The sequence below is a fragment of the Streptomyces sp. WAC05374 genome (genome assembly GCF_004353505.1).
In the GTDB taxonomy this organism is placed as follows: Bacteria; Actinomycetota; Actinomycetes; order Streptomycetales; family Streptomycetaceae; genus Streptomyces.
In genome coordinates this window covers 228,846-340,597 of record NZ_SMNQ01000006.1, presented here as the reverse complement: position 1 = coordinate 340,597, position 111,752 = coordinate 228,846, and the positions used below count along the sequence as shown (strand labels likewise).

Genomic DNA, 111,752 nt, shown 5'->3' with positions numbered 1-111,752 from the left:
ATCGCCAAGGAACGCCTCGCGGAGGTGGACCGCTCGCTGCCCCAGCGGGTCGCCGCCTACCGGGGCGGCTACCTGCCCGAGGAGCGCCGGGCCCTGGAGCGGGCCCTGCACTCGGGTGACCTCCTCTGCCTCGCCGCCACGACCGCCCTGGAGCTGGGCATCGACGTGTCGGGCCTGGACGCCGTGGTGATCGCCGGCTACCCGGGCACCAGGGCCTCGCTGTGGCAGCAGGCGGGCCGCGCCGGACGCTCGGGGCAGGGGGCGCTCGCGGTGCTCGTGGCCCGTGACGACCCGCTGGACACGTTCCTCGTCCACCACCCGGACGCGCTGTTCCGCCAGCCGGTGGAGTCGACCGTCCTGGACCCCGACAACCCGTACGTCCTCGCCCCCCACTTGTGCGCGGCGGCCGCGGAGCACCCGCTCACCGATGAGGACCTGACGCTGTTCGGCCCGGCCGCCCCCGAGCTGCTGCCCCAGCTCGAGTCGGCGGGCCTGCTGCGGCGGCGCCCGTCCGGCTGGTACTGGACACGCCGCGAACGCGCCGCCGACCTCACCGACATCCGGGGCGAGGGCGGCAGCCCCGTCCGGATCGTCGAGGCCGGGACCGGCCGGCTGCTCGGCACGGTCGACGAGTCGGCCGCCCACGCCGCCGTCCACGAGGGGGCCGTCCACCTCCACATGGGCCGCACCTACCTGGTCAAGGAGCTGGACCTCAAGGACTCGGTCGCCCTCGTCGAGGAGGCCAGCCCGCCGTACTCCACCACCGCCCGCGACACCACCGCCATCTCCGTCCTCGAAACCGACACCGAGATCCCCTGGGGCGACGGACGCCTCTGCTACGGGTCCGTCGAGGTGACCAACCAGGTCGTCTCCTTCCTCCGCCGCCGCCTGATCACCGGCGAGGTGCTCGGTGAGACCAAGCTCGACCTGCCGCCGCGCACCCTGCGCACCCGCGCCGTGTGGTGGACCGTCACCGAGGACCAGCTCGACGCCGCCCGGGTGAACCCGGAGCAACTGGGCGGCGCCCTGCACGCGGCCGAGCACGCGTCCATCGGCCTGCTGCCGCTCTTCGCCACCTGCGACCGCTGGGACATCGGCGGCGTGTCCGTCCCGCTTCACCCCGACACCCTGCTGCCGACGGTGTTCGTGTACGACGGCCACCCGGGCGGCGCCGGCTTCGCGGAACGCGCCTTCCACACCGCCCGCGAATGGCTCACCGCGACCCGCGACGCCATCGCGTCCTGCGAATGCGACGCGGGCTGCCCCTCCTGCATCCAGTCGCCCAAGTGCGGCAACGGCAACGACCCCCTGCACAAGCGGGGCGCCGTCCGCCTGCTCACGGAACTGCTGCGGGAAGCCCCGGAAGCGCCCCAGGAGGCCCCGCCCTCGCCCTGACCGCCGGCGCGTACGGCCCGAACCGGGCCAGCGCCGTCACCTCCGCGATCTCACCCCGCACCGTGCACCGCACGACCTCCGCACCCTGCGCCCGTGCCACCCGGGCCGCCGCCTCGCACGCGTCGGCCGCGCCCCACAGGGCCCGGTCCGCCGCCGCGAGCGCCGCCAGGTCCGCCGCACCCCCGGCCCGGTGCCGCGCGGCGACCGCCTGCCCCAGCGCGAGGACCGCCGCGAAGACCGCGCACATCACCGTGGCCGCCAAGGCCGCCCACACCGTCGCCGCGCCCCGGTCCGACCGGCGCCCCCCTGGGCCACCCGCGCGGCCGCCCTCTCCCGCGCCGGCGCCGGAGGCCGAGCAGCCACCCGGGCCGAGGGGGGCACGGGAGCCCGCGCCCGAGCCGGTGCCCTCCATGGGGTCCGGCCCGCCATGCACGGCGCCCGTCCCCGCGCCCACCTCGGCGTCGCCCGAAACCCTCATGGCGTCACCCCCACGGTGTCCTCCGCCAGAGCGGCCGCCTCCGCGTGGAGGGTCAGGGCCAGGGCGCCGGGGCCGGGCGCGGGCGCCTCGACCCGCACCCGCCACAGGTCCCCGGTCCGCTCGACCGCCACCCGGGCCCCGCTCGGCGCGGCCGACCGCGCCGCAGCCACCGCCTCCCCGCGCGGCTCTGAGCGGGCCACCGCCCGCGCCCCGGCCCGCGCGGCGTCCACGCACTGGATCTGCGCCGCGGCCGCCACCAGCGCCCACACGAGCGTCATCGTGAACAGCACGAGCGCCGGCAGGACCGTCGCCGCCTCGGCCGTCACCGACCCGCGATCACCGCCCCGTTCAGAACTGGGCATTCAGTGCCCTCCCGATCACCGACTCCAGCCCGCCCGACACGACGTCACTCGTGACGATCTTGTAGAGCACGGCCGCGAAGGCGACCGCCGCGAGCGTGCCCATGGCGTACTCGGCGGTCGTCATCCCCGCGTCCCCGCGCTCGCGCACCAGGCGCATCAGGCGCGTCCCGCGTACTCGCGCCACCAGGGCCTTCGTCATCCGATTCCACATGCCACAACCCCCATGAAGATGTCGATCCGTCACAACAGTTCGCCCGCCAGCGCGATGACCACCGGCGCCACCCCGACCGCGAGGAAAGCGGGCAGGAAGCAGAGCCCGACCGGTGCCGTGATCAGCACTTGCGCCCGCTGCGCGCGGGCCGTGGCCCGCCGCGCCTGGTCCGCCCGCAGCCCGGCGGCCAGCCGGGAGACCGCGTCGGCCGCCGGAGCACCGGAGGCACTCGCCCGCTCCAGGCAGCGGGCCAGCGGTCCGGCGCCCGGTATCGCGCCGAACCGGCCCCACACCTCGCTCGGTTCACCGCCCAGGCGCAGCTCGGCGGCCGCCCTCGCCAGGCCGTCGCCCACCGCACCGCCCAGCGACTCGCCGACCGCCTCCGCCGCCTCCCGCGGACCGGCCCCGGCGGCCAGACACGCGGCCAGCAGATCCGCCGCGAGGGGCAGCCCGTGCGCCGCCCCACCGCCCCGGGCACCCGCCGGACGCGGGCGCCGCTGCCACTTCCGCACGCCGTACGCGGCCGCGACGCCCACCACCCACCCGGCACTGCCGCCGACCAGCACCCAGCCGCCGGCCGCCGCTGCCGCCGGAGCCACCCAGCCGCGCGCCCACGTCCCGTACTCGGGGCGCCAGACTCCGCGCCGCCCGTCCTCCGCGCCCAGCAGCGCGCCGATCCGCCGGCGCACCCGGCGCTCCCGCCGGCCCGCCTCCACCGTCCAGGCCACCCAGGCCACGCCGGCGGTCAGCGCCACCGCCACCCCCACCGTGTGGACGAGCCGGCCGCTCACGGCTCCTCCCCGGCCCGTACGATCCGCCCGGCCCACCACAGGCCGAGCCCCTCCAGGAGCCCGCCCACGGCCAGGCAGCCCAGGCCGGCCGGGGTGTGCAGGAGAACCCGCAGCGGATCGGCGCCGAGCGCCCAGCCCATCGCGAGCGCCACGACCGGCAGCAACGCCAGCAGCCCCACGGTCGCCCACGCACCCGCCAGTTGGGCCCGCAGCCGTTCCCGCTGGTCCCGCCGCTCCCGCAGCGCCGCGTCCAGCCGGTCCAGTCCCGCCGCGAGGCCGGCCCCGCCGTCCACGGCCACCTGCCAACAGGTCGCCAGACCCACCAGGCCGTCCGCGCCGTCCTCCCGCGCCGCCCGCCGGAGCGCCTCCGGCACGTCGCCCCCGAACCGCGCCGCCGCCAGGACCGCCGCCTCCTCGCCGCCCAGGGCTCCGGTGTCGCGCGCCGCCCACAGCAACGCCTGCCCGGGCTGCCACCCGGCGCGCAGCTCACCGGCGACCGCACCGCACAGCGCGATCACCGCGTCCGCCCGCCGCTCCCGCTCCCGGGCCCGCTCCGCCGCCCGCAGCCGCCGCGCCACCAGAGGCACCGCGCACGCGCCGGCCACCAGCGGCAGCACCGACTCGCCGAGCACCGCCAGGACCACCGCCACCACCAGGCACGCCCACTCCCGCCGTAACCCCACGACCGGCGTCCACCGGCGCCAGGACCACGGGGCGGCCCGGACCGCCGTCTCGCCACCGCCCGCGAACAGCAACCGCGCCCGCCGCGGCCCCCGCTGCCGGTCCAGCAGCAGCCAGACCGCGGCACCCGCGCACACCGCCGCGTACACCGGTTGTCCCGTCACCACGGCGCACCTCCGATCAACGACCGCAGCCGCTCCCAGCCCCGCTCGTGCAGGAACCCCTCGGCAGCCCACCGCAGCGCGGGAACCGTCTCCACAAGCCCCCGCGCGTCCCGCTCGAGCACATGAACCTCCGCGATCCGGCGCCGCCCTTCCCGGTCCCGCGCGAGATGGACCACCACCGACAGGCCGGCCGCCACCTGGCTGTGCAGCGCCGCCCGGTCGAGACCGGCGGCCGTCCCCAGCGCCTCCAGCCGCGCCGGCACATCGGCGGCCGTGTTGGCGTGCACCGTCCCGCAGCCGCCCTCATGGCCGGTGTTCAAGGCGGCGAGCAGGTCCGTGACTTCGCAGCCGCGCACCTCACCGACCACCAACCGGTCGGGCCGCATCCGCAGCGCCTGGCGCACCAGGTCCCGCAGCGTCACCAGGCCCGCGCCCTCCTGATTCGGCGGCCGTGCCTCCAGCCGCACCACATGGGGGTGATCGGGCCGCAACTCGGCCGAGTCCTCGGCCAGGACGATCCGCTCACGCTCCCCGACCAGACCCAGCAGCGTGGACAGCAGCGTCGTCTTCCCCGACCCCGTGCCGCCGCTGATCAGATACGACACCCGGGCCTCGACCAGGGCCCTGAGCACGCCGTCCCCGCCCGGCGGCACCGTCCCCGCCGCCGTCAACTCGCCCAGCGAGAAGGCCCGGGGCCGCACCACCCGCAGCGACAGGCAGGTCGAACCGACCGCCACCGGAGGCAGCACCGCGTGCATCCGCGTCCCGTCCGGGAGTCTGGCGTCCACCCACGGCCGGGCGTCGTCCAGCCGCCGACCCGCCACCGCCGCCAGGCGCTGCGCCAGCCTGCGCACCGCCGCCGCGTCGGGGAACGTCACACCCGACAACTCCAGTCCGGCACCCCGGTCCACCCACACCCGGTCGGGCTGCGACACGAGCACGTCCGTGACCGCCGGATCGGCGAGCAACGGCTCCAGCGGACCGGTCCCGACCAGTTCTCCACGCAACCGCTCGGCCGCACCGAGCACTTCGGTGTCTCCCAGCAGCCTGCCCTGGGCCCGCAGTGCCGCCGCCACACCGGCCGGTGTGGGGTCCGTGCCGCTCTCCACGAGCCGCTGCCGAACGGCTTCCAGCAGAGCCGCCGTCATGGCGCACCGTCCCCGGCCAGGGCCCGCTCCCAGAAGGCGGTACAGAACCGCCCCAGCGGCCCCCGCGCGCTGTCGCCCGGCGGAGTGCCCGCGTCCAGGGCGGCCAAGAGGCCCACCTCCAGGGGCATTTCCCCAACGAGCGGCAGGTCCAGTACCCGCGCGACCCACTGCTCGTCGACCCCGGCCGCATAAGGCCCGCGCACCACCACTCGCAGGTCCCGCAGCACCATGCCGACCATGGACGCCACCCTCTTGGCACCCGCGACGGCCCGCAGTTCGGCGGGCACGACCAGCAGCCCCAGGTCCAGTTGTGCCAGGGCCTCGGCGGTGGCGTCGTCGACCCGGCGCGGCAGATCAACGACCACCACACCGCCGCGCCTGCGTGCCGCCGCCAGTACCGACCGCATCGCCTCCGGCCGGATCGTCACCGCGTCACCCCGGTCCCAGCTCAGGACCCGCAGTCCCCACAGGGAGGGCAGTGACTCCTCCAGCGCCCCGCCGGCGACCCGCCCCTTGGAGGCGGCCAGATCCGGCCAGCGCAGCCCCTCCGCCTGTTCGCCTCCCAGCAGGACGTCGAGCCCGCCGCCCAGTAGATCACCGTCCACGAGCATCGTCCGCCGCCCTTCGCGCGCCGCCGTGACGGCCAGCGCACAGGCCAGCGTCGACGCCCCGGCGCCACCGCGCCCGCCGATCACCCCGACGGTGAGGGCCTGCCGCCCCGCGCCCTCGACCACGTCCGCGATCCGGTCGACGAGCCAGCCCTCGGCGTCGGGCAGCCGCAGCACACAGTCCGCACCGATCTCGACCGCCCGCCGCCACACCTCCGGATCGTCCTGGTCGTGCCCCACGAGCAGCACGCCGCGCCGCCGTACCGCGCCCCGGCAACGGGCCGCCGCGTCGTCGCCCACCAGGATCAGTGGCGCGGCCTCCCAGCAGGCACCGCGCTCGGGCACCGAGTGGTACACCTCCGGGTGCGCGCCCGCAGCGGCGCACAGCCGCAGCAGGTCGTCCAGCAGGTCCGCGTCCTCGGTGACGATCAGCGGTCCGGCCCGCCGGCCCTCACCGGTCGGCGCGCGGTCGGATGTGATGGATCCGGCCATGATCTACGCCCCCTCTCCCCTGTCTTCTCCGGTGTCCCGTCCGTGCGATACGCCGCGACGGGCGGCGCGAAGTCGACGTGCGGTCGGCGTGAAGTCGACACGAAGTCGTGTCCCGCCCCCGCGGACGAGAGATCTGTGATTCCTCGCCTCCGCGGACTTCGCGACCGGAATCACGGTGCACGGCTTCCGGAAAAGAAGTGGATCTTGCTCAAAAACTGTGGACAACTTGCCGGTTGTGAATATCCCGTTAGCCCATACCAGCGACTTCCACAGAGCAGCGTCGCGACTACACTGAGTGACGAACGAGCGGCGTCGCGAGCCGCGCGCCGGAGTGGAGGAGGGAGGAGCGTGATGATCGGTTCAAGCCGCACGACACGGGCGAAAACGCGTCCGGACATGCGACGACCCCCGCCGGGGGGGAGAGCGGGGGTCGTCTCTCCGGCCGACTCGGGGGGGGAGGAGCCGGACCGGGTTAGCACGGTCGCGAACGATCCGTGACTTCCATGGTGTACCCGAGAGCCTTCTCAGGCAAACCCACACGCCCCAGCGTACGCCGAATGGCGGGCACCTATGCTTCGCCTCGTGGAAAACCACTCCTTGCCGCGCACAGCAGCCTTCTTTGACCTGGACAAGACGGTCATTGCGAAGTCATCGACGTTGACCTTCAGCAAGTCCTTCTACCAAGGCGGTCTGATCAACCGCCGCGCCGTACTGCGGACTGCCTACATCCAGTTCGTCTTCCTGGCCGGCGGCGCCGATCACGAGCAGATGGAGCGGATGCGGGAGTACCTGTCCGCCCTCTGCAAGGGCTGGAACGTCCAGCAGGTCAAGGAGCTGGTCGCCGAGACCCTGCACGACCTGATCGACCCGATCATCTACGACGAGGCGGCGTCCCTCATCGAGGAGCACCACGCCGCCGGCCGGGACGTCGTGATCGTCTCCACCTCCGGCGCGGAGGTCGTCGAACCCATCGGCGAGCTGCTGGGTGCCGACCGGGTCGTGGCGACGCGGATGGTCGTCGGCGACGACGGCTGCTTCACCGGGGAGGTGGAGTACTACGCCTACGGCCCCACCAAGGCTGAAGCGATCCGCGAGCTGGCCGAGACCGAGGGGTACGACCTCTCCCGCTGCTACGCGTACAGCGACTCGGCCACGGATCTACCCATGCTCGAGGCCGTGGGCAACCCGTACGCGGTCAACCCCGACCGCGCGCTGCGCCGGGAGGCGGCGGCGCGCGACTGGCCGGTTCTCGTCTTCAACCGGCCGGTGCGGCTGAAGCAGCGCCTGCCCGCCTTCCGGATGCCCCCGCGCCCCGCCCTCGTCGCCGCCGCTGCGGTGGGTGCGGCGGCGGCCACGGCCGGCCTCGTCTGGTACGCCAGCCGGCGTCGCCAGTCGGCGTGACGTCGTAGGGATGGCATGCCATACCAGTGGGGAACGGCCCGGCCATCAGGCCTGGTAAGGGGCATCAAGCGCCAAAAGTAAAAAGTGGAGCGAGGGCTTTCGCATCCCCCCGGACGGTAGTACAAAGGACTTAACGGCCCGCGAGACCGAGGCATCCGAAAGGATTACCTGTTGAGCAAGAAGGCCCCACGGACCGAACAGCACGAAAGCTGAGCACCCACGCGACGTCGACCCGTCGATTACGGGCCAGCCGCACCAGGCGTCGGGCAAAGTCCCCGCCTGATGGGCACATATCGAGGACGCATGGTAACTCGGCGGACGTGCCAGCGGCGGTACCGCTCAGCGGTACCGCCGCAACCCTGTAAGAAGCCCTGCGCCGCGCCCCGCAGCCCTATGCCGCCGGGCCTGAAGGGCGACCAGCAGGCCGAGCCGCACGGGCCGCCCGAGACTGTGCATCGCAATCAGCGGCTCTAGGGACGCACGAGCCAGGCCGCGTGAGCCTTACCCCCGCAGCCCCCATCCGCACGGGGCCCGAAGCGCCGCCCCGCAGCCCAGGCCGCACGGGCCCATGACGCGGGCCCTGAGCCGCCAACGCCGCCCCGCAGACCGGGCCGCCACCGGCCCTGCGCCATCACGCAGCCCTACGCGCCGTCCCGCCGCCCAGGCCGCCCCGCAGCCCTACGCGCCGTCCCGCCGCCCAGACCGCCCCGCAGCCCTATGCCGCGCCGCGCTGGAGGGCCTCGCAGACGGCGGTGGACTCGCGGACGCCCAGTTCCACGGCGCGACCGCAGTGGGCGATCCAGGCAGCCATGCCCTCCGGCGTACCGGACAGGTATCCCTCGAACGCCGCCACATAGGCCGCGTGGCCCTGCTCGGCATGGCCGACCTCCGCCGGGCAGATCGCCTTCGGGTCCAGCCCGCTGCCGATCAGCACGATCCGCTCGGCCGCCCGCGCGACCAGTCCGCTGTACGAGGTGAAGGGCCGCAGCGCCAGCAGTTCGCCGTGCACCACGGCGGCCGTCACCAGGGCCGGGGCCGAGCTGCCGGCGACGATCAGATCGGAAAGCCCTTCCAGCCGTCCCGCGACCTCCCCGGCGTCCGGCAGCGGCGCGTCGATCAGCGGCTCGTCGACGGCCTCGCCGTCGCGCCTCGGCCGCCCGACCGAATCCATGCCGGCCACCCCGGCTGCTCCCGTCGCCCCGGCCGCCTCGCCCACCGCGACCAGGTGGAGCCGGGCCAGCACGCGCATCGGCGACTGGCGCCAGATCGACAGGAGCTGCCCCGCCTCGGCGCCCAGCCGCAGCGCGGCTCCGACCGTCCGCGCCTCCGCATCACCACCGAAGTCGGTCCGGCGGCGCACCTCCTCCAGCGCCCAGTCCGCGCCGGACAGCGCCGCCGAGGCGCGCGCGCCGCGCAGTGCGGCCTCCGAGGTCACCTCATTGCTGCGGCGCCGCATCACACGGTGCCCGTAGACCCGGTCGATGGCCTTGCGAACGGAGTCCACGGCATCGGGCACACCCGGCAGCGCGCCCAGCGCGACCAGCGGGTCAGCGGGATTCGTACTCATAGGTAGCGAGGCTACGCGCCCGGCACTCCGGCCCCACCTTGGAGTGGCGTTCCTCATACATAACCGCGACTTGCCGCAGTCGCTCCACTACAGGCCGCTACGCTACCTGAACATGAAGATCGCTTTCGTAGGGAAGGGCGGCAGCGGGAAGACCACGCTGTCCTCGCTCTTCATCCGCCACCTCGTCGCCAATGAGGCCCCCGTCCTCGCGGTGGACGCCGACATCAACCAGCACCTCGGGGCGGCGCTCGGGCTCGACGAGGCCGCGGCGGCCGCGCTGCCGGCGATGGGTGCGCACCTGCCGCTGATCAAGGAGTATCTGCGCGGCACCAACCCGCGCATCCCGTCCGCCGAGACGATGATCAAAACGACTCCGCCGGGCGAGGGCTCGCGGCTGCTGCGTATCCGTGAGGACAACCCGGTGTACGACGCGTGCGCCCGGCCGGTCCGTCTGGACGACGGCGAAATCAGGCTGATGGCGACCGGGCCGTTCACGGAGTCGGACCTGGGGGTGGCCTGCTACCACTCGAAGGTCGGCGCGGTGGAGCTGTGCCTGAACCACCTGGTCGACGGGCCGGACGAGTACCTCGTGGTCGACATGACGGCCGGCTCGGACTCGTTCGCGTCCGGGATGTTCACGCGCTTCGACATGACGTTCCTGGTCGCCGAGCCGACCCGCAAGGGCGTTTCCGTCTACCGCCAGTACAAGGAATACGCGCGGGACTTCGGCGTGGCGCTCAGGGTCGTCGGCAACAAGGTGCAGGGCATGGAGGACGTGGACTTCCTGCGCGAGGAGATCGGCGACGACCTGCTCGTCACGGTCGGCCACTCCGACTGGGTCCGCTCCATGGAGAAGGGCCGCCCGGCGCGCTTCGAGCTGCTGGAGGCCGAGAACCGGATGGCGCTCCAGTCCCTCCAGAACACCGCGGACGACTCGTACCGGCACCGGGACTGGGAGCGCTACACGCGCCAGATGGTGCACTTCCACCTGAAGAACGCGGAGAGCTGGGGCAACGCGAAGACGGGGGCCGACCTGGCCGCGCAGGTCGACCCCGGCTTCGTACTCGGTGAAGGGCTCGGCGCCGTTCAGCCCGCCTGACGGCGGACGGCGGCGTTGGGCGGACCGGCGGGCGAGGGCGCGCCGGACGCCGCGGGCACGGGCACGGAGGGCTGGGCGGCGAGGAAGGCCGTCCAGCCGTCCCTGGGAGCCTCCCCGACCTTGAGGGTGCGCAGCTTCGCCAGGGTGGCCGGGTCCTGCGCGTCCAGCCAGTCGGCGAGCTGCCGGAACGACACGCACCGCACGTCGCTGCGGACGCAGACGTTCGCGATGGTCTCCTCGATGGCGCGCATGTACGTGCCGCCGTTCCAGGACTCGAAGTGGTTGCCGATGATCAGCGGCGCGCGGTTGCCGTTGTAGGCCCGGTTGAACGCCTGGAGCATGCCGTCACGGAACTGGTTGCCCCAGAACTGGTGCATGGAGGGCGCGCCCTTGGCCGTGCCCGACTGGTTGACCATGAAGTTGTAGTCCATGGACAGCGTCTCGAAGGACCGCCCCGGGATCGGAATCATCTGGAGGGACAGGTCCCACAGGCCCCGGTCCTTCCCCGGCCAGACCTGGTTGTTGACGCCGCTGGTGTCGTAGCGCCACCCGAGCTCGCTCGCGGCCCGGACGAAGTTGTCCCGTCCCTCCAGGCAGGGCGTCCGGGCGCCGATCAGTTCGGTCTCGTAGTCGAACGGCAGCGGTTGCTCCGCGGTCAGGCCCGAGTGGGTCTTCCAGTTCTTCACGAAGGCCTTGGCCTGGGTGATCTCGCTCTTCCAGTCCTCGACCGACCAGGTGCCGACACCGCTCTCCGGGCCGCAGAAGTGGCCGTTGAAGTGGGTGCCGATCTCGTTGCCCTCCTGCCACGCGCCGCGCAGCTCGCGCACGGTGTCGCGGATTCCCTCGGTGTCGTTGAACCCGATGTCGGAGCGGCCGGGAGCGTGGCCGGGCGGCCGGTACAGCGTCGACTTCTCCTCGGGCAGCAGATAGACGCCGCTGAGGAAGTACGTCATCGTCGCCCCGTACTTCCGGCCCACCTGGCGGAAGTGGGAGAACAGCTTCTGGCTGTCCTCGCCGGCCCCGTCCCAGGAGAAGACCACGAACTGCGGCGGCTTCTGGCCGGGCTTGAGGCGCTGCGGCTTGTGCAGCCCCGGCTGGGCACCGGTGTAGGCGGTCGAGCCGTCGCCGATGAGGCGGACCGCGCTCTTGGGTGCCGCGGCCCGCTTGGGGCCGGCGGAGCCGCCGGCACCCTCGTCTGAACCGCCGCATCCGGTCAGTCCGGCCGCCATCACCGCCGCGACCCCGGCCACCACCGCCGTGCCGGCCGTGCCCCGGCCCCGGCGCCGCCGCCGGCCGGAGACGGTCCCGTGCCCGGTCGGCCGTCCGCACACCGCCCCGCCGACCGTCCGGCGGGCCGTCCCGCGGACCGTCCGGCGGGCAGACTCGTGGGCCGCCTCGTGGGCCGCGGCGGGGGCTTCGGCGCCGGGAACTTCGGAGCCGGGGGCGGTGGTGTGGTGCCCGGCGGTTGCGTGCGGGGCGGTGCCACGCGGGGGGCTTCCGTGCGCGGCGGTCTTCTTCGTGGCGGCCATCTTCCGCCCACCCTTCTCGTGGTCCACGGCGGTCTGAGCTGGGAGCGCCGTCAACGTCGCACCACGGAAGTCGGTTTGAAGATACGACAAGCCGTACTAGAACGACTAATCACCGAATGGAATGAAACTTTGCCCCATTTGCATCGAAAATAATGCCGGAGTCTTTACTCTCCATTACGATCTGTTTACAGAGAGTTGGCAAGCTCCCGCCGCTGCACGCCGTGACCCACGGCCGCGACCCCACGTTCGTTCGACCCGCACGTACCGCGACCGCGCCACCCGGAGGAGACGGGAATCATGACTGCCTGCGTCCCCGCCCGTACCGACGACCCCCGTGAGCCCCGCACCGGCGGCCCCGGCCGCCTCGGCCGTACGCTGCTCGACGCCGCGCGACCACGTTTCAACCGGCCGCACAGCCCACCACCTCCGGGCAAGGGCCGCCGGTTCCCCGTCGCGGGCGCCGACGTGTCGGCCTCCATCGCCGTGTTCCTCATCGCGCTGCCGCTCTCCCTCGGCATCGCGCTGGCCACCGGAGCCCCCCTCCAGGCCGGTCTGGTGGCCGCCGCCGTCGGCGGTATCGTCGCCGGCCGGCTGGGGGGCTCACCGCTCCAGGTCAGCGGTCCGGCCGCGGGACTCACCCTGGTCACCGCCGAGCTCATCCAGAAGTACGGCTGGCGCACCACGTGCGCCATCACCGTCCTGGCCGGGCTCTCCCAACTCGTGCTGTCCGCCCTGCGGGTGGCCCGCACGGCCCTCGTGGTGTCCCCGGCCATCGTGCACGGCATGGTGGCCGGCATCGGCGTCACCATCGCCCTCGCCCAGCTCCACGTCGTCCTCGGCGGCACGCCGCAGAGCTCGGCCGTGGACAACTTCCTCGGCCTGCCCGGGCAGTTGGCCGACCCGCACATGGCCGGGCTGTTCGTGAGCGCCGTGACCGTCGCCCTCCTGCTTCTGTGGCCACGGCTACCCGGACGTGTGGGCCGGGGCCTGCGGACGGTACCGGCCGCGCTCGCCGCCGTGGCCGCCGCCACCGCCCTCGCCGTCGTGGCCGGGATCGGCGTACCGCGCGTGGACCTGCCCTCCTGGAGCAGTCACGCGCTGCCCGGCCTCCCCGAGGGACCCGTCCTCGGGATCGCCCTGGGCGTCCTGACCATCACGCTCGTCACCAGCGTCCAGTCCCTGCTGTCGGCCGTCGCCGTGGACAAGCTGGCGGCCGCCCGCAAGAACGTCACGGTCCACGTCCCGCGCTCCAACCTCGACCGCGAACTGGCGGGACAGGGCGCCGCGAACATCGTCTCCGGAGCGCTCGGCGGGCTGCCGGTCGCCGGCGTCGCCGTACGCAGCGTGGCGAACGTGTCGGCGGGCGCGGTGAGCCGGCACTCCACGATGCTGCACGGCCTGTGGGTGGTGCTGGCCGCCCTCGTCCTCGTACCCGTACTGGATCTGATCCCGCTGCCCGCGCTCGCCGCGCTCGTCATGGTCATCGGCATCCAGATGGTGAGCATCACCCACATCCGAAGCGTCACCCGTCACCGCGAGGTGGTCGTCTACGCCGTGACGGTGTCCGGGGTCGTCCTCGTCGGCATCCTCCAGGGCGTGGCGCTCGGCATCGTCGTGGCCAGTGGTGTCGCCATGCACCGGCTGACCAGGACCCGGATCTCCAGGGAGACCAAGGACGGCGTGGAGCACATCCGCGTCCGGGGACAACTGACGTTCCTCGCCGTGCCCCGGCTGACCCGGGCGCTGCACCAGGTCCCCCAGGGGGCCGAGGTGGTCGTGGAGCTGGACGGGTCCTTCATGGACCACGCGGCGTACGAGACCCTCCAGGACTGGCAGATGTCCCACCTGGCCCGGGGCGGACAGGTCGAGATGACCGGCCGCGCCGGTGTGCGGATCGCCGAACCGGGCGCGGGCTCCCACGCCTGCTGCCGCCCGTGGACGCCGTGGCGCAACCACCACTGCGGCGAGCACCCGGCGGCCGGGTCCCCACAGCGGCGTAAGGGGCATCAACTGGCCAGCGGGCTCAGCTCCTTCCAGCGCAATACGGCGCCGTTCGTGCGTGAGGAGCTGGCCAGGCTGGCGCGCGAGGGCCAGCGGCCGTCCCAGCTCTTCCTGACGTGCGCCGACTCCCGGCTGGTCACCAGCATGATCACGGCGAGCGGCCCGGGCGACCTCTTCACCGTGCGCAACGTGGGCAACCTGGTCCCCCTGCCGGGCGCGGAGAGCGGGGACGACTCGGTGGCGGCCGCGATCGAGTACGCGGTCGAGGTGCTGCGGGTGCAGTCCATCACCGTGTGCGGGCACTCGGACTGCGGGGCGATGCAGACGCTGCTCAGGAGCGACCCGGACGCGCCCGAGACACCGTTGCGGCGCTGGCTGCGGCACGGTCTGCCCAGCCTGGAGCGGATGAAGAGCGCGCACCGCACCTGGGCGCGGCTCTCCGGAGGCCCGACCGGCGACGGCACGGGCAGGCTGCCGGCCGATGCGGCCGAGCAGTTGTGCCTGGCCAATGTGGTGCAGCAACTGGAGCACCTGAAGGCTCACGAAGCCGTGGCGCGGCGCCTGGCCGAGGGCACGCTGGAGCTGCACGGCATGTACTTCCACGTGGGTGAGGCGCAGGCGTACCTGCTGGCGGACCCGGCCGCCGCCCCTGCCCCTGCCCCGTCTCCGGGGTCGGCCCCTGCCTCGGCCGCCGGCTCGAACGCCGGCCCGGACCCGGACGCCGTGGACGCGGACGCCGTGGACCCGGACGCGGACCTCGTGGGCGCGGACGCAGACCTCGTGGGCGCGGACGCAGACCTCGTGGGCGTGGGCGCGGGCGTGGGCAGTGGCACGCGTGCGCGTGGGGACGGCCGGGGGGACGGCGAGGGTGCCGTCTTCGAGTGGGTGGCCCCGTCCGCCGGAGCGCGGACCGGCCCTTCAGCCCTCGCACCCTCCACCGCGTCCCTGTCCGGTCCACCGTCGGAACCCTCGTCGGCGCCGTCCACCGACGCCCGTCACTCGTCCTCCCACCCCACCGCACGTCCGGCCGTACGGCCGGCGCCCAGGGAGGGGGCCCCTGCCTGACCCCCTGCCTCGCTCCCCGGGCGGTGAACCTCCGGCCCGGCCCGTCCGTGGGAGTGAGCGGTGGCCCCTTCACCCCACCGCCCGGGGAGGAGGGGCCACGTGACCACCCTGTCCCTGCTCACCCCATCGGCCGACGCCGGCCGGACCCGCCGGACTTCCGCCAGGACGTCAGCCCGGACGCCCGAAAGGAACTCCGAAAGGAACTCCGACAGGACCTCGTGCAGGACCTGCGAGAGGACCTCCGGAAGGACCTCTGCCGGACGGGCGCCGGCACCTCCGCCAAAGAGGTCTAAACCAATAGGCCGGAGGCTCTTGTCACCCGGGGCGTCGGGCTGATGAGCTATGGGCCGGGACACATCGGACGCCCTGGGAATGGGAGATGTCGTGAGCAACGAGAGCCTGGCCAACCTCCTCAAAGAGGAGCGGCGCTTCGCACCGCCCGCCGGACTGGCCGCCGACGCCAATGTGACGGCGGCCGCGTACGAGCAGGCCAAGGCGGACAGGCTCGGCTTCTGGGCCGAGCAGGCACGTCGGCTCAGTTGGGCCACCGAGCCGACCGAGACGCTCGACTGGTCGAACCCGCCGTTCGCCAAGTGGTTCGCCGACGGCGAGCTCAACGTGGCGTACAACTGCGTGGACCGGCACGTCGAGGCCGGGCACGGCGACCGGGTCGCGATCCACTTCGAGGGCGAGCCGGGTGACGGCCGCGCCATCACGTACGCCCAGCTCAAGGACGAGGTCTCCCAGGCGGCCAACGCGCTGACCGAACTGGGCGTCCGCAAGGGCGACCGGGTCGCGGTGTACATGCCGATGATCCCCGAGGCCGCCGTCGCGATGCTGGCCTGCGCCCGTATCGGTGCCGCGCACTCGGTCGTCTTCGGCGGCTTCTCGGCCGACGCCGTGGCCTCCCGTATCCAGGACGCCGACGCCAAGCTGGTCATCACGGCCGACGGCGGCTACCGGCGCGGCAAGCCGTCCGCGCTCAAGCCGGCCATCGACGAGGCCGTCGCCAGGTGCCCGCAGGTGGAGCACGTCCTGGTGGTGCGCCGTACCGGCCAGGACACGGCGTTCACCGAGGGCCGGGACGTGTGGTGGGACGACATCGTGGCCCGCCAGTCCACCGAGCACATCCCCGAGGCCTTCGACGCGGAGCACCCGCTCTTCATCCTCTACACGTCCGGCACCACGGGTAAGCCGAAGGGCATCCTGCACACCTCCGGCGGCTACCTCACGCAGGCGGCGTACACGCACCACGCCGTCTTCGACCTCAAGCCGGAGACGGACGTCTACTGGTGCACCGCCGACATCGGCTGGGTGACCGGCCACTCGTACATCGTGTACGGGCCACTGGCCAACGGCGCGACGCAGGTGATGTACGAGGGCACGCCGGACACCCCGCACCAGGGCCGGTTCTGGGAGATCGTCCAGAAGTACGGCGTCACGATCCTCTACACCGCGCCGACCGCGATCCGTACGTTCATGAAGTGGGGCGACGACATCCCCGCCAAGTTCGACCTGTCGTCGCTGCGCGTCCTGGGGTCGGTCGGTGAGCCGATCAACCCCGAGGCGTGGATCTGGTACCGGGAGAACATCGGTGGCGGCAAGGCCCCGATCGTGGACACCTGGTGGCAGACCGAGACCGGCGCCATGATGATCTCGCCGCTCCCGGGCGTCACGGAGACCAAGCCCGGGTCGGCGCAGCGGCCCCTGCCGGGCATCTCCGCCACGGTCGTCGACGACGAGGCGAACGAGGTCCCCCACGGGGGCGGCGGCTACCTGGTGCTCACCGAGCCGTGGCCGTCGATGCTGCGCACCATCTGGGGCGACGACCAGCGGTTCATCGACACCTACTGGTCGCGCTTCGAGGGCAAGTACTTCGCGGGCGACGGCGCCAAGAAGGACGACGACGGGGACATCTGGCTGCTCGGGCGCGTGGACGACGTGATGCTGGTGTCCGGCCACAACATCTCCACCACCGAGGTCGAGTCGGCGCTGGTCTCCCACCCCAAGGTGGCCGAGGCGGCGGTCGTGGGCGCGGCCGACGAGACGACCGGTCAGGCCATCGTGGCGTTCGTGATCCTGCGCGGTACGGCCAGCGAGGACGACAGCCTCGTCGCCGACCTCCGCAACCACGTGGGCGCCACGCTCGGGCCGATCGCCAAGCCGAAGCGCGTCCTGCCGGTGGCCGAGCTGCCGAAGACCCGTTCCGGCAAGATCATGCGGCGCCTGCTGCGTGACGTGGCGGAGAACCGTCAGCTCGGTGACGTCACCACCCTCACCGACTCGTCCGTGATGGACCTGATCCAGTCCAAGCTCCCGACCGCCTCCAGCGAGGACTGACCGGAGGCCGAGGGACCGACGGGTGGCGTGAAGCCGGCCCGGCACCGGGACACCGGCATCCGGGGCGGCACCGGGACACCGGCGCCCGGGGCGGCATCGATCAGCGTGAGGAGGGCACCCGGCCGTGTGTGCACGTCATGCACGACGTGCACGACGTGCCGGGTGCCCTCCTCGCGTCCGCCGGGTAGGGTGAGGATCGCGTCAACAAAGCGACAAAATCCTCAGGGTGCGCCGGGAAGTCTGGTCGGCAGGTACGTCGTCCTGCCCGCTGAACCGACCGGAGGTCCTCGCCCGTGGCCGCGCCCAACCCGACTCCTTCCCCCGCCCGGAAGTTCCTCGGACGCCTCCCCTTCCCCGAGCGGACCTACGTCGCCGAAGCGCTGCGCGCCGAGACCGTCGGCGGCGTCCTGCTCCTCCTCGCCGCCATAGCCGCCCTCGTCTGGGCGAACACTCCGATCAGCGGCAGCTACGAGACCGTACGCGACTTCCACATAGGCCCCGCCGCCCTCGGGCTGGACCTGTCCATCCAGCACTGGGCGGCCGACGGGCTGCTCGCCGTCTTCTTCTTCGTCGCCGGCATCGAACTCAAGCGTGAACTGGTGGCCGGCGAGCTGCGCGACCCCAAGGCGGCCGCGCTCCCCGTGATCGCCGCGCTCTGCGGAATGATCGCCCCGGCCCTCGTCTACGCCATGGTCAACCTCGGCGGCGGCGGCTCGCTGGACGGCTGGGCGGTCCCGACCGCCACGGACATCGCCTTCGCACTCGCGGTGCTCGCCGTCATCGGCACCTCACTGCCCTCCGCGCTCCGCGCCTTCCTCCTCACCCTGGCCGTCGTCGACGACCTCTTCGCGATCCTCATCATCGCGGTCTTCTTCACCAACGACCTGAACTTCGCCGCACTCGGCGGCGCCGTCGCCGGACTCGTCGTCTTCTGGCTGCTGCTGCGCACGGGCGTGCGCGGCTGGTACGTGTACGTGCCGCTCGCCCTGGTCATCTGGGGCCTGATGTACAACAGCGGCGTCCACGCCACCATCGCCGGCGTCGCCATGGGCCTGATGCTGCGCTGCACCCGCCGGGACGGCGAGGAGCACTCCCCCGGCGAACACATCGAGCACCTGGTCCGGCCCCTGTCGGCCGGGTTCGCGGTGCCGCTGTTCGCGCTGTTCTCGGCGGGCGTGGCCGTCACGGGCGGCGCGCTGGCCGACGTGTTCACCACGCCCGAGACGCTCGGTGTGGTGCTCGGCCTGGTGGTCGGCAAGGCCGTCGGCATCTTCGGTGGTACGTGGCTCGCGGCGCGCTTCACAAGAGCGGAGCTCAACGAGGACCTGACCTGGGCGGATCTGTTCGCCGTCGCCACGCTCGCGGGCATCGGCTTCACGGTCTCGCTGCTCATCGGCGAGCTGGCGTTCGCCGGGGACGCCGCGCTGACCGACGAGGTCAAGGCGGCCGTCCTGATGGGCTCGCTCATCGCCGCCGTATTCGCCGCGATCCTGCTGAAGCTGCGCGTGCGCCGGTACCAGGCGCTGCTCGCGGAGGAGGAGCGCGACGACGACATGGACGGCATACCGGACGTGTACGAACTGCACGACCCCGCGTACCACCTGCGGATGGCGGAGATCCACGAGAAGAAGGCCGCCGAGCACCGGCGACTCGCGGAGGCGGCCGCGGCGGCGGAGACGGCCGCGCCGGGGGACACGGCCGCCTCCGGAGGGGAGTCCGGGCAGGCGGAAGTGGCGGGGGCACCGCGCACGGACGGCGACCGTCCGGCATGATCTGAGGTCGGACCGTAGGAGAAGAAGAGGGAGCGAGACGATGAGCTACCCCGCCGACAATGGTGGACCCGGCGCCGAGCGCAGCCTCGGCCAGTTGGTCGCCTCGGCGACCGCCGAGATGTCCGCGCTGGTCCACGACGAGATCGCGCTGGCCAAGGCCGAACTGCGACAGGACGTCAAGCGCGGCGCGATGGGCGGTGCGGCCATGAGCGTCGCGGGCGTCTTCGCGCTCTTCTCGCTTCCCGTGCTGAGCTTCGCCGCCGCGTACGGCATCCACAATCTGGGCCTCGGGCTCGCCTGGTCGTTCCTGATCGTCGGCGGCGCGTACCTGGTTCTGGCCGGTCTGCTGGCGGTGATCGCGGTGTCCAAGTTCAAGAAGGTCAAGCCGCCGGAGCGGTCCATGGCCTCGGCCAAGCAGACGGCCGCCGTGCTCGGCAACGCCAAGCCGCACCCGCGTGAGGCCTCCGTCACCGTTTCGTCCCGTCCGGTTCGTCCCGCTCTTCGTGGCGAGGACGAGGCCGGGGTTGTGGCACGCTCGTCTGCATGACCGCCCCTGAGAGCAGCACCGGCAGCCCCGTACGGATCGATGGTCCCTGGACACATCGCGACGTGGCGGCCAATGGGGCGCGCTTCCACATCGCCGAGATGGGCGACGGCCCGCTGGTGTTGCTGCTGCACGGCTTCCCGCAGTTCTGGTGGACGTGGCGGCACCAGTTGCCCGCGCTCGCCGACGCGGGGTTCCGCGCGGTCGCGATGGACCTGCGGGGCGTGGGCGGCAGCGACCGTACGCCGCGCGGTTACGACCCGGCGAACCTGGCGCTGGACATCACGGGCGTGGTGCGCTCGCTCGGTGAGCCGGACGCGGCCCTGGTCGGGCACGACCTGGGCGGGTACCTGGCGTGGACGGCGGCGGTGATGCGGCCGAAGCTGGTGCGCCGGCTGGCCGTCTCGTCGATGCCGCACCCCCGGCGGTGGCGTTCGGCGATGCTGTCGGACTTCTCGCAGTCGCGGGCCGGTTCGTACGTCTGGGGCTTCCAGCGGCCATGGCTGCCTGAGCGTCAGCTCGTCGCGGACGACGCGGCGTTGGTGGGCCGGCTGCTCCGCGACTGGTCGGGGCCGGGTCAGCAACTGGGCGAGGACGAGATCGGCGCGTACCGGCGGGCGATGACCATCCCGTCGACGGCGCACTGCTCGATCGAGCCGTACCGGTGGATGGTGCGGTCGCTGGCCCGCCCGGACGGCATCCAGTTCAACCGCCGTATGAAGCGGCCCGTACGGGTGCCGACGCTGCACCTGCACGGCTCCCTGGACCCGGCGATGCGCACGCGCAGCGCGGCGGGCTCGGGCGAGTACGTGGAAGCGCCGTACAGATGGCGGCTGTTCGACGGGCTGGGTCACTTCCCCCATGAAGAGGACCCGGTGGCGTTCTCCACGGAGCTCATCAACTGGCTCAAGGACCCCGAGCCGGACCGGTAGCCGACTGGTAGCGGGTTCGGTGACGGGCCGGTGGCGGGGATGCCACTGCCCGTCGCCACGCGGGATGTTCGTACGGTTGAACGACGAACCGGTTGTGTGACGAACGGCCAATTGCCGCCCGCATAGGCCAATTGGCGGCCCCCCAGGCGGTTACCGACCTTGGGGCCCGGGCAGACGTCGGGGTATGGGCTGGACGCACGACTACGCTGACGCAGCACGCAACCGCCGCTCGGCCTCCGCGCCGATCCCCCCGAGGAGCGGCCCACCGGCAGCTCAGGGGCCGGACCCCCGTCTCGGGATCTCCCGCATCCTCCGCCGCAGGGCCCGCTGGGTCTCCGCCCGCCTGCGGCATACGCGCGGCTAGCGCGCCGGGGCGTACGCGCGGAGCTCGCTGAGCGCTCACGCGTACCGCGCCGACGGCTGTACGGGGCGCGGTACGCGGGGCGCAGGCGCGGGCGGCGCGCAGTACGCGGGCGCAGCAGTGCGCGGTACGCGGGGCGCAGGCGCGGGGCGCAGCACGTGGGCGTCAGGCGGATGGGCGTACGTGCGCCCCGGGCGTCGGCCGGATGCGTGTCCGTGTGCCGTGGGCGTGCCGGGTGGCGGTTGCTCCGCCGCGCGGTGTGGCGCGGCGGAGACGCGGTGGATCAGAGCGCGCAGCCCTGGCTGTCGACCTGCTGGTTGGCCGTCCGGCCGAGCTCGATGTCCTGGCGGATCTCGTCGGCCGTCAGGGCGTAGCCGGTGTTCGGGTCGTCCAGGGACCTCGCGAAGATGACCCCGTACACCCTGCCGTCCGCCGTGAGCAGCGGGCCGCCGGAGTTGCCCTGGCGGACCGTGGCGTACAGCGAGTACACGTCGCGGCGCACCTCGCCACGGTGGTAGATGTCGGGGCCGTTGGCGTTGATCCGGCCGCGTACGCGCGCGGAGCGGACGTCGTACGCGCCGTTCTCCGGGAAGCCCGCGACGATCGCGTTGTCACCGCTGCGCGCGTCGGCCTCCGTGAACTTCAGGGGCTTGGCGTCCAGGTCCGGTACGTCCAGCACCGCGATGTCGCGCTGCCAGTCGTACAGGACGACCTTGGCGTCGTACCGCCTGCCCTCGCCCCCTATCTGGACGGTCGGCTCGTCGACCCCGCCGACGACGTGGGCGTTGGTCATGACGCGGCGCTCGGCGAAGACGAAGCCGGTGCCTTCGAGGACCTTGCCGCAGCTCGGGGCCGTGCCGACGACCTTGACGATGGAGCCCTTGGCGCGGGCGGCCACCGGGCTGCCCGCGAGCGCGGGGTCGGGGGCGCGGACCTCGGTGATCGGCTCGTTGGCGAAGGGGCTGAACACCTGCGGGAAGCCGTTCTGCGCCAGTACGGAGGAGAAGTCGGCGAACCACGTCGACGCCTGGGCGGGCATGACCCTGGACACCCCGAGGAGCACCTTGGAGTTGCGGACCTCCTTGCCCAGGGTGGGCAGCGACGTGCCGGCCAGCGCGGAGCCGATCAGCCAGGCGACCAGCAGCATGGCCACCACGTTGACGAGGGCGCCGCCGGTGGCGTCCAGTGCCCGGGCGGGTGACCAGGTGATGTGGCGGCGCAGCTTGTTGCCGAGGTGGGTGGTGAACGCCTGCCCCACCGAGGCGCAGACGATCACGATGACGACGGCGACGATCGCGGCGGTCGTCGACACCTTGGCGTCGTCCGTCAGCGGCCCCCACACCAGCGGGAGGAGGTAGACCGCGACGAGACCGCCCCCGAGGAAGCCGATCACCGACAGGATGCCGACGACGAAGCCTTGGCGGTATCCGACGATCGCGAACCACACGGCGGCGACCAGCAGCAGAATGTCCAGCACGTTCACCGTCATTAGCCTCGCAGATTCGTCTCCGGTCGCCCCAGTCGCCCCGTCCGGCCGGGGAGCACAGCGATCAGCCTGTCATGAGCGCCAGTCGAGCGGGACCTGCTTGTCCCGGTCCCAGGGGCGCTCCCAGCCGGCGAAGTGGAGGATGCGGTCGATCACACCGGCCGTGAAACCCCAGACCAGAGCCGATTCGACCAGGAATGCCGGACCGCGGTGGCCACTGGGGTGGACGGTGGTGGCGCGGTTGGCCGGGTCCGTGAGATCCGCCACGGGGACGGTGAATACGCGGGCGGTCTCGGCCGGGTCCACCGCCCGGAACGGGCTCGGGGAGCGCCACCAGCCGAGGACGGGCGCCACGACGAAGCCGCTGACGGGGATGTAGAGCCGGGGCAGCACGCCGAAGATCTGCACGCCGGCGGGGTCGAGCCCCGTCTCCTCCTCGGCCTCGCGCAGCGCGGCGCGCAGCAGCCCGTCGCCCTCCGGGTCGCCGTCCTCGGGGTCGAGGGCTCCGCCCGGGAAGGAGAGCTGCCCGGCGTGCGAGCGGAGGCTCCCGGCGCGCTCCATGAGCAGCAGCTCGGGTCCGTGGTCGCCCTCCCCGAAGAGGATGAGCACGGCGGACTGGCGGCCGCCCCGTTCGGGCGGCAGGAAGCGGCTGAGCTGCTGGGGCGCGACGGTGCGCGCCGTCCGTGCGACGGGCTCCAGCCACTCGGGCAGCCCCTCCTCGCTCACGACGACCGGCGCCGGGCTCGCGGCCGGGTCCGCCGGTGCCGCGTGGGTGGGGGCGGCGGAGGTGGGGGCCGTGGCGGCGCGGGGGTGGGTCGCGGCGGCATGGGTGGGGGTGGCGTGGGCGGGGGGCCGGTGGGGCGGGGGGGGGGCGGTGGGGGCGATGCCCGGGGGCGGCGGGCTCGGGCGGGGACCGCCCGGCGGTGCCGGGCGGTTCGTCCCTCGGTTGTGCGTGTCTTCTTCAGCGCGCGTCATAGGCACCCCCGGCTTTCACAACGCGTTCGGCCCACTGGTTCGTTCCGTCATTCGTCGCCGGTGCCCAGGGGCGCCGCCGGGCGGCCCGGGTAGTCCGGGGGCGGGGCCAGCCGCTGGCCCGGGTAGCCGCCCATCTCGTACTTGAGGAGCTTCTTGGCCTTCTCCGGGTCCGTCTCGCCCTCCCCGTACGCCGGGCACAGCGGGGCGATCGGGCAGGCGCCGCAGGCCGGCTTGCGGGAGTGACAGATGCGCCGGCCGTGGAAGACGACCCGGTGCGAGAGCATCGTCCACTCCGACTTGGGGAAGATCGCGCAGATCTCCGCCTCGACCTTCTCCGGGTCCTCCTGGTCGGTCAGCTTCCACCGCCGGACCAGCCGGCCGAAGTGGGTGTCCACGGTGATGCCCGGCACCCCGAAGGCGTTGCCCAGGACCACGTTCGCCGTCTTGCGGCCGACGCCGGGCAGGCGGACCAGGTCCTCCAGGCGGCCCGGGACCCGACCGCCGAAGTCGTCCCGCAGCGCCGCCGACAGGCCCAGCAGGGACTTGGCCTTGGCACGGAAGAAGCCGGTCGGCCGGATGATCTCCTCCAGCTCCTCCGGCACCGCCGCCGCCATGTCCTCGGGCGTCGGGTACTTCGCGAAGAGCGCCGGAGTCGTCTGATTGACCCGGAGGTCGGTCGTCTGCGCCGACAGGACGGTCGCGACGAGCAGCTCGAAGGGATTGCGGAAGTCGAGCTCGGGATGGGCGTACGGATAGACCTCGGCGAGCTCCCGGTTGATCTTGCGGGCGCGGCGCACCATCGCCAGGTGCGACTCGGGCTTCCCCGCCTTCGCGGGCTTCGCGGTCTTCTTCTCCGGTTTGACGACCTTGGCGGCACTCCTGGCAGCCTTCGCCGTTTTGTCCGCTTTCGCGGCTTTCTTCGCGGTGGCCGACACCTGTTCGCCCACAGCGGAATTCTGTTCCCCGGACACTCTCCCGGCCCCCTCGGCCTGCGCTCTCACCGGCGAATTGGACACCCGGCCAGCCTAAGCGCCACCGCCGACATCCGCCCCGGCCATGATGGATCACGACCCAATCGGGCCCCTGCCGTACGGACACGCGTACCAGTGCGTCAAACTTGTTGTGATTGATCGCACTGTTTTACCGTCCGGCATCATGGGACCCAACGTCCCTGAGCAGGTCGACATAGGAGAGAACTCGTGGACGACGTTCTGCGGCGCGCCCCGCTCTTCGCGGCGCTCGATGACGAGCAGGCCGCGGAGCTCCGCGCCTCGATGAGTGAAGTGACGCTCGCCCGTGGCGACGCGCTCTTCCACGAGGGCGACCCGGGCGACCGGCTCTACGTGGTCACCGAGGGCAAGGTGAAGCTCCACCGCACGTCCCCGGACGGGCGCGAGAACATGCTCGCCGTCCTCGGCCCCGGTGAGCTGATCGGCGAACTGTCGCTCTTCGACCCCGGCCCCCGCACGGCCACCGCGACCGCCCTGACCGAGGTCAAGCTCCTCGGGCTCGGCCACGGCGACCTCCAGCCCTGGCTGAACGCGCGCCCCGAGGTCGCCACGGCCCTGCTGCGCGCCGTCGCCCGCCGCCTGCGCAAGACCAACGACCAGATGTCCGACCTGGTCTTCTCCGACGTGCCGGGCCGTGTCGCCCGTGCGCTCCTGGACCTGTCGCGCCGCTTCGGCGTGCAGTCCGAGGAGGGCATCCACGTCGTGCACGACCTGACCCAGGAGGAGCTGGCCCAGCTCGTCGGCGCCTCCCGCGAGACGGTCAACAAGGCCCTCGCCGACTTCGCGGGCCGCGGCTGGCTGCGCCTGGAGGCGCGCGCCGTGATCCTGCTGGACGTCGAGCGGCTCGCCAAGCGCTCGCGCTGACACGTCCCGTACGCGCCTCGTACGAGGAAAGGGCCGTCCCGGAGCACCGGGGCGGCCCTTCCGCGTGGGTGGGGCGTCAGTTCTTGGTGCCGTCCACGATCAGCGGGTTGCCGCTGCCGCCGCCGCACGGCACGGCGTACACCGGGTTCTTGGCGGCCGCGTCCTTGTAGGCGTCGATGCACTGGTTGAGCAGGACCTTGTCGGTCAGCGAGTCGTTGAGGATCTTGTTGGCGCGGGCGATGCCCTCCGCCTCGATCCGGCGCCGCTCGGCCTCCGCCTTCGCCGTGCGCGCGGCCTCGGTCGCCCGCTCGGTGGCCTGCTGCTGCTGGATCTTGCGGTCGATCTGGCTCTGGAGCTGGTCCGACGGCTTGACGTTGCGGAGGTTCACGGTCGTCACGTCGATGCCGCGCGGGGCGAGCCGCTCCTTGATCAGGTCGCCGATCTCGGTGTTGATCCGCTCACGGGCGGAGGCGTAGCCCTCCTCGCTCGTGTGGCGGGCGAAGACGTTCCGGATGATCTCCCGGCTGTCCGGGAAGACCAGGCGCTGCTGGATGGCCTCCTCGCTGCCGGCCAGCTTGTACAGCTCGACCGCCTTGGCCGGGGTGACCGCCCACTTCACGGTCACCTCCGCGTACATCACGCCGCCCTGGGAGGAGCGGACCTCGACGACGTCCTTGTCGGAGAGGTTCAGGTCGACCGGGCGGGTGGAGAAGGTGGTGACGTTGGTGAACGGCGACGTGAGGTTCATGCCGGACGTCATGGGCGCGCCGACCTTGCCGAAGGTGACGGGGACGCCGACCTCGTACGCGCTGATGACGTGCACGCAACTGGTCACGGCGGCGAACAGGCCGGCGATCAGCGCACCGGCCGAGCCGAGCTTGAGACCCCGGCGCTCGGTGCCCCGCGCGACGAAGAACAGCACCGCGGCGGCGATGAGCAACAGGATGGACAGGACGAACACGGAAGATCCCCCCATGGATGGAACGCAGAAAGTAAGCGGAGCGTAAAGCATGGGCCTGTGCTGATCCGCACCGCAGGCGGACCTACGCCCCACCGGTCACGGGCTCCCGGCCCGCCTCCGGCCCCCCGGCCCCGCCGCTCAGATCAGGCCGTGCTCCGTCAGGTACTCGAGCTGCGCCCGCACCGACAGTTCGGCCGCCGGCCACAGGGACCGGTCCACGTCCGCGTACACGTGCGCGACGACGTCCGCCGCCGTCCGGTAGCCGTCCTCGACCGCCGTCTCCACCTGGGCGAGCCGCGTGGCGCGGTGGGCCAGGTAGTACTCGACCGCCCCCTGGGCGTCCTCCAGCACGGGACCGTGCCCCGGCAGCACCGTGCGCACCCCGTCGTCGACCGTCAGGGACCGCAGCCGCCGCAGCGAGTCCAGGTAGTCACCGAGCCGGCCGTCGGGGTGCGCCACCATCGTCGTGCCGCGGCCCAGGATCGTGTCGCCCGTCAGCACCGCGCGGTCGGCCGGCAGGTGGAAGCTGAGCGAGTCGGCGGTGTGCCCCGGCGTCGGCACGACGCGCAGTTCCAGGCCCCCGACCTCGATGGCCCTCCCCGCCGTCAGCCCCTCGTCGCCGAGCCGCAGCGCCGGGTCCAGCGCCCGCACGGCCGTCCCGGTCAGCTCGGCGAACCGTCCCGCGCCCTCGGCGTGGTCCGGGTGGCCGTGCGTGAGGAGCGTCAGCGCCACGCGCTTGCCGAGCCGTTCGGCGGTGTCGATCACCCGCCGCAGGTGCGCCTCGTCGAGCGGGCCGGGGTCGACCACGACGGCGAGCGGCGAGTCCGGCTCGGAGAGGAGCCAGGTGTTCGTGCCGTCCAGGGTCATCGCGGACGGGTTGGGCGCGAGGACGTTGACGGCACGATCGGTCGCCGGGCCGGAGACCACGGCTCCGCGCGGCTGTCCGGGAAGGGCGGCTGCGTCGGTCATGCGTCCCCGCCCTCCGTGCCGACGCGCTTGGTGAACTCGTCGTGTCCCGGCCAGCTCAGCACCACCTGCTCGCCCTCCAGGCGCGCCTGAGCCAGCACGGGCGTCAGGTCCTGGTCCGTGGCCGCCTCCAGGGCCTCGCCGGGCGTCCCGTACCGCTCCAGGGCCCTCAGCGTGGCGATCGTCGGCGGCATCATCAGCAGCTCGCCCCGGTCGTAGCCGTCCGCCGCGTCCGCCGGGCGGATCCAGACCGTCCGGTCCGCCTCCGTGGAGGCGTTGGAGGCCCGCTGCCCGGCCGGGAGGGCGGCCACGAAGAACCAGGTGTCGTAGCGGCGCGGCTCGAACTCGGGCGTGATCCACCGCGCCCAGGCGCCCAGCAGGTCGGAACGGAGCACCAGGCCCCGCCGCTCCAGGAAGTCCGCGAACGCCAGCTCACGGGCCACCAGGGCCGCCCTGTCGGCCTCCCAGTCGTCGCCCCGCGTGTCGGCGACGACCGAGTCGGCGGTCGGCCCGGCGAGCAGGACGCCGGACTCCTCGAACGTCTCCCGCACCGCGGCACACACGATGGCCTGTGCCTCGGCCGGCTCCGCGACCCCGAGCCGGGCCGCCCACTCGGCGGGCGACGGCCCCGCCCAGCGCACCGGGTGCTCGTCGCGCGGGTCGACCCCGCCGCCCGGATAGGCGTACGCGCCGCCCGCGAAGGCCATGGAGGTGCGCCGCCGCAGCATGTGCACCTCGGGGCCCGCGGCGCCGTCGCGCAGGAGCAGGACGGTGGCGGCCCGCTTCGGCGTCACGGCCGTGAGCGTGCCGCCCGCGAGCGCGCGGATGCGGTCGGGCCACTCCGGTGGGTACCACTGACCATTGGGCATGGCCGGATGCTATGCGCATCCGCCGAGATGTTCGAGAGGAAAGATGGATACGGCAACGGCCCCGCGCCCACCCGGGGGCACGGGGCCGGAAGCGACCGGTCCGCTCAGTCCTGGACGAGCTCCACCTGGATCTCGACCTCGACCGGCGCGTCCAGCGGGAGCACCGCGACCCCGACCGCGCTGCGCGCGTGCACGCCCTTGTCGCCCAGCACCTCGCCGAGCAGCTCGCTGGCGCCGTTGAGGACGGCGGGCTGCCCGGTGAAGTCCGACGCCGAGGCGACGAACCCGACAACCTTCACGACCCGGGCGATCCGGTCCAGGTCGCCGGCGACCGACTTCACGGCGGCCAGCGCGTTCAGCGCGCAGATCCGCGCGAGCTTCTTGGCCTCCTCCGGGGTGACCTCGGCGCCCACCTTGCCGGTGACCGGAAGCTTGCCGTCCACCATCGGAAGCTGGCCCGCCGTGTAGACGTACACGCCCGACCGGACCGCCGGCTGGTACGACGCCAGCGGCGGCACCACGTCCGGCAGGGTCAGGCCGAGTTCGGCGAGCGTGGCCTCCACGCGGCCGGTCACGGCTTCTCCCGCTTCAGGTAGGCCACGAGCTGCTCGGGGTTGTTCGGCCCGGGAACGACCTGGACGAGCTCCCAGCCGTCCTCGCCCCAGGTGTCCAGAATCTGCTTGGTCGCGTGCACGAGAAGGGGCACGGTCGCGTATTCCCACTTGGTCATGGAGCCGACTGTAGCCGCTGTGAAAGGCAGCCTCCTGCGTAGCCCACGACCCGACTGGTTAGGCTCGAATACGTGAGCAGGCTCCAGGTCGTCAGCGGCAAGGGCGGTACCGGTAAGACGACGGTCGCCGCCGCCCTCGCGCTCGCCCTCGCGACCGAGGGCAAGCGGACTCTCCTCGTGGAGGTCGAAGGCAGGCAGGGCATCGCACAGCTCTTCGAGACGGAGGCGCTCCCGTACGAGGAGCGGAAGATCGCCGTCGCGCCGGGCGGCGGTGAGGTGTACGCGCTGGCCATCGACGCCGAACGCGCGCTCCTCGACTACCTCCAGATGTTCTACAAGCTCGGCTCGGCGGGCCGCGCCCTCAAGAAGCTGGGCGCCATCGACTTCGCGACCACCATCGCGCCGGGCGTACGGGACGTCCTGCTGACCGGCAAGGCGTGCGAGGCGGTACGCCGGCGGGAGAAACAGGGGGGCTTCGTGTACGACCACGTCGTCATGGACGCCCCTCCCACCGGCCGCATCACCCGCTTCCTGAACGTCAACGACGAGGTGGCGGGGCTGGCCAGGATCGGCCCGATACACAATCAGGCCCAGGCGGTCATGCGGGTCCTGAAGTCCCCCGAGACGGCCGTCCACCTGGTGACCCTCCTGGAGGAGATGCCCGTCCAGGAGACCGCCGACGGCATCGCCGAGCTGCGCGAGGCGGACCTGCCGGTGGGTGGCGTGATCGTCAACATGGTCCGCCCGCACGTCCTGGACGAGGACGCGGTACGGGCGGCCGCCGGCGGCCACCGCAAGGACATCGCCACCGCGCTCGCCGCCGCCGGCATCAGTGGCGCGGCCCGACTGGTCGGCCCGCTCCTGGACCAGGCCGCCGAGCACGCCCAGCGGGTCGAGCTGGAGCGGGAGCAGCGCGAGGCACTGGCGAAGCTTCAGGTCCCGACGTACGAACTGCCCTTCCTGGGGGAGGGCGCGGACATCGCCGGTCTCTACCGGCTGGCCAAGGAACTCAGGAAGCTCGGGGTGGGCGCATGACTCTCGACGGGGCCCCCGGCCTGGAGGTCGACCCGCTGCTCGACGACCCGGCGACGCGCATCGTCGTGTGCTGCGGGGCGGGCGGTGTCGGGAAGACGACGACCGCCGCCGCCCTGGGCGTACGGGCGGCCGAGCGCGGCCGCAAGGTGGTCGTCCTGACCATCGACCCGGCCCGCCGGCTCGCCCAGTCCATGGGCATCGACCAGCTCGACAACACCCCGCGCCGGGTTGACGGCATCGAGGGCGGCGGGGAACTGCACGCCATGATGCTCGACATGAAGCGCACGTTCGACGAGATCGTCGAGGCGCATGCCGACCCCTCACGGGCCTCGGCCATCCTGGGCAACCCCTTCTACCAGTCGCTGTCGGCCGGCTTCGCGGGCACGCAGGAGTACATGGCGATGGAGAAGCTCGGGCAGCTCCGGGCCCGCGACGAGTGGGACCTGATCGTCGTGGACACCCCGCCCTCGCGGTCGGCGCTGGACTTCCTGGACGCCCCGAAGCGGCTGGGGTCGTTCCTGGACGGGAAGTTCATCAAGCTGCTGATGGCGCCGGCCAAGGTCGGTGGCCGGGCGGGGATGAAGTTCCTGAACGTCGGCATGTCGATGATGACGGGCACCCTGGGGAAGCTGCTGGGGGGTCAGCTCCTCCGGGACGTGCAGACCTTCGTGGCGGCGATGGACACCATGTTCGGCGGCTTCCGCACGCGGGCGGACGCCACGTACCGGCTCCTTCAGGCGCCGGGTACGGCCTTCCTGGTGGTGGCGGCACCGGAACGGGACGCGCTGCGGGAGGCGGCGTACTTCGTGGAGCGGCTGGCGGCGGAGCGGATGCCCCTGGCCGGGCTCGTCCTCAACCGCGTGCACGGCAGCGGGGCCGACCGGCTGTCCGCCGAGCGGGCACTGGCGGCCGCGGAAAATCTTGAAGAAGGCCGCATTGTGGATCAGGGGGCCGGGAAGACTGGTGTTCGTGGCCCCGAGGCGCTCTCTCCCGAGCCCGAGGCCCCCGAAACCACACCAGCACGCTCCGGCACCGCGGGCGCTCCCGACGCCGCCACCGCTCCCGGCGGTGCCGTCGCGACCGCCCCGTCGCCCGCCGTCGCCGACCTGACCGCGGGTCTGTTGCGCCTGCACGCCGAAAGGATGCAGGTGCTCGCGCGTGAGCAGCGCACTCGCGACCGGTTCACCGCGCTCCACCCCGAGGTGGCCGTGACGGAAGTGGCCGCGCTCCCCGGCGACGTGCACGACCTGGCGGGCCTCCGCGCCATCGGCGACCGCCTGGCGACCGGCGGGGCCGCCTGACCTGCGGCCCGTCGTCACCGGATGCCTCGGGGCACGTCGCCGTATGCCTCAGGGCACCCGCGCCGACGGGCACCCGCGAACCAGCACCCGGGCGTCCTTCGCCCCTCGTCGGGCGTCATGGCCCCACGTCCGGCCCAAGCCCCTCGTCGGGCGTCATGGCCCCACAGCCGGCCCACGTCCCTCGTCGGGCGTCATGGCCGCACAGCCGGCCCACGTCCCGTGAGCCCGGCACGATCCGAACGAGAGGCCCTAGCCCACTGCCGCGTACGTCTCGTACGTCTCGTCGTCGTCCAGCGCGACCGGCAGGATGCCCGCGCTGCGCTCGTACTCCGTACGCGCGGTCTCCAGCAGCCGGCGCCAGGAGGTGACGGTGGGCCGCCGCCGCAGCAGTGCGCGGCGCTCACGTTCCGTCATACCGCCCCACACGCCGAACTCGACGCGGTTGTCCAGCGCGTCGGCCAGGCACTCGGTCCGCACCGGGCATCCGGTGCACACCGCCTTGGCCCTGTTCTGCGCCGCTCCTTGTACGAACAGTTCATCCGGATCGGTAGTGCGGCAGGCGGCCTGCGCACTCCAGTCAGCTACCCAGCCCATACCGGCGCCGTCCTCTCCCGAATCGAGGCTCCCCCACGGCGGCAGCGGCATATTCACCGCCACCAGTTGAGGACGTTACGGAAGGTGGGCACAGCGCAACACCCCCTTCGGGCCCAATCTTGAATGGTCCGAACGGACTATGCGTACGCGGCAGATCACCCAGGGGAGTGAGCGAGAGACATGCGTCATCAATGACGCGAGCCTGGGCACTTCAGGCCCGCCAGAAAGGGCGTGCGCTGACGCATGAGGTGGAAACGGACATGGACCGGCGCGGCTCGGGAACGGGGGGAGTCCTGCCGAAGGCGCAACGGGTGTGACAGTTGTGACCAGCTTAGGCCAAGGCTGGTACGCCTGTCCGGAAAACGGCATGAGCCGCCGGGCCGTGGCCCGGACAGCGGCCGCGCCCCCTCCTCCCGGGTCCCCGCGCCCCATGTCCACCGGCACGCGCAGGCCGCCCCATGTCACAACCTCGTACGCGAACATCCCGTAAGGCACCCGCTCCCTCGGAACGCCCGCACCGACGGATTAGGCTGCTGCCATGCCAAAGAAGCGCTCGGGCGGCGGTCTGACCGGGACCCAGCAGGCCGCCAAGTTCGTCGGTGTCAGCGTGCTCGCCGGAGCCGTCATGGCCGGCATCGCCCTGCCCGCCGCGGGAGCGCTGGGGCTCGCGGCGAAGGGGACGGTCCAGGGGTTCGACGAGATCCCGGCCAACCTCAAGCGTCCCCCGCTGAGCCAGCGCACCACGATCCTGGACGCGCAGGGCGGCCAGATCGCCACGGTCTACTCCCGTGACCGCACGGTCGTGGACCTGAAGGACATCTCCCCGTACATGCAGAAGGCGATCGTCGCGATCGAGGACTCGCGCTTCTACCAGCACGGGGCCATCGACCTGAAGGGCGTCCTGCGCGCGCTCAACCGCAACGCGCAGTCGGGCGGTGTCGCGCAGGGCGCGTCCACGCTGACCCAGCAGTACGTGAAGAACGTCTTCGTGGAGGAGGCCGGCGACGACCCCGACAAGGTCGCCCAGGCCACCCAGCAGACGCTGGGCCGCAAGATCCAGGAGCTCAAGTACGCGATCCAGGTCGAGGAGGAACTCGGGAAGAAGAAGATCCTCGAGAACTACCTCAACATCACCTTCTTCGGGCAGCAGGCGTACGGCATCGAGGCCGCCTCCCAGCGGTACTTCTCCAAGCCCGCCAAGAACCTGAACGTGGAAGAGGCGGCGATGCTGGCCGGCATCGTCCAGTCGCCGAGCCGGTACGACCCGGTGAACGACGTGGAGGAGGCCACCAAGCGGCGCAACGTCGTCCTGACGCGCATGGCGGCCGTCGGCGACATCAGCGAGGCCGAGGCGGAGCGCGCCAAGGCCACGCCCATCAAGCTGAGGGTCAGCAAGCCCAAGAACGGCTGCATCACGGCCGTCGACGGCGCCGGTTTCTTCTGTGACTACGTACGCGAGGTCTTCCTCTCCGACCCGGTCTTCGGGAAGAACCGCGAGGAGCGCAACAAGGTCTGGAACCGTGGCGGTCTGACCATCCGGACCACGCTCGACCCGCAGGCGCAGAAGTCGGCGCAGGCGTCGATAAAGGAACACGTCTACCAGACCGACAAGGTCGCCACTGCGGTGACGATGGTTCAGCCCGGCACCGGCAAGATCATGGCGATGGCCCAGTCCCGGCCGTACGGCTTCGGGAAGAACGAGACCCAGATCAACTACTCGGTCAACAAGAGCATGGGCGGCTCGAACTACGGCTTCCCGGTCGGTTCGACGTTCAAGCCCTTCGTGGCGGCCGCCGCGCTGGAGCAGGGCAGGCCGCCGACGCAGTCGTACTCGGCGCCGTACCAGATGCCGTATCCGTCCAAGATCTCGACGTGCGACGGCACCTGGAAGAACTACGGTGGCCAGTCCCTGGAGAACGAGAACGAGTCCGAGGTCGGTCCGTACAACCTCAAGGACGCGATGGCCATGTCGGTCAACACGTACTTCGTGCAGATGATCGAGGACATCGGCCTGTGTCCGGTCGTGGAGACGACCGACAAGCTGGGTGTGGTGCAGGGCAGCGGTGCCAAGCTCCCCGTGGAGCCGTCGCCGCTGACGCTCGGGTCCACGGGCATCTCGCCGCTGACGATGGCCACCGCGTACGCGGCCTTCGCCAACCGGGGCACGTACTGCACCCCGACCGCCATCGAGGCGATCAAGACGGCGGACGGCAAGAGCCTGCCGGTCCCGAAGACCAACTGCAGCAAGGCGATGTCGGAGCGGACCGCCGACTCGATCAACGCGCTGCTGAGTGGTGTGATCGACTCCGGTACGGGTGAGAAGGCCGGTCTGAGCGGCCGTGACAACGCGGGCAAGACCGGTACGACGGACGCCCGCAAGAACGCCTGGTTCGTCGGCTACACCCCGAACCTGTCCAGCGCCGTGTGGGTGGGCAGCCCGGCCCAGGACGTCGAGATGTTCTCCATCCGGATCGGTGGCCGGTACCACGGCGCGGTCTTCGGTGGCGAGGTGCCGGGACCGATCTGGCGCGACGCGATGACCGGCGCGCTGGACGGCCGCGAGGCGCCCAAGTTCGTCGACGTCCATATCCCCGACGCCCCGAAGGACCCCAACAACGGCAAGCCCAAGCCCGGTGACAACAAGCCGGGCGGTGCCAACGGCGGCGGAGACGGGGACGGCGACGACGACAAGCCGGGTGACGGCGGGGACGACCCCTGGGGCGGCATCACCTTTCCCCCGGACATGATCGGCGGCGGCAACCAGCGCGGCGGCGGCAACGGCGGCTGGCGCTGACACACGCGAAGGGGCGCCCCACCGGATCACCGGTGGGGCGCCCCTTCGCGTGCGTGCTGCCGTCAGCCGGCGGACAGCAGCTCCTTGACCACGGCGGCGACGCGGCCGCCCTCGGCGCGGCCCGCGACCTTCGGGTTCACGATCTTCATCACGGCGCCCATGGCGCGCGGGCCCTCGGCACCGGCCTGCTTGGCCTCGTCGACCGCCTGCGCCACGATCTGCCGCAGCTCGTCGTCGCCGAGCTGCTGCGGCAGGTACGCGTCCAGGACGGCACCCTCGGCCTTCTCACGCTCGGCCTGCTCCGCGCGGCCGCCCTGCCCGAACGCCTCGGCCGCCTCGCGGCGCTTCTTCGCCTCCTTGGCGATCACCTTCTGCACCTCGTCGTCGGAGAGCTCGCGCTTCTCCTTGCCCGCGACCTCCTCCTTGGTGATGGCGGCGAGGGTCAGGCGGAGCGTCGAGGAGCGGAGCTCGTCGCGCTCCTTGATCGCGGCGTTGAGGTCTTCCTGGAGCTTGGACTTGAGCGTGGTCATGCGGACAAGTGTGGCAGGTGCGCCGACCCGTACGCCCGCGCATTTCCCGCGTCCTCGCCGTTCTGCGACGATGGCGGCATGCGCGCGCGATACGGAGTACCCCTGAAAGTCACCGCGGGAATCGCGGCGGTCGGCGCGGCCGGCCTGGCCTACGCCGCCGGGTTCGAGGCCCGCTCCTTCCGGCTCCGACGGGTCACCGTGCCCGTACTCCCGCGCGGGACACGGCCGTTGCGGATGCTCCAGGTGTCGGACGTCCACATGGTGAGCGGTCAGCGCAAGAAGCGGGCGTGGCTCCAGTCGCTGGCCGGGCTGCGGCCCGACTTCGTCGTGAACACCGGTGACAACCTGTCCGACCCGGACGGCGTACCCGAGCTGCTGGACGCGCTCGGCCCGCTGCTCGACTTCCCCGGGGTGTACGTCTTCGGCTCCAACGACTACTACGGCCCCAAGCTCCGCAACCCGGCCCGCTACCTCATCGAGAAGGCCCAGGGACGGCACGGCCTGAACGGCAACGCGCCGGCCGTCGGAGCCGTGCACAACCCGTGGGAGGACATCCGCGACGCCTTCGACACGGCGGGCTGGCTGGACCTCACCAACGCGCGGGGCCGCCTCAAGCTCGACGGCCTGGAGCTGGCCTTCACGGGCCTGGACGACCCGCACATCAAGCGGGACCGCTACGAGCGGGTCGCCGGCGGCCCGGAACCGGACGCCGACCTGTCCCTGGCCGTCGTCCACGCCCCGTACCTGCGCTCGCTGGACGCCTTCACGGCCGACGGCTACCCCCTGATCCTGGCGGGCCACACGCACGGCGGCCAGCTCTGCATCCCCTTCTACGGGGCGCTGGTCACCAACTGCGACCTGGACACCGACCGGGTCAAGGGCCTGTCCACCCACCGTGCGGGCGGCAACACCTCCTACCTCCACGTCTCGGCCGGCTGCGGCACCAACCGCTACACCCCGGTCCGCTTCGCCTGCCCGCCCGAGGCGACGCTCCTGACGCTCACGCCCAGGGACTGATCGCCCGCCCCCGTCCCGACGGGCTGACCGCCCACCGCCGCCGGGGGCCGCGAAACCGGATTTCGTCTCCGGGCGCCGGTGGGCTAAAGTAAACGACGTCGCCAGGACAAGCGGTGACATCGGGGTGTAGCGCAGCTTGGCAGCGCGCTTCGTTCGGGACGAAGAGGTCGTGGGTTCAAATCCCGCCACCCCGACAGAGTAAGACCAGGTCAGGGGCCTGATCCGCGGAAGCGGGTCAGGCCCCTGAGTGGTGTGTGGGGTGTTCTTGGGAGGGGCCCCTCACCCGTGTGGGGGGCGTCGGGTCGCCGGGGGGCGGGGGCGGGGGGACGCTCGGGGAATGAGCAACCCGTCGCAGGGGCCGAGTGGCCCGGTTCACCACGCGTATGCCCACCACACCGGTCCCGAGGAGCACCGGACCCGGGGTGGGTGGGCTTCCGGTGGGGTCATGTTCGCGGGCGTCCTGATGATGGTGGAGGGCGTGCTGGGCATGCTCCAGGGGATCGCGGGCATCGCGGAGGACGACGTGTACGGGCGCGTCGGGGAGTACGTCTTCGAGTTCAACGTCAGTGCGTGGGGCTGGATTCACCTGGGGCTCGGGCTGCTGCTGGCGGCCATCGGCGCGGGCATCCTGAGCGGGGCGGAGTGGGCGAGGGCGAGCGGTGTGGCGCTGGCGGCGCTCGCCGTGATCGCCAACTTCATCTGGCTGCCGTACCAACCGGTCTGGGCCATCGTGTCGATCGCCGTCGCCATCTTCGTGATCTGGGCGCTGTGCTCCGAGGACTCGCCTCCCGTGGCACCCGGCAAGCACTGAACCCTCGGACGCGACGCGGCGAGTTATCCACAGGTTGCGGACCGGCCCAACGCGTTGTCGTGGTCATCGGGTTACATGGACGCATGACTGAGCCGACAGACGCGCAGCACGTGCAGGCCATGCCCGACTGGGAGAAGCGGTTCCGGGCGCCGCGGGTGTCCCTGCCCGAGTGGGCGTGGTGCGCGCCCGGCAGGGCGCTGTTCGTGTCGAACGCGACCGGGACGTACGAGCTGTACGCGTGGGACCGGGACGGCGGCGGGCAGCGGCAGGTCACCGACCGGCCGAACGGCACCACGGACGGGGTGCTGTCGCCGGACGGCGAGTGGATCTGGTGGTTCTCGGACACGGACGGCGACGAGTTCGGCGTGTGGATGCGCCAGCCGTTCGGGGGCGGGGACGACGAGCCGGCGGCGCCCGGGCTGGAGGCGGCGTACTCGGCGGGCCTCGCGATAGGGCGGGACGGCACGGCGGTGGTCGGGCGGTCGACGGACGAGGACGGTTCGACGATCCACGTCGTACGGCCCGGGAGGCCGCCGGTGGAGATCTACCGGCACCGCGAGTCGGCCGGGGTCGGGGACCTGTCGCACGACGGGACGCTGATCGCGGTCGAGCACACCGAGCACGGCGACGCGATGCACGCGGCGGTACGGGTGGTGCGCACGGACGGGTCCGTGGTGGCGGAGCTGGACGACACCCGGGGCGGCACCGAGGAGCTGGGGATCGGTGTGCTCGGCTTCGCCCCGGTGGACGGGGACACCCGGCTGCTGGTGGCGCACCAGCGGCGCGGGCGCTGGGAGCCGATGCTGTGGGACGTGGCGTCGGGTGCGCAGACGGAGCTGGCGCTGGACCTGCCCGGTGACGTGTCGGCGGAGTGGTACCCGGACGGGTCCGGGCTGCTGGTCGTGCACAGCTTCGAGGCGCGCAGCGAGCTGTGGCGGTACGAGATCGCCACGGGCCGCACGGTGCGGGTGGACACCCCGGCCGGGTCGGTGTCGAGCGCGACGGCACGGCCGGACGGCACCGTGGAGTACCTGTGGTCGTCCGCCGCGCACCCGCCGGTGGTGCGGTCCACGGCGGGCGGCGTCGTGCTGGAGCCGCCCGGGATGAAGGCGCCGGCCTCGGTGGCGGTCGAGGACGTGTGGGTGGACGGGCCCGGTGGGCGCGTCCACGCGCTGGTGCAGCGGCCGGCGGGGGCACAGGGTCCGCTGCCGACGGTGTTCGAGATCCATGGCGGTCCCGCCTGGCACGACAGCGACGCGTACGCCGCCGCTCCCGCCGCCTGGGTGGACCACGGGTACGCGGTGGTCCGGGTCAACTACCGGGGCTCGACCGGGTACGGGCGGGAGTGGACCGACGCGCTCAAGCACCGGGTCGGGCTGATCGAGCTGGAGGACATCGCGGCGGTACGACAGTGGGCGGTGGGCTCGGGGCTGGCCGACCCGCGCCGGCTGGTCCTCACGGGCGGCTCGTGGGGCGGTTATCTGACGCTGCTCGGGCTGGGCACGCAGCCGGACGCCTGGGCGCTGGGCCTGGCCGCCGTGCCGATCGCGGACTACGTCACGTCGTACCACGACGAGATGGAGGCCCTGAAGGCCCTGGACCGGACGCTCTTCGGCGGGTCGCCGGACGAGGTCCCGGAGCGGTTCGCGGAGTCGTCGCCGATCACGTACGTGGACCGGGTGCGGGTGCCGGTGTACATCTCGGCGGGCGTCAACGATCCCCGCTGTCCGATCCGGCAGATCGACAACTACGTGGACCGGCTCGCCGCCCGGGACGCGGTGCACGAGGTCTACCGGTACGACGCCGGGCACGGCTCCCTCGTGGTGGAGGAGCGGATCAAGCAGGTGCGGCTGGAGCTGGACTTCGCGGCCAGGCATCTGGGGACCCGGGCGGAGGAGAGGTGACGGTGTTCCGTACCGTGGGGGTGTGTACCGGTTCCTGACGACGCCCCGCTGGTGGGGGATCAACATCTTCGTCGCGCTGGCGATCCCCTTCTGCGTCTTCATGGGGACCTGGCAGCTCGGCAGGTTCGAGGACCGCGTCGACTCGCACCAGGAGGCGGAGCGGCGGCCGGAGCCCGGTGCGGTGAAGGCCGCGCCGCTGGAGCGGCTGCTGCCGGTCGACAAGGAGACCTCGGGCCGCCACGCCACGGCGACGGGGCGGTACGGGGAGCAGTTCCTGGTCCCCGGGCGCCGGCTGGACGGCAAGGACGGCGCGTACGTGCTGACCCTGCTGCACACGGAGGGCGGGAAGTCCCTGCCGGTGGTGCGCGGCTGGCTGCCCTCCGGCGGCCGGGCGCCGGTTCCGCCGGCCGGTGAGGTGACCGTGACCGGCGCGCTCCAGGCGTCCGAGCACACCGGCAGCCCGGGTGTGCGGGCCACGGGCGCCCTGCCCCGGGGGCAGGTCGGCATGATCAGCGCGGCGTCCCTGGTGAACGTGGTCGAGGACGACGTCTACGACGCGTGGGTCACGCTCCCCACGTCCCCGGCGGGGCTGACCCCGGTCCCGGCGGCCGCGGCGGAGGGCAGCGGGCTGGATCTGAAGGCGTTCCAGAACCTGGGCTACACCGGTGAGTGGTTCGTCTTCGCGGGCTTCGTGCTCTTCATGTGGTTCCGCCTGTTCCGCCGCGAGGCCGAGCAGGCCCGGGACGAGGCCCTGGGCCTGGCCCCGGAGGCCGACGCCATGGCGGGCGCCGGGCGCTGAGGCGGTAAGCGGCTCCGCGCGCTGAGGCCCGGCCTCCCGCGTTGGCGGGGCGGGTGCTGAGGCCCGGCCTCCGCGCTGGTGGGGCGGGCCGTCGTGCCGGGCGCTGAGGCCCGGCTTCCCGCACCGACGTGCGCCGACGTGCGTCGACGTCCGCTGACGTGCCGTGTCCGGGCCGTTCCCGGGGGCCCCGCCGTGGCGGGGCCGTCCGGGCGGCCGGGCTACTGGGCGGGCAGCAGGCCCGTGCGGTAGATCGTGCCCGCGCAGGCGTTGGGCACCGTGGCCTCCGCCGACGGGGCGCCCGCTTCCGCGGTGTGGGTGACCGTGACGCTGCCCTCCGCGCGGGTGCCGTTGCCGTCGTCCTCCCGGACGAGCTGGGGCTCCGCTGCCGTGCCCGTGTCCGTGCCGTCGGAGCCGGTGGACCCCGTGGACGTACCACCGCCGGTGGGCGGGGTCGGGTCGGGCGTGGGTTCACCGCCGCCGGTGTCGCCGCCGCTGCCGCCGCCCTCCACGGGGCACTGCTCGCTCGGCACCCAGGCGAACTTCACCTCGTACGCGCCCGAGGGCTTGAGGAGCAGCGGCGCGGCCGTCTCCTGGGACGGGTCGGGGAGCCCCGTGGCGGGGTCGCCCGCCGCGTGGGCGACGACCGTGATCTTCGCCTGGTCGGCCGCGCCCATCGCCTGGACGGCGACGCCGCCGGCACCGGTGACCGAGCAGTCCGTGCCCGACACGTTGGTGATCCGGAAGGTCCCGTACACCTTGCCCTCGGCGTCCGGCTGGCCGGCCTCCGCCGACGCCACACCGAGCTGGGACGCCTCGCACACCGGTGCGGAGCCGGGCGCGGTGGTGGCCGGTGCCTCCGTGCCGCCCACGGTGCCGTCCGAGGCACCTGCCGGGGGCTGCCCCGGCTGCTGCGGGGAGGCGCTGTCGTCCGTGCCGCCGCCGCCCGGTCCCTTGCCGGTCTCGGTGCTGGGCGCTCCCGGGCCGCTGGTCTCCCCGCCGGTCTCCTCGCCCGTGCCGCCCTGCACCTGCTCGCCGTGCCCGGCGTTCACCGGCCGGTCGTCGGAGGTGCCGTCGGAGCCCGCGACGTGGACGAACGCCGGGACCGCCGTGCCGAACAGCAGCGCGGCCGCGGCGGCGCCCACCAGCGCCTGGCGTTTGCGGGCCCGCCGCGCGGGAACCGCCCGGCGCAGGTGCTCCAGGGTGCCGTCCGAGGGCTGGAGGTCCTCGACGGCGCCGTGCAGCATCCGGCGCAGCGCGAGTTCGTCGGCTCCGAGGTCACCGAAGCCCGTGAGGTCCTTTTCCGGCCCGTTGTTCACATCCGGCCCGTTGTTCACAATTCCGTTCCCAGTCCGGTCGTTCTCGTTCAACGGCCCGTCCGGCCCGTCGGGCCCGTACTGCTCGAACCCGTGCTTGTGCTCACTCATTTCGTGGCCTCCATGGCGACGCGCAGCGCCGCGATGCCACGTGACCCGTACGCCTTGACCGAGCCGAGCGATATGCCGAGCGTCTCCGCGACCTGCGCCTCGGTCATGTCCGCGAAGTACCGCAGCACCAGGACCTCGCGCTGCCGGCGCTGGAGGCCCCGCATGGCCTTGATCAGGGCGTCCCGCTCGAGCTGGTCGTACGCGCCCTCCTCCGCGCTCGCCATGTCGGGCATCGGCTTGGAGAGGAGCTTCAGGCCGAGGATCCGACGGCGCAGCGCGGACCGGGACAGGTTGACCACCGTCTGGCGCAGGTACGCCAGGGTCTTCTCGGGGTCACGCACGCGGCTCCGCGCCGAGTGGACGCGAATGAACGCCTCCTGGACGACGTCCTCGCACGAGGCGGTGTCGTCCAGCAGCAGTGCGGCGAGACCCAGCAGCGACCGGTAGTGGGCGCGGTAGGTCTCCGTGAGGTGATCGACGGTGGTCCCCGCGGTCGCCACCGGCTCGGCGCCGTCGGCGGCGCGCTGGGTCGGTATGCGGGTCGTACGCCTAGCGGCGGGCACGGGCGCGATCACCGGCATACCGCCGGGCTGACGGGGTCGCCGGAGCGGGCGCACCGCGCCCCTGCCCACACCGACCCCGACTCCCACTCCCGCCCCACGGGCGCGGAGCGGAGCCACCGCTGTGATGTCGAGTACCTCTGCCACGCCTGTTGGACACGCTTCCCCCCGCCAGGGTTGTACGCGCACGCAACCGGTTTTGACCGTGCGTCGTTTGCCCTCATGCGTACCCGCTCTTCCCCAATGCCCCGATATCGCGGCCACCACGAAGGGGCGACCGCATAGACGCTTTCCGCCCGACCACCGGTTGCAGCACAGGGGACAGCATCGTCGAACATGCCATCGCCCCAGTTCAAGTGACGCAGACCGAAGACTTGCTCACGGGGCGTTCACAGATCCTACAAAGATCCACCAGTCCGTTCACCGGGTATCGCGCCCGGATCAGGCCGGGAACTCGGCGGCGACGGCCTCCGCGATCTGCGCGGCGTTCAAAGCGGCACCTTTGCGCAGATTGTCGCCGCAGACGAAGAGCTCCAGCGCATGGTCGTCGTCCAGCGACCGCCGTACGCGCCCGACCCACGTGGGGTCGGTGCCCACGACATCGGCCGGTGTGGGGAAGTCACCGGCCGCCGGGTCGTCGTACAGGACGACCCCGGGCGAGGTGGCCAGGATCTCGTGGGCCCGCGCCACCGACACCTCGTGCTCGAACCGGGCGTGCACACAGACGGAGTGGGCGCTCACCACGGGGACGCGCACACAGGTCGCCGCCACGCGCAGCTCCGGCAGGGCCAGGATCTTGCGGGCCTCGTCCCGGACGCGCAGCTCCTCCGAGGACCAGCCGTCCTCCTCGACGGAGCCCGACCAGGGCACCACGTTCAGCGCGAGCGGGGCGGGGAAGGGCCCCGTGTCGTCGCCGACGGCCCGGCGCACATCGCCGGGGCAGGTGCCCAGCTCCGTGCCGGCGACCAGCGAGAGCTGCTCGCGCAGCACGGCGACGCCGCCCCGGCCCGCACCGCTCGCGGCCTGGTACGCGGAGACCACGAGCTCGCTCAGGCCGAACTCGGCGTGCAGCGCGCCCACCGCGACGATCAGGGCCAGCGTGGTGTCGCCGGGGCACGCGATGATCCCGCGCGGGCGCACCCGCACGCAGTGCGGGTTGATCTCGGGGACGACCAGCGGGACGTCCGGGTCCCTCCGGAACGCCGGGGAGGCGTCCACCACCACCGTGCCCTTGGCCGCCGCGACCGGCGCCCACTGCGCGGCGACGGCCCCGGGCACCAGGAACAGCGCGACGTCGGCGCCCTCCAGCGCCTCCTCGCCCAGCGCGAGGACCTCGACCTCCTCCCCGCGTACGGCCAGCTTGCGGCCGGCCGAGCGCGGGGAGGCGACGAGGCGGATGTCGCCCCAGACGTCGGCGTGCTGCGACAGGATCTGGAGCATCACCGCGCCGACGGCCCCGGTCGCTCCCACGACCGCGAGCGCCGGTTTGCGGTGCGTCACCGGCTCCACCGGCTCGTCACCGGCCGGTGCCTCCGTACACGACGGCCTCGTCGGAGTCGGAGTCGAGACCGAAGGCGGTGTGGACGGCGCGGACGGCCTCGTTGACGTCGTCGGCGCGGGTCACGACCGAGATGCGGATCTCGGAGGTCGAGATCAGCTCGATGTTCACGCCCGCGTCGGACAGCGCCTCGAAGAAGCCCGCCGTGACGCCCGGGTTGGTCTTCATCCCCGCGCCGACCAGCGAGATCTTGGCGATCTGGTCGTCGTAGCGCAGCGACTCGAAGCCGATCAGGGCCTTCTGCTTCTCCAGGGCGTCGATGGCCTTGCGGCCCTCCGACTTGGGCAGCGTGAAGGAGATGTCGGTCAGTCCGGTCGACGCGGCGGACACGTTCTGGACCACCATGTCGATGTTGATCTCGTTGTCCGCGATGGTGCGGAAGATCGCGGCGGCCTCGCCCGGCTTGTCCGGCACACCGACCACGGTGATCTTCGCCTCGGACGTGTCGTGCGCGACACCGGAGATGATGGCCTGCTCCACCTTGCGGTCCCCTCGCGGTTCGTTGCTGACCCACGTGCCCTGGAGCCCCGAGAAGGAGGACCGGACGTGGATCGGGATGTTGTAACGGCGTGCGTACTCGACGCACCGGTGCAGCAGCACCTTGGAGCCGGAGCTGGCGAGCTCCAGCATGTCCTCGAACGAGATCCAGTCGATCTTGCGGGCCTTCTTCACGACCCGGGGGTCGGCGGTGAAGACGCCGTCGACGTCGGTGTAGATCTCGCAGACCTCGGCGTCGAGCGCCGCGGCGAGGGCCACGGCGGTCGTGTCCGACCCGCCGCGCCCGAGGGTGGTGATGTCCTTCTTGTCCTGGGACACGCCCTGGAAGCCCGCGACGATGGCGATGTTGCCCTCGTCCAGAGCCGTACGGATACGGCCCGGCGTGACATCGATGATGCGCGCCTTGTTGTGGACGGAGTCGGTGATGACGCCCGCCTGGCTGCCCGTGAACGACTGGGCCTCGTGGCCCAGGTTTTTGATCGCCATGGCCAGCAGGGCCATGGAGATCCGCTCTCCGGCGGTCAGCAGCATGTCGAACTCACGCCCGGCAGGGATCGGGGATACCTGCTCGGCGAGATCGATCAACTCGTCCGTCGTGTCGCCCATCGCCGAAACCACGACGACCACCTGGTGGCCGTTCTTCTTGGCATCGACGATTCGCTTGGCGACGCGCTTGATGCCCTCGGCATCGGCAACGGAGGAGCCTCCGTACTTCTGCACGACAAGGCCCACGTGCGCTCCTCGCTCAGTCCGTTTGCGGTCAGCTCAGTCTAACGAGCGGCCGGGAAACGCCCCCGCCATACCACATCGTGAGATGTCCCGCTCACGACGTGATCATCGTGGGGCGCTTCACGGCCGCTCGGACTGTGCCTGCCCGGGGCCGGGCAGGCTACGCGGAATGTGGGCCGGGTCACCCGCTCACGCGGACGGTACGTACGCCAGGCCGTGCGCGCCCGGTTCGCCGGACCGGCCCACCTCCAGGGTCGCGACGACCTCCCCGGCCGCCAGGTCCACGACCGTCACCGTGCTGGACGAGACGGCGGCGACGTACCCGTACCGCCCGTCCGGCGACGAGGTGATCGTCAGCGGGAAGGCACCCACGTCCAGGCGGGCGCGCTCGTCGAGACCCTCGCCGTACACGTGCAGCACGCCCGGCCGCTGGCCGCCCAGCGCCGACCGCCCGGCCGTCATGCGCAGCTCACCGGCGAGCAGCAGGCCCGCCGGCGTCACGTGCACCGGGAAGACGACGCCCTCCGTCGGCAGCGTGCGGACGACCGCCCCGGTCGCCGTGTCGACCACCCGTACGCCCGCGTCCCGCACGGGCCCGCCGCCGAAGTCGCCCTTCGGCGCCGCCACGTACACCCGGCGCCCGTCGCCCGACACGGCGATGCCCTCGCTGCCGGGCACCTCGACACGGTCCACGAGCGCACCCGCGACGAGGTCGACGACCGACACGAACGGCGCCTCCTTGTTCGCCGTGTACGCGCGCGTGCCGTCCGGTGCGAGCGCGAACCAGTGCGGCCCCGGCGCCCCGACCGCCACCCGGCGCACCGGGCGCAGCGACTCGGCGTCCAGGGCCAGCAGGGCGCCCTCCGCGCCGGGGGACGCGCCCTCGACGCTCACCCAGAGCAGCTCGCCGGACGGATCGAGCGCGATGCCGTGCGGCGCCCATTCGGGAGCGAGGCCGACCACGCCGGTCACCCGCCGCTCGTCGGGGTCGATCACGACGAGCTCCCGCGCCCGCCCGCCGTTGGCGTGGTAGTAGCCGGACCGGTACGTGATCGTGCAGTACAGGCGCCGCCGGGCCGCGTCGAGGCACAGCTCGTGCGGCTCGTGCGGGACGCGGACCTCGCCGAGCCGGTCGTGGGTGGCCGCGTCGAAGAAGGTGACCGTGGGGCCGCTCTGGCTCACCACGGCCAGGACGTCGTTCGTCTCACTCATGCGGTCAGCCTCGAACCCGGGCCGGATTCACTCCAGTGCAATGCTGGCAAGGTGTCCTTGCGCCGTACGCAAACGGCGACGTCGTGCCGCCCACGGGCGGCGAAGCAGGTGATCGGAGTCACACCATGGGCCGCGACCCGGCATCCCTGGATCTCAACCTCCTCGTCGCGCTCGACGCCCTCCTCGAGGAGGAGAGCGTCACCGGCGCCGCCGCCCGCCTCCACGTCTCGGCACCGGCCATGAGCCGCACCCTGGGCCGCATCCGGGCCGCGCTCGGCGACCCCGTCCTGGTACGGGCCGGGCGCCACCTCGTCCCCACGCCCCGCGCCGTCGAGCTGCGGCCCCACGTCCGTACCGTCGTCGCCTCCGCCCGGGACCTGCTCGCGCCCCCGCCGCCCACCGACCCCGCCGCCCTGCGGCGCGAGTTCGCGGTCCAGGCGAGCGACCTGGTCCTCGCCCACCTCGGCGCCCGGCTGATCACCGCGGTCGCCCGGCAGGCCCCGGGCGTCACCCTGCGCTTCCTGCCGGAGAGCCTGGAGGGCACCCCCGCTCTGCGCGACGGGCGGCTCGACCTGGAGCTCGGGGTGATCGGGCACGCCGACCCGGAGACCCGGACCAAGGCGCTGGGCGTCACGGGCCTCGTCGGAGCCGTACGCCCCGGGCACCCTCTGGCGGCGCGTACGCGAGTCACGGCACGGGCCTTCGCCGCCGCCGAGCACGTGGGGGTGTCCCGTCAGGGGCGGGTGCACGGGCCGGTCGACGACGCGCTCGCCGCGCTGGGGCTGCGCCGGCGGGTGGTGGCGGTCGTGCCGGGGTGGTCGGCGGCGCTGCTGCTGTGCCGCGAGGCCGACCTGGTGGGTCTGGCCCCGCGGGGCGTCGCGGAGGCGCTCGGCCTGCGCACCTTCGAGGTCCCGCTGGACCTGCCGGCCCTGCCGCTGGGCATGGCGTGGCACCCGCGCAACGACGCGGACCCGGCGCACAGGTGGCTGCGCGACCGGGTCCGTGAGACCTGGAATGCCTCGGAGGCGGGTACTGCGTGACCGCGACCCGAGACGCCGGCGAGGCGGGGGCTACTTGACCGTACGCATGCCCAGGGGGCCGAGGATCTCCTGGGCCATCACCCGGCCCGCCTCCTCCGCGAGGGCCTCCTCGGTGAGGTCCTCGTCCGTGTCGAGCCCGTCGAGCTCCTCCAGCGGCTGGTCGAGGCGGACGTGCGAGACCAGCGACTGGAGGGCCCGCAGGGTCGCCGAGGCGGTGGGGCCCCAGTTGGAGAAGTACGAGAACTGCCACCACCACAGGGCCTCCGTGGTGCGGCCCGCCCGGTAGTGGGCCAGCCCGTGGCGCAGGTCCATGATGATGTCGGCCAGGTTGTCCGAGATCCGGCACGGCACGGGCGCCTTGCGGGGCTCGTACGGGTCGAAGACCTCGGAGAAGACGTCCACCGGGTCGAGCATGGCCGCGAACCGCATGCGCAGCTCATCGACGTCCAGGTCCGGCCCCGTGTCCGGTTCGTACCGCTCCTCCGGAATGATGTCCTCGTGGGCGCCCAGCCGCCCGCCGGTGAGCAGGAGCTGGGAGACCTCCAGGAGCAGGAACGGGACGGCACTGTCGGGCTCGTCGCCCTTCGCCACTTCCGTGGTGGCGACGATGAAGGACTCGATCGAGTCGGCGATCTGGACCGCGAAGCTGTCGGGGTCCATCGAGTGCGCGTGCAGTGTGGCGTCAGACATCGAGGAGTCGTCTCCCTTCGAACGCACGCCCGAGCGTGACCTCGTCGGCGTATTCCAGGTCTCCGCCAACGGGAAGTCCGCTGGCGAGGCGCGTGACCTTAAGGCCCATGGGCTTGACCATGCGCGCCAGATACGTCGCGGTGGCCTCCCCCTCCAGATTGGGGTCGGTCGCCAGGATCAGCTCGGTGACCGTTCCGTCCGCCAGGCGGGCCAGCAGCTCGCGGATCCGCAGGTCGTCGGGGCCGACGCCCTCGATCGGGCTGATCGCGCCGCCGAGGACGTGGTACCGCCCCCGGAACTCGCGCGTCCGCTCGATCGCGACGACGTCCTTCGGCTCCTCGACCACACAGATGACCGCCTCCTCACGGCGCGGATCACGGCAGATGCCGCACCGTTCCTCCTGCGCGACGTTGCCGCACACCGCGCAGAACCGGACCTTGTCCTTGACCTCCATGAGGGCATGGGCGAGGCGGCGTACGTCGGTCGGCTCGGCCTGGAGGATGTGGAAGGCGATCCGCTGCGCGCTCTTGGGACCGACGCCTGGCAGCCTGCCCAGCTCGTCGATGAGGTCCTGAACCACGCCTTCGTACAACGGAACGCCTCTCGTGGAGTGCTGTGATGCTTACGGTAGTTGCTGTGCGTACGGGTTAGAAGGGCGGGCGCCGCAGCCCGTCGCGGAGGGGCTAGAAGCCCAGGCCCGGGATGCCGCCGCCGCCGAGGCCCTGGGCGAGCGGGCCGAGCTTGGCCTGCTGGAGGGCCTGCGCGTTCTCGTTCGCGGCCTGGACGGCGGCGACGACGAGGTCGGCGAGGGTCTCGGTGTCCTCCGGGTCCACCGCCTTGGGGTCGATGACCAGGGCCCGCAGCTCGCCCGAGCCGGTCACCGTGGCCTTCACCAGGCCGCCGCCCGCCTGCCCGTCGACCTCGGTGCGCGCCAGCTCCTCCTGGGCACGGGCGAGGTCCTGCTGCATCTTCTGGGCCTGCTGGAGGATCTGCTGCATGTTGGGCTGGCCACCACCGGGAATCACGGTCACTCCTGGCATTTCGACGATGAGTATTCGGTATGCCGAGCCTACGTGGTCGCCGGATGGTCCGCCCCATCCACACGGCCTCACTCTTTCGTGTGAGAAACGGGCGTGCCCCCTAGCTGATCAAGCCCCTCTTGCGGGCGGAAATCCTGGGATTTCGCGCTTCCGGCCCACCATTCGGCGGTAGGAAAGGGCATGCGCACCAGTACGCACACGCGCATCGCACCGCCCGCACGTCACGGATTGTCACGCAGAGCGCAGAGGAGTGCCCCGGTGAGCCAGCCGGAGATGCAGCCCGGGGGGCCCGCCCGGGGGGAGGGCGCCGGCCACGACCGGTCCGGCGGCCACGGCGGCGATCTGAGCGGGCGCCCGTTCCCGCTCGGCGACTGGGGCGAGCCGGCGGAGCGGCTGGACGAGCTCTACCGGTGGGTGGAGGACCAGGCTCTGCGGACGGCCGGGTGGTACCTGGAGGACCGCGCCTGGAAGCGGCGGGGTGCCCGGGCGCTGCGAATCGGTACGGCGCTGGGCGCGATCGCCGGCGCGGGGCTGCCCCTGCTGGACCTGACGGGCGCGCTGGACGGGGCGTCGGGGTGGGGGTACGTGTCGCTGCTGCTGGGCGCCGCGTGCCTGGCCTGCGACCGGTACTTCGGGTTCACGTCCGGGTGGATGCGGGACGTGGCGACGGCGCAGGCGGTGCAGCGGCGCCTCCAGGCGTTCCAGTTCGACTGGGCGGCCGAGAGCATCCGGGAGGTGCTGGGCCCGGCGGAGGGCACGGCCAGCGAGGCGGCGGAGCGGTGCCTGGGTGTGCTGCGGCGGTTCTCGGAGGACGTGACGGAGCTGGTGCGGGCGGAGACGGCGGACTGGATGGTGGAGTTCCGCTCGGGGCCGGCGCCGCTGGTGATGCAGTCGACGCTGTCGTGCGCGCCGCCCCGTGCGGAGAACGGCCAGCCCCTGGGCCGCTTCCCGCTCCCGCCCGGCACCCGCCCGAACATGCCGCGCCAGCGGCCGCCGGAGCCCCGCTGACCCCCCGGCGGCCGCGGGGCGGTGGGGGGTCAGCTAAAGATGATCATCGAGCCCTGGCCCAGGCTGCGGGTGGCCGCCGCGTGCAGGCCCAGCCACACGTGGCGCTCCCGGGCGAAGGGGCTGTCGTCGTACGGGATCGGTCCCGCGGGCTCCTCCAGGGCCGTGGGACGGTCCGGCGGGTGCGGTGCGGCGGGCGGGTTCGCCGGGTCGATGCCGATCGACGGGGCGACGTACTCCAGCTCGCGCAGCAGGCCCTGGGCGGAGCCCAGGGGGCCGCCCCCGGCCAGCAGTTCCTCGTTGGACAGCGGCGTGGGGAAGTCGACCGGCACGTACGCGCCCGCGTGGTCGTAGTGCCACACCAGGTGGGACTGCTGGGCCGTCGACTCGAACATCTCCAGGAGCTGCTCGTAGTCGCCGCCGAGTTCGTCGACCGGGGTGACGGCGAGGCCGCAGATCTGGAGGAGGTAGGCGCGGCGGAGGAAGTGCAGGGCGTCATAGTCGAACCCCGCGACCGGCGCCACGTCGCCCGACAGGCCCGGCATGTAGGCGAAGACGGGCACGGTCGGCAGGCCCGCCTCGGTGAGGGCCTTGTCGTAGGCGGCGATCTCTTCCGCGAAGGGGTTGTCGGGGCTGTGGCACAGCACGTCGACGAGGGGGACCAACCACAGGTCACAGGCCAAGGGAGACTCCGCTCTCCTTCAGGTGCGTACGCGCTTACGCGGGTTTACGGCAGGCGGTCGGGACGATGAGTGCGCGGCTCGGGTGCCCATCCCATACCCATACGGGATGAGCGGTAAGAGCCGTCAGCCCAGCCCGTCGAGGTGGTCGGCCCACCGCATCGAGTGGGCGTTGTACGCGTCGATGGCGGCCATCACCGCGTCGGGGTCGCCGAGCGTGACCGCGTCGACGAGTTCCTCGTGGCCGTTCCACAGCCACGCGCCGGGCTCACGGGCGGCGCGCAGGTGCGGCACGGCGAACACCCACGCCTGGACGCGCAGCCGGTGGAGGAAGTCCGCGATGTAGCGGTTGGCGACGAAGCCGCTCAGCTCGCGCCAGAAGCGCAGGTCGTACCCGATCAGGATGTCCAGGTCGCCGGCGCGCGCCGCCCGCGCCGCCTCCTCGGCCCGCCGCCGTACGGACACCAGCGGCGCCCCGTGCGCGTGGAGGGCGTTGGCCCGGTCGGACAGGCGGCGGAAGATGCCGTCCACGATGAGCGCGCGGGCCTCGACCATGCCGCGGTAGTCCTCGACCGAGAACTGGTGGACGCGGAAGCCCTTGTGCTGGTCGGAGTCGAGCAGCCCCTGGGCCGTGAGGTCGACCAGCGCTTCCCGTACGGGCGTCGCCGACACGCCGTACTGCTCGGCGATGTGCTTGACCGTGAACTCCTGACCCGGCTGGAGACGCCCCGCGAGCACCTCGTCACGCAGCGCGTCCGCGATCTGCTGCCGCAGGGTGTTGCGGGTGACAGCTCCGCTCGCGGGCATGGCTTCTGGCCCCCTCCGTCCGGTTCCGGACACCTTAAGCCAGCCGGAGGGGGCGTACGGAGCCGGTTACGCGGTGTGCTCGTCGGCGACCGAGAGGGCGGCGTCGAGGGCGGCGAGCCCCTCCTTGGCCTCGGCCTCGGTGATGTTGCAGGCGGGCACGGCGTGGGTGCGGTTCATGTTGATGAAGGGCCACAGGCCGTTCTTCTTGCAGGCCGCGCCGAAGGCCGCCATGGGGGCGTTCGCCTCGCCGGTCGCGTTGTACGGGACGAGCGGTTCGCGGGTCTCGCGGTCGCGGACGAGGTCCAGCGCCCAGAAGGCGCCCAGCCCGCGCACCTCGCCGACGGACGGGTGGCGCTCGGCGAGCTCGCGCAGACCCGGGCCGAGGACGGTCTCGCCGAGCCGGGCGGCCTGCTCGACGACCTTCTCCTCGGCCATGACCTGGATGGTCGCGACGGCGGCCGCACAGGCGAGGGGGTGGCCGGAGTAGGTGAGGCCACCGGGGTAGGGCCGCTTGTCGAACGTCGCGGCGATCTCGGCGGAGATGGCGACGCCGCCGAGGGGGACGTACCCCGAGTTGACGCCCTTGGCGAAGGTCAGCAGGTCGGGTACGACGCCGAAGTGCTCGGCCGCGAACCAGGCGCCGGTGCGGCCGAAGCCCGCCATGACCTCGTCGAGGACGAGGACGATGCCGTACCGGTCGCAGATCTCGCGGACGCCGGGGAGGTAGCCGGGCGGCGGGGTCATGATGCCGGCGGTGCCGGGGACGGTCTCCAGGATGATCGCGGCGATGGACTGCGGCCCCTCGAAGGCGATCGTGTCCTCCAGGTGCGCCAGGGCGCGCTCGCACTCCTGCGCCTCGGTCTCGGCATAGAACGGCGAGCGGTAGAGGAACGGCGACCAGAAGTGCACGACGCCGGCGGAGGCGGTGTCGGAGGCCCAGCGGCGTGGGTCGCCGGTGAGGTTGATCGCGGTGGAGGTGGCGCCGTGGTACGAGCGGTAGGCGCTCATGATCTTCGGGCGGCCGGTGTACAGCCGGGCCATGCGGGCGGCGTTCTCGACCGCCTCGGCGCCGCCGTTGGTGAAGAAGATCTTGTCGAGGTCGCCGGGGGTGCGCTCGGCGATGAGGCGTGCGGCCTCGGAGCGTACGTCGATGGCGAAGGCGGGCGCGAAGGTGGCGAGCTTGCCCGCCTGCTCCTGGATCGCGGCGACGATCTTGGGGTGCTGGTAGCCGATGTTGGTGTAGACGAGGCCGCTGGTGAAGTCGAGGTAGCGGTTTCCGTCGTAGTCCCAGAAGTGCGCACCCTCGGCACCGGCGACGGCGAGCGGGTCGATCAGGCCCTGGGCGGACCAGGAGTGGAACACGTGGGCGCGGTCGGCGGCCTTGACGGCGGCACCGGCGCGGGGATCGGCGAGATCGGCATGAGGGGTCATGGCGCCCAGGGTAAGGACGCGCTGGTGGGCGCCGGTATGGCCATCTTGTATGGCGGAAGGGGCGGGGCTCGGCAGGGTGTCGGGGGTGGGGCCGGGGAGAAGGGTATTGACAGCATTCTGTCGTCGTGACAGTATTCTGTCATCAGCTCGAACGATTGAACGGAATCCGCAGCACCGCCGCAGGCACGCCCACACAGGAGGCCCCCATGTCCGGCACCAATCAGCGCAAGACCGTTCATCTCGCCGTCTACGACACCTTGGCCGACTGGGAGACCGGCCACGCCACCGCCTGGTTGGCGCGCAGCGGGTACGAAATCCGCACGGTCGGCCCCACCAGCGAGCCGGTGACCAGCATCGGCGGGCTGCGCATCACCCCCGACGCGGCCCTCGCGGACCTGCGCCCCGAGGACAGCGCGCTGCTGATCCTCCCGGGCGCCGACCTCTGGGACACGAGCGACGATCTGGCGCCGTTCGCCGCCACGGCACGGGCGTTCCTGGACGCGGGCGTGCCGGTGGCCGCGATATGCGGGGCGACCGCGGGCCTGGCACGCGAGGGGCTGCTGGACGACCGGCCGCACACCAGCGCGGTCTCCTTCTACCTCGCGGCGACCGGCTACAAGGGCGGCGAGCACTACGTCGACACGGACGCGGTCACCGACGGGGACCTGATCACCGCCGGGCCCACCGAGCCGGTCGCGTTCGCCCGCGAGGTTCTGGGGAGGATGGGCGCGTTCGAGGGCGCGAAGCTGGACGCCTGGTACCGCCTGTTCCACGACTCCGACCCGGCCGCCTACGAGGAACTGAACTCATGACCCGTGTCGAACGGCACGTGCAGGACCTGCTCAGCCGCACGGCGCTGGGTGTCTTCCGGCTGAACGGCCAGTTCCTCGCCGTCTCGGAGAAGCTGGCCAAGCCGGCCGGGCTCACCGCCGCGTGGTGGCAGGTGCTCGGGGCCGTGCTGGCCGAACCGCTGCCGGTCTCCGGGATCGCCCGGGCCATGGGCATCACCCGGCAGAGCGTGCAGCGGATCGCGGACCTGCTGGTGCGCGAGGGCCTGGCCGAGTACCAGCCGAACCCGGCCCACCGGCGCGCCAAGCTCCTCGCGCCGACACACCTGGGCCGGGTGACGGTCGCCCGCATAGAGCCGGCTCACGCGGAGCTGGCGACGCGCCTGGCCGCCGAGCTGGGCGAGGAGGCGTTCGCCGAGACGGCCCGCGTACTGGAACGGCTGTCGGTGGCGATGGACGCGGTCACGGACGAGGGTCCGGGGACGGGTCCGGGTCCGGGTTCGGGGACGGGTTCGGGCTCGATGACGGGTCCGGGCCGAACGGCTGGTACAGGGAGCCCATGACGTACTCCATGGCTTCGACGTACTCGGGGTCGGTCATCCGCCGTGCCTGTTCGGCCTCGTCGACGTCCTCCACGTGGGTCTGAATCCACCACAGGTTGCCGAACGGGTCGCGCACCCGGCCGACCCGGTCGCCGAAGAACAGGGGCGTCACCTCGGTGACGGAGGTCCCGCCGGCCTCCACCGCCCGCCGGTGCGTGGCGTCCGCGTCCTCGACGTACAGCCGCAGGAACGCGGGAGTGACCGGCCAGTCGCGCGGGCCGTCGAACGCCATCACCCGGGCGTCGCCGATCCGCAGCTCGGCGTGCCCGATGGAGCCGTCCTCCATGACGAACCGGCCCAGGTCCTCGGCGCCGAAGGCCCGCTCCAGGTAGTCGATCAGACCGGCCGTGTCATGCGTGATGATCCACGGCGTGACGGTGGTGTAGCCCTCGGGAACCGCGCGTACGGACATGGTGGGACCTCCGTGACAGGTCGTCGTCGACACCGACAGTAGGAGGCGTATAGGTCAGTTCCTGTCCTTCGCGCGCCGGTCGGGTAGTGTTCGCGTCTCCAGCCGGAGATCCATCGAGGAGGTGAGACCCATCAACGCCAGGTCAGGCAGGGCTCTCCCCTCCCACGGCTCGTAGGACACGGGCACCCGGGAGCGCCCTCAGGCGTCCCGAAAGGCAGTCACCTCACATGCCCGCGACACCCGTTCCCCTCTCCTTCTCCACCACCGTCACCAGGCTGCGCGCCGCCGGGTGCGTCTTCGCCGAGGACGAGGCGCGATTGCTGCTGTCCACCGCCCCCGCGCCCGGTGAGCTCGACGCGATGATCGAGCGCCGCGCCGCCGGGCACCCCCTCGAACACGTGCTGGGCTGGGCCGAGTTCCGTGGCCGGCGCATCGCCGTCGACGAGGGCGTGTTCGTGCCGCGCCGCCGCACCGAGTTCCTCGTCGCCCAGGCCGCGTCCCTCGCCCCGCCCGGGGCGGTGGTTGTCGACCTGTGCTGCGGCTCGGGCGCGCTGGGCGTGTCGCTCGTCGCCGACGTGGACGGCGCCGAGCTGTACGCCGCCGACATCGACCCCGCCGCCGTGCGGTGCGCCCGGCGGAACATCACGGCCGCCGGGGGCCGGGTCTTCGAGGGCGACCTGTACGAGCCGCTCCCGGCGGAACTGCGGGGCCGGGTGGACGTCCTGCTGGCCAACGTTCCGTACGTCCCGACCGAGGAGGTGGAGCTGCTGCCCGCCGAGGCCCGCGTCCACGAGGCCCGCGTCGCGCTGGACGGCGGCGCCGACGGGCTCGACGTGCTGCGCCGCGTGGCGGCCGGGGCGCCGGAGTGGCTGGCGCCGGGCGGCAGCCTGCTGTTCGAGACGAGCGAGCACCAGGCCGCCACCGCCACGGCCGTGGTCACCTCCGCCGGTCTGACCCCGCGGGTCATGACCTGCGAGGACCTGTACGCCACGGTGGTCGTCGCGGCACGCGACCGGGCCGCGCCGTCCGGGTCGCCGAGCGCACCGGGGCCCCCGAGGGGCGGCGGCTGAGCCCCTCGTCCCGGCGGCCCCGGCAACCCACCTCAGCAACCCACGGCGAGCAGGGTGGAGCGCAGCAGGACCGGGTGGACGAACCGGTCGGCGGCGGTCGGCGGGCACCGCCACGACAGCGGCCAGGTGTGCCCGCCGAGCGCGGGCACCGGCACGTAGCTCACCGTGCCCCGGCAGGCGTTGAACGGCATCGCGCCGGGCGGCCAGGCACGGCCCGGCGTGCTGCCCGGCGGGAGCAGGAAGTACACGCCCCGCCGGCCGTTCGCCTCCACGACGACGGGGCCCGGGTCGCCTCCGGTCATGCACTCCAGGAGGTCGGCGACCCGCCGCCCGTCGTCCCCGTCGACGCGTACGGCGTCGAATTGCACCCCCGCTTTGCGGAGTTGGAATCCGGACACCGGAATCCATTCGAAGTTCGCGTGGCAACTTGGCGCATTCACAAGGACATCGTGGACCGTCACGGCTAGCGTTCCTCACGACTGCGGAAGCCCGTAGGACCCGCGTTGACCTGCGGGAACGGCGTCCCATGGCAGTCGAATTCGGCGGGGTCGGGTTGTGACCGGTTGAGACCGGTTGAATCGAGGCGGTGACGCACTTTGGCGCGAACCGAGAACAAGGAAACGGCGGGTCCGGCGACGCGACTCGTGGCGGACATGGCCCGCAAGATGCGGACCAGGAAGGGTTGGACGCAGGAACAGCTCGGCAAGGAGATCGGCTTCACCGGTGCGGCGGTCAGTGCCATGGAGACGTGCGCCCAGCCGGCCAGCGACGCGATGCTGGTGCAGCTCGAACGGGTGCTGGGCGACGGGCTGGGCCTGTTCGAGCAGGCGCGGCTGTACGTGCGGCTGGACAAGCACCCCGAGCAGTTCAAGAACTACGCGCTGCTGGAGCAGAAGGCGGTGAGCCTGTCGCTCTACGCCACGCTGGTGGTGCACGGGCTGTTCCAGACGGAGGCGTACGCGCGGGCGCTGATCGGCGGCGGGTACCCGCCGCTGCCGGAGCGGCGGGTGGAGGAGCTGGTCGAGGCGAGGATGGCGCGCAGGGAGCTGTTCGAGCGGGAGCCGGTGGCGCTGGTCGAGCTGGTCCTGGAGGAGTCGGTGCTGCGCCGCACGATCGGCGGCGCGGAGGTCATGCACGGACAGTTGCTGCACCTCGCGGACTGCGCGCGGAGGCGGAACGTGACGGTTCAGGTGCTGCCACTGGACTGCGGGCTGAGCGGGGAGCACGCTGGTGATCGGGGAGATATCAACCTGGTGGAAACTCCGGAGCACGACCACCTCGTGTACCTGGAGCCACAAGACGAGAGCCTGTTGATCAAGGACCCGGCAAAGGTGAGTACGTACGGCCAGCGGTATGCGAGGATCCGAGCCCAGGCCCTGGATCGACGTGAATCGCTGGGCCTCATCGAGCGGTTGGCAGGAGAGCCGAGATGACCAGCACCCTGCGGTGGTTCAAGTCCAGCTACAGCAGCAGCAGCGGCGGCGACTGCGTCGAAGTCGCCTTCGACTGGCGTACGTCCTCGTACAGCAGCTCCAGCGGCGGCGAGTGCGTCGAGGTGGCCGCCTGCCCCCACACCGTCCACGTCCGTGACTCCAAGAACCCCGGCGGGCCCGTCCTCGCCGTCGCGCCGGCGGCCTGGGGGTCCTTCCTCGACTGGGCCGAGTAGGGTTACTGGTAGGAATCACCTGAAAGGGGGCGAGATGTCCGCGATCAGGCAGAGCGTCGAGATCTCGCGTCGTCCCGAGGACGTCTTCTCCTACCTGACCGACACCTCTCACATGCCCGAGTGGCAGGAGAGCGCCCTGGCGGTCACCCCGGCCGGAGGCGCCTCCGGCGGCTTGGGCTCCCGGGTCAGGGTGACCCGGCAGATGGGCCGCCGGCGGATGCCGATGACCATGGAGATGAGCGAGTACGACCCCCCGCGGAGCTTCCGTATGGACGGGGTCGACGGCCCGGTTCGGGGCCATGTGCACGGGACGGTCGAGCCGATCGGCGACGGCGAGCGGTCGCGCGTGACGCTGGACCTGGACTTCGAGTCGCACGGGATCGGGAAGGTGCTCGTGCCGCTGGTCGTCCGTCCGCGCGTGAAGAAGGAGCTGCCGAGGAACGAGCGGCACCTGAAGGACATCCTGGAGGCACGCCCGTAGGACACGGGGGGCGGGAGAAGCAGGGCCCGGACGAGCTTCGGGCCCCGCGTCCCCTCGTCGGCAGGCCCCGCGTCCCTTCGTCGGCCGGCTACTGGTCGGGGCCCGCCCAGTCGAAGGTGATGTGCTTGCTGGACTGGCCCGCGCGGCTCCACTGGAATCCGTAGGCGTCGGCCCGGTCCGCGATCGACCGGCCCCGGGTCGCGACCTGGCCCGGGCCCGTTTCGGAACCGGGCAGGTTCACCGTCTGGACGCGGGCGCCCTCCGGGGTCGTCGGACCGGTCAGCGCCTCGGCGCGGGCTTCCGCGGCCGGGGATGGCGGCGCTCCATGAGCCCAGGTCGTCGTCGATCGTGAACGTGATCGGGGCGAACTCCATGCCCCGCGTCTCCATGGCGGCCACCCTGGCGAACTCGGCGGGCCAACTGCCCGCCTGACCGCCGAAGATCATCGGTATGGCCTCGCGTCCTGGAAGGGCAGGCGCACCGACCCACTCCCGGAGGGCCGCCACGACCACGTACCACCGCCGGATGGCGACCGAGCCCCCGCTGCGGCGGGGCAATCTGCTGTCGCCCCGGGCGCTGGTGACCGCCTGGTCACTGCTCGTGCTGATCGCCGTTCTCGCCTGGGCTGCTGCTGGGGGCTGATGATCGTCTTCATCCCGCTGGGGGTCATGAACATCGCGGCGATGGCCGGGGGGCGGTGGTGATCTTCGTCGAGAAGCACATGGCGTGACGGGCCGCGTGCCCGCCTCACGCGCCCTCCCGGGCCGCGTCGCACTCCCGACGCACTCCCGACGCACTCCCGACGCACGAGCCGGTGAGGGCGGCGAGGGCGGCCCCCCGCGGGTGGCCGCCCTCGTGCGTGGGGAACGGAGCCTCAGCAGCTCAGGTTCGCGCCCGTCGGGACGCCCAGGATCTGGGTGAAGCGCTGGTAGTTGTTGATGCGGCTCTGGACCTGGGCCGGGTTCTTGCCGTCGCACTCCAGGGAGCCGTTGATGGAGCGGATGGTCTGGCCGAAGCCGGCGCCGTTGACCATGGCGTTGTGCGGGGTCATCGTGCCCGGGCCGTTCTGGGTGTTCCAGTACCAGAGGCCGGTCTTCCAGGCGATGGGCGCCTCGCGCTCGACGCGGTGAGGGTTGCCCAGCAGGTCGATGCCGAGGGCGTCACCGGCCGCCTTGTAGTTGAAGTTCCAACTGAGCTGGATGGGTCCGCGGCCGTAGTAGGCGGCCTGGCCTGCCGGGCAGCCGTAGGGCTGGTTGCGGTCGCAGTAGTGCGGGTAGTTGGCGGTGTTCTGCTCCACGATGTGGACCAGGCCGCCCGTCTCGTGCGAGACGTTCGCCAGGAACGCGGCGGCCTCCTGCTTCTTGACCGTGTCGCTGCCGGTGTTGGCGAAGCCGGGGTACGCGCTGAGCGCGGCGGTCAGGCCGCTGTACGTGTAGAACGAGTTGCGGTTCGGGAACATCTGGTTGAACTGGGCCTCGCTCACCACGAAGCCGGACGGGGACGGGGTGGGCGTGCCGCCGCCTCCGCCGCACGCGCCCTGGTCGGACCAGACGTCGGCGGAGCCGGGCCGTTCGTTCTGGGTCCACCACTTCGCCAGCCAGTTGCGGCCGTTGTACGAGGCGGTCTTGCCGCCCGTGTAGACGGTGGAGGAGCTCCACGGCGCGGCACACTCGGCCGCCGAGGCGGTGGAGACGGGGAGGACCACTGCCAGGCCGACGGCCGTGGCGAGGGCGGCGAAGAGGGTCAACAGGCGTCGACGCATGGGGCTTGACCTTTCGGTGGGGGGTGGCCGCCCCTACCGAACCGTGAGTGGTCTGTACCTGTCAAGGTCTAGACCAGACTTCGTGACGGTTGAACTCTGGGCGAACTCCTGTGCGACATGCGCGAGTTCGAGCCGCGGGATGCCTACCGTGAGGGCCGTGGACTGGCTGAATCCCGAGAATGTCATCGCCGTCGCCACGGCCCTGCTCGGCGTCCTCGTCTCGGCCGCCATGCTCTGGTACGAGCGCCGCGTCCCGCCCCGGCGCAAGAGGATCGGCCACCGCGTCCAGCTCGACACCCCCATTGGCAGCGACGCCCGCAACGGCGGCCGGGCCAACGTACGGCTCGGGCTCTTCGACGAGACGCCCGGCATGTCCGACGCCACGCTCGTCCTGCTGCGCGTGGAGAACGACGGCGCCCAGGCCATCACCGGTGACGACTACACCGCGCGCGGCCCGCACGGCCTCACCGTGGAGTTCGCCGACCGGACCGTGCGGGCCATCGCCGTGACCCAGTCCCCCGGCGCCGACCACCTCATGGAGCACTTCAGCGCCGCGGGCGGCCTCCAGCACCGCGACGGCACCATCAGCCTCCCCCGCGTCCCCCTCAACCGCGGCGAGCACTTCAAGCTCCTCGTGCTGCTGACCGGCGCCGGCGTCGGCAGCCCGGTCACCGTCACCGGCGGCATCCGCGACGGCAAGGTGCGGCCCAACCGCGCCGCCACCCCCGACGAGAAGCCCCCGCTGTTCAGCCGGGCCGCCCGTGCCGTCACCGTCGCCCTCACCGCCTGCGTGATCACACTCGCCACGATCATCGTGCGCGAGGACCCCGCACCGCCCATGGGCTGCGCCCGGGGCACCCTCACCGTCACCGGCTCGACGGCCTTCGCACCCGTCGTACGGGAGCTGGCGAGGAAGTACGAGAAGGACTGCCCCGGTGCCACCGTCCGCGTCGACGCCCGTGGCAGCACCGCCGGGATACGGGGCCTCGCCGACGCGGGGGCGAAGAGCGGGAAGGGCTCCGTCGCCATCATCGCCCTGTCCGACGGGCCCAAGCCCGGGGGCTACCCCCAGCTCCGCGAGAACCGGATCGCCGTCTCCCTCTTCACCCTGGTCGTCAACGACGAGGTGCCCGTCAAGAACCTCACGCTCGCCGACGTCCGGCGCCTCTACCGCGGCGAGGTCACCAACTGGAAGCAGCTCGAAGGCCCCGACCTGCCCGTCCTCCTGGTCAGCCGGGACGCCAACTCCGGTACCCGGGAGGTGTTCCAGCGCCGGGTCCTCGGCCGCAACGAGCCCGCCCAGTCCTCGCGCGACTGCGCGACGAAGGACGACCCGGAGGCGGCCGTCGTCCGCTGCGAGCTGGACAGCACCGAGCAGGTGCTGGACACCGTGGCCCGGCTGCCGGGCGCCCTCGGCTACAGCGAGGTGCGCGCGGGCAGCGACCTCCCCGGCCTGCACCGGCTCGCCATCGACGGACGCGGCCCGGACGTCGACCGGGTCGGCGAGAGCGGCTACCCGTACCGGGAGCTGGAGTACGCGTACACCTATGGCCGGCCGCCCGCCGACTCACTGACCTCCTCCTTCCTCTCCCACCTCAGCCGGGGCAGCGGCCAGGACGTCATCCGCACGCACGGGCACCTGCCGTGCATGACCCCGGAAGGGTTGCGGGTCTGCGGTGCGGGCTGACGCCCCCACCAGGTCTGGCATGCTCTGTTCACGTGGAGCCTCTGAGTGGTGAAGACCCCGTCCAGATCGGCCCGTTCCGCCTGCTCGGCAGACTCGGGTCCGGTGGCATGGGGCGCGTCTACCTCGCCCGGTCGGCCGGTGGGCGCACCGTGGCGGTGAAGGTCGTGCACGCCGAACTGGCCGCCCAGGACCAGTTCCGGCGCCGCTTCGCCCGGGAGGTCGCCGCACTGGAGAAGGTGGGCGGCGCCGGCACCACGCCCGTGCTGGGCGCGGACACCGCCGCCGAGGCGCCCTGGGTGGCCATCGGGTACGTGGCCGGGCCGTCGCTGCGTACCGTGGTCGGCGACGAGTACGGGCCGCTGCCGGCGGCCTCCGTGCGGTCGCTGGCCGTCGGGCTGGCCCGCGCGCTGGAGCACATTCACGCCGCCGGGCTGGTGCACCGGGACCTGAAGCCCGCCAACATCCTGCTCACCGTCGACGGGCCCCGCATCATCGACTTCGGCATCGCCCGGGCCGTCGACACGGTCACCGACGGCGGGCTGACCACCACCGGCGCGGTCGTCGGGTCACCCGGCTTCATGTCGCCCGAGCAGGTGCGGGGCGAGCGGCTCACCGCCGCGTCGGACGTCTTCTGCCTCGGCTCGGTCCTCGCGTACGCGGCGACCGGCCGCGCCCCGTTCGGCACCGCCGACAGCGGCGTCCACGCCATGATGTTCCGCATCGCCCACGACGAGCCGGACCTGACCGGGCTGCCCGCCGAGCTGGACGACCTGGTGCGTGACTGCCTTGCCAAGGACCCGGCCGCCCGCCCCACCGCCGCCGGCCTGGCCGCCCGCGTCGAGGCCGCCGACCCGTGGCTGCCCGCCGGGCTGCTCGCCCAGCTCGGCAGGATGGCCGCCCGGCTCCTGGACGAGGACGGCGACCCCACCCCCACGCCCACCCCCGCTCCCACGCCCGGCGAGACCACCTCCGCGCCGGGCGCCGCCCGCCCGGCGAAGCGGCGCCGGCGCGCCGCCGTTGCCGCCGCCACCGCCCTGGTGCTCGCCGCCACGGGCACCGTCGCCTACGTACTGGCCGAACGCTCCGGGAAGCCGGGCGCCACGGCCGGTGACACCGGCGACACCAAGGCGGGCGCGTCCCGCAACATCGTCCCCGCCGCCTACCTCGGTGCCTGGGAAGGCGTCCTCAGGGGCACCGACACCGCGCCGTACGAGACCGCCCGCATCGAGATCACCGAGGGCGCCCGGGGCGACAAGGCGGGGATCTACGTCCACGTGGGCGGCGAGCGGCTGTGCATGGGGCGCTCGACCCTGGTCTCGGCGGACGAGGACGCGATCGTGTTCGGCGAGAGCGACGTGACGACGAGCGTCCCGGCCCGGCGCTGCACACCGGCCGCCCACCAGAAGCTGACGGTCCGCTCCCCCGACGTGCTGGAGTGGTCGTCGGGCGCGGCGACCGCCACGTTCCGCAAGGCGCGCTCCGGGCCGGCGGTCGTGCCGGAGGCGTTCCTCGGCCACTGGAAGGACGTCCCGAACCCGGACGTGTCCGACCCCCAGCAGGACCTCTACAGCCACGAGGTGATCATCACGCAGGGGCCGGTCGGCGCGCCGCTCGTCCGGTTCGAGCAGAGTTTCCCGCGGACCGACGAGGAGACCGGCGAGGTGCTGTCCGGCACGGTCAACTGCGCCGAGACCGCCGTCCTCGGCGGCGCGGGCAACCTGCTGGTCCTGGGCCCGGCCACGGTCGACGCCGCCGCCTCCGACCGGGAGTGCACGGCGTCCGGCTCGTCCAACAACCTGCGGATCCAGCGCGTGCAGGGCAAGGACCGGCTGCTGGTGTACGGCATGAACGCGGACGGGGAGCCCGGCGAGTTCTCGAAGGAGAACTGACCGGGCTCCCCGCCCACCGTGTCCTACAGGAAGGAGTTGATCTCGATCGTCTCGGTGCGGCCGGGGCCGACGCCGATCGCGGAGATCGGCGCGCCGGACATCTCCTCCAGCGCCTTCACGTACGCCTGCGCGTTCTTCGGCAGGTCGGAGAAGGTCTTGGCCTTGCTGATGTCCTCGGACCAGCCGGGCAGGTACTCGTACACCGGCTTCGCGTGGTGGAAGTCGGTCTGCGAGTAGGGCAGCTCCTCGACGCGCTTGCCGTCGATCTCGTACGCGACGCAGACCGGGATCTGCTCCCAGCCGGTGAGGACGTCGAGCTTGGTGAGGAAGAAGTCCGTCAGACCGTTGACGCGGGTGGCGTACCGGGCGATGACCGCGTCGAACCAGCCGCAGCGGCGGTCACGGCCGGTGGTGACGCCCCGCTCGCCGCCGATGCGGCGCAGCGCCTCGCCGTCCTCGTCGAACAGCTCGGTCGGGAACGGGCCGGCGCCGACACGGGTGGTGTACGCCTTGAGGATGCCGATGACCCGGCTGATCTTCGTGGGGCCCACGCCCGCGCCGGTGCAGGCACCGCCGGAGGTCGGGTTGGAGGAGGTCACGAAGGGGTACGTGCCGTGGTCGACGTCCAGGAGGGTGCCCTGGCCGCCCTCGAAGAGGACGACCTTGCCCTCGTCGATGGCGTTGTTCAGGATCAGCGTGGTGTCCGCGACGTACGGCTTGATCTGCTCCGCGTACTGGAGCATCTCCTCGACGATCCGGCCCGGCTCGATGGCGCGGCGGTTGAAGACCTTGGCCAGGAGCTGGTTCTTCTGCTCCAGCGCCGCCTCGACCTTCTGCTCGAGGATCGACTGGTCGTAGAGGTCCTGGACGCGGATGCCCACACGGTTGATCTTGTCGGCGTACGTCGGGCCGATGCCGCGCCCGGTCGTGCCGATCTTGCGCTTGCCGAGGAACCGTTCCGTCACCTTGTCGAGGGTGACGTTGTACGGCGTGATCAGGTGCGCGTTACCGCTGATCAGCAGCTTCGACGTGTCGACGCCGCGCTCGTTCAGTCCGCTCAGCTCGGAGAGCAGGACCGCCGGGTCGACGACGACACCGTTTCCGATCACCGGGGTGCACCCCGGCGAGAGGATTCCGGAAGGGAGAAGGTGCAGCGCGTACTTCTGGTCGCCCACGACGACCGTGTGGCCGGCGTTGTTGCCGCCCTGGTAGCGCACCACATAATCCACGGATCCACCGAGGAGGTCGGTGGCCTTTCCCTTGCCCTCGTCACCCCACTGAGCACCGAGCAGCACAAGTGCGGGCACAGGCGTACACCCCTTCCGGGCGGGGCATGTCCAAGGCGCGGGGAGTACGGACGTCGTACGACGGTGTACGACACAACCTGAGCCGTCGGACCGGGTGCCCCGGAATAGACGAAGCCCCTGGCGCAATAGCGCAAGGGGCTCTTGCACAAAGATGCTACCCGAGGAAGGACCGAGGTGTCGGCTCCCGACCAGTTGCTGGTCGTCATCGACGCGGTCGCGCGCCGGAACGACGGTGAATCCGTACGGATCGCGAAGGACGTGCTCTGCGCCGGGGCGAGGGCGAAGATCTGCCTCCCGGACACCCCGGCGGAGTTCGCCCGGGCCCTCGCGCGGCGCGGCTCGCGCCGGCCGGTGGTCATCGGTGACGACCGGGCGCTGCTGCGGGCCGTGGCCCTGCTGCACCGGGAGCGGGAGCTGGCCGACGGGGCGCTGTCGCTGGTCCCGGTGGGGCCGCGCGGAGCGGTGGAGCTGGCGGGGGCGCTGGGCGTGCCGCTGGGCGCGGTGCCCGCCGCGCGGGCGGTGCTGGACGGGGCCGCGCGCACGCTGGACCTGCTGGTCGACGACAGCGACGGCGTGGTGGTGCGGGGGCTGCGGATTCCGGCGGGGCCCGCGGGGCTGTCGGTGGTCGAGCCCCCGTCGGTGTGGGACACGTGCCGCTCACTGGTGCGGACGCTGGTGCGCCCGGCGCCCTCCGTCGCGGCGATCCGCCCGGCCACGCGCACCCACCGGCTGCGGGTCGAGGCCGACGGGCGGCTCCTGAGCGACCTGGACGACCCGGTGGAGGGCGTGACGGTGCTGTCCCGGGACGGGGTCGCCGAGGTCGTGGTCCGCCCCCGGGCGGCCGGACCGGTCCGGGTGGAGGCGACCGCGGTCACCGTCTCGGGCCCGTCGTTCCGCTACCGCGCGGACGCCCTGGTCACCGGGCCGGTGTGGACCCGCACGTGGACGCTGCGCCCGTCGGCCTGGTCGCTGACCCTGCCGGTGGGGTGAGCCCTACAGGGCGTCCAGGGGGCCCGTGATCGGCGGGGGCGAGGTGTCGTCGTCGTCATCGTCCGGGCTGCCGGGGAACATCAGCCACGCACTGGCGCTGACCATGAGCAGCGAGGTCATACCGAGGGCGAACTTGAGCAGCCGCATGCCTCCCGTCCAGTCGTGGGGAGCTCCGAAGACGACCCAGAAACCCAGGGCCGCCCCGGAGAGCAGGACGACGACGGCGGCGGTGCGGCGCAACACTATGGACATTCGTAGATGATCTCATTCGCGTCCGCGTGCCGTGACGGTTTCTCCGACCGGCCCCTCCCGGCGCCCCGGGGGCTCATACCTCCACCAGCAGCCCCTCCAGCCCCCGGATCACCACGTTCGGCTTCCGCTCAGGCTCCTTCAGGAGCCGCAGCGCCGGGGCGCGCCGGAGCAGCGCGGTCATCGAGGCGGCCAGCTCGATGCGGGCCAGGGGGGCTCCGATGCAGTAGTGGATGCCCGCGCTGAAGGAGATGTGCGGGTTATCCCGCCGGGACAGGTCCAGTGCGTCGGGGCGGTCGAAGGCGGCGCCGTCGCGGTTGGCGGAGCCGAAGAGCAGGGCGATCTCCGAGCCGCGCGGGACGGTGGTGCCGTCGATCTCGATGTCGTCCAGCACCCAGCGCTCGAAGAGCTGGAGCGGGGTGTCGTACCTGAGCAGTTCCTCCACCGCCGTGGACACCTCCACCTGCCCGGCGCGCAGGGCGGCGAGCTGGTCCGGGTGGCGGAAGAGGGTCCACCAGCCCCCGACCGTGGCGTTCACCGTCGCCTCGTGGCCCGCGTTCAGCAGCAGGACGCAGGTGGAGACCATCTCCTGCTCGGTGAGCCGGTCGCCCTCGTCGTACGCCGCGATCAGCGCGCTGATCAGGTCCTCCCCCGGCGACCTGCGCCGCTCGGCGATCAGCTCCCGGAGGTAGGCGGAGAACTCGACCGACGCCCGGACCGCCCGGGCGGCCGTCTCCTCGTCCGGGTTCAGCTCGTACATCCCGCAGATCTCCGCCGACCAGGGCCGCAGCGGCGCCCGGTCGGGCTCGGGGATGCCGAGCATCTCCGCGATGACGGCCACGGGCAGCGGCTCGGCGACGGCGGTCAGCAGGTCGCCCCCGCCCTCGGCGACCAGCGCGTCGGCGAGCTCGCCCGCCAGCCGCTGGACGTACGGCTTCAGTCGCTCCACCGTGCGCGGGGTGAACGCCTTCGACACCAGGCGCCGAATGCGCGTGTGGTCCGGCGGCTCCAGGTCCAGCATCCCGTGGTCGTTGAGGGTGTGGAACGGCTCGTGCTCGGCGGGAGGGGGCGTGCGGCCGAAGTCCTCGTCCGTGAAGCGGTGCCGGTACGTCCGCCCCAGCCGCCGGTCACGCAGCAGCGCGGACACATCGGCGTGGCGCGGCACCAGCCACTGGCGCGTCGGCTCGAACCAGTGCACCCGGCCGCGGGCGCGCAGCTCCGCGTAGGCGGGGTAGGGGTCGGCGACGAACGCGGGCGACCACGGGTCGAAGTCCATGGGCCGACCCTACGCACGGCTCAGCCCGGCGTCACCAGTCTCGCCTCGTACGCGAACACCGCCGCCTGCGTGCGGTCACGCAGGCCCAGCTTCACCAGGATGCGGCTCACATGCGTCTTGATCGTGGACTCGGCCACCACCAGGTGGGAGGCGATCTCACCGTTCGACAGGCCCTGGGCGATCAGCACCAGGACCTCCGTCTCGCGCTCCGTGAGGTCGCCCACCCGGGCGAGGGCCGGCGGGCGGACCGCCTCGGCGGTCTTGGCGAACTCGGTGATCAGGCGCTTGGTGACCGTGGGCGCCAGCAGCGCCTCGCCGGAGGCCACCACCCGTACCCCCTCCGCGAGCTGCCGTGCGGAGGCGTCCTTCAGCAGGAAGCCGGACGCCCCGGCGCGCAGCGCCTGGTACACGTACTCGTCCAGGTCGAACGTGGTCAGCACCAGCACCTTGGCGTCACCGTCCGCCGCGACGATCGCGCGGGTGGCGTCGATGCCGTTCATCTCCGGCATGCGGATGTCCATCAGCACCACGTCCGGGCGCAGCGCCTCGACCTGCCGGACGGCCTCCCGGCCGTTGACGGCCTCCCCGACGACCTCGATGTCGGGCATCGCGTTCAGCAGGACGGAGAAGCCCTCCCGGACCATGATCTGGTCGTCGACGATCAGTACGCGGATGGTCACGCCGCCTCCTCCCGCGCCACCGGCAGGAACACCGCGACCTCGTAGCCGCCGTCCTCCGTCGCCTCCGCCGTCATCTCGCCGTCCAGCATCGCCACCCGCTCCCGCATGCCCGTGATCCCGTGCCCGGCACCCGGCGAGGGCTTCACCAGGCCGCGCGCCGGACCGTTGACCACCCGCAGGCCCAGCCCGCCGAGCACGTACGACACCTCCACCTTGGCGGACGCGCCGGGCGCGTGCCGCAGCACGTTGCTGAGCGCCTCCTGGACGATGCGGTACGCGGACAGCTCCACGCCCTGCGGCAGCTCGCGCGCCGCGCCGGTGACCGTGGCGTCGACGGTCAGGCCCGCCTCGCGGACGTTGGCGATCAGCGCGTCCAGGTCGGCGAGCGTCGGCTGCGGCGCGTCGGGCGCCTCGTAGTCCTCCGCGCGCACGACTCCGAGGATGCGGCGCAGCTCGGTGAGCGCGGCGACCGCGTTCTCGCGGATCGTGGCGAACGCCTGCTCCAGCTCGGGCGGCGGGTTCTCCACCCGGTACGGGGCCGCCTCCGCCTGGATGGCGACGACCGACATGTGGTGGGCCACCACGTCGTGGAGCTCCCGCGCGATGGTGGTGCGCTCCTCGAGCAGGGTGCGCCGGGACCGCTCCCGCTCGGTGACGGTCTGCTGGGCGGTGACCTCCTCCTTGGCCTCGCGGCGGGTGTGCAGGACGGTGACGACGAGCAGGGCGAGCGCGGAGGTGACCAGCAGGGGCGCGGTCTGGCCGCCGCTGCCCCGGCTGAGGACGGCCTCGAAGAAGAAGCCGCAGACCGCCGTGAGCGCCCACATCCAGGCGGCGGTGCGCGGGCGGGTGCGGGCCGCCACCACGGTCAGCACCACGACGTGGGCGACGAGGCTGGTCGGGGCCCACGGCCAGCCGTCCCAGAAGCCGGACAGCACGCTCACGAACGGGGCGGACAGCAGCGACAGCCAGAAGGCGCCGACGGGCCGCACCAGGGTCAGCAGCACCGCGGCGCCCGGGATCAGCCCGGTGAGCGGCTCGCCCTCGCTGTAGCCCAGGGACAGCACGATCAGGGCGGCGCCCGCCACGAGGGCGTGCGGGAACCAGGCCAGGTGCCGGCGTATGAACCGCGGCGTCCTCCTGGTCACGGGTCCGTCGGTCCCCATGGGCGGGAGCAGCCGGTAGGCGAGGGCGTCGTCGAGGAGCTCACGGCGCATGCCCATGAACATGCCGTGCGCCATCCGGTACTCCGGGCTGCGGGTCTTGGTGTCGGTCACGTCAGCAACGGTAAGCACGGGCGGGGACGCGGTCGTCACCTTGGATGCGGATCCTTCCGCGTCCCCCTGAAGTACTACGGCGCTGACCAGGCGCGGAACGCTCAGGCGCGGAACGCCGCCGCGTTCGCCCGGGCCCACTGGGCGAACGTGCGGGCCGGGCGCCCGGTGACCTTCTCCACGGTGCCGAGGACCGTCCGGCCCACCTCCGGGGTGTCCCCGTAGACCTCCAGCAGGAAGTCGATCACGTCCTGCGGGCGGCCCTCCGCCCGCCACCGCTCGACGGCCTCGGCCTCCGACAGCTCCACGAGCCGTATCTCCCGGCCCCGGGCCGCGGCGATGGCCTGGGCCTTGTCCCGGACGGTGAGCACCTCGGGGCCGGTGATCACGTACTCCTGCCCGGCGTGCCCGTCCTCGGTGAGCGCGACGGCCGCGACGGCGCCGATGTCGCCCTCGTGGACCATGGCGCTGAGCCGCCCGGTGAACGGCTCGCGCACCTCGTCGGCGGCGCGGATGCCGTCGGCCCACTCCAGGGCGTTGCCCATGAACTCCACCGGCATCAGGACGGTCCACTCGATGCCGCCCGCGCGCACCGCGTCCTCCAGCGGGGTCGGCCCGCCGCCGTTGAGGACCGTGATCCGCCGTACGCCCGCCTCGCGGGCCAGCTCCACGATGCGCGGGCCGGTCTCCAGCGGGGTGAAGTACGCGTCGCCGAAGGTGATCAGGTGCAGGCCGATGACCCCGTCGAGGGCCGCGCGGAGGGTGTCGGGGTCGGTGAGGTCACCGCGGACGACCTCGACGCCGTCGGGGAGGGCGGCCCTGGCCGGGTCGCGGGTCAGGGCGCGGACGGGCCGGCCGAGGCGCAGCAGTTCGGCGACGACCTGACGGCCGACGGTTCCGGTCGCTCCGGTCACGAGGTGGGTGCGGTTCGTGTGGTTCGTCATGGAGGCGACGCTACGAACCCTTGCGGTCGGGTTCGGTCCGCGATCACCAGGCGAGTTGGGCGATCTCCTCGGCGACCACCGCGCACGCGTCCGCCGCCGGGTCGATCAGCGGGAAGTGCCCGACGTCGTCCAGCAGCGTCAGCCCGACCATCTCGCCCGCCTTCGCCGCCGCGTCCACGTACGCCTCGGCCACGGCCTGCGGTACGACGGTGTCCTCCCGGCCCTGGACGACCGCCGTGGCGATCCCCGTCGGCAGCAGCGCCGCGGGGTCGGCGTACCCGGCGCGCGCCGCCGCCTCGGCGCCCCCGCCGAGCAGTTGCGTCACCGCTCCCCCGCACACGTCCAGCTCGACCGCCCGCTCGAAGTGCGCGATCGGCGCCAGGGCGACGACCCCGCGCAGCACGGGCGGCGCCTCCAGCTTCCACGGCGCCCCGGCCGGCAGCACGTGCCGGGCGGCCGCCCACAGCGCGAGGTGCCCGCCCGCCGAGTGGCCGGTGACGACCGTGCGGCGCGGGTCGGCCCGCGGCAGGTGCGTGCGCACCAGTGCGGGCAGGGCGTCCAGGGCCGCGGCGACGTCGTCGAACGTCTCGGGCCAGCGTCCCGCGACCGGACCGCTGCCGCCCTGGGCGGGGATGTCCCTGCCCCGCCGGTACTCGACGTTGGCGACGGCGAAGCCGCGTCGCGCCAGGAAGTCCACGAAAGGGGTGATGTGCCGCCGGTCGAACGGCGCCCGCCACGCCCCGCCGTGCAGCACGACGACGAGCGGCGCGCGGTCGCCCTCACGCGGGGCGTAGAAGTCCACGATCTGGTCCGGGTGAGCACCGTACGAGGCGGTGGAGTCCGGGTCGACGGCCGGATGCGACAGGGCCGACGCTTCCTCGGCCGCATCGCGCGCGGCGGGGTCGGGCATGCTGCTCAACCTTTCGGTGACGGGGCCGAATTGGCCTGACCTGCGGGGACGGTACCAGGACTGGCGCCCCCGCAGATCAGGTCGAACATCAGCCCAGAACCTCCGCCAGAACACGCGCCGCGCGCTCGGTGTCCGCGAAGGAGACGTACAGCGGTGTGAAGCCGAACCGCAGCACGTCCGGGCGGCGCAGGTCACCGACGACGCCCCGGGCGATGAGCTCCTTCATCACGGCGGACGCCTCCGGGCAGCTCAGCGCCACCTGGCTGCCCCGCTCGTGGTGCGCCCCGGGCGTGACCGGCGTGACCCGGCCCTCCGGCACGTAGGTCCTTACGCACTCCAGGAAGAAGTCCGTCAGGGCCAGGCTCTTCGCCCGTACCGCCTCGATGGGCACCCCGTCCCACACGTCCAGCGCCGCCTCCAGCGCCAGCATGGACAGGATGTCGGGCGTACCGACGCGCCCGCGCACCGCGCCCTCGGCCGCCGCGTACCCGGGGGTCATCGCGAAGGGGTCGGCGTGCGAGTTCCAGCCGGGCAGCGGGGAGTCGAAGCGCGCCTGGTGCCGCTCGGCGACGTACAGGTACGCGGGCGCGCCGGGGCCGCCGTTGAGGTACTTGTACGTGCAGCCGACGGCGAGGTCCACGCCGTGCGCGTCCAGCCCCACCGGCAGGGCGCCCGCGCTGTGGCACAGGTCCCACACGGCCAGGGCGCCCGCCGCGTGGACGGCGGCCGTGATGCCCGGCAGGTCGTGCAGCCGGCCCGTGCGGTAGTCGACGTGGTTGACCAGCGCGGCGGCCGTGCGCGGCCCGACCGTGCCGGCCACGTCCCCGGGCGCGGCGGCCACCAGCCGCCTGCCGGTCAGCCGCGCGGCCGACTCGGCGATGTACCCGTCCGTGGGGAACGTGGTGGCGTCCACGACGATCTCGTCGCGGTCGTCGCCGGCCAGCCGTACGGCTCCCACCAGCGCCTTGAAGACGTTGACGCTCGTCGAGTCGCCGACCACCACCTGGCCGGGCGCCGCGCCGACGAGCGGCGCGATCCGGTCGCCGATCCGCTCCGGCGCGGTCCACCAGCCGCTCTCGTCCCAGGAGCGGATGCGCAGCTCGCCCCACTCCCGGGTGATGACGTCGGCCATGCGGCCGGGCACGTGGCGGGGCAGCGCGCCGAGCGAGTTGCCGTCGAGGTAGACGACACCGTCGTCGAGCGCGAACAGCTCCCGGTGCTTCGCGAGTGGGTCCCGGGCGTCCAGCGACGCCGCCTTCGCTGCGAGGTCAGACATGGCTGCGCGCCGTCCACACCTCGGGGAAGACGTTCTTGCGGGCCCGCTTCTCCAGCCACGCCACCCCGGCCGAGCCGGCGGTACCCGTCTTGGAGCCCATCGCGCGCCGCGTGGCCACCAGGTGGTCGTTGCGCCAGCGCCACACCAGCTCGCCGACGTCCGTCAACGCCTCACCGAGCCGTACCAGTTCGTCGTTCTCGTCCGGATGGGCATATATCTGCGCCCAGATGTCCTCGACGACCTGCGACGGCTCGTACTTCTGCGACAGATCACGGCGCAGGACGCTGTCCGGCACCGGATGCCCGCGCCGCGCCAGGAGCCGCAGCACCTCGTCGTACAGGCTCGGCTCGTGCAGCGCCTTCTCCAGCTCCGCGTGGACGCGCGGCGCGCCCCGGTGCGGCACCAGCATCGACGCGGATTTCTCGCCCAGCAGGAACTCCAGCCGCCGGTACATCGCCGACTGGAACCCGGAGCCCTCACCGAGGGCGCCCCGGTAGGAGTTGAACTGGGCTGGCGTGAGCCGCGCCAGGGGCTTCCAGGAGGCGTTCAGCGCCTCCAGCTCGCGCACCGAGCGCCCCAGGGCGTCCATCGCCACCGGTATCCGGTCCTCGCGCAGGGCGCGGCTCGCGGTCTCCCACTCGTGGACGATCACGGTGAACCACAACTCCATGACCTGGGTCGTCACCAGGAAGACCATCTCTCCCGGATCGTCCGAGAGCGGGTGCTGGAGGTGGGTGAGGACGTCCGCCTGGACGTAGTCCTCGTACGGCGTGGTGCCTGTGTACTCCAGGTTCGGGGTGTCCGAACCGGGCACGGAGGCATCGGGGGAAGTAGACATCGCTGTCTCCATCAATGCGTGCTACCGGGTAGCGGTCTGCCCCTCCCTCTTCAGGGCGCTCGGTTCACCTCCGGGGCGCCTGAGCGTGTGTCGACGGTCGATCGTGCTCGGGTCGCTCGTACCTCGCGACCTCCGCGCGTTCTCCCTTTCGACACCCGCGCGCCCCTTCGGCTCACTCGCGAAGCGTCCCGCAGGCGGAGCCCCGGTCCCCTCGGGACCACCGGCTGTGCGGGGGGTCCCAGTCGCATCATGACACGAGCGGCCCCGTGATGTACCGGCCGGACGAGTCGTACGGCCAGGCATGGGAGGTGCAGCCGTCCAGGCCCTTGATCTGCTGCATCATCACCGGAGCGGGCTTGCCCGGGCCGGCGCAGCCCATGTGGCGGCGGATGCCGATCTCGTGGCCGACCTCGTGGTTGATGATCAGGTGGCGGTACTCGGCGGGCGGGCCGGCGAAGGTGGGGGAGCCCCGCATCCAGCGCTTGAGGTTCACCACGACGCCCTCGGTCGTCTCGCAGTTCAGCTCGCCGCCGGTGTCGAGCCCCTGCGCGGCGCACAGGGCGTCGGCGGTCGCGGGGGTGGCGATACGGATGGTGAAGTCGGCGTCCCGGGCGACCCGTTGGAACGCGCCGCGGCCGTGGGCGGCCCAGCTCTGCGGGTGGGCGAGGATGCGCTCGATCTCCTCCGCCACCTGTACGGCCGACAGTCCGGCGCCGTCCTCCACCTGGACGCTGTAGCGGCGCGGGGTGCCCGAGCCGGTCCTGGCGCCGGTGGACCGGGCGGTGGTGAACGTGCCGGGCCCGGACGCCGGGACGGCCGCCGGTTCCTCGCGCCGGGGCGGGGCGTCACGGCCGGCGCGCGGAGGGGCCATGGGCCGCGCCTGCGGGGGCCCGGGCGGGGCGGCGGCGTCACCGGGGGCCGCGCCCGGCGGGGCATTGGTGCCCTGCCAGTGGGCGAGGGCGGCGCCACCGCTGAGGCAGACGCCGATGAGGGCCAGGGACAGCAGGACTATCCGGCCCGCCGGGCCACGGCGGCCGCTTCCGCCGCGCGGTCCGCGGCGGCGACGTCCTCGTGGTGCGGCGGCGCGTTTCCCCACAACTGATCTCCGTTCGATGGGTGTGCGCGATCGTAACGGTCACACATCGATAACGGTGCGACCCGCCTCACCCCGACCGGAGGGAACCGGTCCGGGTGGGCGGGTCTCAGCGAGGCGGGGTGCGGTCAGCTCAGGGTGTCGGCGGCCAGCGGGGAGGAGTCACGGAGGAACGTCGAGCACCGCTCGTACTCCTCGTGCTCACCGATCGCCTGCGCGGCACGCGCCAGGGCGTTCAGGGCCCGCAGGAAGCCGCGGTTGGGCTCGTGCTCCCACGGCACCGGGCCGTGGCCCTTCCAGCCGTTGCGGCGCAGGGCGTCCAGGCCCCGGTGGTAGCCCGTCCTGGCGTACGCGTACGACTCGACGACCCGGCCGGCCTCGAAGGCGTCGTCGGCGAGCTGGGCCCAGGCCAGGGAGGAGGAGGGGTACTTCGCGGCGACGTCCGCCGGCGCGGTGCCGCCCGCGAGCAGCTCGCGCGGCTCCGGCTCGTCGGGCAGGTGGGTGGGGGGCGGTCCCCCCAGCAGGTTTTCGTGGATGGCCATGCCACCAGTGTCACAGGCCCGGCACCGCGGAGGCGATGCCGGGCCCGTGTCGGAGGCGTGAGCGCTACTTCAGCTTGGTGCCGGTGGAGCGCAGCGCGGCGCAGGCCTCGGTGACGCGCTTGGCCATGCTCGCCTCGGCCAGCTTGCCCCAGGCGCGCGGGTCGTAGGTCTTCTTGGAGCCGACCTCGCCGTCGACCTTCAGCACACCGTCGTAGTTCTTGAACATGTGGTCCGCGACCGGGCGGGTGAAGGCGTACTGGGTGTCGGTGTCGAGGTTCATCTTCACGACGCCGTTCTCCAGCGCGGTGGCGATCTCCTCGGCCGTGGAGCCGGAGCCGCCGTGGAAGACGAAGTCGAACGGGTTCTCCTTGCCGAAGCGCTCGGCGACACCCTGCTGGAGGTCCTTGAGCAGCTCGGGGCGGAGCACGACGTTGCCCGGCTTGTAGACGCCGTGGACGTTGCCGAACGAGGCGGCCAGCAGGTAGCGGCCCTTCTCGCCCAGGCCGAGCGCCTCGGCGGTGCGGATGGCGTCGTCGACGGTGGTGTACAGCTCGTCGTTGATCTCGTGGCTGACGCCGTCCTCCTCGCCACCGGTCGGGGTGATCTCGACCTCGAGGATGATCTTGGCGGCGGCGGCCTTCGCGAGCAGCTCCTGGCCGATGGCCAGGTTGTCGGCGAGGGTCTCGGCGGAGCCGTCCCACATGTGCGACTGGAACAGCGGGTTCTCACCCTTGGCGACGCGCTCGGCGGAGATGTCGAGCAGCGGACGGACGTAGCCGTCCAGCTTGTCCTTGGGGCAGTGGTCGGTGTGCAGGGCGATCGTGACGTCGTACTTCGCGGCGACGATGTGCGCGAACTCGGCCAGGGCGACCGCGCCGGTCACCATGTCCTTGCTGTACTGGCCGCCCAGGAACTCCGCGCCACCGGTCGAGATCTGGATGATGCCGTCGCTCTCTGCCTCCGCGAAACCACGCAGGGCGGCGTGCAGAGTCTGCGACGAGGTGACATTGATGGCCGGGTAGGCGAACTTGCCTGCCTTCGCCCGGTCGAGCATCTCGTTGTAGATCTCGGGGGTTGCGATGGGCATCTGTCCGCTCCTTGTGATCTGCGGTTGCGTTGCGTTGCTGATCCCTGACCTGGGGGCGACGTCATCGTCGCACCCATCTTTCCAGACTCCGCCGCGGGCTCCACCCCGCGTGCCACAAGGGGCGGACGGTTTCACGTGAAACCATCCACCCCTTGAGAAAACAGCAGGTCATGACCGCTTTGCGTCAGGCGAGACCCAGCTCGTCGAGCGCGTACGCGTACAGGTACGGCACCCCGGCCGTCTGGCTGATCTTCTCGGCCGCACCGGTCGCCCGGTCCACGATCGTCGCCACGGCGACGACCTCGGCACCGGCCTCGCGCACCGCCTCGACGGCGGTCAGCGGGGAGCCGCCGGTGGTGGAGGTGTCCTCCACCACCAGCACGCGGCGTCCCTTGATGTCCGGGCCCTCGACACGGCGCTGCATGCCGTGCGCCTTGGCGGCCTTGCGGACCACGAAGGCGTCCAGCGTCCGGCCGCGCCCGGCGGCGGCGTGCAGCATCGCCGTGGCGACCGGGTCGGCGCCCAGGGTGAGACCGCCGACGGCGTCGAAGTCCAGGTCGGCGGTCAGATCGAGCATGACCTGACCGACGAGCGGCGAGGCCGCGCCGTCCAGGGTGATCCGGCGCAGGTCGACGTAATAGTCGGCCTCCAGACCCGAGGAAAGGGTCACCTTGCCGTGCACCACGGCCTTGTCCTTGATCTGCTGGAGCAGATCGGCTCGTACGTCAGTCATGCCCACGAGCTTAAAGCCGCCCCGTCAGAGCCCGCGCCAGGCGAACGTCGCGGCGATCTCCAGCGGCTCGATGGGCGTCACCAGGTGCGGAGCGGTGTTCAGACCGTTCGGCGGGCCCGACTGGGGCTCCACGCAGACCGCCTCCTCCTGCTCGTCGTACACCACGACCCACGGGGCACGGCTGGTCACCTTCAGCTCCAGTTGCCCGGGCCAGGTGAGGGTGACGTCCACCCCCTCCGGCATCCCGAAGCAGTCGTCCCAGGGGCCGGGCGTGGGCGCGATCCGGTTGCCGGTGGGCAGGTGGTCCTCGCCCCGCTCCTCCTGCCACGCGGGCGTGAAGTCGAGCGTGACGTCCTCGCCGCCGAGGTTCCGCCGGAACCACGGGTGCCAGCCGGCCTGGGCCGGAAAGGAGTCGCCGTGTGTCTCCACGCCGAGCTGGAGCGTGAGGGCGTCCTCGGTGAGCCGGAAGGTCTGCGTGACCCGGCCGGGATACGGCCAGGGCTCGGCGAGGTCGTAGGTGAACACCGCCTCCGCCTTGTCCGCCACGGCGGTGCGCCACGCGGTGTCGCGCCCGGTGCCGTGGATGGCGTGCGGCGGGGCGTTCAGCGGGAGCCGGTGCCAGGTCGCCCCGCTGAGGAACCGGCCGTTCGCCGTCCGCCCGCACCAGGGCACCATCGGGAAGCAGCCGTACCGGTCGCCCTGCCGCAGCAGTTCGGTCCCGCCGATCCGCAGGCTCTCGATGCGGCATCCGTTGTCCGGACGCACCGTCAACTCGACGTCTCCGGCCGCGAGCCGGACGCTCTGTTCGCTACTGGTCACGGCACCGACATTACTTGCGGCGCCGCAGCGCCCGCCCGACCACCACCGCGGAGGCGAGGGCCAGCGCGGCCGCGGGCGCCAGCCACCGCAGGGTGGCGGTCGTCGACGCGGTCTCCGGGCCGGGCGTGGGCGCGTACCGCCCGCGCGGCGGGGCGTGGTCGACCTCCTCGGCGCTGCGCCCGATCATGGTCCGGCGCGCGTGTGCCGCCTCGGCACCCGGGTCGGGGAGCGCGCCGTCCGGGATGTCGGGCACCTCGAACTCCGCGTCGGCCAGCGGGTCCAGCGACGGCGGCGGTACGGGGGCGTCGAACACCGACCCGGCGCCCTCGGCGCCCTGGTCCACCCCGTCGTCGTCGACGTCCCGCTCACCGGCGCCCTCACCGGCGGCCAGGGCACCGGTGTCGTCCTCCCCGGAACGGACGGCGCCCGGGGCGGTCGTGGCCGTCTCGGCCAGCGACTCGGCGAAACGGTCCAGCAGCCGGTGCGCCGCCGAGACCGCCGCGTCGTCCGGCAGCTCCGCCAGCCGGCCCTCCGCACTGGTCGTGCCGGTGAAGTGCAGCGTGGTGCCACCGGCCACCGGCGACGTGCGCACCGTCAGGGCGAGCTTCACCGACCCGGTGCCGCGCACCTCCTCGCCCTCGCCCTCCACGGCGTACGCGCCGTCCTCCCGGGCGGTGATGCGCAGGGCACCCCGGTAGGTGATCGAGTGACCGCCGGCGCGCACCTTGAGGCGGCCCGCGAGCGGGCCGGCCGACGCGTCCGCGTCCTGCTGGAGCCCCGGAACGCACGGGGCGACCCGGGCGGGGTCCGCCAGCGCGGCGCGGAGCGTCTCTACGTCAACCGGAACGAACACCTCATGCTCCATGGAGCCCGAGCCTACCCACGCCCGGCGCTCACGTCTGCCATGTGCGCGAGGCCAATAGGGGGCCATGGCGGTTCACTGCCCGTACCGGGGGTGGACCAGGGTCGACGGCGGCAGGCCACGCTGCGGCGCCCCCACCGCCGGGCGCACCCCCTCCACCACCCGCGGGTCCGGGGGCGTCCGGTCCCGCGCGGCGAGGAAGAAGCCCCAGTCGTACGGCGCCGTGCCGCCGCCCGTGGAGCGGTCGGGGCCCGCGGCGAACCCGGAGAGCCGCCCGGTCGCCCGGTAGGGCCGCGTCGTGAAGCCGGCCGACCGCAGCGTGGCGTCCACCGTCCAGTACGTGTGCGGCCGGGACGCCATGGGCCCGGCGTGCACCGCCAGCCGCCCGCCGTCGGCGAGCACCCGGGCGGCGAGGCCGTAGAACTCCGCCGCGTACAGCTTCGTACTGGCCGTGATGCCCGGATCGGGCAGGTCGGAGATCACCACGTCGTACCGCGCGCCCACCGCCACCGCCTCCCGCAGCCGGGCGAACGCGTCCCCGTACACCACCCGCACCCGGGGCTCGGCGTACGCCTGCCCGTTCAGCCGCGTCAGCGCCTCGTCGTACCGGGCCAGCCGCACCACGCCCGGGTCCAGCTCGAACACCGTCACCGACTCCACCCCGCCGTGCCGCAGGATCTCCCGCACCGCGAGCCCGTCACCACCCCCGAGCACCAGCACCCGGCCGTGCGGGCCGCGCATCGCGGGGTGCACCAGCGCCCGGTGGTAACGGTGCTCGTCCCGCCCGCTGACCCGCAGCCGCCCGTCCAGGAACAACTCCGGCGGTTCGCCCCGCCCGCCGGTCAGCACCACCTCCTGGACGTCCGTCTGGACGGCGACGCGCACCCGCTCCCCGTACACCGCCCGGCGCGCCGCCCGCTCGAAGTCGTCGACCAGCACGGTCGCGGTCGCGAGCACCCCGAGCACCGCCACATTGCTCACCACCAGCAGCCGCCGCGCCCGCCGGGTCAGGTCCCGCCCGAACAGCCACAGCACCAGCGCCCCGCCCGCGACCGCGTTCACCGCCCCGGTGAGCAGCGCACTCGTGAGCTGCCCCAGCCACGGCAGCAGCAGGAACGGGAAGGCCAGCCCGCCGACGAGCGCCCCCACGTAGTCCGCGGCGAACAGGTCGGCCACCGTGCCGCCCGCGTCCTGCTCGGCCCGCCGCGAGATGCGCTGGATCAGCGTCATCAGCAGCGGCATCTCCGCCCCGATGAGCACCCCGATGGCCATGGAGAACGCCACCAGGGCGTACCGCGACTCACCGATCCAGGCGAACGTGGCGTACAGGACCAGGGCCGAACATCCGCCGACCAGCGCCAGCGCCGCCTCCAGCAGCCCGAAGCCGACGGCGGCCCGGCAGCGCAGCCGCTTGGCGAGGAGCGAGCCGACACCCATCGCGAAGACCATCACCGACAGGACGACGGACGCCTGCTTGACGGAGTCCCCGATCAAATATGAAGCCAGTGCGAGCAGTTCCAGCTCGTACACCAGTCCGCACGCCGCGCAGAGGAAGACCGTGGCCAGCACCAGGAGGCGTCCCGCGCGCTGCCGCGCGGGCGGCGCCGCCCGGCCGCCCGGTGCGGGCGGCACGACGACGGAGACGTGCGGCGCTTCGATCACGCGCATAACGCTACGTCACGAACGGGTGACCCTTGGTCACCCACACGAGTGCACCTAGAGGGAAGCGGGCATACGAACGCCCACCCTGGTCCTGGTCACCACCAACTGCCCCTCCTGGGGGTACGCGTGCCAGGTGCGCCACCGCACCTGGCCGTCCTGTCTCTGGGCGAGCATGGCGGTGAAGGCGTGCGGCGAACCGGGGAACGTCCCGGCGAGGCCGTTCGGATGGTCGGCGACGAGCGCCAGCAGCTCCTGGGCGCGGCCGGCGAACGAGCCCTTCGACAGTGTCTCGACGCGCGCGGCGAACTCGTACTCCCACGCGCCGATCCGCTTCGCCACCCCCAGCGGCAGCGGGGTGCTGCTGCCCGGCATACAGGCGACGGTCTCCGAACAGCGCCCGCGCTCCTCCTCCAGCAGTACCTGGTGGGAGGCGCCGAGCAGCCTGAGCTGGAGTGTGGCGCCGGACAGTTCGAGGTCGAGGACGGCGAGGGCGGGCAGCGCCTCCCGGCCCAGCGCCCAGGCGAGGTCGGCGGCGCGGGTGTCGGTGTAGGACGTCTTGAGCGTCGTGAGCATGGGTCGGCTCCGCAAACAGGGTTTGACGGTGGACCGGGGGCGTCCCGGAAAACGTTCAGGGGGACTGGGGGATCTCCGTCTCGAAATCCACGCACGAGGTCCAAGGACTGGATGTTCTCGACAGCGAGAGAATCATGAACTGCGGCGAACTCACAGCGTTTTTACCCAACTTGACGTGGTTTCCATCCCCTGGGGGGCCAGCCGGTTCAACTGTTCAACAAGAACCGACCATGAACCCCTACAAAACGCCAACGAGAAGGCGCCCGGCCGGAGTTCACCGCCGGGCGCCTTCCGTGGTCGCGGACCGGCTGCCCCGTGTCAGCTACCTCCGCCACCACATCCGCCGCCGCCCCCGGAGGACCCGCCTCCGCAGGACGACCCCCCGCCGCAGGACGACCCGCCCCCGTCACCGGACCACCAACTGCCTCCGGAGGAACCGCCGTAGGCGCTCCCGGAGCGCGAGCGGCGCCGGTTCCTTCCCCCGCCCGCCGCACCGACCGCGATGAGGAACCCCACCACGACGATCAGGCCGGCGGCGATCAGGCCCATCTCCATGTGCCTCACATCCCCCCGTGTCGTACGTGTCAGGGGGATGCCCCCGCCGCCACCCGTCCTAATCCGAATTGAGCAAGTCCAGAGGTTCAGCTACAGGACGAGCCGCCGCCGCACGACGAGCCGGAGCCACCGCCGCACGACGACCAGCTCGAGGAGGACGAGGAGGAGGACGAGCCGCCGCCGTCCGCCCACCGGCTCCCCCTGCTCCTCGGGGGCTCGCCCGTCAGCACGAACCGGACGACGGCGAGGATCAGGATGCCCGCCATGAAGAGCGGCCACAGGTCGAAGAAGACCTCCGCCACGGCACTCACCTGCCTTTTCTCCGTGTGTTGCACGATGTGTGGCAGGGAGATCCCCCCGGTGATCACGCTCCAAAGCGCACTTGAGCAACTCCAGAGCTTCGGCCCAGGATGGCCGCCATGACACGACCGCCGCTCAACCGCCGCCTCGCCGAGTTCGGAACGACGATCTTCGCGGAGATGTCCGCCCTCGCCCTCTCGACCGGCTCGGTGAACCTGGGCCAGGGCTTCCCCGACACCGACGGCCCCGAGGCCGTCGCCGAGGCCGCCGTCCGCGCCATCCGGGACGGCCGGGGCAACCAGTACCCGCCCGGCCCCGGGGTCCCGGAGCTGCGCACCGCCGTCGCCGACCACCAGCGCGAGCGGTACGGCCTGGTGTACGACCCCGACACCGAGGTGCTGGTCACGGCGGGCGCCACGGAGGCCATCGCCGCCGCCCTGCTGGCCCTGGTCGAGCCGGGCGACGAGGTGATCGCCCTGGAGCCGTACTACGACTCGTACGCGGCCTGCGTCGCGATGGCGGGCGGCACCCGTGTCCCGGTCACCCTGCGCCCGGACGGCGACCGGTTCGTGCTCGACCTGGACGAGCTGCGGGCCGCCGTCACCGACCGCACCCGGCTCATCCTGCTCAACACCCCGCACAACCCCACCGGCACCGTCCTCACCCGCGACGAGCTGGCCGCCGTCGCCGCGCTCGCCGTCGAGCGCGACCTGCTCGTGGTCACCGACGAGGTGTACGAGCACCTCGTCTTCGACGGCGAGCACATCCCGATCGCCACCTTCCCCGGCATGCGGGAGCGCACGGTCACCATTTCGAGTGCCGGAAAGACGTTCTCCTTCACGGGCTGGAAGATCGGCTGGGTCACCGCCACGCCCGAGCTGACCACCGCCGTGCGCTCCGCGAAGCAGTACCTGACGTTCGTCTCCGGCGGCCCCTTCCAGTACGCGGTCGCGGAGGCGCTGCGCCTGCCGGACACCTACTTCACCGCTCTGCGCGACGATCTGCGGGCCAAGCGCGACCTGCTCAGCGACGGGCTGGCGCAGGCCGGTTTCCGGGTGTTCCGGCCGCAGGGCACCTACTTCGTCACCACCGACATCCGCCCGCTGGGCGAGCACGACGGCATCGGCTTCTGCCGGGCGCTGCCCGGGCGCTGCGGGGTCGTGGCCATCCCCCACGCGGTCTTCTACGACCACCGCGAACAGGGGGCGCCGTTCGTACGGTTCGCGTTCTGCAAGCGGACCGAGGTGCTCCAGGACGCGGTGAAGCGGCTCGGCACCCTGTAGCCCCGGCGGCGACCCCTGTAGCCCGGCGGGCGTGCCGGGCCGGGGCGCCCTCAGCCGCCGCCGGGCGTGCCGGGCCGGGCGCCCTTTAGCCGCCGGCGGGCGTCCTGTCACGGCGACACGCGCGCGTGCGGGGGCCCGGCGGAGGGGACCACCCGGGCGGGCTCCCAGCGGTCGCGCCCGGGGCGGGCGGCGCCCATGGTCGGGGTGACCGTTCACGCGCGCACGGAGGTGCACCCTGTCCGCCGAGACCTTCGACCACGTGACAGCCTCCGGTGCCCGCCCCGTGCCGCGGTGGCGTGCGGCGCTGTACCGGGCGGCGCCGGCGCTGGGGCTGTTCGCCGCGGCACGGCTCACCGGGATGACGGTGATGGCGCTGTGGGCCTGGCACACCGGCCGCTCGCCGCGCGCCCTGCTGGCCATGTCCTGGGACTCCGACTGGTACCTGGCGATCGCCGCGCACGGCTACGGCACGACGCTGTACTGGCCGGACGGCGTCGTCCAGTCGGACCTGGCGTTCTTCCCCCTGTACCCCGGCCTGGTGCGCCTGGTGACGGTCCTGCTTCCGGTGGCGGGCGGAACGGCCGGGCTGCTGGTGTCCTGGACGGCGGCGGGCGCGGCGGCGTGGGGCATCCACCTGATCGGCGAGAAGCTGTACGGGCGGGACGTGGCGACCACCCTGGTGCTGCTGTGGGGCCTGCTGCCGCACTCGATCGTGCTGTCCATGGCGTACACGGAACCGCTGCTGACGGCCTTCGCGGCCTGGTCGCTGTACGCGCTGCTCACCCGCCGCTGGCTGTGGGCGGGCGCCCTCGCGGCGCTGGCGGGGGCTGCGCGGCCGAACGGCATCGCGGTCGCCGCGGCGGTCGGGGCGACGGTGGCGTACGAGGCCTGGCGCCTGTTCCGCGGCGAGCGGCGCACCGACTGGCGCATGTGGGCGGGGGCGGCCGTGGCACCGGCGGGCTGGGCGGGCTACCTGCTGTGGGTGGGCGTGCGCAAGGGCGACCCGCTGGGCGGGTACTTCGCCGTGCAGGCGGGGTGGACGTCCCGGTTCGACTTCGGGGCGGGCACCCTCGGCTTCGTGCGCTCGGTGGTGACCAGGCCGATGGACCTCGGCTTCACGGTGTCTCTGCTGCTCACCGGCGCGGGGGTCGTGCTGGCCGCGCTGCTGGTGGTGGAGCGGCCGCCGCTGCCGCTGCTGGTGTACACGGCGGTGCTGGTGGTGATCGCGGTGGGCGGGTCGGGCTTCTTCGAGTCCAAGCCACGCTTCCTGGTGCCCGCGTTCCCGCTGCTGGTGCCGGTGGCGTGCGCGCTGCGCAGAGCCCGGCCGAGGGCGGCGGCCGTGGTGGTCGCCGCCCTGGCCGGGGTGTCGTTCGGCTACGGGACGTACCTGCTGGTACTCGCCCCGATGGCGCTGTAGGCCGGGGCTCAGGCCTCGTCGCCGGGCTCGGCGTCGCCGCCCTCGGACTCCAGGCCGAACTGCTCCACGAGCCACTTGTCGAACTCGATCGACGCGCGCACCCAGCTCACCGTCGACTGCACGAAGTGCTCCAGGCTGACGCCGGTGCCGATCAGCATCTGCGCCTCGCCGATGAGCCGTACGGTCGCGCCGCCCTGCTCGTCCTCGTGGAGGTGCGTATAGACCTTCGGCCACAGGGTGCGGCGGTTCCAGTCGTCGATCGTCTCGAGGATCTGCGCGCGGTTCTCCACCGGGTGCGGGCGGTCGTAGAAGGTCCGCACCGAGAAGACCTGCTGCTCCGCCTCGCCGCGGAACATGAAGTACGTGCGGAATTCCTCCCACGGGGCGGCGAGGTCGCCCTCGTCGTCGATGACGTACTTCAGCTCCATCTGCTCCAGGAGCTGCTTGACGAGGTCCTGGTCGGGGACGACGGGGCCCGCCGGTCCTGCGGCCTCTTCAGGCTGGGGCTGGCCACCGAAATTCGGAATGGAGGCCGGGTCGATGCTCACCGTGAATTTCCCTTCGAACGATTGCCGCCATCCTCTCCCATGCCGGGCCGTGGGTGGCAAGCCCGCGCGGCGGCGATCCGCTGCGAGCTGACATGATCTCGTTCCTGTGGCCGAGGAGACCGGAAGAACGCGACCGCTCGGGCGGTACTGGTGGATCTGGGTGACGCTGGTGGTGGTCCTGGGTGTGCCGGCCGGCTGTGTCGCCTGGGGCGCGTACGCCCTGAGCGAGTCCGGCAGGGAGCAGGAGGTGCCGTGCGACAAGGCGCTGGCCTTCGCCCGGGCCGCCCTGCCCGAGGGCGCCCGTGACGCCCGGTGCACCGGGGCGCACTGGCAGGACACGTACGTCACGGCCTCGTTCCGGGTGCCCCGCGCGCAGGCCCGGGACTGGCTGTCGGCGACCTACCCGGCGGCGCGGCGCGCCGTGTCCTGCGACACGGACCTGTGCCTGCGCGCGGAGTACGGCGACGCCGACCTCGCGGCGGTGGACGTGGACGTGACGTACGAGGACGGGGACACCGCCCTCGTACGCCTGCGGGCCTTCGACATGTAGCCCGGGTTACTGCGCCGCGCCCACGATCAGGCCGTCCTCGAAGCGGTCCACGCGCACCGTGTCGCCGTCCTGGACCTCGCCCGCCAGGATCTCCTTGGCGAGCCGGTCGCCGATGGCCGTCTGGACCAGGCGGCGCAGCGGACGGGCCCCGTACGCCGGGTCGAAGCCCTCGGCGGCGAGCCAGTCCAGGGCCTCGGGGGTGACGTCCAGGGTGAGCCGGCGCTCGGCGAGGCGGGCCGCCAGCCGGTCGATCTGGAGCCGGGCGATGTGGGCGAGCTGGTCCCGGTCGAGGGCCGAGAAGACGACGATGTCGTCGAGCCGGTTGAGGAACTCCGGCTTGAAGGAGGCCCGCACCGCCTCCAGCACCTGCTCCTTCCTCCGCTCCTCCGGGGTCGCCTGGTCCATGAGGAACTGACTGCCCAGGTTGGAGGTGAGGATGAGGATGGTGTTGCGGAAGTCGACCGTGCGGCCCTGACCGTCGGTCAGGCGGCCGTCGTCGAGGACCTGGAGCAGGATGTCGAAGACCTCCGGGTGGGCCTTCTCCACCTCGTCCAGCAGGACGACGCTGTACGGGCGGCGGCGCACCGCCTCCGTGAGCTGGCCGCCCTCCTCGTAGCCGACGTAGCCGGGGGGCGCGCCGACCAGCCGGGCGACGCTGTGCTTCTCGCCGTACTCGCTCATGTCGATGCGGACCATGGCCCGCTCGTCGTCGAAGAGGAAGTCGGCGAGGGCCTTGGCCAGCTCGGTCTTGCCGACACCGGTGGGGCCGAGGAAGAGGAACGAGCCGGTGGGCCGGTCGGGGTCGGAGATCCCTGCGCGGGTGCGGCGCACGGCGTCGGACACCGCCCGTACGGCGTCGGTCTGGCCGATGAGCCGGCGGCCGATCTCGTCCTCCATGCGCAGCAGCTTCTGCGTCTCGCCCTCCAGCAGGCGCCCGGCCGGGATGCCGGTCCAGGAGCCCACGACGTCGGCGATGTCGTCGGCGCCGACCTCGTCCTTGACCATCGTGTCCCTGGCGGCCTCCTGCTCGGCCTCGCTGGCCGCCTCCAGCTCCCGCTCGACGGCCGGGATCTCGCCGTACAGCAGCTTGGAGGCGGTGTCGAAGTCGCCGTCGCGCTGGGCGCGCTCGGCCTGGCCGCGCAGGTCGTCGAGCTGCTCCTTGAGCTCACCGACGCGGTTGAGGCCCTGCTTCTCCTTCTCCCAGCGGGCGGTCAGGCCGCGCAGCTCCTCCTCCTTGTCGGCGAGGTCGCGGCGCAGCTTCTCCAGGCGCTGTACGGAGGCGGGGTCGGACTCGTTCTTCAGCGCCAGCTCCTCCATGCGGAGGCGGTCGACGGCGCGCTGGAGCTCGTCGATCTCCAGGGGCGAGGAGTCGATCTCCATCCGGAGCCGGGACGCGGCCTCGTCGACGAGGTCGATGGCCTTGTCGGGCAGGAACCGGGAGGTGATGTAGCGGTCGGAGAGCGTGGCGGCGGCTACCAGGGCCGAGTCGGCGATCTGGACCTTGTGGTGGGCCTCGTACCGGCCCTTGAGGCCGCGGAGGATCGCGATGGTGTCCTCGACGGTCGGCTCGGCGACCAGGACCTGCTGGAAGCGGCGCTCCAGGGCGGGGTCCTTCTCGATGCGCTCGCGGTACTCGTCGAGGGTCGTGGCGCCGACCATGCGCAGCTCGCCGCGGGCGAGCATGGGCTTGAGCATGTTGCCCGCGTCCATGGCGGAGTCGCCGCCGGCGCCCGCGCCGACGACGGTGTGCAGCTCGTCGATGAAGGTGATGATCTGGCCGTCGCTGGCCTTGATCTCGGACAGGACGGTCTTCAGCCGCTCCTCGAACTCGCCCCGGTACTTGGCGCCGGCGACCATGGCGCCGAGGTCGAGGGCGACCAGGCGCTTGTTCTTCAGGCTCTCCGGGACGTCGCCCTTGACGATGCGCTGGGCGAGGCCCTCGACGACGGCCGTCTTGCCGACGCCGGGCTCGCCGATGAGCACCGGGTTGTTCTTGGTGCGGCGGGACAGCACCTGCACCACGCGGCGGATCTCCTGGTCCCGGCCGATGACCGGGTCGAGCTTGCCGTCACGGGCGGCGGCCGTGAAGTCCGTGCCGAACTTCTCCAGCGCCTTGTACTGGCCCTCCGGGTCCGGTGTGGTCACGCGGCGCCCTCCCCTTGCCTTCTCGAACGCGTCCAGCAGCTTCTTCGCACTGGCCCCCTGCTCGCTCAGCACCTCGCCGGCCCGGCCGCCCTTGGCCGCGATGCCGATGAGCAGGTGCTCGGTCGACAGGTACTCGTCGCCGAGCTCCTTGGCGCGCTGCGAGGCGTCGGCGATGACGGCGAGCAGGTCGCGGTTGGGCTGCGGCGGGGCGACCGTGGAGCCGGTGACGCTGGGCTGGGCGGCGAGCACGCGCTCGGCCCCGGAGCGCAACGAGGCCTGGTCGGCGTCGACGGCGGCGAGCAGGTCGGTGATGTTCTCGTTGTCCTGGCCCGCGAGCAGCGCGAGCAGCAGGTGCGCGGGGGTCAGGTCCGCGTGTCCCTCGGACACGGCACGGCTGGTGGCGGCGTTCAGCGCATCCCGGCTCTTGTTGGTCAGCTCGGCGTCCACGGGCGGTCTCTCCTCCTCGTTGCCACGGGCTCTGTCGACTATGACTCATCCAACGTACGTAAAGTTGAGTCTATTCCACTCAAGCTGGTCCGCGGTACCCGCCGCCGGTAGGTTCGCGGGCATGGCCATCGATCCCCGCAACCCCGGCGACGCGTACCTCGGCTTCTGGCGCGAGTACCACATGTCCACGCTCACCACGCCCCGGCCGGACGGCACCCCGCACGTCGTGGCGGTGGGCGTCACGTACGACCCCGAGGGCGGCGAGAAGGGCATCGCCCGGGTGATCACCAACAAGCACAGCCGCAAGGTCGCCAACGTGCTGGCCGCGGGCCCCGGGGGCGCGCGGGTGGCGGTGTGCCAGGTCGACAAGGGCCGCTGGGCGACCCTGGAGGGCGTCGCGACGATCCGCACGGAGCCGGAGGTCGTCGCGGACGCGGTGGAGCGCTACGCGGCCCGCTACGGCCGCACGCCCACGCCGAACCCGGACCGGGTCGTGATCGAGATCGCCCTCACCCGGGCGATGGGCCGCGCCTGATCGCCGAACCGAGCCCCGAAGGAACGGCGTACGCGCACAGCACAGCGGCGCCACCGTGTTCAGGTCCACGATGGCGCCGCTGTGTGGGGGAAGCACCTGGGCGATTTACAACGACGGGGGAATCGCTCAGGCGCTGCGGGGGGTGGCGGTGGTGGTCTCCGGCTCGACGAGCTGGTGGTCACGCTGGTCGAGGTTGACGAAAATCATGCCGTACCGGATGGCGCAACGAACGGGCTGCGGAGCTCCGCGGGGCCGTCGGAGGCATCGGTAGGCTCGGATGTCCTCGTCGTCTCCGCGCGTGATGACGATCGGCTCACCGAAGAGGGTGACCATCAACGAATCGCCACTGTGCGGCACAGCCGTGACGAGGTCGATGAAATGCCACCCGGAACGGTAGGCGGATGCCATCTCGCGCCGGAAGCGCGAGTCGTCGGGAACGTTCATGCGCCGACGAGGGTCCAGCCGGGGTCGTTCGCCGTCAGGCCCGCGGTTGCGGGTGCGACGGCGGTCCAGCCCGGGTCCAGCGCGGCCGTACCCGACCTGACGGGTTCGGCGGTCCACGAGGGGTCGTTCACGGCCAGGCCCGGCGCGGCGGCCGCCACGGCGGTCCAGCCCGGGTCCGGCGTCGTGGTCACGGTGCCGGGAGCCGCCTGCGAGTCCTGACCCTCGGCCGCCCCCAGAACCCCTACCGCGCCGGCAGCGATGAACGCACTGGCAACCACTGCGCGTATGAGTCTCTTCGTCATCACCGAGCAACCTCACTTGAAGGCAACGTCTCTTTCCAACCCCCGCGGCTACGACGATTGCTCACTCTCCACGCTTCCACCACCTACGACAGGCATCATGTTCCTGAGATGCAGGAGCCTGGGGGTGTACAGATGAGCGTAAAACCGGACAAGCCTGGCCACCCCCATTCCCACACGGAGCTGTGCGAGGCGGGTTCCGAGCTCTACGCGAACGCCTTGCGCAGCGGACGAATACCCCGGTCAGAGGCGGATGAGGTGCCGTGCCTGCTCGACCTCGCGCTGCTGCACCCCGACCCCGACGACGCCCAGTGGCTCCGTCCCGTACCGCCCTCCTCCGCCCTGGCCCAACTGCTCCAGCCCATCGAGCGCGAGATCCTGGAGCGTAGACGCCTCACCGTCGAACTGTCCGACGCGTTCGAGCCATTCATGGCCATCAGCGCCCAGAACGCGCCCACCACCCACGCCATCACCGTGCTCGAGGGCCTGAGCCGGATCAACGCCACCCTGGACCGGGTCGTCGCCGGCTGCGAGAAGGAACTGCTCACCGTCCAGCCGGGCGGCGGGCGCCCCGCCCACGGGCTGAGCGAGGCCCTGCGCCGCGTACGGCCCCTGCTCGGCCGGGGCATCCGGATGCGCACGCTCTACCAGCACACGGCCCGCCACACGGAGCTGACGCTCACGTACCTGGAGCACGTGGGCCCGGAGGTGCAGGTGCGCACCCTGGAGCAGATCATCGACCGGCTCATCATCGTCGACCGCGAAGTCGCCTTCGTACCGGCGCGCAGCGACCGCCAGGTCGCCCTGGAGCTGCGCCACCCCGGCCTCGTCGCCTACCTCGCCGGCGTCTTCGACCAGTTCTGGCAACTGGCCGTGCCCATCAACGAGGAGATCCCGTACGACCTGAAGTCGGACGGCATCAGCGGGGTCCAGCGCTCCATCGCCAAACTGCTGGTCGAGGGACACGTCGACGAGGCCATCGCCCGCCGCCTCGGCATGAACGTGCGGACCTGCCGCGCCCACATCGCCAAGCTCGCCTCCGTCCTCGGCAGCGGGAGCCGGGCCCAACTCGGGTACCTGATAGCCAAGTCGGGCATCCTGGAGCAGGACCACTGACCATGCACGCCCCCTTCCCCGCCGCACCGGCCGTGCGGCTCCGCCCCGGCGCCGGCACCCTCGACGTCACGGGCCCCGGCCTGCCGCACGTACGCCTCGTCCGCGCCCCCGGCACGGAGCCCGACCCGCTCATCCCGATCGGCACCCGCGACCCCGCCCTGCTGACGCTCACCGTCGACGGCCGGCCGGCCGGGATCTCGCCCGCCAAGGGGCGGCTGTCCCGCCGCTCCTACCGCGTCGACGCCCGCGTCGGCGGCACCCGCTACCGGCTCGTGCCCTGCTCCCACGAGGAGAGCCGGCTGCTGCGCGACGGACGCAAGCTGGGCGAACTGGAGTCGACCGGCGACGGCCGCGTCACCGCCGACTGGGACGAGCACGCCGAGGTGCTCGCCGAGGACGCCGCCGTCGGCGCCGCCCTGGCGGCGGCCTTCGGGACGGGCGCGCGGCCGATGTGGGAGACCACGCTGGACATGGTGAGCGAGCTGATCCCCTGATCCCTCAGGACGGCTCGGCCGGCTTCCACGGGGTGACCTCCAGGACGCCGGTGGTGCCGAGGTCCAGCGGCCCGCCGTCGGCCGGGGCGACCGTCTGGGCCGCCACACCGGGCGCCGGGGTCACCCGCAGGTACGCGCCACTGGTCGCCACGACGTCGGTGCGCGTCACCGTGTTGCGCCAGACCACCGACGCCCGGGCCTGCTCGCCCGGCGCCAGGACGAACGACGACGGCTTGGTGGTGGTGTCGACGTGCGAACCGTTGCGGACGGTGACGTCCAGCTTCTCGCGCCGCTCGCCGAGGACGTCGAGCACGGGGTAGCCGCTCACGCCGAACGGCCTGGTGCCGCAGTTGGCCAGCGTCACCCCCATGGCACGCAGGCCCGTCGCGGCCTCCGTCATCCCCGTCACGACCCGGACCCCGGAAGCGGGGCACTCCCCCTCGGCGGCGGCGGGCGGCTCCCCGCCCCGGGGCGGCGGCCCCGGCAGGGCAGGCGGCTCCAGCGGCGGGGCCGGGCTCGCCGTGACCCGCTCCGGCAGGGGCGCGTCACCCGTCTCGTCGTCGCAGCCGGCCGCGAGGGCGGCCAGCGCCAGCAGCGCCACGCCGGTGCGCGGTCGGCCGCGTGAGGTCCCCCGAGTCGTACGCATCCCCGGATCATCGCACGCCCGTACGGAGAGAAGGCCCCCTCCGCCCGGTCTCGCCGGAGGGAAGGGGCCTTGACGTCATGCGCTGTCAGTCGCCGCGCTTGGGCGGACGCCACACCACGAGCGCGCCCGCCTGCTGCACGTCCTGATAGGGCACCAGGTCGCGCCGGTACGAGGCGTGCACCTGGGCCTCGCGCTGGCGCATCGCCGCCGCCGCGCCCTCGACCGCCGCGCTCAGCTCGGCGACCCGGGACTGGAGGGCGGCGACCTGGTTCTCCAGTTCGATGATCCGCTTGATGCCGGCCAGGTTGATGCCCTCGTCCTGCGACAACTGCTGCACCTGCCGCAGCAGCTCGATGTCACGGGCCGAGTAGCGCCGGCCCCGCCCGGCCGTACGGTCCGGGGAGACCAGACCCAGCCGGTCGTACTGGCGCAGCGTCTGCGGGTGCAGTCCGCTGAGCTGGGCCGCCACCGAGATGACGTACACCGGTGTCTCGTCGGTCAGCTCGTACGGATTGCGACGGCGTCCGTCCATCTCAAGCCCCCTTCGCGGCCTGGAACAGCTCGGCCCGCGGGTCCTCACCCGCCGTGGCCTCCCGGTATGTTTCGAGCGCCTCGCGCGCCTTGTCGCCCAGCTCCACCGGCACGGCCACCTCCACGGTGACGAGCAGGTCCCCGCGCGTGCCGTCCTTGCGGACCGCCCCCTTGCCCCGGGCGCGCATGGTGCGGCCGTTGGGCGTGCCGGCCGGGATCTTCAGCGTGACCGCGGGCCCGCCGAGGGTCGGCACCCTGATCTCGCCGCCGAGCGCCGCCTCGTCGAACGTGACGGGCACCGTGACGGTCAGGTTGTCGCCCTTGCGGCCGAAGACCGGGTGGGCGCCGACGTGCACGACCACGTACAGGTCACCGGCCGGGCCGCCCCGCTCGCCGGGCGCGCCCTTGCCGCGCAGCCGGATGCGCTGCCCGTCGGAGACGCCCGCGGGGATGCGGACCTGCATGGTGCGGGACGACTTGGCGCGGCCGCTGCCGTGGCAGACGTCGCACGGGTCCTGGGCGATGAGTCCGCGGCCCTTGCAGTCCACGCACGGGTCGGTCAGCGAGAAGGAGCCGCTGCCGCCGCGCGAGACCTGGCCGGTGCCGACGCACGTGGGGCACACGCGGGGCGTGCCGTTCTTGTCGCCGGTGCCCGAACAGGCCTTGCAGGGCTGCTGGCTGGACATCCGCAGCGGGACCGTGGCCCCGTCCACCGCCTCGGTGAAGCTGAGCGTCACCTCGGACTCGATGTCCTGGCCCCGGCGCGGCTGCGTACGGGTGCCGGGGCCGCCGCCCCGGTTGAACAGGCCCCCGAACACGTCGCCGAGACCGCCGCCGAAGCCGCCGGCACCCGCTCCGCCCTGGGCGCCCCCGAAGAGGTCGCCCAGGTCGAAGTTGAACGTGCCGCCGGCTCCGCCGCCCGGACCGGGCCGGAAGCCACCGTTGCCGAACAGGGCGCGGGCGTCGTCGTACTCCTTGCGCTTCTTGGGGTCGCCGAGGATGTCGTTCGCCTCGGAGATCTCCTTGAAGCGCGCCTCCGCGCCCGCGTCACCCTTGTTGGCGTCCGGGTGGAACTCGCGGGCGAGCTTCCGGTACGCCTTCTTGATCTCGGCCTCGGTGGCGTCCTTGGGGACGCCGAGAACCTTGTAGTAGTCCTTCTCCACGAAGTCCTTCGTGCTCATCGACGTCCCTCCTTCCGATCCTTCCGACCACCGGTCAATGCGTCAGCCCTCCTCGGGGCCACCGCTCTCCTCGTCGGCCGGCTGCTCCTCCTTGGACCCCGCGGCGGCGGCCGGGGCCGCCCCCGGCTGGGGCTCGGCCACCGCGACGCGCGCGGGCCGGATGGTCCGCTCGCCGATGCGGTACCCGGGCTGGAGGATCGCGACGCAGGTCGTCTCGGTGACGTCCGGCGCGTACGAGTGCATCAGGGCCTCGTGGATCGTCGGGTCGAAGGGCTCGCCCTCCTTGCCGAACTGCTGGAGGCCCATCTTCGCGGCGACCGTCTCCAGCGATTCGGCCACCGACTTGAAGCCGCCCACCAGCTCGCCGTGTTCACGGGCGCGGCCGATGTCGTCGAGCACCGGCAGGAGCTCGGTCAGGAGGTTCGCGACGGCGATCTCCTTGACCGTGACCCGGTCGCGCTCGACCCGGCGGCGGTAGTTCTGGTACTCGGCCTGGAGCCGCTGGAGGTCCGCGGTGCGCTCACCGAGCGCGGTGCGGGCCTGGTCCAACTGGGCCGTCAGGCCGGCGACGTTTGCGGTCCCGTCCCCTGCCGGGGCCGCCGTGCCCTCCTCCGCGGGGGTCGCGGGAGAGGTGGCACCGGCGGCTTCGGCGGCGTCGTCAGGCGCGGCGCCGGAGGGGACGTCGGGCTTCTCCTCGAAGCCCGGGGTCTCCTCCGTCATGCGGCCCCCTTCGGCTTCTCGTCGTCGACGATCTCGGCGTCGACCACGTCGTCGTCGGCGGCACCCTGCCCGGCGCCCGGAGCCTCACCGGCACCGGCGGCACCCTGGGCGGCCTGGGCGTCCGCGTACATGGCCTGGCCGAGCTTCTGCGAGACGGCCGCGACCTTCTCCGTGGCGGTGCGGATCTCGGCGGTGTCCTCGCCCTTCAGCTTCTCCTTGAGCTCGTTCACCGCCGTCTCGACCTCGGTCTTGACGTCGCCCGGGACCTTGTCCTCGTTGTCCTTGAGGAACTTCTCCGTCTGGTAGACGAGCTGCTCGCCCTGGTTGCGGGTCTCGGCGGCCTCGCGGCGCTTGTGGTCCTCCTCCGCGTACCGCTCGGCCTCCTCACGCATCCGGTCGACCTCGTCCTTCGGCAGCGAGGAGCCGCCGGTGACGGTCATCTTCTGCTCCTTGCCCGTGCCCAGGTCCTTCGCGGTCACGTGCATGATGCCGTTGGCGTCGATGTCGAAGGAGACCTCGATCTGCGGGACGCCGCGCGGGGCCGGCGGAAGGCCGGTCAGCTCGAACATGCCGAGCTTCTTGTTGTACGCCGCGATCTCGCGCTCGCCCTGGTAGACCTGGATCTGCACCGACGGCTGGTTGTCCTCGGCCGTCGTGAAGATCTCGGAGCGCTTCGTCGGGATCGTGGTGTTGCGCTCGATCAGCTTGGTCATGATGCCGCCCTTGGTCTCGATGCCGAGGGACAGCGGGGTCACGTCGAGGAGCAGGACGTCCTTGACCTCACCCTTGAGGACACCGGCCTGGAGCGAGGCGCCGATGGCGACGACCTCGTCCGGGTTCACGCCCTTGTTGGCCTCCTTGCCGCCGGTCAGCTCCTTGACGAGCTCGGCGACGGCGGGCATGCGGGTGGAGCCACCGACGAGGACGACGTGGTCGATCTCGGAGAGGGCGATGCCCGCGTCCTTGATGACGTTGTGGAACGGGGTCTTGCAGCGCTCCAGCAGGTCCGCGGTGAGCTGCTGGAACTGGGCGCGGGTGAGCTTCTCGTCCAGGTGCAGCGGGCCCTCGGCGGACGCCGTGATGTAGGGCAGGTTGATCGAGGTCTCGGTGGACGAGGACAGCTCGATCTTGGCCTTCTCGGCGGCCTCGCGGAGGCGCTGGAGGGCCATCTTGTCCTTGGACAGGTCCACGCCGTGGCCGGAGTGGAACTGCTTCACCAGGTAGTCGACGACACGCTGGTCCCAGTCGTCACCACCGAGGTGGTTGTCACCGTTGGTGGCCTTCACCTCGACGACGCCGTCGCCGATCTCCAGCAGCGAGACGTCGAAGGTGCCGCCACCGAGGTCGAAGACCAGGATGGTCTGGTCGTCCTTGTCCAGGCCGTAAGCGAGGGCGGCGGCCGTCGGCTCGTTGACGATGCGCAGGACGTTGAGGCCCGCGATCTCACCGGCCTCCTTGGTGGCCTGGCGCTCGGAGTCGTTGAAGTACGCCGGGACGGTGATCACCGCGTCGGTGACCTTCTCGCCCAGGTACGCCTCGGCGTCGCGCTTCAGCTTCTGCAGGATGAAGGCGCTGATCTGCTGCGGGTTGAAGTTCTTCCCGTCGAGCTCGATCTTCCAGTCGGTGCCCATGTGGCGCTTGACGGACCGGATGGTCCGGTCGACGTTCGTGACCGCCTGACGCTTGGCCACCTCGCCGACGAGCACCTCGCCGTTCTTGGCGAAGGCGACGACGGACGGCGTGGTCCTGGCGCCCTCGGCGTTGGTGATGACGGTGGGCTCGCCGCCTTCCAGAACGCTGACGACGGAGTTAGTCGTGCCCAGGTCGATGCCGACCGCACGTGCCATTTTCGATTCCTCCAACTGACTTGAGTGGAACAGGCTCAAGGATGCATGACGGCCGGACGCGAGTCAACAGAGTTGAGCCACTTACGCTCAACTTATGTGGGCGGGAGCGCGTGGCCCGGGCCCTGGGCGCACGAGGCGCGCGAGGGCACACGACCCGCCGCATACCCCGAACCACTACCACCTCACACACAACCGTGCGATCGTTCAAAGAACGACCCAAAAGCCGCATAACGCGCAAAGTTGTCAGGTGGTGTGCCCATGCGCCTCTCCCCACCGCCCTCCTCCCCGGACCAACCCTCCGACGCCGAGCCCCCCGGCGCCGCCGGGCAGGGCCCGGACCACACGAAGCCCCTCACCCCCGGGCGGACCCCCGAGACCCCCGACCTCGCCGCGCCCCCCGACCTCGCCGCGCCCCCCGCCCTCGCCGAGCCCCCCGCCCCCGAGCGGCCCACCGCCTCCCACCGGCCGCTCGACCCGAAGCGGGCCTTCGACCTGGCCCTCGGGTCGGCGCTGCTCGTCCTGGTGACCCCACTGCTCCTCGCCGCCACGGTCGCCACCGCGCTGAGCCGGCCCCCCGGCGGGGTGTTCGTGACGGAGACGAGGACCGGGCTCGACGGGCGGCCGTTCACGCTCCGCCACCTGCCCACCCGCCGCTTCGGGCTGCACGTGCTGTCCCGGCTGCCGCACGTCGTCCGCGGGGAGATGTCCCTCGTCGGCCCGGCACCGCTCCCGCCCGGCCACCCGGCCGCCCGCGCCCCCTGGCGCCGGACCGTCAGACCCGGGCTGACCGGGCTGGCACAGGTCCGGCGCGCCTCGGCGCTGCCGTGGGACGAGCCGCTGCTGCTCGACCAGCACTACGTGGAGCACCACTGGATCGGCCTGGACCTGGCGCTGCTGCTGAGCGCCCTGCGCACCTTCCGCAGGTCACGGCCGGCCCGGCCGTCGCGACGACCGTCGCCCGCGCCGTCGCGGACCGTGCCCGGTCAGGCTCACCTGAGCGACGCAGATCACCGCTTGCGCGGCTACAGTGCGGCGGAATAAGTGGGTACGCTCAGCACGAACTGAATAAGTTACCGCTTAGTAGTACCGCGTACTCCCCGTACTCCACCCTCGCAGGCCCGAGGAGCCTCCATGCAACTCGCCGCGATCATTGTGTCGCTGACCCTGACCGTGGTCGGCGTTGCGCTGCTCGCCCGCGCCATCGGTCAGTTCGTCCGCCACTTCAAGCTGGGTCAGCCGGTCCCCGCCGGGACCCGGACCGACAACCCCTACCAGCGCAGTGTGACGCTGGTACGGGAGTTCCTCGGCCACACGCGGATGAACCGGTGGGGCGTCGTCGGCATCGCCCACTGGTTCGTGGCGGTCGGCTTCCTGACGCTGCCGCCCACGATCATCACGGCGTACGGGCAGCTCTTCCAGGCGGACTGGACGCTGCCGATCATCGGCGGCTTCCTGCCCTACGAGCTCTACATCGAGTTCATCGGCGCGATGACCACCCTGGGCATCGCCGTGCTGATCGCCATCCGCCTGCTGAACCTGCCCTCGCGCCCGGGCCGCAAGTCCCGGTTCGCGGGCTCCAAGATGGGTCAGGCGTACTTCGTCGAGTACGTCATCCTCACCATCGGCCTCGCCATCTACGTGCTGCGCGGCCTCGAGGGCGCCCTGCACCACGTGGACCACTACGAGGCCGCGTACTTCGCCTCGTACCCGCTGGTCCTGGCGCTGAAGGGGCTGAGCGTCGGCGCGCTGCAGAACCTGGTCTACCTGTTCGCGATGATCAAGCTGAGCACGACCATGATCTGGATGATCACGGTCTCGCTCAACACCAACATGGGTGTGGCCTGGCACCGCTTCCTCGCGTTCCCCAACATCTGGTTCAAGCGCGACGCCGACGGCTCCACCGCGCTCGGCGCCCTCCAGCCGATGACGTCGGGCGGCAAGGAGATCGACTTCGAGGACCCGGGCGACGACGACGTCTACGGCGTCTCCCAGGTCGAGCACTTCTCCTGGAAGGGCCTGCTCGACTTCTCCACCTGCACCGAGTGCGGCCGCTGCCAGTCGCAGTGCCCCGCGTGGAACACGGGCAAGCCGCTCTCGCCGAAGCTGCTGATCATGTCGCTGCGCGACCACGCGCACGCCAAGGCGCCGTACCTGCTGGCCGGCGGCGGCAAGACGATGGAGGGCGAGGAGAAGGCGTCCGAGGAGGCCCTGAAGGACGTCCCCGCCTCCGCCCTCGCCGAGGCCGAGCGCCCGCTGATCGGCACCCTCGAGGAGAACGGCGTCATCGACCCGGACGTGCTGTGGTCCTGCACCACCTGCGGCGCGTGCGTGGAGCAGTGCCCGGTCGACATCGAGCACGTCGACCACATCGTCGACATGCGCCGCTACCAGGTGATGATCGAGTCCGCGTTCCCGTCCGAGGCGGGCACGATGCTCAAGAACCTGGAGAAGAAGGGCAACCCCTGGGGCCTGGCCAAGAAGCAGCGGGTGGAGTGGACCAAGGAGGTCGACTTCGAGGTCCCGATCGTCGGCAAGGACGTCGAGGACCTGTCGGAGGTCGACTACCTGTACTGGGTCGGCTGCGCCGGCGCCCTGGAGGACCGGGCCAAGAAGACCACCAAGGCCTTCGCGGAGCTGCTGCACATGGCGGGCGTCAAGTTCGCGATCATGGGCGGCGACGAGAAGTGCACGGGTGACTCCGCCCGCCGCCTGGGCAACGAGCCGCTGTTCCAGCAGCTCGGCCAGGAGAACGTCGCGATGCTGAACATGGCGTTCGGCGAGGACGACGAGGACGAGTCGACGAAGAAGCCCAAGTCGGCCAAGAAGATCGTCGCGACCTGCCCGCACTGCTTCAACACGATCGCGAACGAGTACCCGCAGCTCGGCGGCGAGTTCGAGGTCATCCACCACACGCAGCTCCTGCAGCACCTGATCGACGAGCGCAAGCTGATCCCGGTGACCCCGGTCGACGGTCTGATCACGTACCACGACCCGTGCTACCTGGGCCGCCACAACAAGGTCTACACGCCGCCGCGCGAGATCATGGACGCCGTCCCGGGCCTGCGCCAGCAGGAGATGCACCGCCACAAGGAGCGGGGCTTCTGCTGCGGCGCCGGTGGCGCGCGCATGTGGATGGAGGAGCGGATCGGCAAGCGCATCAACACCGAGCGCGTCGACGAGGCCCTGTCCCTCAACCCGGACATCGTCTCCACCGCCTGCCCCTTCTGCCTCGTGATGCTCACGGACTCCGTGAACGGCAAGAAGAACGACGGCAAGGCCAAGGAGAGCCTCCAGGTCGTGGACGTGGCCCAGCTCCTGCTGGAGTCCGTCAAGAAGCCGGTGGAGGAGTCCCCGGCGTCGGACACGGACACGGACGCGGACTCGGAGCCGGAGCCGGTGAAGTAGTTCCCGTACGCCCGCGCGTACGACGGCGACAGCGGCCGGACCAGCCCATGGAGGGCGGGTCCGGCCGCTGTCGTCGGCGCGTGTGACCGACGCCTCAGCGGGCGTGACAACGCCCCACACCCCTCCCCACAGCGGGACGAAACGGTCAGCTCCGCACGATTCAGGACCCCTAGGGGATGTCACAGCTCAGCAGCAAACGACTCCCCGTTCCCGGCCCCGTCCACCGGAGTCGGCCGGACCGGGTACGTTCGGTGACGTGGCTGGATTCAGGATCGGACGCGGCCGGGACAACCGCACCCCGCAACAACACCCGCAGCAGGGGCCGTACGGCAACGCGGCGCCGCCCCCGTACACGGGCCCGCAGCAGCAGTGGCACCAGGGGCAGCACCAGGGGCACCCGCAGGGGCAGCACCAGGGGCAGCAGCAGTACGGGGAGCCGGAGTACTTCGGCGACCCGTACCAGCAGCAGCACTCCGCCGCCCCGCACGACCCGTACGCGGCGAACAACCCGGGCCACACCCGGGCGTTCAGCATCCACGACGAGGCGTACGCCGGCGGACCCGACGCGTACGGCGACGGCGCCACGTACCAGGCCGGCGCCGCCGCCGCCCCGGCCGGCCCGCGCCTGCACTGGAAGCAGTTGCTGAGCGGCATCGTCATGCGCCCGGGCCCGACGTTCTACCAGATGCGCGACCACGCCGTCTGGGGCCCCGCACTGGTGGTCACCTTCCTCTACGGCCTGCTCGCCCTCTTCGGGTTCGACCAGGCCCGCGAGGAGGCGATCAACGCGACGCTGTCGACGGCGATCCCGTACGTCCTCGTCACCGGCGTCATGTTCGTCGTCGGCGGCCTGATCATGGGCGCGGTCACCCACACCCTGGCGCGCCAGCTCGGCGGCGACGGCGCCTGGCAGCCGACGGTCGGCCTCTCGATGCTGATCATGGCGATGACGGACGCGCCGCGCCTGCTCTTCGCGCTGTTCCTGGGCGGCGAGAACACCCTCGTCCAGGTCATCGGCTGGCTGTCCTGGCTGGCGGCGGGAGCCCTGTTCACCTCGATGGTCCGCACCTCGCACGACCTGCCGTGGCCGAAGGCCCTGGGCGCGTCGGCGATCCAGCTCGTGGCGCTGCTGTCGCTGATCAAGCTCGGCACGATCTGAGCCGCGTACGCACGAAGAGGGCCCCCGCCACAAGGCGGGGGCCCTCTTCGTGCGTCCCGGTGTCAGGCGTCGAGGACCTGGCCCTCACGCTTCACGACGGGCGGCTCGACGCTCCACGGGAAGTTGATCCACTCATCGGTCTTCTTCCACACGTACTCGCACTTCACCAGGGAGTGCGACTTCTCGTAGATCACCGCGCTGCGCACCTCGGCCACCGCGCCGAGGCAGAAGTCGTGGACGAGCTTCAGCGTCTTGCCGGTGTCGGCGACGTCGTCGGCGATCAGCACCTTCTTGTCGCTGAAGTCGATCACGTTCGGCACCGGCGCCAGCATGACCGGCATCTCCAGCGTGGTCCCGACGCCGGTGTAGAACTCCACGTTCACCAGGTGGATGTTCTTGCAGTCCAGCGCGTACGCCAGACCGCCGGCGACGAACACCCCGCCACGGGCGATGCTCAGCACGATGTCCGGCTCGTACCCGTCGTCGGCGATGGCCTGCGCCAGCTCGCGGATCGCGGTCCCGAACTTCTCGTAGGTCAGGTTCTCCCGTACGTCACTCATGCTCACACCTGCGTCCGATGGAAGTTCTGGAAGGACCGCGAGGCGGTCGGCCCCCGCTGCCCCTGGTACCGCGATCCGTAGCGCTCACTCCCGTACGGGAACTCGGCCGGCGAGCTGAGGCGGAACATGCAGAGCTGCCCGATCTTCATGCCCGGCCAGAGCTTGATCGGCAGCGTGGCGAGGTTCGACAGCTCGAGCGTCACGTGCCCGGAGAAGCCGGGGTCGATGAACCCGGCGGTCGAGTGCGTCACCAGCCCGAGCCGCCCGAGCGAGCTCTTCCCCTCGAGCCGCGAGGCGATGTCGTCGGGGAGGCTGATCACCTCGTACGTCGAGGCGAGCACGAACTCACCCGGGTGCAGGATGAACGCCTCGTCCCCCTCCGGCTCGACCAGCCGCGTCAGGTCCGCCTGCTCGACGGCCGGGTCGATGTGGGGGTAGCGGTGATTCTCGAACACCCGGAAGTAGCGGTCCAGCCGCACGTCGATGCTCGAGGGCTGCACCATGGAGTCGTCGTACGGGTCGATGCGCACCCGCCCGGCGTCGATCTCGGCCCGGATGTCCTTGTCTGAGAGAAGCACTCCCCGAGGATACGCAGAGCGCGCGGGCCCACCCCAATCGGACGGCCCCCGCGCGCTCACCCTCACTCCGCTACCGCCGCTGCAGCTCCACGGGCACGGCGTGCCGCAGCCGCGCACACCGCGGACACCGCAACAGCCTCCCGGGCCCGATCCGGCCGGCACCGAGCTGCTGCATCGGGAACGAAGCGGTACTGAACACGTGCCCCTCGGCACAGCGGACGACGGTGCGCTCCATGGAGTCCATCAAGTCCCTTCCCCAACCAAAGCGTGGACGAGAAAGCCACATTAGGGGATCAACGGGACACCACTCCAGGCGGCACTCCGCCCACCCACCGTACGCCCCAACTCCCGCCCCCCGCACACCGATCGGTCCCCCACACAGCACAAAGACCCCGCGGCGCGATACACCGGGGGCCTGCCAATGAGGTACAGTGAGCGACGGTACGACACCGGATCTCCGGTGCCTACTTACGCGGGTGTAGTTTAATGGTAGAACATGAGCTTCCCAAGCTCAGAGCGCGGGTTCGATTCCCGTCACCCGCTCCACGCAGAAGGCCCAGGTCATCGACCCGGGCCTTTCTTGTTGTCTGGACCACGCTAGGCGTCGCGCACCAGATCCGCACCAGATGGCTGTTCGGCACCCTTCCGGCGGGCGGCCCGCATGAGCTGATCGAGGCCGCTCGCCACCTCCTGCTGACGGGCCAGGTCCGAGTGCTGATAGATCAGCGCGGCCTTCTCCGACGACTGCCCGGCGCGGACCATCGTGTCCTTGAACGTGGCCCCGGATCGAGTGGCAAGGGTGTGCCCAGTGTGGCGGAGGTCGTAGGAGCGGAACCCCGCCGGCAGTGCCACCGCAGCACGGGCCTTTGCCACGTGGCCCGCTCCTCCACGTCCTTGCGGCGCAGCTCTGCCTGTTCTCCGGCCGGAATGGACCGTACGCCCCCGACGAAGACCATCAGTCGCCGGCGCGGCCCCAGCGCACCGGCGAGGGTACCGACCTGGGCGACGGTGGCGATCTGTCGTTCCACCGCACCTTCCTTTCCAGCACTCCGGAGGCGGCAGGGGTTACGGCGGGTGAGTTCGCCGAGCCGGTAGGGCCGGTGACGGTCGCGGCGGCTCCTGTCAGCGCCAAGCGCTCGGTGCGCGCGGGGCGCGGTCTGGTCCGAGCCCGCGCCCGCTGCACATGCATGTGGGCTGACGGCGGACGGGATGGGCGCCGGGATGGGTGGTGGGCAAAGGTGGCTACAGCACTCCACCACTACAGGCACCCTCGGAGCTCAGGGCGCCGATCACGGACGACTTCGCGCATACTCCAGTATGCTCCGAGTATGTCGTCGACTACTCGCATCACCGTCACACTGCCCACCGACCAGGTGGCAGAGCTCCGTAGACTCACGGACAACGTCTCCGGCTACGTGGCAGAAGCCGTAGCTCGCCAGATTCGGCACCAGCTCCTGGGCAGCGACCTCCGCCGCCACGAGGAGGAGCACGGGTCCTTCAGCGACGAGGAGCTTGCCGAGGCCCGCGCGAAGATCTTCAGCTCCACCGGCTCCTCCAAGGGCGCGGACGCCGCGTGAGCGAGCGTATCGAGACCGTCGTCCTGGACTCGGAAGGGCTGTCCGCTTGGATCGCGCAGGACCGCAAGCTCCTCGCCATGCTGCAGGTGTTCCACGACATGGGAGCCGACCTCGTCATCGGGGCAAACACCATCGTGGAAGTCAGCCACTCCCGGACCAACACGCCTCGCCTGAACTGGACTCTGTCCCGCGTCAAGGTGGAGCCGGTCACCGAACAAGCGGCGAAAGCGGCAGCGGAACTTCTCAAAGACGCCGGACTGCACGGGCACAAATACGCCATCGACGCCACGGTCGCCGAGGTCGCGCTTCGCCAGCCGAAACCCGTCGCTCTGCTGACGTCCGACAGCGACGACATGGCCAAACTCTGCGGCAGCCAGATCCGCATCATTCCTCTTTGACCCGCCAACCCCAGGCTCTGTTGCACTGCCGCCACCCGTGCCCCGTCCATGCCCCCATCCCGCCCAACAGGAAAAGCGCAAGTCAGAGCCCACCCAACAGCCCGACCACCAGTGATTCCCCCACTCAGCGGGTTCGATTCCCGTCACCCGCTCGTGAACGAAGGCCCTGGTCGGTGACCAGGGCCTTCGTCGTTGTCGGCCGCGCCGGCGGGATTCGGGTCAAAACTCCAGCACCTCGCGGTCGAGCGGGTACCGCGCGCGGTGGGGTCCGTCGTGCGGCGAGGGTGTGATCGGGAGCTCTCCGGTCGGCTGCAGGCCGAGGTTGTCGTCCCAGAGCCGGGGTTCGACCTGTCCGACGACGCGGAACTTCCGGAAGGTGAACGGCGGGCTGTCGGTCGGGAAGAACTCGGGCGTGGTCATCACATGGAAGTGCAGGTGCGGCGTGGTCGAGTTGCCGCTGTTGCCGATCAGTCCGAGGACCCGGCCGGGTTGGACGTGGTCGCCTTCCCGGACCTTGAGCGAGCCGGGCTTCAGGTGGGCATAGAGCAGGTAGCGGCCCGGCGCGACCTGCACGGTGACGTGGTTGCCGACGGTCTCCTCGATCGGCGGGACCGGCGGTGTGACGGGCGGCGTGTTGTCCGGGATTCCGTCCTGGACCTCCACCACCCTGCCGCCGGCCGCCGCCACGACCGGCTGCCGGTAGCTCAGGTAGCTGGTGAGCCGCCCGGGGTCGCCTTCCCAGGTCTGTCCCTGCTCGCCGACCCGGTACCAGTCGATCGCGAAGCGCTGCGGTACGTAGAAGCGACCGTTGATCGGACCGAGGCCGCGGCGGTGATGGGTGTTGCCGCAGCACGACTCGCTGGAGTACCAGGTGCCGGGGCGCACGGGCGCGTTCAGGTTCAGCGGCGCGGTGCGGTCGGTCGGGGTGACCTGAACCGTCTCCTCGAACGCGGAGGGACCGGAGGCGGTGAGGACGGCGCCCGAGAGGCGGTGCTCGAGGACCTCGGGTGCCCGCTGACCGCGATCGAGAGCCAGGTCGATCCAGACGACCCACTGCTGGGAGCCCGGGATGACGGTCGGCGTCGGCGCCGGGGGCGGCGGGTCGTACCCGTCCGCGCCCGGCAGGGGGTCACCCACCGGGTGGGCGGCCTCGGCCAGTGCCTGGCCGCTCAGCGAGTCCACCACCCGGTGCGTGCGGGCGTCCAGGACCTCGACGCGGTCCAGCCGCACCTCGGCGCTGCTGGGGAGCGCGTTCGTGGTGAGCAGTTCGTACGAGAGGTGCGTCTTGCCGTCCGTGGCGCGGAAGGGCGCCGGTTGGGTCAGCACCGCCGCCGTCAACGGCGTGAACTGGGGGCCGGGCCCCGGCTTGGTCGCGCCGCTCCCGTATCCGGGTGCCGTTGCGGCCGTCAGCATGCCGACCGCGAGCACGGCGGTGGCGAGCCCGCGACGTAGCGGGCCGCGGCCGGTGCGGCTGCGAGGGTGGCGCTCTGCCATGGTGTTCTTCCGGTCGTCGGGTCCGGGACCGTGAAGGGCACCGGCACGCCCCGCGCCGAGGCGCAGGCCCATGTAACCCGGCGGCACGGCGCTGCCGGCGGACGGCGCCGGAGTCGGGTGCCGATCTCCACCCGTCCAGCCGCACCGGCCCTCACGGTGGGGAGGTGGGCTTGCGGAGGGCCAGGGCCGCGATGTCGTCGTCGAGTTTGCCGGCGCTGTAGCGGAGCAGGTCGCGGTGGAGATCACCGAGCAGGGCCTGCGGGGTGAGCGGGCCCTGGTGGGCCAGCCAGTCCGGGAGGGGGAAGAAGGCGCCCTTGGGGTCGCGGGTCTCCGTGACGCCGTCGGTGTAGAGCAGGAGCTGGTCGCCCGGGGCGAAGGGGACGGTGTCGATGTAGTACGTGTCCCCGATGAGCGTCGCCAGGTTGAGGGGCGGCGACGGGGTGGACGGGTCCAGGACGAGCGTGTGGCCGTCGTGGACGAGCAGCGGCGGGGGGTGGCCGCAGTTGAGGATGCGCAGCCGGCCGCCACCGCGGGTGATCTCCGCGATGAGGACCGTGGCGAAGCGCTCCGGCACGTCGGGGCCGGGGAACGCGGCGATGTAGCGGGTGATGCTGGTCTCCAGGCGCCGGGCGATGCCCCTCAGGTCGGGCTCCTCGTACGCGATCTCCCGGAAGGTGCTGAGCACCGCCGAGGCCGCGCCCACCGCGGGCAGGCCCTTGCCGCGTACGTCGCCGATGAGCAGCCGCACCCCGTACGGCGTGTCGGCCGCCTCGTAGAAGTCGCCGCCGATCCGGGCCTGCTCCTGGGCCGCCAGGTAGAGGCACTCGATCTCGATGTCGGCGATACGACGGGGCAGGGGGCGCAGCAGCACCTTCTGGGCCGCGTCGGCGACGAGCCGGACGTGGAAGAGCATCTCCTCCCGCTGGCGGCGCAGGTGACTGGCGTACGCGGCCGCCAGGGTGACCGCGACGATCGCGGCTCCCGTGTACGGCGTACCCAGGTCGGTGTGGAAGAAGCTGAGCACGATCATGGCCAGCAGGCAGAACGCGCCCAGCAGGATGGTGGGCAGTACGGGCCACAGCGCGGCGGCGAGCGCGGGCGCGGCGGGCAGGAGGCGGCTGAAGGCGATCTCCCGTGGGGTGGAGAACGCCAGACCGGTGATGAGCAGCGTCAGGATCACGGGCGACAGCACGACGACTTCCCATCTGCGGCCGCGGGGGACGCGGCGGCGGCGCAGCCGGCCGGACGTGATCATGAAGCCATCATATCGGGGCATATGGGGCGTCTATCGCTTATTGCCCCCGGATGAGCCCCTCCGGGTCGCGTGGAGGGGGAGACACTCCGGGGGAGGAGTCCTGGAGGGGGAGGAGCCCTGGAGGGAGGAGCCCTGGAGGGAGACGGTCCCGGGGGGTGGGTGATCGCTGGGGGCTCTGTGTCGCCGTTCAGGTGTGCGAGGGGGCTGCTGGGCTGTCGGCGGCGGTCACGGCGGTGGGTGGGTGGCGACGGGGGCGCGGCTCGTCACGTGCGCGTGGCCGTGCGTTCCCGCCACCAGTCCACCGTCGTCTTGATCTGGTCGTCGACGGGGGTGGGGCCGGTCGCGAAGGCGGACTCGTAGGCGGTCGAGTCGACCACGAAGGGCCGGTCGAACTGGTAGCGGATCTCCCTCAGTTCGCGGAGCAGCGGCGAGAAGAGGGACGCCACCCGCAGGGCCGCGGGTGGCAGGCCGCGCACCGTGACCGGCCGTGTGCCCGCCGCGGCGGCGAGGTGGTCGACCATTCGGCGCACCGACTGCGGGGGTGCCGTCGGAACGTGCCAGGCGCGGCCCCAGGCCCGTTCCTCCTCCGCGGCCTCCACCAGGGTCCGGGCCACATCGGGGAGGTAGGTCCAGCTATGCGGCGCGTCCGGGTCGCCGAGCGTGGAGACGGGCCTGCCCCGCAGCAGCCGCGGCACCACCCGGGCGGCGAGGTGCCCGCCGTCGGTGACACCCGGTCCGAAGAAGTCGGAGGCCTGTACCTCCACCGCCCGGACGCGGCCCTCCTCGTGCAGCTTCAGCGCCTTCTCCCACACGGCGGCGCGCACCCGGCCCTTGGGGCCCGTCGCCGCCAGGGGCAGGTCCTCGGTCATGGGGCCGTCCACCGGGCCGTACCCGTAGAGGTTGCCCAGCAGGACGAGGACGGCCCCGGTGGCCTCAGCCGCCGCACACAGGGACGCGGCCAGGGGCGGCAGGTCGCTCACCCAGCGGTGGTACGGGGGCGCGGCACAGCCGTACACGGCGGCCGCGCCCCGTACGGCCTCGGTCAGCCGGGCGCCGTCCGTCGCGTCGAGCGCGACGTGCTCCAGGCCGGGCTCGGCGGCGCGGCCCGACCTGGTGACGACGCGCACCTGGTGGCCCTTCCCCGTCAGCAGCCGTGCGGTCGCCGCTCCGGCGGGCCCGAATCCGATGACCACGTGAAGGCTCATGGAGGCAGGCTAACCGCCGGGCGGCGCAAGGGGATCAGTACAGGCCGCGGTAGTTCTGCCAGCCCGTGGAGATCGTGACGGTGGCCCCGAACGAGCCCTTGCCGTTGCCCTTGTTGCGCAGCAGCTTTCCGCTGCTGTCGCGGGAGAGGAGGTCGGGCAGGGAGTCACCGGTGACGTCGCCGACGCCGATGAGGTCCGTGCGCCCGGCGCCCCAGTCGCGGAACACCAGCACCCGGGGCTTGAGGGTGCCCGTCCCGGTGCCGCTGTAGCGCCACAGCTCGCCCGAGCCGTCGCGGGCCAGCAGGTCGCCGTTGCCGTCGCCGTCGATGTCGCCCGCGCCGATCAGGCGGTACCCCTTCCAGCCGGTGCCGACGCGGACGGCCGCGTCCAGGGTGCCGGAGGCGTTGGAGCGGTAGAGGAACAGGTACCCGGTGGTGGTCTGGCGGGCCAGCAGGTCGGGGCGGCCGTCGCCGGTCAGGTCGCCGGGCGCGACGACGGCGTCGAAGGCGTTCCAGCCCTTGCCGATCTGCACGTGCGGCGTGGCGTGGTTGACCGGGGTGTAGTGGCCGTCGCACTTTCCGGTGGCCCGCCGCAGCAGGCCGTCGGCGGACTTCAGCAGCATGTCGTCGCAGCCGTCGCCGTCGATGTCGCCGAACGGGATGAACCGGGTGGCCGGGTCCCATCCCTGGCTGACGTACGTTCCCGTGGTCGTGCCGAGGTGGTGCACGGAGAGCTTGCCGCCGGCGGTCATGGCGTAGTACTCGCCGAGCCCGTCGCCGTCGGCGTCGCGGTGCACGGAACGGCCGCCCACCACCCTGGTGGTGCCCTTGCTGACGTACTGGTGCGGGCCGCCGTCGCCCGGGTCGACGATCAGGTCCCACGTGTGCGGCCGGCCCGCGGCGAGCCTGCCGTCGGCGGTGCGGCCGTCCCAGGTGGCGCGGATCGCGGCGCCGTCCCGTGCCGTACCGGTGAGCTTCCGCGCCACGTTGCCGTGACCGTCCCGGAAGATCAGCGTCCAGGCGGCCGCCGGGCGGCTCAGCCGCCAGTGGCCGCTCCACACCGGCGTCTTCGCCCCGGGGCGCAGGTCCAGCGTGGTGGTGGTGCGCGCGTCGATGGCCGTGACCGGTGAGCGCTCCACGTCCACCGGCACGATCCGGATACGGGACTCCTCGTCGACGTACGCCACGTGGCCGCCGTACTTGTCGACCGTCCACTGCGAGATCGCCGGCCGCTGCGCGAGCACCCGCTCGGACGGCGTCTCACCGGCGCCCCGGTGGAAGTCCAGCAGCCGCAGCTCGCCCTCGGTGGGGTCGCCGACCAGGAAGCCGTCGCCGAGCCGGCTCCAGCGCTTGGCCTCCACCGGGATGCCGGCCGCCTTCCGGTGGTCCCAGACGCCGGCCCGGGCCTCTTCGTCGCACTGCCAGAACAGCCAGCGCCCGACCGCCTGCAACGAGTCGGGCACGCAGTTCGAGCCGGGGTCGACGTCGATGTCGGGCGTGGTCGTCCTCGTCCGCAGGTCGTACGCGCTGACGGTGCCGGCCGCCGTGCCCGGCTGCCACAGGCTGTCGCCCCAGACCGAGGACGCCGTGATGGGCCGGGAGTGGACCAGGCCGTCCTGGCTCTCCTGGCTCGCGTCCTCCGCGTCGAACGAGCCGATGAGCTGCCGGCGCTCCTCCAGGTTGTTGACGACGACGTACTGCCCGGCCGCGTCGGCCACCAGGTCGGGGCCCCAGTGGCCGAGCGAGAGCCGGCTGGACGGCACCTGGCCGCCCGAGGCGTGCGGGCCGCCGCGGTCCGGCGCGTGGTAGGCGACGCGCCCGTCGCCGAGGGCCCACAGGCGGGAGTCGAAGTCGTTGCACATCTCGTGGGAGTCGCCGCACGGGTAGTTCATCCAGAAGTTGGTCTGGACGAGCCTCCGGGGCCCGGGCTCGACACCGCCGTGGGCGGGCAGGTCGTACTCGTACAGGGCGCGCCCCTCCACCGGCTCGGCCCACCCGGCCACCGTGAGCCGGCCGCCGCCCAGGGCGATCTGCTCCGGCTTCGCGGTGCGGCCGCCGTAGGTGCCGAGCGTGATGACGGCCTCACCCGAAGGCGACGGTTCGGCCGCCGTCGCGGCCGGGACCGGTGCGAGCCCGGTCACCGCGAGCGCGGTGACGGCGGGCCCGAGTATCCATCCCGTACGTCTCTTCCTGCGGGAGGTCTCCTTGCGGGCGGTCATGTGCGTTTCTGCTCCCCTGTCTCGACCCGCGCACGTTTCCCCGCGCGCCTGAGCTATGACCGCTGACCCGTCGCCGGGGTTGTACGGAGATCACGCCGGACCTTCTCGGGGTGGTCGACGTTGTGGTGCCGGTCGCGGTCCTGGTCCCGGTCGCGGTCCTGGTCGCGGTCCTCCGGGGTTTCGGGGCCGGTCGCCCTGCGGCCCCATGCCGTGCCGGCCAGGATCAGCGCCACGCCGAGCAGCCCGAGCCGGCCGGGCCGGTCGCCGGCCAGCGCGATGCCCGCCACGGCCGCCCACACCGGCTCCGTACCGAGCAGCAGGCTCACCCGGGACGGCGAGGTGCGGCGTACCGCCCACATCTGTACGAAGAACGCGAACAGCGTGCAGAACACCGACAGGTGCAGCAGCCAGGCCCACTCGGCGGCGCCGAAGTCCGCGGCGGCGGCCCACGGGGTGGCGCCCGTTCCCGGAGCGGCGCACAGAACGGCGAACGCCAGTACCGAGCCGCCGAGTTGCACCGTCGTCAGCGACATGGCGTCCGCGCCCCGCACCGACCGCATCCGCGCCATGGCCAGCACGTGCGCCGTGCGGGCGACGGCGGCGGCCAGCATCAGCAGGTCACCGAGGGACGGCTCGCTGAAGCCCGCCCCCTGGGTGAGCAGCAGTACGCCGAGGACCGACAGGCCCGCCGCCGCGACGAACGAGCGCGGCAGGCGGGTGCCGCGCAGCCTGCTCTCCGCGATCGGCGTGAGGATCATCGTGAGGCTGATGATGAGTCCGGCGTTGGTCGCCGAGGTGTGGACGACGCCGTACGTCTCCAGCAGGAAGATGGCGGCCAGGATCAGCCCGAGGACGCCCGCCCCGCGTATCTGCTCGGCGCTCAGCGCGCGCAGCCTGCGCCATCCGGCCACCACCAGCACGGGCAGCACGACGGCGAACCGCAGGACCAGGACGGCCAGCACGGTCTGGGCGGTGGTGACTTCCTTCGCGGCCAGGTAGCTGGAGCCCCAGACCACGGCGACCAGCAGGACGGGCAGGTCGGTCAGCCAGGCGCGGCGGGCCGCGGCACCGGTCACGTGCGGGGTCTCGGTCATCGCGGGCTCCTCGGACGGGAGGGGAGGGGGTGGGGCGGGGCCCGGACAGCGTAGTGGCCGGTGATCACGGGGCGTGGCCGGTGATCACGGGTCGGATGGCGGGAACGCGCGGTGGCGGAACCCTGGCACGGTCCGGTAGCTTAGGCAAGCCTTACCTAAGCGAGGAGTGATGATGAGCGGAGTCCCCGACGCGCGCCCGCCCGAGCCGACGGAGGCGGAGCGTGTCCGCTCCGTCCTGTCCGCCGCCCGGTCGCTGACGGTCGTCTCGCACGGGTACCGGTGCGACCTGGTCGGCGCCCACCGCCTCGACGAGCGCGGCCGGCTGACGCTGCGTCTGCCGGCCGACGGGCACCTGGCGGCGGCCGTGGCCCACGCGCCACACGGCGACCTGGCCGCCATGCTCCAGTTCACCGACGTGGCGCCCACCGCCGTACGCGACCGGGTACGGGCCCGGGTGACGCTCTCCGGGTGGCTCACCGGGGGCGGGGCGGAACCCGGCACGAACGGCGTCGCGCTGCGCCTGGACCCCGTGCGCGTCACCCTCCACACGGGCGGCGACGTCGTCTTCGTGGGCCTGGACGAGCTGGTCCTCGCCGAGCCGGACCCGCTGGCGGACCACGAGGCCGGCCTGCTCCTGCACCTGACCGACGACCACCCCGACGCGGTGGCGCGGCTCACCCGGCTGGTGGAGCCGCACCACCTCCACGGCGTCCGGCACGTGGCGCCCGTGGCCCTCGACCGGTACGGCATCACGCTCCGGCTGGAACACACCGGCGCCCACCACGACGTACGGCTGCCGTTCACCCCGGCGCTGCGCGAGGCCACCGAGTTCGGCGACCGCGTCCAGGGACTGCTCGCCGCCGCCCGGGCCTGCCCGCGCCGTCGCCTGCGCACCCGGCCGTGACACACGATCGGGTCGCGGCGATCATCCGCGCCGCACCCCTGGCCGCCGCGCTCTACACGCCGCCGCCCGGGCCCAGCCGCACGGGCAGCGAGCCGTGCCCGTTGGAGATGAAGGAGTCCACCGCCCGCAGCTCCTCCGACGGCACGGCCAGGACCATGTCCGGGAACCGCTCGAAGAGCGCCGGCAGCGCGATGCGCGCCTCCATACGGCCCAGCGGGGCGCCCAGGCAGTAGTGGACCCCGTACCCGAAGGCCAGGTGATCCTTGTCGGCGCGGGTGACGTCGAAACGGTCGGCGTCCTTCCCGTACCGCTCCGGGTCGCGCCCGGCGGCGGCGTACGCGGCCAGGATCGCGTCGCCCCGGCGGATGAGCGTTCCGTCCGCCTCGATGTCCTCGACCGCGTACCGCAGCGGCAGGCTGGCGACCGGGGCGTCGGAGCGCAGCGTCTCCTCGATCACGTCGTCCCAGGAGGCCCGGCCCTCCCGTACGAGGGCGAGTTGCTCGGGGTGGGTGAGGAGGGCGTGGATGGCGTTGTCGATGAGGTTGACCGTGGTCTCATGACCGGCGCCGATCATCAGCACCAGGGTGTCGAGCAGTTCCTGCTCGCTCAGCCTGGTGCCGCCCTCGTCGTCGCGGGCCGCGATGAGGGCGCTCGTCATGTCGTCGGCGGGCGACCGGCGCTTGGCGGCGACGAGTTCGCCCATGACGGCGTAGAGCCGGGTGTAGGTGGCGGTGACCTCCTCCGGGCCGGCGGAGGTGTGGAAGAGGCTGTCCACGATGGACCGCAGCTCCTCCCCCTTCTCCTCCGGCAGGCCGAACAGCTCGCTGATCACCTGGATGGGCAGCGGGTACGCGTACGTCTCCCGCAGGTCCACGACCGGGTCGCGGCGGCCCGCCTCGGCGATGCGGTCCAGCAGGTCCGCGGTGATCTCCTCCACGCGCGGCCGCAGCGCGGCGGTCCGGCGGGCGGTGAACGCCTTGGCGACCAGCGTACGCAGGCGCTTGTGCTCGCCGCCGTACGCGGTGAACATGTTCCGCACCGCCACCCAGGCGAACAGCGGCCACTCCGGGGAGATCTCGCCGTTGATCCAGGTCGGCCAGTGCCGGTGCGGGTCCTT

General features: G+C 72.3%; 108 protein-coding genes, 2 tRNA genes and 3 pseudogenes (2 of these 113 cut by a window edge). 43 read left to right on the top strand and 70 right to left on the bottom strand.

All coding sequences use genetic code 11. The features are described from left to right. Window positions 1-1,395 carry the 3' portion of a DEAD/DEAH box helicase gene (locus E2B92_RS15745; protein ID WP_126885860.1) on the top strand. The gene continues 1,083 nt to the left of window position 1, outside the view, so 1,395 of the gene's 2,478 nt are visible here — the last part of the coding sequence; the start codon falls outside the window, past its left edge; it ends in the stop codon at window positions 1,393-1,395. Here E2B92_RS15745 and E2B92_RS15740 read toward each other — a convergent pair. Genes E2B92_RS15740 through ssd form a run of 7 tightly spaced genes read right to left on the bottom strand, consistent with a single transcriptional unit; the run spans window position 1,337 to window position 6,330 of the window. Next, entirely contained in the window at window positions 1,337-1,873 is a 537-nt protein-coding gene (locus E2B92_RS15740) for an Rv3654c family TadE-like protein (protein ID WP_235023832.1), read from the bottom strand. The two genes, E2B92_RS15745 and E2B92_RS15740, sit on opposite strands and share 59 nt — an antisense overlap. Next, window positions 1,870-2,235 (bottom strand): TadE family type IV pilus minor pilin, encoded by a 366-nt coding sequence (locus E2B92_RS15735; RefSeq protein ID WP_126885858.1) that lies wholly within the window; start codon window positions 2,233-2,235, stop codon window positions 1,870-1,872. Before E2B92_RS15735 ends, E2B92_RS15740 begins: the two co-directional genes overlap by 4 nt. Continuing rightward, the gene (locus E2B92_RS15730; protein WP_235023831.1) at window positions 2,222-2,434 is read right to left on the bottom strand and encodes a DUF4244 domain-containing protein; all 213 of its coding nucleotides are present in this window, start codon (window positions 2,432-2,434) and stop codon (window positions 2,222-2,224) included. Before E2B92_RS15730 ends, E2B92_RS15735 begins: the two co-directional genes overlap by 14 nt. 41 nt (window positions 2,435-2,475) lie before the next feature. Then, window positions 2,476-3,237, bottom strand: coding sequence for a type II secretion system F family protein (locus E2B92_RS15725; protein ID WP_126885854.1), 762 nt, complete (start codon window positions 3,235-3,237; stop codon window positions 2,476-2,478). Continuing rightward, on the bottom strand, window positions 3,234-4,082 hold the full coding sequence (locus tag E2B92_RS15720) for a type II secretion system F family protein (protein WP_126885852.1): 849 nt from the start codon (window positions 4,080-4,082) through the stop codon (window positions 3,234-3,236). Before E2B92_RS15720 ends, E2B92_RS15725 begins: the two co-directional genes overlap by 4 nt. Further along, a complete protein-coding gene (locus tag E2B92_RS15715; RefSeq protein WP_126885850.1) occupies window positions 4,079-5,230 on the bottom strand; it encodes a TadA family conjugal transfer-associated ATPase in 1,152 nt (383 codons plus the stop codon). Before E2B92_RS15715 ends, E2B92_RS15720 begins: the two co-directional genes overlap by 4 nt. Further along, entirely contained in the window at window positions 5,227-6,330 is a 1,104-nt protein-coding gene (gene ssd, locus E2B92_RS15710; RefSeq protein ID WP_126885848.1) for a septum site-determining protein Ssd, read from the bottom strand. The genes E2B92_RS15715 and ssd overlap by 4 nt, the downstream gene beginning before the upstream one ends. Window positions 6,331-6,900: 570 nt before the next feature. Between ssd and E2B92_RS15705 the strand changes: the two genes are divergently transcribed. Beyond that, window positions 6,901-7,731: an HAD family hydrolase gene (locus E2B92_RS15705; RefSeq protein ID WP_126885846.1), complete on the top strand. Its 831-nt coding sequence runs from the start codon at window positions 6,901-6,903 to the stop codon at window positions 7,729-7,731. Window positions 7,732-8,446: 715 nt separating this feature from the next. Here E2B92_RS15705 and E2B92_RS15700 read toward each other — a convergent pair. Then, a complete protein-coding gene (locus E2B92_RS15700) occupies window positions 8,447-9,298 on the bottom strand; it encodes an oxidoreductase (RefSeq protein WP_126885844.1) in 852 nt (283 codons plus the stop codon). A 112-nt stretch (window positions 9,299-9,410) separates the two neighbouring features. Here E2B92_RS15700 and E2B92_RS15695 point away from each other — a divergent pair, with 112 nt between their 5' ends. Continuing rightward, window positions 9,411-10,397 carry an ATP-binding protein gene (locus tag E2B92_RS15695; RefSeq protein WP_126885842.1) on the top strand — a complete coding sequence of 329 codons (987 nt, stop codon included), beginning with the start codon at window positions 9,411-9,413 and terminating at the stop codon, window positions 10,395-10,397. On the opposite strand, the gene E2B92_RS15690 is transcribed toward E2B92_RS15695, so the two are convergent. After that, complete coding sequence (locus tag E2B92_RS15690) at window positions 10,385-11,626, bottom strand: hypothetical protein (protein WP_235023841.1); 1,242 nt, start codon at window positions 11,624-11,626, stop codon at window positions 10,385-10,387. The two genes, E2B92_RS15695 and E2B92_RS15690, sit on opposite strands and share 13 nt — an antisense overlap. Before the next feature lie 597 nt (window positions 11,627-12,223). Here E2B92_RS15690 and E2B92_RS15685 point away from each other — a divergent pair. The 6 genes from E2B92_RS15685 (at window position 12,224) to E2B92_RS33415 (ending at window position 20,944) form a co-directional block, all read left to right on the top strand. Then, entirely contained in the window at window positions 12,224-14,992 is a 2,769-nt protein-coding gene (locus E2B92_RS15685; protein WP_235023830.1) for a bifunctional SulP family inorganic anion transporter/carbonic anhydrase, read from the top strand. Between the two features lie 342 nt (window positions 14,993-15,334). Then, window positions 15,335-17,332, top strand: coding sequence for an acetate--CoA ligase (acs, locus tag E2B92_RS15680; protein WP_185923611.1), 1,998 nt, complete (start codon window positions 15,335-15,337; stop codon window positions 17,330-17,332). A gap of 293 nt (window positions 17,333-17,625) precedes the next feature. Continuing rightward, window positions 17,626-19,104: a Na+/H+ antiporter NhaA gene (gene nhaA / locus E2B92_RS15675; RefSeq protein ID WP_126885838.1), complete on the top strand. Its 1,479-nt coding sequence runs from the start codon at window positions 17,626-17,628 to the stop codon at window positions 19,102-19,104. Between the two features lie 40 nt (window positions 19,105-19,144). Beyond that, entirely contained in the window at window positions 19,145-19,651 is a 507-nt protein-coding gene (locus tag E2B92_RS15670; protein ID WP_126885837.1) for a phage holin family protein, read from the top strand. Continuing rightward, window positions 19,648-20,580 (top strand): alpha/beta fold hydrolase, encoded by a 933-nt coding sequence (locus E2B92_RS15665; RefSeq protein WP_126885835.1) that lies wholly within the window; start codon window positions 19,648-19,650, stop codon window positions 20,578-20,580. The genes E2B92_RS15670 and E2B92_RS15665 overlap by 4 nt, the downstream gene beginning before the upstream one ends. Before the next feature lie 184 nt (window positions 20,581-20,764). Continuing rightward, the gene (locus tag E2B92_RS33415; protein ID WP_126885832.1) at window positions 20,765-20,944 is read left to right on the top strand and encodes a hypothetical protein; all 180 of its coding nucleotides are present in this window, start codon (window positions 20,765-20,767) and stop codon (window positions 20,942-20,944) included. A gap of 280 nt (window positions 20,945-21,224) precedes the next feature. Here the strand turns inward: E2B92_RS33415 and E2B92_RS15655 are convergent, their stop codons facing one another. From E2B92_RS15655 to nth, 3 genes are all read right to left on the bottom strand, one after another. After that, on the bottom strand, window positions 21,225-22,424 hold the full coding sequence (locus E2B92_RS15655; RefSeq protein WP_185923610.1) for a MarP family serine protease: 1,200 nt from the start codon (window positions 22,422-22,424) through the stop codon (window positions 21,225-21,227). Between the two features lie 75 nt (window positions 22,425-22,499). Continuing rightward, entirely contained in the window at window positions 22,500-23,153 is a 654-nt protein-coding gene (locus tag E2B92_RS15650) for an NUDIX hydrolase (RefSeq protein WP_133087563.1), read from the bottom strand. A gap of 296 nt (window positions 23,154-23,449) precedes the next feature. Then, window positions 23,450-24,349 (bottom strand): endonuclease III, encoded by a 900-nt coding sequence (gene nth, locus E2B92_RS15640; RefSeq protein ID WP_399432226.1) that lies wholly within the window; start codon window positions 24,347-24,349, stop codon window positions 23,450-23,452. A 252-nt stretch (window positions 24,350-24,601) separates the two neighbouring features. Here nth and E2B92_RS15635 point away from each other — a divergent pair, with 252 nt between their 5' ends. Beyond that, the gene (locus E2B92_RS15635; protein WP_014046869.1) at window positions 24,602-25,276 is read left to right on the top strand and encodes a Crp/Fnr family transcriptional regulator; all 675 of its coding nucleotides are present in this window, start codon (window positions 24,602-24,604) and stop codon (window positions 25,274-25,276) included. A 76-nt stretch (window positions 25,277-25,352) separates the two neighbouring features. On the opposite strand, the gene E2B92_RS15630 is transcribed toward E2B92_RS15635, so the two are convergent. From E2B92_RS15630 to E2B92_RS15610, 5 genes are all read right to left on the bottom strand, one after another. After that, on the bottom strand, window positions 25,353-26,237 hold the full coding sequence (locus E2B92_RS15630) for a prohibitin family protein (RefSeq protein WP_126888261.1): 885 nt from the start codon (window positions 26,235-26,237) through the stop codon (window positions 25,353-25,355). A 138-nt stretch (window positions 26,238-26,375) separates the two neighbouring features. Continuing rightward, window positions 26,376-27,206, bottom strand: coding sequence for an MBL fold metallo-hydrolase (locus E2B92_RS15625; RefSeq protein WP_126888259.1), 831 nt, complete (start codon window positions 27,204-27,206; stop codon window positions 26,376-26,378). Further along, on the bottom strand, window positions 27,203-28,072 hold the full coding sequence (locus tag E2B92_RS15620; protein WP_126888258.1) for an NUDIX hydrolase: 870 nt from the start codon (window positions 28,070-28,072) through the stop codon (window positions 27,203-27,205). Before E2B92_RS15620 ends, E2B92_RS15625 begins: the two co-directional genes overlap by 4 nt. A 104-nt stretch (window positions 28,073-28,176) precedes the next feature. Beyond that, window positions 28,177-28,647, bottom strand: a complete 471-nt coding sequence (locus tag E2B92_RS15615; protein ID WP_126888257.1) for a RidA family protein — start codon at window positions 28,645-28,647, stop codon at window positions 28,177-28,179. Beyond that, a complete protein-coding gene (locus tag E2B92_RS15610; RefSeq protein WP_019992579.1) occupies window positions 28,644-28,802 on the bottom strand; it encodes a DUF4177 domain-containing protein in 159 nt (52 codons plus the stop codon). The genes E2B92_RS15615 and E2B92_RS15610 overlap by 4 nt, the downstream gene beginning before the upstream one ends. Window positions 28,803-28,874: 72 nt before the next feature. On the opposite strand from E2B92_RS15610, the gene E2B92_RS15605 reads away from it, so the two are divergent. Further along, on the top strand, window positions 28,875-29,837 hold the full coding sequence (locus tag E2B92_RS15605; RefSeq protein WP_126888256.1) for an ArsA family ATPase: 963 nt from the start codon (window positions 28,875-28,877) through the stop codon (window positions 29,835-29,837). Continuing rightward, entirely contained in the window at window positions 29,834-31,138 is a 1,305-nt protein-coding gene (locus E2B92_RS15600) for an ArsA-related P-loop ATPase (protein WP_126888255.1), read from the top strand. Before E2B92_RS15605 ends, E2B92_RS15600 begins: the two co-directional genes overlap by 4 nt. Window positions 31,139-31,387: 249 nt before the next feature. Here E2B92_RS15600 and E2B92_RS15595 read toward each other — a convergent pair whose 3' ends face one another. Further along, on the bottom strand, window positions 31,388-31,732 hold the full coding sequence (locus E2B92_RS15595; RefSeq protein ID WP_058940833.1) for a WhiB family transcriptional regulator: 345 nt from the start codon (window positions 31,730-31,732) through the stop codon (window positions 31,388-31,390). Between the two features lie 538 nt (window positions 31,733-32,270). Here E2B92_RS15595 and E2B92_RS15585 point away from each other — a divergent pair. Then, window positions 32,271-34,526 (top strand): transglycosylase domain-containing protein, encoded by a 2,256-nt coding sequence (locus E2B92_RS15585; RefSeq protein WP_126888254.1) that lies wholly within the window; start codon window positions 32,271-32,273, stop codon window positions 34,524-34,526. 62 nt (window positions 34,527-34,588) lie between these two features. Here the strand turns inward: E2B92_RS15585 and E2B92_RS15580 are convergent, their stop codons facing one another. After that, window positions 34,589-35,056: a GatB/YqeY domain-containing protein gene (locus E2B92_RS15580; RefSeq protein ID WP_126888253.1), complete on the bottom strand. Its 468-nt coding sequence runs from the start codon at window positions 35,054-35,056 to the stop codon at window positions 34,589-34,591. Between the two features lie 78 nt (window positions 35,057-35,134). Here E2B92_RS15580 and E2B92_RS15575 point away from each other — a divergent pair, with 78 nt between their 5' ends. The 5 genes from E2B92_RS15575 to E2B92_RS15555 all read left to right on the top strand — a co-directional run bounded on the left by E2B92_RS15575 (window position 35,135) and on the right by E2B92_RS15555 (window position 39,587). Then, window positions 35,135-36,073: a metallophosphoesterase gene (locus E2B92_RS15575; protein WP_126888252.1), complete on the top strand. Its 939-nt coding sequence runs from the start codon at window positions 35,135-35,137 to the stop codon at window positions 36,071-36,073. Window positions 36,074-36,193: 120 nt separating this feature from the next. Beyond that, window positions 36,194-36,267: transfer RNA gene (locus tag E2B92_RS15570), tRNA-Pro, on the top strand. Window positions 36,268-36,410: 143 nt separating this feature from the next. Then, window positions 36,411-36,884, top strand: coding sequence for a DUF7144 family membrane protein (locus E2B92_RS15565; protein WP_443070282.1), 474 nt, complete (start codon window positions 36,411-36,413; stop codon window positions 36,882-36,884). Between the two features lie 83 nt (window positions 36,885-36,967). Beyond that, a complete protein-coding gene (locus E2B92_RS15560) occupies window positions 36,968-38,788 on the top strand; it encodes a S9 family peptidase (RefSeq protein ID WP_126887844.1) in 1,821 nt (606 codons plus the stop codon). A gap of 22 nt (window positions 38,789-38,810) precedes the next feature. Next, entirely contained in the window at window positions 38,811-39,587 is a 777-nt protein-coding gene (locus tag E2B92_RS15555) for an SURF1 family protein (protein WP_126887845.1), read from the top strand. A 218-nt stretch (window positions 39,588-39,805) separates the two neighbouring features. Here the strand turns inward: E2B92_RS15555 and E2B92_RS15550 are convergent, their stop codons facing one another. The 5 genes from E2B92_RS15550 to E2B92_RS15530 all read right to left on the bottom strand — a co-directional run bounded on the left by E2B92_RS15550 (window position 39,806) and on the right by E2B92_RS15530 (window position 45,568). Next, window positions 39,806-41,011 carry a hypothetical protein gene (locus tag E2B92_RS15550; RefSeq protein WP_235023827.1) on the bottom strand — a complete coding sequence of 402 codons (1,206 nt, stop codon included), beginning with the start codon at window positions 41,009-41,011 and terminating at the stop codon, window positions 39,806-39,808. Then, complete coding sequence (locus E2B92_RS15545) at window positions 41,008-41,718, bottom strand: SigE family RNA polymerase sigma factor (protein ID WP_126887846.1); 711 nt, start codon at window positions 41,716-41,718, stop codon at window positions 41,008-41,010. The genes E2B92_RS15550 and E2B92_RS15545 overlap by 4 nt, the downstream gene beginning before the upstream one ends. Before the next feature lie 294 nt (window positions 41,719-42,012). Beyond that, window positions 42,013-43,071 carry an aspartate-semialdehyde dehydrogenase gene (locus E2B92_RS15540; protein WP_185923692.1) on the bottom strand — a complete coding sequence of 353 codons (1,059 nt, stop codon included), beginning with the start codon at window positions 43,069-43,071 and terminating at the stop codon, window positions 42,013-42,015. Window positions 43,072-43,087: 16 nt separating this feature from the next. Further along, window positions 43,088-44,359 carry an aspartate kinase gene (locus E2B92_RS15535; protein ID WP_126887848.1) on the bottom strand — a complete coding sequence of 424 codons (1,272 nt, stop codon included), beginning with the start codon at window positions 44,357-44,359 and terminating at the stop codon, window positions 43,088-43,090. A 186-nt stretch (window positions 44,360-44,545) separates the two neighbouring features. Continuing rightward, complete coding sequence (locus E2B92_RS15530; RefSeq protein ID WP_126887849.1) at window positions 44,546-45,568, bottom strand: YncE family protein; 1,023 nt, start codon at window positions 45,566-45,568, stop codon at window positions 44,546-44,548. 125 nt (window positions 45,569-45,693) lie between these two features. Here E2B92_RS15530 and E2B92_RS15525 point away from each other — a divergent pair, with 125 nt between their 5' ends. Continuing rightward, the gene (locus tag E2B92_RS15525; protein WP_185923693.1) at window positions 45,694-46,608 is read left to right on the top strand and encodes a LysR family transcriptional regulator; all 915 of its coding nucleotides are present in this window, start codon (window positions 45,694-45,696) and stop codon (window positions 46,606-46,608) included. A gap of 30 nt (window positions 46,609-46,638) precedes the next feature. On the opposite strand, the gene E2B92_RS15520 is transcribed toward E2B92_RS15525, so the two are convergent. The 3 genes from E2B92_RS15520 to E2B92_RS15510 all read right to left on the bottom strand — a co-directional run bounded on the left by E2B92_RS15520 (window position 46,639) and on the right by E2B92_RS15510 (window position 48,323). Continuing rightward, window positions 46,639-47,298 (bottom strand): DUF5063 domain-containing protein, encoded by a 660-nt coding sequence (locus E2B92_RS15520; RefSeq protein ID WP_126887850.1) that lies wholly within the window; start codon window positions 47,296-47,298, stop codon window positions 46,639-46,641. Beyond that, complete coding sequence (gene recR / locus E2B92_RS15515; RefSeq protein ID WP_126887851.1) at window positions 47,291-47,890, bottom strand: recombination mediator RecR; 600 nt, start codon at window positions 47,888-47,890, stop codon at window positions 47,291-47,293. Before recR ends, E2B92_RS15520 begins: the two co-directional genes overlap by 8 nt. Before the next feature lie 91 nt (window positions 47,891-47,981). Next, the gene (locus E2B92_RS15510; RefSeq protein WP_126887857.1) at window positions 47,982-48,323 is read right to left on the bottom strand and encodes a YbaB/EbfC family nucleoid-associated protein; all 342 of its coding nucleotides are present in this window, start codon (window positions 48,321-48,323) and stop codon (window positions 47,982-47,984) included. Window positions 48,324-48,596: 273 nt separating this feature from the next. Between E2B92_RS15510 and E2B92_RS15505 the strand changes: the two genes are divergently transcribed. Continuing rightward, the gene (locus E2B92_RS15505; RefSeq protein ID WP_185923694.1) at window positions 48,597-49,346 is read left to right on the top strand and encodes an SLATT domain-containing protein; all 750 of its coding nucleotides are present in this window, start codon (window positions 48,597-48,599) and stop codon (window positions 49,344-49,346) included. A gap of 29 nt (window positions 49,347-49,375) precedes the next feature. Here the strand turns inward: E2B92_RS15505 and E2B92_RS15500 are convergent, their stop codons facing one another. The 3 genes from E2B92_RS15500 to E2B92_RS15490 all read right to left on the bottom strand — a co-directional run bounded on the left by E2B92_RS15500 (window position 49,376) and on the right by E2B92_RS15490 (window position 52,261). Beyond that, a complete protein-coding gene (locus E2B92_RS15500) occupies window positions 49,376-50,026 on the bottom strand; it encodes a hypothetical protein (protein WP_126887852.1) in 651 nt (216 codons plus the stop codon). Window positions 50,027-50,149: 123 nt separating this feature from the next. Beyond that, window positions 50,150-50,830, bottom strand: a complete 681-nt coding sequence (locus tag E2B92_RS15495; RefSeq protein WP_126887853.1) for a GntR family transcriptional regulator — start codon at window positions 50,828-50,830, stop codon at window positions 50,150-50,152. Between the two features lie 66 nt (window positions 50,831-50,896). Further along, window positions 50,897-52,261, bottom strand: a complete 1,365-nt coding sequence (locus E2B92_RS15490; RefSeq protein WP_126887854.1) for an aspartate aminotransferase family protein — start codon at window positions 52,259-52,261, stop codon at window positions 50,897-50,899. A 206-nt stretch (window positions 52,262-52,467) separates the two neighbouring features. On the opposite strand from E2B92_RS15490, the gene E2B92_RS15485 reads away from it, so the two are divergent. Together E2B92_RS15485 and E2B92_RS15480 are read left to right on the top strand one after the other, a co-directional pair. Continuing rightward, on the top strand, window positions 52,468-53,073 hold the full coding sequence (locus E2B92_RS15485) for a type 1 glutamine amidotransferase family protein (RefSeq protein ID WP_126888776.1): 606 nt from the start codon (window positions 52,468-52,470) through the stop codon (window positions 53,071-53,073). Beyond that, window positions 53,070-53,612 (top strand): MarR family winged helix-turn-helix transcriptional regulator, encoded by a 543-nt coding sequence (locus tag E2B92_RS15480; protein WP_126888777.1) that lies wholly within the window; start codon window positions 53,070-53,072, stop codon window positions 53,610-53,612. The genes E2B92_RS15485 and E2B92_RS15480 overlap by 4 nt, the downstream gene beginning before the upstream one ends. Here the strand turns inward: E2B92_RS15480 and E2B92_RS15475 are convergent. Continuing rightward, window positions 53,512-54,063 carry a VOC family protein gene (locus E2B92_RS15475; RefSeq protein WP_126888778.1) on the bottom strand — a complete coding sequence of 184 codons (552 nt, stop codon included), beginning with the start codon at window positions 54,061-54,063 and terminating at the stop codon, window positions 53,512-53,514. The two genes, E2B92_RS15480 and E2B92_RS15475, sit on opposite strands and share 101 nt — an antisense overlap. Before the next feature lie 227 nt (window positions 54,064-54,290). Here E2B92_RS15475 and E2B92_RS15470 point away from each other — a divergent pair, with 227 nt between their 5' ends. Beyond that, window positions 54,291-55,133, top strand: coding sequence for a putative protein N(5)-glutamine methyltransferase (locus tag E2B92_RS15470; protein ID WP_126888779.1), 843 nt, complete (start codon window positions 54,291-54,293; stop codon window positions 55,131-55,133). A gap of 32 nt (window positions 55,134-55,165) precedes the next feature. Here E2B92_RS15470 and E2B92_RS15465 read toward each other — a convergent pair whose 3' ends face one another. Further along, window positions 55,166-55,573 (bottom strand): hypothetical protein, encoded by a 408-nt coding sequence (locus tag E2B92_RS15465; protein WP_126888780.1) that lies wholly within the window; start codon window positions 55,571-55,573, stop codon window positions 55,166-55,168. 213 nt (window positions 55,574-55,786) lie between these two features. Here E2B92_RS15465 and E2B92_RS15460 point away from each other — a divergent pair, with 213 nt between their 5' ends. Genes E2B92_RS15460 through E2B92_RS15450 form a run of 3 tightly spaced genes read left to right on the top strand, consistent with a single transcriptional unit; the run spans window position 55,787 to window position 57,280 of the window. After that, entirely contained in the window at window positions 55,787-56,566 is a 780-nt protein-coding gene (locus E2B92_RS15460; protein WP_126888781.1) for a helix-turn-helix domain-containing protein, read from the top strand. Further along, a complete protein-coding gene (locus E2B92_RS15455; protein WP_126888782.1) occupies window positions 56,563-56,799 on the top strand; it encodes a DUF397 domain-containing protein in 237 nt (78 codons plus the stop codon). The genes E2B92_RS15460 and E2B92_RS15455 overlap by 4 nt, the downstream gene beginning before the upstream one ends. Before the next feature lie 34 nt (window positions 56,800-56,833). After that, window positions 56,834-57,280 (top strand): SRPBCC family protein, encoded by a 447-nt coding sequence (locus E2B92_RS15450; protein ID WP_126888783.1) that lies wholly within the window; start codon window positions 56,834-56,836, stop codon window positions 57,278-57,280. Window positions 57,281-57,368: 88 nt separating this feature from the next. Here E2B92_RS15450 and E2B92_RS15445 read toward each other — a convergent pair. Then, window positions 57,369-57,741, bottom strand: a pseudogene (locus E2B92_RS15445) (DUF1326 domain-containing protein); the annotation flags it as partial. 159 nt (window positions 57,742-57,900) lie between these two features. Between E2B92_RS15445 and E2B92_RS34130 the strand changes: the two are divergent. Continuing rightward, a pseudogene (locus tag E2B92_RS34130) lies at window positions 57,901-58,017 on the top strand (copper chaperone); the annotation flags it as partial. Between the two features lie 137 nt (window positions 58,018-58,154). Here the strand turns inward: E2B92_RS34130 and E2B92_RS15435 are convergent. Further along, on the bottom strand, window positions 58,155-59,042 hold the full coding sequence (locus tag E2B92_RS15435) for a glycoside hydrolase family 19 protein (protein ID WP_126888784.1): 888 nt from the start codon (window positions 59,040-59,042) through the stop codon (window positions 58,155-58,157). 157 nt (window positions 59,043-59,199) lie between these two features. Here E2B92_RS15435 and E2B92_RS15430 point away from each other — a divergent pair, with 157 nt between their 5' ends. Continuing rightward, window positions 59,200-60,729, top strand: coding sequence for a substrate-binding domain-containing protein (locus E2B92_RS15430; RefSeq protein ID WP_126888785.1), 1,530 nt, complete (start codon window positions 59,200-59,202; stop codon window positions 60,727-60,729). 32 nt (window positions 60,730-60,761) lie between these two features. After that, on the top strand, window positions 60,762-62,618 hold the full coding sequence (locus tag E2B92_RS15425) for a serine/threonine-protein kinase (RefSeq protein WP_235023825.1): 1,857 nt from the start codon (window positions 60,762-60,764) through the stop codon (window positions 62,616-62,618). 23 nt (window positions 62,619-62,641) lie between these two features. On the opposite strand, the gene E2B92_RS15420 is transcribed toward E2B92_RS15425, so the two are convergent. Continuing rightward, a complete protein-coding gene (locus tag E2B92_RS15420) occupies window positions 62,642-63,925 on the bottom strand; it encodes an adenylosuccinate synthase (RefSeq protein WP_126887103.1) in 1,284 nt (427 codons plus the stop codon). Between the two features lie 174 nt (window positions 63,926-64,099). Between E2B92_RS15420 and E2B92_RS15415 the strand changes: the two genes are divergently transcribed. Further along, a complete protein-coding gene (locus E2B92_RS15415; RefSeq protein ID WP_126887104.1) occupies window positions 64,100-64,915 on the top strand; it encodes a diacylglycerol kinase in 816 nt (271 codons plus the stop codon). Window positions 64,916-64,918: 3 nt separating this feature from the next. Here the strand turns inward: E2B92_RS15415 and E2B92_RS15410 are convergent, their stop codons facing one another. From E2B92_RS15410 to E2B92_RS15325, 17 genes are all read right to left on the bottom strand, one after another. Continuing rightward, entirely contained in the window at window positions 64,919-65,167 is a 249-nt protein-coding gene (locus tag E2B92_RS15410; protein ID WP_126887105.1) for a hypothetical protein, read from the bottom strand. A 73-nt stretch (window positions 65,168-65,240) separates the two neighbouring features. Further along, window positions 65,241-66,440: a cytochrome P450 gene (locus E2B92_RS15405; RefSeq protein ID WP_126887106.1), complete on the bottom strand. Its 1,200-nt coding sequence runs from the start codon at window positions 66,438-66,440 to the stop codon at window positions 65,241-65,243. A gap of 20 nt (window positions 66,441-66,460) precedes the next feature. Beyond that, on the bottom strand, window positions 66,461-67,120 hold the full coding sequence (locus tag E2B92_RS15400) for a response regulator (protein WP_126887107.1): 660 nt from the start codon (window positions 67,118-67,120) through the stop codon (window positions 66,461-66,463). Beyond that, the gene (locus E2B92_RS15395; RefSeq protein WP_126887122.1) at window positions 67,117-68,358 is read right to left on the bottom strand and encodes a sensor histidine kinase; all 1,242 of its coding nucleotides are present in this window, start codon (window positions 68,356-68,358) and stop codon (window positions 67,117-67,119) included. The genes E2B92_RS15400 and E2B92_RS15395 overlap by 4 nt, the downstream gene beginning before the upstream one ends. 137 nt (window positions 68,359-68,495) lie before the next feature. After that, window positions 68,496-69,335, bottom strand: a complete 840-nt coding sequence (locus tag E2B92_RS15390) for an NmrA family NAD(P)-binding protein (protein WP_126887108.1) — start codon at window positions 69,333-69,335, stop codon at window positions 68,496-68,498. 43 nt (window positions 69,336-69,378) lie between these two features. After that, window positions 69,379-70,245 carry an alpha/beta hydrolase family protein gene (locus E2B92_RS15385; protein ID WP_126887109.1) on the bottom strand — a complete coding sequence of 289 codons (867 nt, stop codon included), beginning with the start codon at window positions 70,243-70,245 and terminating at the stop codon, window positions 69,379-69,381. An 88-nt stretch (window positions 70,246-70,333) separates the two neighbouring features. Continuing rightward, entirely contained in the window at window positions 70,334-71,521 is a 1,188-nt protein-coding gene (kynU, locus tag E2B92_RS15380; protein WP_126887110.1) for a kynureninase, read from the bottom strand. Next, a complete protein-coding gene (locus E2B92_RS15375; protein WP_126887111.1) occupies window positions 71,514-72,359 on the bottom strand; it encodes a tryptophan 2,3-dioxygenase family protein in 846 nt (281 codons plus the stop codon). The genes kynU and E2B92_RS15375 overlap by 8 nt, the downstream gene beginning before the upstream one ends. Before the next feature lie 247 nt (window positions 72,360-72,606). Continuing rightward, the gene (locus E2B92_RS15370; protein WP_185923650.1) at window positions 72,607-73,455 is read right to left on the bottom strand and encodes a DUF3152 domain-containing protein; all 849 of its coding nucleotides are present in this window, start codon (window positions 73,453-73,455) and stop codon (window positions 72,607-72,609) included. Window positions 73,456-73,580: 125 nt separating this feature from the next. Continuing rightward, entirely contained in the window at window positions 73,581-73,994 is a 414-nt protein-coding gene (locus E2B92_RS15365) for a DUF3151 domain-containing protein (protein ID WP_126887112.1), read from the bottom strand. A 64-nt stretch (window positions 73,995-74,058) separates the two neighbouring features. Beyond that, window positions 74,059-75,099: a class II fructose-bisphosphate aldolase gene (fbaA, locus tag E2B92_RS15360; protein ID WP_260604373.1), complete on the bottom strand. Its 1,041-nt coding sequence runs from the start codon at window positions 75,097-75,099 to the stop codon at window positions 74,059-74,061. A gap of 166 nt (window positions 75,100-75,265) precedes the next feature. Beyond that, entirely contained in the window at window positions 75,266-75,814 is a 549-nt protein-coding gene (gene pyrE / locus E2B92_RS15355) for an orotate phosphoribosyltransferase (protein ID WP_126887114.1), read from the bottom strand. Window positions 75,815-75,838: 24 nt separating this feature from the next. Then, window positions 75,839-76,633 (bottom strand): aldose epimerase family protein, encoded by a 795-nt coding sequence (locus E2B92_RS15350; protein ID WP_126887115.1) that lies wholly within the window; start codon window positions 76,631-76,633, stop codon window positions 75,839-75,841. 10 nt (window positions 76,634-76,643) lie between these two features. Then, window positions 76,644-77,498, bottom strand: a complete 855-nt coding sequence (locus tag E2B92_RS15345; RefSeq protein WP_126887116.1) for an SRPBCC domain-containing protein — start codon at window positions 77,496-77,498, stop codon at window positions 76,644-76,646. A gap of 72 nt (window positions 77,499-77,570) precedes the next feature. After that, the gene (locus tag E2B92_RS15340; protein ID WP_126887117.1) at window positions 77,571-79,163 is read right to left on the bottom strand and encodes a polyamine aminopropyltransferase; all 1,593 of its coding nucleotides are present in this window, start codon (window positions 79,161-79,163) and stop codon (window positions 77,571-77,573) included. A gap of 48 nt (window positions 79,164-79,211) precedes the next feature. Then, a complete protein-coding gene (locus E2B92_RS15335; protein WP_126887118.1) occupies window positions 79,212-79,730 on the bottom strand; it encodes a DUF2617 family protein in 519 nt (172 codons plus the stop codon). A gap of 641 nt (window positions 79,731-80,371) precedes the next feature. Then, window positions 80,372-80,596 (bottom strand): hypothetical protein, encoded by a 225-nt coding sequence (locus E2B92_RS15325; protein WP_126887120.1) that lies wholly within the window; start codon window positions 80,594-80,596, stop codon window positions 80,372-80,374. A 108-nt stretch (window positions 80,597-80,704) separates the two neighbouring features. On the opposite strand from E2B92_RS15325, the gene E2B92_RS15320 reads away from it, so the two are divergent. Next, window positions 80,705-81,868 carry a pyridoxal phosphate-dependent aminotransferase gene (locus E2B92_RS15320; RefSeq protein ID WP_126887121.1) on the top strand — a complete coding sequence of 388 codons (1,164 nt, stop codon included), beginning with the start codon at window positions 80,705-80,707 and terminating at the stop codon, window positions 81,866-81,868. Between the two features lie 283 nt (window positions 81,869-82,151). Next, window positions 82,152-83,285 (top strand): hypothetical protein, encoded by a 1,134-nt coding sequence (locus E2B92_RS15315; protein ID WP_133087567.1) that lies wholly within the window; start codon window positions 82,152-82,154, stop codon window positions 83,283-83,285. An 8-nt stretch (window positions 83,286-83,293) separates the two neighbouring features. Here E2B92_RS15315 and E2B92_RS15310 read toward each other — a convergent pair whose 3' ends face one another. After that, window positions 83,294-83,833 carry a YbjN domain-containing protein gene (locus E2B92_RS15310; RefSeq protein ID WP_126885616.1) on the bottom strand — a complete coding sequence of 180 codons (540 nt, stop codon included), beginning with the start codon at window positions 83,831-83,833 and terminating at the stop codon, window positions 83,294-83,296. 106 nt (window positions 83,834-83,939) lie between these two features. Between E2B92_RS15310 and E2B92_RS15305 the strand changes: the two genes are divergently transcribed. Then, the gene (locus tag E2B92_RS15305; protein ID WP_126885617.1) at window positions 83,940-84,383 is read left to right on the top strand and encodes a hypothetical protein; all 444 of its coding nucleotides are present in this window, start codon (window positions 83,940-83,942) and stop codon (window positions 84,381-84,383) included. A gap of 6 nt (window positions 84,384-84,389) precedes the next feature. Here the strand turns inward: E2B92_RS15305 and clpB are convergent, their stop codons facing one another. Further along, window positions 84,390-86,975, bottom strand: coding sequence for an ATP-dependent chaperone ClpB (gene clpB, locus E2B92_RS15300; protein WP_126885618.1), 2,586 nt, complete (start codon window positions 86,973-86,975; stop codon window positions 84,390-84,392). A 121-nt stretch (window positions 86,976-87,096) separates the two neighbouring features. Between clpB and E2B92_RS15295 the strand changes: the two genes are divergently transcribed. Beyond that, the gene (locus E2B92_RS15295) at window positions 87,097-87,510 is read left to right on the top strand and encodes a pyridoxamine 5'-phosphate oxidase family protein (protein WP_126885619.1); all 414 of its coding nucleotides are present in this window, start codon (window positions 87,097-87,099) and stop codon (window positions 87,508-87,510) included. A gap of 126 nt (window positions 87,511-87,636) precedes the next feature. Here the strand turns inward: E2B92_RS15295 and E2B92_RS15290 are convergent, their stop codons facing one another. Beyond that, window positions 87,637-87,954, bottom strand: a complete 318-nt coding sequence (locus tag E2B92_RS15290; protein WP_073756807.1) for a (2Fe-2S)-binding protein — start codon at window positions 87,952-87,954, stop codon at window positions 87,637-87,639. Next, the gene (locus E2B92_RS15285) at window positions 87,951-88,145 is read right to left on the bottom strand and encodes a hypothetical protein (RefSeq protein WP_126885620.1); all 195 of its coding nucleotides are present in this window, start codon (window positions 88,143-88,145) and stop codon (window positions 87,951-87,953) included. The genes E2B92_RS15290 and E2B92_RS15285 overlap by 4 nt, the downstream gene beginning before the upstream one ends. Before the next feature lie 243 nt (window positions 88,146-88,388). Between E2B92_RS15285 and E2B92_RS15280 the strand changes: the two genes are divergently transcribed. Both E2B92_RS15280 and E2B92_RS15275 read left to right on the top strand, forming a co-directional pair. Next, window positions 88,389-89,369, top strand: coding sequence for a helix-turn-helix transcriptional regulator (locus E2B92_RS15280; protein ID WP_126885621.1), 981 nt, complete (start codon window positions 88,389-88,391; stop codon window positions 89,367-89,369). A 2-nt stretch (window positions 89,370-89,371) separates the two neighbouring features. Then, complete coding sequence (locus E2B92_RS15275; RefSeq protein ID WP_126885622.1) at window positions 89,372-89,863, top strand: hypothetical protein; 492 nt, start codon at window positions 89,372-89,374, stop codon at window positions 89,861-89,863. A gap of 4 nt (window positions 89,864-89,867) precedes the next feature. Here E2B92_RS15275 and E2B92_RS15270 read toward each other — a convergent pair whose 3' ends face one another. The 5 genes from E2B92_RS15270 to dnaK form a co-directional block, all read right to left on the bottom strand. After that, window positions 89,868-90,509, bottom strand: coding sequence for a DUF4232 domain-containing protein (locus E2B92_RS15270; RefSeq protein WP_126885623.1), 642 nt, complete (start codon window positions 90,507-90,509; stop codon window positions 89,868-89,870). Window positions 90,510-90,594: 85 nt separating this feature from the next. After that, window positions 90,595-91,041 carry a heat shock protein transcriptional repressor HspR gene (locus E2B92_RS15265; RefSeq protein ID WP_126885624.1) on the bottom strand — a complete coding sequence of 149 codons (447 nt, stop codon included), beginning with the start codon at window positions 91,039-91,041 and terminating at the stop codon, window positions 90,595-90,597. Between the two features lies 1 nt (window position 91,042). Further along, on the bottom strand, window positions 91,043-92,221 hold the full coding sequence (gene dnaJ / locus E2B92_RS15260; RefSeq protein WP_126885625.1) for a molecular chaperone DnaJ: 1,179 nt from the start codon (window positions 92,219-92,221) through the stop codon (window positions 91,043-91,045). A gap of 42 nt (window positions 92,222-92,263) precedes the next feature. Further along, entirely contained in the window at window positions 92,264-92,941 is a 678-nt protein-coding gene (gene grpE / locus E2B92_RS15255; protein ID WP_126885626.1) for a nucleotide exchange factor GrpE, read from the bottom strand. Further along, on the bottom strand, window positions 92,938-94,788 hold the full coding sequence (gene dnaK, locus E2B92_RS15250) for a molecular chaperone DnaK (RefSeq protein ID WP_126885627.1): 1,851 nt from the start codon (window positions 94,786-94,788) through the stop codon (window positions 92,938-92,940). The genes grpE and dnaK overlap by 4 nt, the downstream gene beginning before the upstream one ends. A 258-nt stretch (window positions 94,789-95,046) precedes the next feature. Between dnaK and E2B92_RS15245 the strand changes: the two genes are divergently transcribed. The 3 genes from E2B92_RS15245 to E2B92_RS15235 all read left to right on the top strand — a co-directional run bounded on the left by E2B92_RS15245 (window position 95,047) and on the right by E2B92_RS15235 (window position 99,352). Continuing rightward, a complete protein-coding gene (locus E2B92_RS15245; protein WP_133087562.1) occupies window positions 95,047-95,829 on the top strand; it encodes a sugar transferase in 783 nt (260 codons plus the stop codon). 90 nt (window positions 95,830-95,919) lie between these two features. After that, window positions 95,920-98,193 (top strand): (Fe-S)-binding protein, encoded by a 2,274-nt coding sequence (locus E2B92_RS15240; protein ID WP_126888695.1) that lies wholly within the window; start codon window positions 95,920-95,922, stop codon window positions 98,191-98,193. 256 nt (window positions 98,194-98,449) lie between these two features. Then, on the top strand, window positions 98,450-99,352 hold the full coding sequence (locus tag E2B92_RS15235) for a Yip1 family protein (protein WP_126888694.1): 903 nt from the start codon (window positions 98,450-98,452) through the stop codon (window positions 99,350-99,352). A gap of 62 nt (window positions 99,353-99,414) precedes the next feature. On the opposite strand, the gene E2B92_RS15230 is transcribed toward E2B92_RS15235, so the two are convergent. Continuing rightward, window positions 99,415-99,912: a phosphoribosyltransferase gene (locus tag E2B92_RS15230; RefSeq protein WP_126888693.1), complete on the bottom strand. Its 498-nt coding sequence runs from the start codon at window positions 99,910-99,912 to the stop codon at window positions 99,415-99,417. A 2-nt stretch (window positions 99,913-99,914) separates the two neighbouring features. Further along, complete coding sequence (gene dcd, locus E2B92_RS15225; RefSeq protein ID WP_126888692.1) at window positions 99,915-100,490, bottom strand: dCTP deaminase; 576 nt, start codon at window positions 100,488-100,490, stop codon at window positions 99,915-99,917. A 472-nt stretch (window positions 100,491-100,962) separates the two neighbouring features. Between dcd and E2B92_RS15220 the strand changes: the two genes are divergently transcribed. Beyond that, a tRNA-Gly gene (locus E2B92_RS15220) sits at window positions 100,963-101,036 on the top strand. 51 nt (window positions 101,037-101,087) lie between these two features. On the opposite strand, the pseudogene E2B92_RS15215 reads toward E2B92_RS15220, so the two are convergent. Further along, a pseudogene (locus tag E2B92_RS15215) lies at window positions 101,088-101,649 on the bottom strand (tyrosine-type recombinase/integrase); the annotation flags it as partial. A 169-nt stretch (window positions 101,650-101,818) separates the two neighbouring features. On the opposite strand from E2B92_RS15215, the gene E2B92_RS15210 reads away from it, so the two are divergent. Further along, the gene (locus tag E2B92_RS15210) at window positions 101,819-102,067 is read left to right on the top strand and encodes a type II toxin-antitoxin system CcdA family antitoxin (protein ID WP_126888691.1); all 249 of its coding nucleotides are present in this window, start codon (window positions 101,819-101,821) and stop codon (window positions 102,065-102,067) included. Continuing rightward, window positions 102,064-102,465 carry a DNA-binding protein gene (locus tag E2B92_RS15205; protein WP_126888690.1) on the top strand — a complete coding sequence of 134 codons (402 nt, stop codon included), beginning with the start codon at window positions 102,064-102,066 and terminating at the stop codon, window positions 102,463-102,465. The genes E2B92_RS15210 and E2B92_RS15205 overlap by 4 nt, the downstream gene beginning before the upstream one ends. A gap of 219 nt (window positions 102,466-102,684) precedes the next feature. On the opposite strand, the gene E2B92_RS33805 is transcribed toward E2B92_RS15205, so the two are convergent. The 5 genes from E2B92_RS33805 to E2B92_RS15180 form a co-directional block, all read right to left on the bottom strand. Next, window positions 102,685-103,959: a M23 family metallopeptidase gene (locus E2B92_RS33805; protein ID WP_126888689.1), complete on the bottom strand. Its 1,275-nt coding sequence runs from the start codon at window positions 103,957-103,959 to the stop codon at window positions 102,685-102,687. A 151-nt stretch (window positions 103,960-104,110) separates the two neighbouring features. Beyond that, on the bottom strand, window positions 104,111-105,214 hold the full coding sequence (locus E2B92_RS15195) for a PP2C family protein-serine/threonine phosphatase (RefSeq protein ID WP_126888688.1): 1,104 nt from the start codon (window positions 105,212-105,214) through the stop codon (window positions 104,111-104,113). 263 nt (window positions 105,215-105,477) lie between these two features. Beyond that, window positions 105,478-106,419: an NAD-dependent epimerase/dehydratase family protein gene (locus E2B92_RS15190; RefSeq protein WP_133087561.1), complete on the bottom strand. Its 942-nt coding sequence runs from the start codon at window positions 106,417-106,419 to the stop codon at window positions 105,478-105,480. Window positions 106,420-106,453: 34 nt separating this feature from the next. Beyond that, a complete protein-coding gene (locus tag E2B92_RS15185) occupies window positions 106,454-108,637 on the bottom strand; it encodes an FG-GAP-like repeat-containing protein (RefSeq protein WP_126886278.1) in 2,184 nt (727 codons plus the stop codon). 53 nt (window positions 108,638-108,690) lie between these two features. Continuing rightward, window positions 108,691-109,731, bottom strand: a complete 1,041-nt coding sequence (locus tag E2B92_RS15180; RefSeq protein WP_126886279.1) for a DMT family transporter — start codon at window positions 109,729-109,731, stop codon at window positions 108,691-108,693. 172 nt (window positions 109,732-109,903) lie between these two features. Between E2B92_RS15180 and E2B92_RS15175 the strand changes: the two genes are divergently transcribed. Then, window positions 109,904-110,635, top strand: coding sequence for a DUF2470 domain-containing protein (locus E2B92_RS15175; RefSeq protein WP_126886281.1), 732 nt, complete (start codon window positions 109,904-109,906; stop codon window positions 110,633-110,635). A 52-nt stretch (window positions 110,636-110,687) separates the two neighbouring features. On the opposite strand, the gene E2B92_RS15170 is transcribed toward E2B92_RS15175, so the two are convergent. Beyond that, a protein-coding gene (locus E2B92_RS15170) for a cytochrome P450 family protein (RefSeq protein WP_126886283.1) crosses the window boundary here: on the bottom strand, window positions 110,688-111,752 show its 3' portion. 177 nt of this gene lie beyond the right edge of the window; 1,065 of the gene's 1,242 nt are visible here — the last part of the coding sequence; its start codon lies beyond the right edge, outside the window; the stop codon is at window positions 110,688-110,690.

Bases quoted from the DNA above. Each gene is read 5' to 3' on its own strand.
- E2B92_RS15740 (WP_235023832.1), bottom strand. From the start codon at position 1,873: ATGAGGGTTTCGGGCGACGCCGAGGTGGGCGCGGGGACGGGCGCCGTG.
- E2B92_RS15735 (WP_126885858.1), bottom strand. From the start codon at position 2,235: ATGCCCAGTTCTGAACGGGGCGGTGATCGCGGGTCGGTGACGGCCGAG.
- E2B92_RS15730 (WP_235023831.1), bottom strand. From the start codon at position 2,434: ATGACGAAGGCCCTGGTGGCGCGAGTACGCGGGACGCGCCTGATGCGC.
- E2B92_RS15715 (WP_126885850.1), bottom strand. From the start codon at position 5,230: ATGACGGCGGCTCTGCTGGAAGCCGTTCGGCAGCGGCTCGTGGAGAGC.
- ssd (WP_126885848.1), bottom strand. From the start codon at position 6,330: ATGGCCGGATCCATCACATCCGACCGCGCGCCGACCGGTGAGGGCCGG.
- E2B92_RS15705 (WP_126885846.1), top strand. From the start codon at position 6,901: ATGCTTCGCCTCGTGGAAAACCACTCCTTGCCGCGCACAGCAGCCTTC.
- E2B92_RS15700 (WP_126885844.1), bottom strand. From the start codon at position 9,298: ATGAGTACGAATCCCGCTGACCCGCTGGTCGCGCTGGGCGCGCTGCCG.
- E2B92_RS15695 (WP_126885842.1), top strand. From the start codon at position 9,411: ATGAAGATCGCTTTCGTAGGGAAGGGCGGCAGCGGGAAGACCACGCTG.
- E2B92_RS15690 (WP_235023841.1), bottom strand. From the start codon at position 11,626: ATGGCGGCCGGACTGACCGGATGCGGCGGTTCAGACGAGGGTGCCGGC.
- E2B92_RS15685 (WP_235023830.1), top strand. From the start codon at position 12,224: ATGACTGCCTGCGTCCCCGCCCGTACCGACGACCCCCGTGAGCCCCGC.
- acs (WP_185923611.1), top strand. From the start codon at position 15,335: ATGGGCCGGGACACATCGGACGCCCTGGGAATGGGAGATGTCGTGAGC.
- E2B92_RS15670 (WP_126885837.1), top strand. From the start codon at position 19,145: ATGAGCTACCCCGCCGACAATGGTGGACCCGGCGCCGAGCGCAGCCTC.
- E2B92_RS15665 (WP_126885835.1), top strand. From the start codon at position 19,648: ATGACCGCCCCTGAGAGCAGCACCGGCAGCCCCGTACGGATCGATGGT.
- E2B92_RS33415 (WP_126885832.1), top strand. From the start codon at position 20,765: ATGGGCTGGACGCACGACTACGCTGACGCAGCACGCAACCGCCGCTCG.
- E2B92_RS15625 (WP_126888259.1), bottom strand. From the start codon at position 27,206: ATGACCGACGCAGCCGCCCTTCCCGGACAGCCGCGCGGAGCCGTGGTC.
- E2B92_RS15620 (WP_126888258.1), bottom strand. From the start codon at position 28,072: ATGCCCAATGGTCAGTGGTACCCACCGGAGTGGCCCGACCGCATCCGC.
- E2B92_RS15610 (WP_019992579.1), bottom strand. From the start codon at position 28,802: ATGACCAAGTGGGAATACGCGACCGTGCCCCTTCTCGTGCACGCGACC.
- E2B92_RS15600 (WP_126888255.1), top strand. From the start codon at position 29,834: ATGACTCTCGACGGGGCCCCCGGCCTGGAGGTCGACCCGCTGCTCGAC.
- E2B92_RS15595 (WP_058940833.1), bottom strand. From the start codon at position 31,732: ATGGGCTGGGTAGCTGACTGGAGTGCGCAGGCCGCCTGCCGCACTACC.
- E2B92_RS15585 (WP_126888254.1), top strand. From the start codon at position 32,271: ATGCCAAAGAAGCGCTCGGGCGGCGGTCTGACCGGGACCCAGCAGGCC.
- E2B92_RS15580 (WP_126888253.1), bottom strand. From the start codon at position 35,056: ATGACCACGCTCAAGTCCAAGCTCCAGGAAGACCTCAACGCCGCGATC.
- E2B92_RS15575 (WP_126888252.1), top strand. From the start codon at position 35,135: ATGCGCGCGCGATACGGAGTACCCCTGAAAGTCACCGCGGGAATCGCG.
- E2B92_RS15565 (WP_443070282.1), top strand. From the start codon at position 36,411: ATGAGCAACCCGTCGCAGGGGCCGAGTGGCCCGGTTCACCACGCGTAT.
- E2B92_RS15560 (WP_126887844.1), top strand. From the start codon at position 36,968: ATGACTGAGCCGACAGACGCGCAGCACGTGCAGGCCATGCCCGACTGG.
- E2B92_RS15550 (WP_235023827.1), bottom strand. From the start codon at position 41,011: ATGAGTGAGCACAAGCACGGGTTCGAGCAGTACGGGCCCGACGGGCCG.
- E2B92_RS15530 (WP_126887849.1), bottom strand. From the start codon at position 45,568: ATGAGTGAGACGAACGACGTCCTGGCCGTGGTGAGCCAGAGCGGCCCC.
- E2B92_RS15525 (WP_185923693.1), top strand. From the start codon at position 45,694: ATGGGCCGCGACCCGGCATCCCTGGATCTCAACCTCCTCGTCGCGCTC.
- E2B92_RS15520 (WP_126887850.1), bottom strand. From the start codon at position 47,298: ATGTCTGACGCCACACTGCACGCGCACTCGATGGACCCCGACAGCTTC.
- E2B92_RS15495 (WP_126887853.1), bottom strand. From the start codon at position 50,830: ATGCCCGCGAGCGGAGCTGTCACCCGCAACACCCTGCGGCAGCAGATC.
- E2B92_RS15490 (WP_126887854.1), bottom strand. From the start codon at position 52,261: ATGACCCCTCATGCCGATCTCGCCGATCCCCGCGCCGGTGCCGCCGTC.
- E2B92_RS15485 (WP_126888776.1), top strand. From the start codon at position 52,468: ATGTCCGGCACCAATCAGCGCAAGACCGTTCATCTCGCCGTCTACGAC.
- E2B92_RS15480 (WP_126888777.1), top strand. From the start codon at position 53,070: ATGACCCGTGTCGAACGGCACGTGCAGGACCTGCTCAGCCGCACGGCG.
- E2B92_RS15475 (WP_126888778.1), bottom strand. From the start codon at position 54,063: ATGTCCGTACGCGCGGTTCCCGAGGGCTACACCACCGTCACGCCGTGG.
- E2B92_RS15470 (WP_126888779.1), top strand. From the start codon at position 54,291: ATGCCCGCGACACCCGTTCCCCTCTCCTTCTCCACCACCGTCACCAGG.
- E2B92_RS15460 (WP_126888781.1), top strand. From the start codon at position 55,787: ATGGCCCGCAAGATGCGGACCAGGAAGGGTTGGACGCAGGAACAGCTC.
- E2B92_RS15455 (WP_126888782.1), top strand. From the start codon at position 56,563: ATGACCAGCACCCTGCGGTGGTTCAAGTCCAGCTACAGCAGCAGCAGC.
- E2B92_RS15450 (WP_126888783.1), top strand. From the start codon at position 56,834: ATGTCCGCGATCAGGCAGAGCGTCGAGATCTCGCGTCGTCCCGAGGAC.
- E2B92_RS15435 (WP_126888784.1), bottom strand. From the start codon at position 59,042: ATGCGTCGACGCCTGTTGACCCTCTTCGCCGCCCTCGCCACGGCCGTC.
- E2B92_RS15410 (WP_126887105.1), bottom strand. From the start codon at position 65,167: ATGTCCATAGTGTTGCGCCGCACCGCCGCCGTCGTCGTCCTGCTCTCC.
- E2B92_RS15405 (WP_126887106.1), bottom strand. From the start codon at position 66,440: ATGGACTTCGACCCGTGGTCGCCCGCGTTCGTCGCCGACCCCTACCCC.
- E2B92_RS15395 (WP_126887122.1), bottom strand. From the start codon at position 68,358: ATGGCGCACGGCATGTTCATGGGCATGCGCCGTGAGCTCCTCGACGAC.
- E2B92_RS15390 (WP_126887108.1), bottom strand. From the start codon at position 69,335: ATGACGAACCACACGAACCGCACCCACCTCGTGACCGGAGCGACCGGA.
- E2B92_RS15385 (WP_126887109.1), bottom strand. From the start codon at position 70,245: ATGCCCGACCCCGCCGCGCGCGATGCGGCCGAGGAAGCGTCGGCCCTG.
- kynU (WP_126887110.1), bottom strand. From the start codon at position 71,521: ATGTCTGACCTCGCAGCGAAGGCGGCGTCGCTGGACGCCCGGGACCCA.
- E2B92_RS15375 (WP_126887111.1), bottom strand. From the start codon at position 72,359: ATGTCTACTTCCCCCGATGCCTCCGTGCCCGGTTCGGACACCCCGAAC.
- E2B92_RS15365 (WP_126887112.1), bottom strand. From the start codon at position 73,994: ATGGCCATCCACGAAAACCTGCTGGGGGGACCGCCCCCCACCCACCTG.
- pyrE (WP_126887114.1), bottom strand. From the start codon at position 75,814: ATGACTGACGTACGAGCCGATCTGCTCCAGCAGATCAAGGACAAGGCC.
- E2B92_RS15345 (WP_126887116.1), bottom strand. From the start codon at position 77,498: ATGGAGCATGAGGTGTTCGTTCCGGTTGACGTAGAGACGCTCCGCGCC.
- E2B92_RS15340 (WP_126887117.1), bottom strand. From the start codon at position 79,163: ATGCGCGTGATCGAAGCGCCGCACGTCTCCGTCGTCGTGCCGCCCGCA.
- E2B92_RS15335 (WP_126887118.1), bottom strand. From the start codon at position 79,730: ATGCTCACGACGCTCAAGACGTCCTACACCGACACCCGCGCCGCCGAC.
- E2B92_RS15320 (WP_126887121.1), top strand. From the start codon at position 80,705: ATGACACGACCGCCGCTCAACCGCCGCCTCGCCGAGTTCGGAACGACG.
- E2B92_RS15295 (WP_126885619.1), top strand. From the start codon at position 87,097: ATGGCCATCGATCCCCGCAACCCCGGCGACGCGTACCTCGGCTTCTGG.
- E2B92_RS15290 (WP_073756807.1), bottom strand. From the start codon at position 87,954: ATGAACGTTCCCGACGACTCGCGCTTCCGGCGCGAGATGGCATCCGCC.
- E2B92_RS15280 (WP_126885621.1), top strand. From the start codon at position 88,389: ATGAGCGTAAAACCGGACAAGCCTGGCCACCCCCATTCCCACACGGAG.
- E2B92_RS15275 (WP_126885622.1), top strand. From the start codon at position 89,372: ATGCACGCCCCCTTCCCCGCCGCACCGGCCGTGCGGCTCCGCCCCGGC.
- E2B92_RS15270 (WP_126885623.1), bottom strand. From the start codon at position 90,509: ATGCGTACGACTCGGGGGACCTCACGCGGCCGACCGCGCACCGGCGTG.
- E2B92_RS15265 (WP_126885624.1), bottom strand. From the start codon at position 91,041: ATGGACGGACGCCGTCGCAATCCGTACGAGCTGACCGACGAGACACCG.
- dnaJ (WP_126885625.1), bottom strand. From the start codon at position 92,221: ATGAGCACGAAGGACTTCGTGGAGAAGGACTACTACAAGGTTCTCGGC.
- grpE (WP_126885626.1), bottom strand. From the start codon at position 92,941: ATGACGGAGGAGACCCCGGGCTTCGAGGAGAAGCCCGACGTCCCCTCC.
- dnaK (WP_126885627.1), bottom strand. From the start codon at position 94,788: ATGGCACGTGCGGTCGGCATCGACCTGGGCACGACTAACTCCGTCGTC.
- E2B92_RS15245 (WP_133087562.1), top strand. From the start codon at position 95,047: ATGCGCCTCTCCCCACCGCCCTCCTCCCCGGACCAACCCTCCGACGCC.
- E2B92_RS15240 (WP_126888695.1), top strand. From the start codon at position 95,920: ATGCAACTCGCCGCGATCATTGTGTCGCTGACCCTGACCGTGGTCGGC.
- E2B92_RS15230 (WP_126888693.1), bottom strand. From the start codon at position 99,912: ATGAGTGACGTACGGGAGAACCTGACCTACGAGAAGTTCGGGACCGCG.
- E2B92_RS15210 (WP_126888691.1), top strand. From the start codon at position 101,819: ATGTCGTCGACTACTCGCATCACCGTCACACTGCCCACCGACCAGGTG.
- E2B92_RS33805 (WP_126888689.1), bottom strand. From the start codon at position 103,959: ATGGCAGAGCGCCACCCTCGCAGCCGCACCGGCCGCGGCCCGCTACGT.
- E2B92_RS15195 (WP_126888688.1), bottom strand. From the start codon at position 105,214: ATGATCACGTCCGGCCGGCTGCGCCGCCGCCGCGTCCCCCGCGGCCGC.
- E2B92_RS15190 (WP_133087561.1), bottom strand. From the start codon at position 106,419: ATGAGCCTTCACGTGGTCATCGGATTCGGGCCCGCCGGAGCGGCGACC.
- E2B92_RS15185 (WP_126886278.1), bottom strand. From the start codon at position 108,637: ATGACCGCCCGCAAGGAGACCTCCCGCAGGAAGAGACGTACGGGATGG.
- E2B92_RS15180 (WP_126886279.1), bottom strand. From the start codon at position 109,731: ATGACCGAGACCCCGCACGTGACCGGTGCCGCGGCCCGCCGCGCCTGG.
- E2B92_RS15175 (WP_126886281.1), top strand. From the start codon at position 109,904: ATGAGCGGAGTCCCCGACGCGCGCCCGCCCGAGCCGACGGAGGCGGAG.